This window comes from Polynucleobacter sp. 15G-AUS-farblos (assembly GCF_018882445.1).
In the GTDB taxonomy this organism is placed as follows: Bacteria; Pseudomonadota; Gammaproteobacteria; order Burkholderiales; family Burkholderiaceae; genus Polynucleobacter.
In genome coordinates this window covers 1-115,343 of sequence record NZ_JACVOM010000005.1, presented here as the reverse complement: position 1 = coordinate 115,343, position 115,343 = coordinate 1, and the positions used below count along the sequence as shown (strand labels likewise).

Below are 115,343 nucleotides of genomic sequence, written 5' to 3'. Positions count from 1 at the left end.
GTGAAGAGCGTCTTTGTCTTTATCGAGTGGATTCTAAGCAAGCTCTACGAGACCATATCAAAGTGGGTGATCTATTGCCTATCGACAAAGGCGCAGGCGGAAAGGTATTGCGCGCTTTTGAAGGCGCGCCAGGTAAAGCAAATGCCCAAATACGAGAGGCCATGGTGCTGGCTGTTGCTGGCGATAGAGTGAAAGAAATCTCTGGCATCTCATCACCCGTATTTAATGCTGAAGGATTGATCGGAGTGATTACGCTCACTATGCCAACCTATCGCTTTAATGCTAAGCAGGCATCTATGGTTAAAGCCAGTGCACAAAAGCTCACAGAGTTATTGGGTGGAAAATTTCAGTAGGAACCCTCGTATATGATCTTTTTTATTTACAAGCGATATACACATCATGATTAATATCAATCGACCAAGACGCTCAGTGCTGTATATGCCTGGCGCAAATACCCGAGCACTTGAAAAAGCCAAATCTCTTGCTGCCGACTCTCTCATACTCGATCTGGAAGATGCAGTCGCTCCAGATTCGAAAGTCGTAGCACGCGCTAATATTCATGCCGCTCTAGAGTCTGGATTTGGTCATCGAGAGACAGTAGTCAGAATCAATGGATTAAATACCCCATGGGGTTTGGATGATTTAAAAGCATTTGCCCACAGTAAGGCTGATGCCATCCTATTGCCCAAAGTGGAGTCCGCTGCCCAAATCCAAGCTGCTGCAGAACATCTCAAACAGCTCAACCCATCAAATCAACTCACGATTTGGGCCATGATTGAAACACCGATGGCAATTTTTAAATTATCGGAAATCTGTAGTGCACATCCAGCACTTGAGGCGCTGGTGCTGGGCACATCTGATTTAGTGAAAGATTTACATGCACGCCACACACCTGGCCGCGTAGAAACGCTGACGGCACTTTCTCTGTCGGTTTTGGCTGCACGAGCCCATCAACTATGTGTATTAGATGGTGTTCACCTCTCCCTTGATGATGAATCAGGCTTAAGGACTTCATGCATTCAAGGGCGAGATATGGGCTTTGATGGCAAAACCCTCATCCACCCCAGCCAAATAGCCTTAGCCAATGACATCTTTGGGCCATCTCCCGCAGAAATCGAAGAGGCCCAACAAAGAATTACCGCCTATGAAGCGGCAATCCAATCGGGGGCTGGTATTGCCGTTCTGAATGGAAAATTGATTGAAGAGCTCCATATACAGGATGCAAAGCGCATTCTTGCTCTTGCACAGGCCATCAACTCATTTAATCGCTAAAACTCATAAAATAGGCGAATAATGAAAACACCAGAACTTCTCGCCCCAGCCGGTAGCATCAATATGCTACAAACCGCCTTTCATTATGGGGCGGATGCAATCTATGCAGGACAGCCTCGCTACTCACTGCGAGTTCGCAACAATGACTTTGGCAAGATGGAAGTCTTGAAAGAGGGTATTGATACCGCCCATAGTCTTGGCAAGAAATTTTATTTAGTCTCCAATGTATTGCCGCATGGTGGAAAGACCCGTACCTATATCAAGGATATGTCTTCGGTTGTTGACTTAAAACCAGATGCTTTGATCATGTCAGATCCAGGTCTCATCATGATGGCCAGAGAAGCATGGCCTGATATGCCTATTCATTTATCAGTTCAAGCAAATACCGTGAATGGTGCTGCTGCTAAGTTTTGGCGATCTGTTGGTATCAGCCGAGTGATTCTCTCGCGCGAACTCTCATTTGATGAGATCGAAGAGGTAAGGCAAGATTGTCCAGAAATGGAGTTAGAAGTTTTTGTACATGGTGCTTTATGTATGGCCTACTCTGGACGCTGCTTGTTATCTGGTTATATGTCCCATCGCGATCCCAATCAAGGCGCCTGCACTAATGCCTGTCGTTGGGACTATAAAGTCCTACCGGCAGAAGAAGCGGCCAGTGGTGACGTCTTCCTATTAGAGGAGAGCGGCAATCCTGGTGAGCTGATGCCAATCGAAGAAGATGAGCATGGTACTTACATCATGAACTCCAAAGATCTACGAGCTATTGAACATATTGAACGACTTACCAAGATGGGGGTCGATTCTTTCAAAATTGAGGGGCGCACTAAGTCACCCTACTACGTTGCTCGCACAAGCCAATCTTATCGCGCTGCAATTGATGATGCCGTTGCAGGACGCCCTTTAAATCCAGCACTCCTCGGAAGTCTAGAAGGTTTGGCTAATCGCGGCTATACCGATGGCTTTTATGAGCGTCACCACGATAAGGAATACCAACTCTATATGAGAGGTCACTCCCTATCTGGTCGCAGCATGTATGTTGGTGAAGTAATTGAAGTGGATCAAGCTACAGGGCGAGTCAAGATTGATGTCAAAAATCGATTTGCTGTAGGCGATAAATTAGAGATCATCGAACCTGCTGGCAATCACGACATCACATTAGAAAAAATGTGGAATAGCAAAAATGAAGCCATTGATGTTGCTCCCGGCTCAGGCCATTTTGTTTGGATTGAACTCAAACCCAAGGGCGATAAAGTATTTATTGCGCGCTACGTCTGATTCAGCATTCATCCGGCTTAAAAACTCAACTTCTGGTTTAGCTAGAATAATTTGCACCATAAAAGTGCGAAAAAGTGAGCTTCTTAAAGCTAGCCCCTCATAGATCAATAGCAGTTGGGCTCTAGGGTGCTGAGGCCCTACTCACACTATGGTGCACGCTGTATTTGAATTGTGCACTTAGGCAATTCATATTCATTTTTAGAATCTAAGATAGGCCATGCTTATCAAAATCACACAAAGTCAGACGCTTCTCACCCAAGCAACGGACTCAAAAAATAGCCTGGAGACCCTATTTCCTGCTGGCGAGTATTTTGCCAATCCTACCCCCGAAGGCAAAATAGAAGTCTCCTTGAGTGCACAGATAAAAGCCCTATTTTCTTTCTCTCAATTTAGAGAAAAAGTTTCCCGCGGTGATTTCGTGGTTTTAGAAAACTAAGTCCAGCCCTGAGATTGGCCAGCGCAATCCGCTGGAATCAAAACACTACAATGATCATTCCTTATTCATTGAGATGATCGTGCCATGCTTCCTTGTATAGAACTAGAAACTTCACCCAACCCAACTTGCGCAGTCATTTGGCTTCATGGACTTGGTGCAGATGGTAATGACTTTGTCCCTATCATTCCTGAGCTACGCCTGCCATCCAATCCCGCCATTCGCTTTATATTCCCAAGCGCACCAAGCATGCCCGTAACCGTCAATGGTGGCTACGTGATGCCCGCTTGGTATGACATCATCGGCAGAAATCTCATGGATCAAGAAGATGCTGATGGCATTAAGCAATCTGCTGCATCGATCATTGAATTAATTGAACGTGAAGTGCAACGCGGAATTGATTACCAGCACATAGTGCTTGCTGGTTTTTCACAAGGCTGTGCAATGGCACTCTATATCGGCTTACGCTTACCTCATCAACTCGCTGGCATTATTGCCTTGTCTGGCTATCTGCCATTAGCGCTATCTTTAAATATCGAGAAGCATATTGCCAATCAAAGCACCCTTATTTTTATGGCGCATGGCACTTATGATCCAGTGGTTGTTTTGGATCGAGCCCAAGCCTCTCATGCCCTCCTAGAAAAGCTAGGCTATCCAGTAGATTGGAATGAATATCCAATGGAACACTCTGTTAATCATGAAGAGCTCGCTGATATCTCTCGCTTCTTGCAAGAAGTATTACCAAAATCCTAATGTCTAACTGAATGTCGTTTTGCTATGTGCGTTCAATATCTCACGACCGTAAATACAGATTGGGTCAAATCTCACTTTGATCTTGTGCTTCCCCAATCTAGCGCTCATGATGTATTTCCGACCTATCCTGGGCCGATTGTTCTTAAGAGTCACAAGACTGAACGAACTGCCATTGGATTGGCCCGCTTTGGCCTGATCCCCTCTTGGGCGAAGGATGATGATTTTGGTAGGAAAACCTATAACGCTAGAACTGAAACCGTAGTGGACAAGCCCTCATATAAACATGCCTGGACTCAGCGTCATTACGCTTTGGCTTTAGCAGATGCATTTTATGAGCCTAGTTATGAATCCGGTAAAGCGGTTCGAACACCGATTAAACAATCTAATGGTCAGCCGATGGCTATTGCCTCTATTTGGGATACTTGGACCGAGCCTGAAACAGGCGAGTTGATCGTGTCATTTTCAATGCTGACCATTAACGCAGATAGCCATCCTGTCATGAATCGTCTTCATAAGCCAGAGGATGAGAAGCGGACTGTCGTCCCCTTAAGACCAGAGCTATTTCAAGAATGGCTCAATGCCACCCCCGAGACTGCGAAAGATATTCTCAATCTTTCATCTATTCCAGAACTCATGATTGAAGCTTGAAGATCTACTCCAGAGATCAAGAGCAGCCTTATTTGAAGAGCTGCTTCACTTTCGGAATTCTGAAGGCCAATAAGAGCAAGATAAGCAGCCCATAAATACTGACAGTTCCAAGATCATTCTTACCTGCTTTATGCCACCAGTAATGGGCTATCGCTGTGAAGGCAATGATGTATACCAATTTATGCAATAAGCTCCAATTCTTACCAAGCGAGCGCAGCGACCATTGATTTGATGTCAATGCCAAAGGAATTAAAAAAACAAAGCTTATAAAACCCATGGTAATAAATGGCCGATCTATCACATCCTTGATCATGGCAGATACATCAAAATTTTGATCAAGCCAAATCCAAATCAGGAAATGAAGCAAGGCATAAAAAAAACAGAATAGCCCAAACATCCGGCGCATCTTAATCCACATCGCTGTACCAGTTAGCAAACGTAGTGGTGTCATGGCCAAAGTAATACACAAGAAAACCAAGGCCCAAGTTCCTGTAGAGCGTGTAATAAACTCCACTGGATTAGCACCCAGGTCGTCATGCATCCCAAGCCATATCAGCCGAATGAGTGGCAATAAGGAAAGGATAAAGAAGCTAGCCTTTAGAAGATGCATAAGACATATTAGACGACATATTTTTAGAATGGTAGAGATGAAAAAGCCACCTTGCGGTGGCCTTTTCTGGATTACTGATCTTACTAGGCTAAGCTCAAACCTTCCTTATAAAGCGGGAAGTTACGAACTGGCCTACCAATTGCTGCAGAAATAGCATTGGCTACAGCGGGGCCCACCACACAGATCGTAGGCTCACCAACCCCACCCCAGAAGTCATAGGTAGGTACCAATACCGTTTCAATGCGAGGCGTAGAAGAAAGCTTAATCAATGGATAAGAATCCAAGTTTTGCTCCTTGATACGACCATTCTCCACAGTAATCTCGGGAGTAAAGATCGCACCTAAGGCCATTGCTACTGAACCCTCGATCTGCTCGCGAGTCAGGTATGGATTGACTACGTGCCCTGAGTCCAAAGCAAATACCAAGCGGTTGATTTTTACAATATTGTTTTGGACTGAGACTTCGGCAACACAAGCAGAGTAACTGGCATAACCCATAAACTGCGCAATGCCTCTAAAGTTTCCTGGGGGCAAAGGCTTATCCCAATTTGCTTTTTTTGCAGCTGCATTTAATACACCCAAATGCTTTGGATGGCTTTGCATGAGAACCTGTCTAAATTGCACAGGATCTTTTCCAGCAGCCTTTGCGCACTCATCCATAAAGCACTCCATGAATAGACCATTTTGGTTGGTATTCACACCACGCCATGGTCCTACTGGAACATGGGTGTTCTTCATGACATATTCAGTGAGCAAGGTTGGGAAGGTATACCCTAGCTGTGCATCAGGACCTTTCTCATAAAAGCCTTGGAGTTGCCGTGTATCTTTGCCATCTTTAATATTTTGCGGAGCCAGAGTCGCATTAATAGACTGGCCTGCTACCTTAATGTGCATACCGGTCATATTTCCGGAGCCATCAAGGCCTGCAGTCATCTTTGCCATGGCAATCGGATGATAAAAATCATGCGTCATATCTTCTTCGCGACTCCAAAGCACCTTCACAGGAACACCCGGAAACTTTTGCGCAACTTTTGCGGCATAGTTAGTAAAGTCTTGAATAGATCCACGGCGACCCAAGCCACAACCAGAGTCTAATTTGTAGACTTCGCACTTATCTAATGGGAACCCAGTTGCCTCGGATAAGGCCGCAAGCGAACCTTCACCATTCTGAGTTGGAACCCAGGCTTCTGCACGGTCACCTGAAATCTTCACAGTTGCATTCATGGGCTCCATCGTGACGTGCGCACGGAAAGGTGTGAAATAGATTGCCTCAACCTTTTTATTTGAACCAGAAATTGCAGCAGGAGCATCACCCACTTTGCGCTGCCAAAAATCACCTTGCTCATCAAGACCAGCGCGCATCATTTGATTAATACTATCTTGTGAGACATTGGCAGCCTTACCTTCATCCCATACGATAGGAAGAGAGCCTAGCGCTTTATTGGCACGCCACCAGGTATCGGCTACAACTGCAACCGTACTGTCATTAATCTTGACAACACCTTTGATGCCACGCATACCCATAATCTTGGCTTCATCATAGCTGACCAATTTTCCGCCAAAGACAGGGCAAGATTTAACTGAAGCACACAACATGCCAGGCAGCTGTAAATCTGCTCCGTATACCTTGGTGCCATTGACTTTATCTGCCGTATCGAGGCGAGCATATGGCTGACCTGCTACTTTCCAAGTTCTTGGATCTTTGAGCGTAATACTCTTTGGATCAGGCGGTGTCAAAGTAGATGCGAGCTCTGCAACTTTGCCATATGTTGTCTTGCGTCCAGTTGGTACATGGGTAATAACACCCTTATCCACTTTGAGCTCGCTCACAGGGACATTCCATTGATTCGCTGCCGCTTGAACCAACATGATTCGTGCAGCTGCTGCGCCACGACGGACATAGTCTTCAGAGATACGAATACCTCGGCTACCGCCAGTACCATGCTCACCCCATACCCGTTTACGAGCTAAGCTTTGACCCGGCGTTGCAGATTGGGTTTTCACCTTCTTCCAATTACACTCTAACTCTTCAGTGACCAGTTGCGCCAATCCAGTACGGGTACCTTGCCCCATCTCCGAGCGAGCAATACGGATATACACAGTGTCATCCGGCATGATGCTGACCCATGCATTAACCTCTGCATCGCCATACTTCGTTGGGGTATTAGGATCATATTTGCTATTTGCCTGGGCGAAAGCTAAATCTGGAATAGCTCCAACCCCTAACATCAAACCACCACCTAATATGGTGCCTTTGATAATAAATTCGCGACGTGAGTTATTTTCTAATGTCATGTCTATCCCCCTTAACCACGTGTCGCTAGAGACGCGTCATACTGCGCCAAGACATCTGCTAATTTTTTCTGACCAGACGCCACATGGATACCATCTCGAATTTTTTGGTATGTACCGCAACGGCACAGATTGGACATTGCATTATCAATATCTGCATCTGTTGGCTTAGGAATTCTTTTGAGTAAAGCAGCTGCAGCCATTACTTGACCGGATTGGCAATATCCACACTGCGGAACGTCTAGCGCAATCCAGGCTTTTTGCACAGGATGTGAATTATCTTTAGAGAGAGCCTCGATCGTAGTGATCTTGGCACTACCAACTGCTGAAACCGGAATCGAGCAAGAACGCACAGGCTCACCGTTCATATAGACAGTGCAAGCTCCGCATTGCGCAACACCACATCCATATTTAGTACCAGTGAGACCTACAGCCTCGCGAATAGCCCAAAGTAAGGGCATATTTGGTTCAACATCAATATTGAACATTTGACCATTAACACTTAGCTGCATGTTGCCTCCATTTGTGATTTTATTTTTAGAACACTATAAATCAATATGGAACTTTTGCAGTGCATATAAACCCGATGTCCGGACATGTTGCCTCAAACGGAAAGGTGAAGCTATGGACTCTTATTAAGAGCCCTATCTCTAGGTTCTACTATCGAATTCCTGCTGAATTTGCTATTCTGAAGACTCAACCAAGGATAACCATGACAAACGAAGACCAAACCCAGAACGACGAAGACTTTGACTATGGTTGCGAGTGCGCCATGGCCCTACTCAATGAACCCACTGAAGACCGCCTAAACGACCTGATTGACGAGCTGGATGAAGACGGAATGATTGCCACCGAAGTGGTTTATGGCTTATTAGCCACCATTCTCATGAGCATCAACGAAGAGGATCATGAGGGGGATGAGCACTAAGTTGTAGTGCCAGGGTATCCATTTTTTGGGCAAACTTAAGGTCCAACGGGGTTAAACCTCCAGCCGAGTGGGTCGTCAAGTGAACCACGACCTTATTCCATGAATTAGACCAATCTGGATGATGGTCAATCTCATTTGCGTATTGAGCACATTGACTCATGAATTCAAATGCTTGAACAAAATCCACAAATACAAATGTACGAGAGATGATTTGCTGCTGAGGGTCTAATGCCCATAATGGTAAAGTCTGATGAATATCGCTAGGTAACATGGTAACCTCTTATTGAATACTCTGTGATAGTTGCTTTAAATCATTCGGATATAGCCAGCGCCACTCTCCTTGGGCCAAATCCGCTGGCATGCAATAAGCGCCAATTTGACTCCGATGTAAATGCTCAACATGATTGCCTACTGCAGCCATCATTCGCTTAACTTGGTGATAGCGACCTTCAACGATGGTCATTGCCAAGCTATTCTCCGATAACTTTTCGCATGCGGTCGCAAAACAAGGCTTTGGATCATCATCCAATACTACACCCTTGATTAAATGATCCATTTGCTTTTCAGTAATGGGATCAGGAGTAGTAATGCGATAAACTTTTCCAATATTTTTCTTTGGGGTTGTCATTTTGTGTATGAATTGACCATCATCTGAAATCAATAACAAACCAGTGGTGTCATAGTCTAGTCGCCCTACACACTGCAAGCCACGCTCAACAAATGGGCTGGGTAATAGGCTATACACACTGGGATGATGCGTGGTTTTATGGGAGCATTCATAGTTAGGCGGCTTGTTAAAGGCGATATAAGCTTTCTCATGGTATTCCCAATCCTTACCCTCTACATTGAGCATCAAGCCATCCGTTGCAATGCGCTCTTCCGGATCATCCGCCAACACCCCATTGACCTTCACAAGATCCGCATAGACCAAGTCAGCACAATATCTGCGCGTGCCAAATCCCTGGCTAAAAAGTATTTTTTCGAGTGAGATGGGTTTTGCCATATATGCATCAAAGCATACTACAGAGCGCTTACTTTGATCCTTACGCAGATAGTATTTCAGCGGTGATTTAGCCAATTCATTATCATCACTAGCATTCCCTAGAAATGCGATGACCTACCATGCTCAGTAGCCCAAAACCACGCCGCCCCTTACATTCACGTGAGATCAGTTTTAATGGATTTGCCCGAGAAGATGGGCTCTGGGACATTGAAGCGCATTTAAAAGATACTAAATCCCACCCCTTTACCACTGGAAGCAGAACCTGGACTCCGGGTGAAGCAATTCATGACATGTGGATTCGGGTAAGTGTCAATGAGCAGCTGGTCATTCAAGATATTGAAGTGTCGATGGACGCTCATCCGCATCCAGAGTGCCCAGCTGTTGTTCCGCCAATGGATGCGCTCATTGGGGCACGACTTGGAAAAGGTTGGCGCAAAACAATTGAAACACATCTAGGTGGTATTCAGGGATGCACTCATTTACGCGATCTTCTCAATAACTTAGCTACTGCAGCCTTTCAATCTATTCCAGGCGCACTGTTTGATCCCGATGAGAAAAAGCCGCCGCTCTACTTGGGCAAATGCAAATCTTGGGATTTTGATGGTCCAGTAGTGATGCGAGTTTATCCCCAGTTTTATCAATGGAAACATGGGGAAGCAAAACCTTAAAGCTCGCCGCGATGCATATTGAATGGGTTGAAAGATTGCTGTATAGGCATGACCTCCAGTACATTGATATTCATATGTGCCGGCAATGTAGCTGACCAGTAGACCGCCTCAGCAATATCGTCAGCACTGAGAAATTGCACCCCACTATAGACTTTTTTTACCTTTTCTTCATCGCCCTTAAAGCGCACATTAGAAAATTCAGTGCCGCCACACATGCCCGGTTCAATACAACTCACTCTAATAGGCGTGCCAATGAGATCAGCCCGCATATTTAAACTGAATTGCTGCACAAAGGCTTTGGTACCGCCATATACATTCCCGCCAGGATAAGGATAATTTGCTGCAACAGATCCGATATTAATCACATGGCCACGCTTGCGCTCAACCATGCCAGGCAAAAATGCGCGGCTCATGTGCACTAAGCCTTTGATATTGGTATCAATCATCCGATCCCAATCTTCTAGGAATGCTTTATGCGCAGGCTCCAAACCTAAAGCTAGTCCAGCATTATTGACTAGGATAGTCACCCTAGAAAATTCAGCTGGAAGCTTTGATGGCAAAGCATCTACCATCGCACTATCGCAAACATCGAGCGCTATCGTCAATAGTTTGTTTTGCTGCTCTACAGGAAGCGATGCTTTTAATGCGTCTAGACGCTCCACTCTTCTCCCAGTCGCTATCACTTGATGACCATTAGCCAAGAATCGACGCGCAATCGCTGCACCAAACCCAGAGGTAGCACCAGTAACTAAAAGTGTATGTTCCATATCGATGATTTTCCTTATGAAAAATTTATCCGTGATCAATTAAATATGCGCCATCCACTTTGGCTGCGCCTGATTTCACCAAAGCTTGTACTAGCCATTGAGAAAATGCATTCATATCCAAATGCAAGTGCTTCGCGGCATCCTTTAGAGCCGGAGTATTAAAGATCCACTCATTTACCAATGCGATCTCTTTGCTCTGCCACTCTAGTAGTTTGTATTTCAGCAGGACTTTTGCCCCGTGCCTCGAATTGCGGTCAGGACTAGAAGCTAAATAGTCTAGGCGAGATCGCGCAGCCTCAATCGACTTTGCAAGATCGGTAAAAGGCCTGCCATGCCCAGGAATAACTAAGGAAACAGGTAGGCTCTCAATGAGATCTAAAGTTTGTGCAAGCTCTTCAAAACCAGACTCACCCCATAGTTCCGGAAAAATAACACCAAAGCCATCCTCCCACAATGCATCTGCAGAAATCAGAATGCGGTGTTCAGCTTGATACAAAATGACCGAATGAGGATCATGGCCTGGAGCTGCCAATATTTTCCAAAGATATCGTCCTAACAATATCTCCTGCCCAGGAAGCAAGACCCCATGATGACTAAATTGAGGACACTCCTGCCCCAGATTTTCATAACTCAATAGATCTGCGTTCCAGTCGCTGACAGCCAATGCCTCAGCAGCAGGGACATAAACCTCGCAGCCAAAATATGTTTGTAAAGCGGCATTGCCACCACAGTGATCTGAGTGAAGATGGGTGTTAACAATCTTATTTAAGCTCTTGAGCTCATTTTTCTTTAATGCATTGTTCACTAAATCTAAGGTCATCTTGGAATGCGCGTGATAACCCGTATCAACAATAGACACATCACTCTCGCCAAAATGAAAAATATTATTTGCCGAAAGCCATCCTCTTTCGTAAATCTCTATTCCTGGCGGCAGCAATAATGAGCTCATCTAATCAATTAGATTGTGACTTGAAATTGGATTAATTCTTTTGCGGAGTAAGTTCTAGCTTGCGTACATCGAATTGCTGAGCCTCTAAGCGGCCTAACAATTCTTCGTATGCCTTGGGATCTATTTGCGGTGTTCTAGAAAGGATCCAGAGGTACTCACGCCTTGGATCACTCACAGCGGCAAGTTGATACTGGCTATCCAAATCAATCACCCAATAGTTACCCCACACCATCGGCAAGAATGAGAGCCAAGCCGGAGCAAATCGCACCTCTAATTTAGGAGAGTCTTTAGCGCCAATTTGACGAGCGGTGCCTTCTGCTTCGGCAGCATCTCCTTCGGCCGGCTTACAACTGTTCAGAACTCGCAAATTGCCATCAGACTTAATCGAATAGACAGCCTTGGTATTGCTCACACACTTCCTCTGAAACCAGTTAGGGAATTTGGCAATCTCATACCAAGTTCCCAGGTAACGCGGTACATCAAGAGCGGCTATGGTTTTTACTGGCACCTCACTTGTTTGCGCCTGCACCTGAACGTGGAGAAGCGCGAAGGTAATGCTCAATAAAAGAAGATGACTCCTCTTCATCATCTAGTAAAACTTCTTCAAGTCCATACCAGCATACATGCTGGCAACCTGATCGCCGTAACCATTGAACATCTGCGTTTTGATTTTGGGAGCAAAGGCGCCCTTGGCATCACCAATTCTTCTTTCGCTTGCTTGACTCCAGCGAGGATGATCCACCTGCGGATTTACATTGGAGTAAAAACCATACTCACGGGCATCAAACATGCTCCAACTGGTTTTAGGCATCTCTTCTGTAAAACGAATCTTCACAAGCGATTTGGCACTCTTAAATCCATACTTCCAAGGAACTACAATCCGAACAGGCGCACCGTTTTGCTTTGGTAACATCTCGCCATACAACCCAAAGGTCAAGAGTGTTAATGGATTCATTGCCTCATCCATGCGAAGCCCCTCGCGATAGGGCCATTCAATAACATTGCTCTTGAGTCCTGGCATCTGCTTGCGATCGGCAAGAGAAATGAACTCTACAAACTTAGCAGAGCCTAAGGGCTCTACTTTACTAATCAGCTTTGATAATGAATAGCCATCCCATGGGATCACCATCGACCAACCCTCTACGCAACGCATCCGATAGATGCGCTCTTCCATCGGAGCGAGCTTAAGTAAAGCATCAATATCCAAGGTTACGGGTTTTTTAACGAGACCTTCAATAGATACAGTCCATGGACGGGTCTGCAAACTACCTGCATAAGCTGCGGGGTCACTTTTATCTGTACCGAATTCATAAAAGTTGTTGTAACCGGTGACATACTTATATGGCGTTAATTCATCTTTGGCAGCATAGGCAGCATTCAGCGTGGCTGCTAATTTTTCTGGACTTGCAGCTAGGGCCTGCCTTGAAAACCAAGGTGCTAATGCCATGCCAAAACTTCCAGCAGCCGCAGCTTTAATCAAAGTACGACGGTTTTCAAAAACAGCTTGAGGCGTAATATCGCTTGGCAGAATGTGGGGATCAAAATAAGACATATAAATCCTTCATCAAGGGTAATGCCTCTATTGTGCTACTGATCTTGCTTTAATGCTTATTGCTCAAATGAACGCATCTTATTGAGTAATGCCCTACTATGCTTATCCAATCCACCCACCATCTCAGCTAAGGCTGGATAGTCACGTGCGATGGATTCACCGCCGTAAAAGCGAAGTAGCCAGCCAGGAAAGCTACGCTCCGAGATCTCTCGGATTTCTAGTAGCTGAATGCGATGATGGCGCTTATCGTCTTGAATCCGGCGCCATGCATTCATCACATCTGCGCGTTCGCCCTCGATAATCTGCCCAAACTCTTGATTGTCATAGAACAAAATGCCCGTCACGCCATGCTTTTGATTGTAATTGCGTGCCGCTTCTAATAGACGCATCAATCCCAAGAAGGACATGTCTGAGATTGCTTCACTGAGATAACTCAGCTCTATTAGATCTTTTGGTTTTTGCATATTGGCTAGGTGCGATATTCAGTAATGAAAAAGGCAAACCCAGAAGTTTGCCTTTTCAGTACAGATTAGGCTCTATTAAGACCTAAGAGCCTTCAAAGCCGCATTAAAGGTAGCGCTTGGACGCATGACAGCCTTGCACTTCTCTGCATCCGCCACATAGTAACCGCCGATATCTGCCGGCTTACCTTGTACTGCTTTGAGCTCATCCACAATCTTCTGCTCATTCTGAGCGAGTGATTTAGCCAAAGGTGCAAAGTAGGCCTGCAATTCTTTATCTTCAGTTTGAGCGGCTAAAGCTTCGGCCCAGTACATTGCCAAATAGAACTGACTTCCGCGGTTATCTAACTCACCAGTACGTGGAGATGGTGATTTATTGTTATCTAACAATTTGCCGGTTGCTTCATCTAAAGTGCGCGCCAAAATTTTAACTTTTGGATTGCCTGTCTTGTCACCAATATCTTCTAGAGATACTGCCAATGCTAAGAACTCACCTAATGAATCCCAACGCAAATGGTTTTCTTCTACTAACTGCTGAACATGCTTAGGTGCAGAACCACCAGCGCCAGTTTCAAAGAGGCCGCCGCCCGCCATCAAAGGCACGATGGATAACATCTTCGCGCTAGTACCTAATTCCATAATTGGGAACAAGTCAGTGAGGTAGTCACGCAAAATATTTCCAGTTACAGAAATAGTATCTTTGCCACGAATCACGCGCTCGAGGGTATAGCGCATCGCACGGGTCTGAGACATGATCTGAATATCAACACCCTTCAGGTCGTAATCTTTCAGGTAGGTATTCACCTTCTTGATAAGCTCGGCTTCATGTGGGCGGTACTCATCCAACCAAAATACGGCTGGAGTATTAGAGAGGCGCGCACGATTGACGGCCAACTTGACCCAGTCACGAATAGGCGCATCTTTTACCTGACACATGCGCCAGATATCGCCCTCTTCGACATTTTGCTCAAGTAAAACGGTACCATCATCAGCCACGATACGCGCTACACCAGCTTCTGGAATCTCAAAAGTCTTGTCATGTGAGCCATACTCTTCTGCTTGCTGAGCCATCAAACCTACGTTAGGCACAGTACCCATCGTTGTTGGATCAAAGTTACCGTGGGTTTTACAGAAATTAATCATTTCTTGATAGATGCGGGCAAATGTACTTTCTGGAATCACTGCTTTAGTGTCATGCAAGCGACCATCGGCACCCCACATTTTTCCGCCAACACGAATCATGGCAGGCATGGAAGCATCTACAATCACGTCACTTGGAGAATGTAAGTTTGTAATGCCTTTAGCGGAATCCACCATAGCTAAAGCAGGGCGGTGCTCGTGGCAAGCGTGTAAATCTTGAATAATTTCTTCGCGCTTAGATTCAGGCAAAGTCTTAATTTTTTCGTACAAGCTGCTCATACCGTTATTGGCATTGACACCCAGCTCTTCAAAGAGCTTTGCGTGCTTCTCAAACGCGTCTTTATAAAAAATCTTGACTGCGTGACCAAACACGATTGGGTGAGACACCTTCATCATGGTTGCCTTCACATGCAAGGACAACATCATGCCGGTCTTGTAAGCATCTTCGATCTCTTTTTCGTAGAACTCGCACAATGCTTTTTTGCTCATATACATACTGTCGATGATCTCGCCAGCGAGCAATGAGACTTTTGGCTTGAGCACAATCGTCTTACCACTCTTCGTAACCAAGTCCATCTTCACATCGCAGGCCTTGGTCATCGTCATAGACTTCTCGCTTGAGTAGAAGTCTCCACCATGCATATGTGAAACGTGGGTACGTGAAGCCTGGCTCCACTCGCCCATTGAATGGGGGTGCTTGCGAGCAAACTGCTTAACAGCATTTGGCGCACGACGATCTGAGTTACCTTCGCGCAAGACTGGGTTTACTGAGCTGCCCAAGCACTTGGAATAACGAGCGCGAATGGATTTTTCTTCATCATTTTTTGGATCATCTGGGAAATTGGGGATCTTATAACCCTTAGCCTGTAACTCTTTAATCGCGGCTAGCAATTGAGGCACTGAGGCGCTAATGTTAGGCAACTTAATAATGTTGGTATCTGGCATCAAAGTCATCTTGCCAAGCGCAGCCAAATTATCAGGAACTTTTTGCTCTTCAGTTAAATGCTCTGGGAATTCAGCAAGAATACGTGCGGCAACAGAGATGTCGCTTTTTACAATCTCCACTCCTGCAGGAGCAGTAAAAGTGCGAATGACTGGCAGAAATGCGCAAGTTGCCAAAAGTGGCGCCTCATCTGTCAGGGTGTAAATAATCTTTGATTTCTCTGAAGCCATTAATCTTTCCTCGATATTGATAAATTTACAGAGTCAGGTTTTTACCCTGCCACTCTCACGTTCCACATTTTGCAAGCCACTTTTAGTGGCTCTTTGCCAATGAGGCGAGTCCTCTATTTTAAATCATCGGCATCAGCAAAAATGCCATATTTACCCATTAATCCTATGTAAGGTGCCCAATTTAAGGGAATCCACCAAGAGAGCCCCATTCTCAAAAGCGCCGTAAACTCTCACCCATGTCCAGTAAGCACCCCCTACTCAATAAAAACTTGGTGTTACTGATTGTTTGCCAAGGTCTTTTCCTAACTAACAATGTCACTTTTATTGCCATCAATGGCTTAGTTGGCCTAAGCCTTGCTCCGGTGAGCTGGATGGCCACCCTTCCAGTGATGGGCTACGTCGTTGGAGGCGCCTTCTCCACCTCTATAGTGGCTAAATCCCAAAATTATTTTGGGCGAAAGATCTCGTTTCAATTAGGTCTTCTGGTTGCTGTACTCTCCGCGCTTCTTTGCGCCTATGCCGCCATCAGCAAAAACTTTTGGCTCTTAGTAGCAGGAACATTTATCGCGGGCTATTACAGCGCTAACGGACAGCTCTACCGTTTTGCGGCTGCTGAGCTTGCAGATCTGAGCCAGCGCGATAAAGCCGTTTCCTGGGTCTTAGCTGGCGGCATTTTAGGGGCTGTTATCGGACCCAATTTGGCATCCTGGACCAAAAATCTATTTGATACTCCTTTTTTAGGTGCTTACCTCACCCTATCTATCGCAGGCTTTATTGGCATCGGGGTCATGCAATTCATCCACTTCCCCGAAGAACTCAAAACTAAGCATCATTTGTCAGCCGGAAGAAGCCTGAAGGAGATCTTGGCTCAGCCTGTATTTATGGTTGCCGTGATTGGCGCCTCCCTGGGCTATGGCGTCATGAACTTACTCATGGCCGCTACTCCTCTAGCGATGCAAATCTGCGGACTGCCTTTTTCAGATACGGCATTGGTATTGGAATGGCACGTGATTGGCATGTTCGCCCCAGGATTTTTTACTGGCTCATTAATTCAGCGCTTTGGCACGCTGAAAATTATGGGCCTTGGCGTGCTCCTGAATCTCATCTGTATCTCCATTGCGTTAACAGGAGTAGATCTGCATCAGTTTTTAATTGCACTCTTTTTGCTCGGCGTAGGATGGAATTTTTTATTTACCGCCTCTACTTCTCTGGCAATGACAGCGTATAAACCTGAAGAGCGAGATAAGGCTCAGGGAGCTATTAACTTTTTTGTTTTTGGAACAATGGCCTTTACCTCTTTTGGCTCAGGCGCGCTTATTACCTCACAGGGCTGGAACATTCTCAATATCGGCTCCTTGATTCCTGTAGCCGTTACTGCAGGAGCTCTGATTTGGTTAAGCGGCTATTACAAGAAACAAACTATCCCCCAATAAAGCACTAGGATGCCTTTGCTAGAGATGGATTCAATAATAGATTTTGAGGGTTTAAGCTTAGAGCTACTCGAATATACTAGTGAGACATTTTTTTAGATGAAACAGGAAAACCATCATGAGCGAACTCCAAAAAATTGATACGGTAGTAGGTGAAGGCAAAGAAGCTACCGCAGGTAATCATGTCGATGTGCACTACACAGGCTGGCTTTTTGACGACAAAGCAGCTGACCATAAAGGCCAAAAGTTTGATAGCTCTCTAGATCGCGGACAACTATTTAGTTTCCCCTTGGGCGCTGGTCATGTTATTAAAGGCTGGGATGAAGGTGTTGCTGGAATGAAAGTCGGCGGCAAACGTACCTTAATCATCCCTTCAGAAATGGGATACGGAGCACGTGGCGCTGGCGGCGTTATTCCACCCAATGCAACGCTAGTATTTGATGTCGAACTTCATGGCGTAAATTAAGCAGTGCTTTGAGCTTGCTAAGATTTTCAAGCTAATAAAAAGGCCACCTCAGGGTGGCCTTTGTTTTGCTCATGCAATTCTTATGAGCGAATATTTTTTTCATTCGAGGTCAAGCGATTACCAGGGCGGTCTTGACACAAAGCGATCAGACGATTTCTCTCAGCCAACACTTTGTCACCGTAACCGCCATCATCTTCTGCATTGGCAGCGCCAACATAAAACTTCAAGCCATTACGCAAAGAGCCTGATGTCGCAATCAAATACTTCAAGATATAAGCGCCAACACGAATATTCACTTCAGGCTTCACAGCATCGGAGATGCCGCCAAAGTGCGCATACTTTTCTTTGTGAACAGAGGTCATCACTTGCATTAGACCTTCAGCACCAGCATGACTCTTTCTGTTGGGATTAAAGTTAGATTCAATAGAAATCACTGCTAGTAATAACACTGGATCAATATTGACTTCTTTAGCAATGAGCACGGTATTCGAAACATACTCTTCTATCTTGCTGCGATCTAAGTTGTATTTCTTTTCAAAGAAATCAGCAACAGCACGTTGATTTTGGATCGATCCCATCAAGTTGCTATCTAAAGCTTGCGGATCAATCTTGGAGCTCGGAATACGATCAGACAGATGGGAGATGGACTTCACCTGCACTTGAGCGACCGAAGGCATCAACAAGGCTATCGTTTGCTGTTTAGCGCTAGCTAGACCAGGGTGTCTTGCAGTGGATGGTGCGCCGGCAGACTTGTAGAGCACAGCCGCAATCCCGGCATCACTCGCAACGGCATCAGCTGCAACAGGGGATTCTTTATATGAATCAAGCATGCCAAAGCCATTGTTCCAAACCATATGGCGTGCTTCATCCGGAACTAAGACACGAGCTAAATCAAAAGGCCCTGCATTTGTTCCATTACCGGAGAGCCAAAGACCGATGATCATAAATACAGACATAACCAGGATGCCATTGATCACCCTAAAGACCGGGGCCATAGCGTGGGCAAGCAGGTCTTTCGCGGCCAATGTCATTGGCTTTGAATCCTGCATCTCACTCGAATTGTTAGATAAACATTTACTCATTCATTTTTTGCTTTGCTTGATAAACCCAGTTACTTTGTTTATGTTGCAACGCAATATGTAAAAAACATGGGTCATCCTAAAAAGGTTCTTATATCAAGTCAAGAATAAAGAAAGTAATTTTCATTACTTTTTGATCTTGAAATACGGGAGATCCCGAATATGAACTCAATCAGTGATATTTAATCTAATTAAATCAATTACTTAAGGAAGTTAGGAAGCGCTAATTTCATACTATAAAAAAGTAGGGAAATTCGGACTTTTTTACTATTTGGAATGAAAATTCTTCGTTCAAAACCATACATCTAGTGATAGCAGACTTTTTCATTTCTACTGGTAGTGGGTAGCACCGCCGTTTGGCTTCGCATCATTTTCTCTCACATAGTGAGTTCTTCAGACCAAGCTTTCAAGGAAATGGCGGCGCGCCCACCCTCGGTTTTGACTAGCCCTGCAGCTAATTCTATCTATGGCAAAGCATGTAAGAGTTTTCTAGGGGCTGTGTAAGCCCTAAACTAATACGCTATGAAAGCCATTCGTAAAGCCCTGCTTTTTGCCCTGCTGCTGACCCACTTCAGTGCGTTTGCCATATTCGATCAATGCAAGGACCTCTTTCCCAACCAACAAATCCCAAGCAGCTCCCAGGCTGGGCGTGATCTTTGTTTTGATGGATTTGCCATTTACTACTCGCCGCAAGATAAGAAACCCATCTACACAGTTGAGAAGTTGCACCATAAACAGTTTTTAGCGCATCATCCCAGAAGGACTAACCAGTTCTATGAAGAGGCCAGGCTTCCTTTTGCAGAACGGGCCCAGCTCTCTGACTACCGCGGGAGCGGCTATGACCGGGGACATAATGCCCCTGCAGGGGATATGCACACTGACCAATCCATGGCTCAGTCCTTCTCCCTAGCCAATATGATGCCGCAGGCAAGACAGAACAATCAGGGTATCTGGTCAAAGAATGTGGAAGAGCCCACAAGGCAGTACATCAAACGCGCTAGCGGGGATGTTTATGTTTACACCGGGTCTGTTGGCAAATCTGGAAGTATTGGTAGTGGACAAGTCACGGTTCCAAGTCATCTCTTCAAATTGGTTTACGACCCCAGTAAAAATTCTGCTTGGGCCTATTGGGTGGAAAACACCAATGAAGCAAACATGAACCCTCCCATTTCTTACGAAGAATTGGTTCAAAAAACTGGAATTGACTTTAACCTTCCCTTAAAGCCTCAAGCTAAACCAATTGGGGCTTGGTACCCGATCTTCTTTGATGGTGAATCCCCCCAGAAGATGAGTGAGCTCACTACCCAAATAAAAGAAGGCAAGGTTGCGAGCGTACAAATTCAATATGATCGTAATCGCGAGCTCGCACAGAAGCTAGCAAATCAGATTCAATCTCAAACACAGATACAGGCAGAGTTAATTCAAAGCAGCCCACCAGAATCTCCCGGTGTTCAATATGAGCGCGCTCGGGTTACGGCGATCGTCCGCTCAAAGTAATTTCGACTTTTGCGCTAGACCATGCGCCCGCTGTATAGGCGCAAGCAAATCGCGTAGACCATTATGGTCAAGGGTATGCATCAATTCCAATAGTTGACCAAGCTCGCTCTTTGGAAATCCTTCACGAGCAAACCAAGCTAAATAATTCCCAGGCAAATCAGCCAGCGCTCGACCAGCATATTTACCAAAAGGCATTTTCATTAAAACGAGTTTCTCTAGGGCTTGTGCATCCATTGAAGATAAATCTTACAAGCAAACGTTAAAGCCCCTACATAGGCAGCCATTTTATTAATAATGGTCATTTTCTCAATTGAGAATCATTCTTATTTGCTATGTTATATTGAGAACCATTCTCATTTATATTTTTCAACCACCTCACTTAAAACATGACCTTTACTTTTAAAAAGCCCCTTGCCACCAGTCTTTGTATTGCCACTCTTTTATCAAGCCCCATCGCCCATGCTGGCGAGGGTGTCTTTGGCTGGATCTATACCTTAGATCTTCAGCCCAAAGGAAGCCTTGAATTTGAGCAACGTTTGCAACTCAATCAACAACAAGCCTCAGGTACCTTTGAAGCGTGGACGGCAAGAACTGAGTTGGAATATGGCCTTACCAATGACTTACAAATTGCGGGCTATATCAATTCTTACTACACCAACGCCAATCAAAACTACACCAATCCTGAAGCTTGCGATGACATGGCCACTTGCACTGGTGGATACGGCGTCCCTGAAAGTCATGATCCAAGCACCGCCTATAGAAAAAGTGGCATTGAGGGCGGCTCATTAGAGGCGATTTATAGAATCACTAATCCAGTAACTTCTCCAGTAGGTGTGGGGCTATATCTTGAACCCACCTTAGGTAGAAATAAGAATGAGATTGAAGCTCGCTTGCTACTGCAGTCGAACTTTATTGATGATCGACTAATCTTAGCTGGGAACGTCGTCGTTGCTAACGAACAATTAAAGTTTGTCGGCAATGGCAATGTTCCTGAATCGATGCTCGACATTTTACTGGGAGCAAGCTATCGATTTGCACCAAAGTGGTCGGCAGGTGTGGAGGCGCGCTTGCACAATGATTACTCCAGTTACAACCTTCAGAACCAAGTTCAAAAAGCGACCTTTATCGGACCCAATGTCCATTACGCAACAAAGGACTGGTGGGTCACTGGCGCTTGGCGCTATCAGCTCAAAGGCAATACCTGCATGGGTGAAGGCACTGCAGAGTGTTCAAATGCCCGGGTTTGGGATAGTCATTCTGTAAATGAATTCATCCTCAAAGTGGGATTCCCTTTAAGTTAAGCAAAAGAACATTGACGATGAACTGGAAACCTTACCCACTAGCTATAGCAGGCTTAGCTATGATCAGTCTACCGATAATTGCTCAGGCCAAAATTTACCTTTCTATAGAGCAAGCACAAAAAATTCTGTTGCCTAATAAGCAGCTCAATAAGATGCCCATGATTATTTCTGAAGACCTTCAGGAAAAGATGCGGACTGCTTCAAGCATTCGACATCCCTTTCAAGGAGATCGGATTTGGAAATCCAGTGACGGGGGCTGGTTCATCGTCGATGAAGTGGTAGGTAAACATGAAATGATTACCTACGCCGTAGGGCTCAGTCCTAGCGGCAATATCACTGGAATTGAAATCCTAGAGTATGTTGAATCTTACGGATATGAAGTGGCAGAAGCCCAGTGGCGCAAACAATTTGTCGGCAAAAATGCCAATGACCCAATCAAGCTAAATCAAGATATTCAAAATATTGGGGGCGCCACACTATCTTGCAAACATATTACTGATGGCGTGAAGAGAGTTTCGGTTTTATATGAACTAAGCCTCAAACATCCCCAGATTCAAATTAAAAAATGAGGCGTTGCCAGCCCCTTTTGGGAACTTTTGTTGAAATATCTATAGCAGATCAGAATGCTCATCATGCCATCCAAAGTGCTTTTGAGCAGATTAAAAAAGTAGAGCAGCTCATGAGCTTTCATAATGCTGATAGCGAGCTATCGATCATTAATGCGCAAGTGCATTGCAAGTCAATACGAGTTCACCCATGGACTGCTCAGATACTCAGAATTGCTCAGGATCTCAATGTCCACTCTGGCGGCTTGTTTAATTGCGGTATTGGTCATCGCCTGATCACAGCTGGTTTATTGCCTAAACATATTGACTTCGCGAACCATGGCATTGGTGGAATTGAGGATCTTTACTTTATCGACCACGATAGAATTTGTTCATTGCGACCCCTCTGCCTTGATCTAGGCGGTATTGCTAAAGGCTTTGCTGTAGATGAAGCCGTTAAAGCACTCATTAAAGAAGGTGTCAGCTCAGGCATAGTCAATGCAGGTGGTGATTTAAGAGTATTTGGAAATGAGCCCCAAACAATTTATCTTCGCAACCCGCAATTACCACAGCACTTGATTGAGTTAGGCGCCCTATCTAATGGGGCAATTGCAACGAGCGCTTTGTATTTTGCTAAAAGAGATCAGCAACACAGCCACATCATCAATCCTTTATCAAAAATAGACTTCGATATCCATGAGCAGTTTTCTGGATCTTATTCGGTCTTGGCTAAAGAGTGCGTCTATGCTGATGCGCTTACAAAGGTATTAGCCCTCTCAAGACAGGGACATCATCCCTGCTTTGCGCGTTATAGCGCCCAAGCAATCCAAATTGCCTTATGAGACAACTAGGAAAAATGCCGGGATGGCAACGGGCATTTGTGATGACAGGTATGTTGGCCTGCTCAGTCACTGGAAGCGCTTATCTATTGGGCCATGAATTTCAGATTGAGCGGGCCTTATTGGGCAATCATTTGGTTTTGGCAGGTCATGGACTCACGGCGATGCTTGCCTGTATTGCACTAGGATCAGTATTGCCCTTTCACCTCAAGGCTGGGTATCAATCTAAAAGAAAGCGGTTTAGCGGATTTACCCAGCTTGGTTTTCTATTGATCCTACTCATCTCTGGAGGGATGCTGTATTACGGTCCAGCAGAGCTTCGTGAAATCACTATCCAGTTGCATTGGCTTACTGGCCTGGTCTTTTTTGTAATCTTTATTTTTCACAGCCTTGCGAAATGGCCTCGCACCTCTTCCAAGATTTAGATCCCCCAAGAGATAGGCGATAAAGAAAGAGGTGCAACTTTCGATACACCTTTTTCTATATTGCCGACCACCAGATTAACGCTTGTTTGCTGCAGATCCTTTGTCAGCACTTGGGCAAGAAGTCATTCCTAGCAATGGGTAGGCTGGACAAAAGCGAAAAAGTCCAGTTGCTAATGGAATGAGCCCCAGCCAGCCCCACCAACCGACTACATTACTGGCTGCCAAAGCGACTAATAGCGCCCCAACAGCAATTCTCAAGATCCGATCAATACCGCCAACGTTACATTTCATCATGTACTCCTTTTATCAAACTGTAATTCCGTTTATTTCAAGCATCATTTCTTGCAATAGTGCTTATAGAGCAAGCCCATTACTGCAACTGCAACCTGACTAGAAAGCGTGTAATAGATTTGCTTGCCTTCTCTGCGGGTCTTTACTAATTTTTCTTTACGCAATACTGTCAATTGCTGTGAAAGCGTAGGTTGATGCAAGTCCAAAGCAGCTTCCAGCTCGCCAACACACTTTTCGCTTTGGGCGATTTCACATAAGAGCATCATTCGATCTCGATTCGAGAGCACTTTCATTAACTTACAAGCATCTTCTGCTGATGCCTGCATTTTTTTCAACTCAGATTTTGAAATCGTCATATTCATATCAAAGCGCATTCAATGGAATTTTGAGATAAGACTTGCCATTACTATCTGGCTCTGGAAAATGGCCTGCACGAATGTTGACCTGAATCGACGGCAATATTAAGTTAGGCATATCTAAGGTGTCATCACGCTTAGTGCGCATTTGTACAAATTGCTCTTCAGTGATGCCATCGTGAACATGAATATTGCTGGCCTTTTCTGCACCTACAGTGGTGCAGTGCTCAGGTGAGCGGCCATTAGGAGGGTAGTCATGACACATATACAGTTTAGTTTCCTTGGGATAAGCCAAGAGCTTCTGGATCGATTGATAGAGTGCTCTAGCGTCCCCACCAGGAAAATCACATCGAGCAGTGCCAACATCAGGCATAAATAAAGTGTCACCTACAAATAAGGCATCACCAATTTCATAAGCCATACAAGCTGGAGTATGTCCAGGCACAAATAAAGCCTTTAATGACAGATCACCAAATGCCAAGGATTCACCTTCTTTCAATAGGCGATCAAATTGTGAGCCATCTGTTGCGAAGCCTGAGTCTAAATTGAAGACACCTTTAAAGACATTCTGCACATTCACAATGTGATCTCCGATGACCAGCTTACCACCCAATTTTTCTTGTAAATAAGGCGCAGCAGTTAAATGATCTGCATGGGCATGGGTTTCTAAAATCCACTCAAGCTTTAATTGCTTCGATTGAATATATTCAATAACCTGATCTGCTGAACGCGTTGCGGTCCTCCCTGACTTGGGGTCATAGTTCAGTACTGAGTCAATCACAACACAGGGACTTCCTTTGCCGGCCGACACAACATAAGTAAAGGTCCAAGTCTCAGGATCAAAGAAGGATTCAATTTCTGCAGCTTTTTTAGTGTTCACAATGGCCTTTCAGAGCGATTGATGGTGGATCAAATAATATATATATTTATATATTATCTTAATATAAAATAAAATGCAATGGACCACTTAATCTTGACCACTTTAGCCTTGGGCATCTTTGTCGGCATCCTCATGGGCCTGACAGGTGCTGGCGGCGGTATTTTGTCGGTACCGCTCTTGGTATTCTTCCTGCACCTCGGAGTAGCTGAGGCAGCCCCTATTGCACTGACAGCCATTGCGATATCAGCAGGGGTTGGCGCTCTATTGGGCCTTAAGAGCAAACTATTGCGCTATAAGGCAGCGGGATTTATGGCGATGATTGGTTTAATACTCTCGCCAGTAGGTCTTTGGCTGGCGCAGAAAATTCCCAATCAACCACTCCTGATTCTATTTAGCTGCACTTTATTCTTTGTTTCTACCCGCTTATATTTAGAGGCACGTAGGGAAATTTTAGGCATCAAGATGCCACCTAAAAAACCGCCTCCATGCCTTATCAATCCTGAGCATGGAAAACTGACTTGGAATCTGCCTTGCGCTAGAGCGCTTTTATTTTCAGGTGGTTTAGCAGGCTTCTTATCTGGCCTTCTTGGAGTTGGTGGTGGCTTCATCATTGTGCCGGCCTTGAAGCGCTTTACTAATCTTCCAGTTCAATCAATAGTTGCTACTTCCTTGGGAGTATTGGCCATCATCTCTAGTGGCAGCTCACTTGTATCTGCCGCTACCGGTAATCTTGCTCTGAATATTGCCATTCCTTTTTCATTAGGGGCCTTAGGCGGCTTGCTAATGGGGAGAGGCTTAGGCAAAAAACTGAGCGGTCCTAGATTGCAACAAATCTTTGCCATTCTCACCTTTGGCGTTGCCGTTAGCTTAATGTTTAAGGGCTTCTCAAGTTAATGACATTGAGGGCATCAATAAAAAAGGCCCTGATAGACAGGGCCTTTTCATTAGCAACTCTTAGAAGAGTTTAGTGACCACCTGCACCGCCAAGATAAGCTGCTCTCACCGCAGGATCATCCTTGAGTTTGGCTGCCGGTCCATGAGTCGCAATTTTGCCGTTCTCTAATACATAACCATAGTCAGCCACGTTAAGTGCCGCAGCAGCAAATTGCTCGACTAATAACATCGTGACACCCTGAGATTTGAGGTTAGAGATGATCTTAAAGACTTCTTCAACCAAGATTGGCGCAAGACCCATTGAAGGCTCATCCAAGAGAATGATTTCTGGGTTAAGCATCACAGCACGCGCCATTGCCAACATTTGCTGCTCACCACCAGACAGCGTTCCTGCTAATTGATTGCGACGCTCCTTTAAGCGTGGGAACATTTCCAAAGATTTTTCTAAATCATGGTTAATGTCGCCCTTTGGACGGCTACCTGTAAAGCGTGGAAATGCGCCCAGCAATAAATTGTCGGTCACTGACATGGTTGTGAACACGCGACGACCTTCAGGACTGTGCGCCAAACCAAGGCGGGCAATCTTATGCGAGTCGTAACCATCAATTTTTTCACCGCCCAAAGTGACTTCACCACCCGTTGGTTTAATCATGCCCGTAATGGCGCGCATGGTAGTGGTTTTGCCAGCACCGTTTGAGCCAATCAAGGTAATGACTTGTCCCTTAGGAACATCAATATTGATGCCATGGAGGACTTTAACTTTGCCGTAGCCTGCTTCAAGATTCTTAATAGATAACATGGTATTTACCGATTCAATATAGTTCTAGTGATTAAGTACCCAAGTAGGCATGAATCACCTTCTCGTCTGCCTGAACTTCAGCGGGCTTACCTTCTGCAATCTTTTGACCGAAGTCGAGGACTGATACGGTATCGCAAACTGACATGACCACGTCCATATGATGTTCAATCAAGATGAAGGTAATGCCGCTATCGCGGATCTTACGAATGATGCGCAAGAGCTCTTTAATGTCTGGTGCAGTCAATCCAGCTGCTGGCTCGTCTAATAAGAGCAATTCTGGATCAAGCGCCAAGGCACGAGCAATTTCAAGTAAACGTTGCTTACCGTAAGGCAAGTTACGCGCCTCTTCGTTAGCTAAGTCATCTAAACCAACGAACTTCAGGAGCGCCATCGCACGAGCATGGGCTTCAGCTTCTTCCTTCTTGTAGCGTGGAAGATTTAATGCAATCTCAGCCATGTTTGACTTAAAGGTGTGATGCAAGCCAACCAAAATATTTTGGATCGCAGTCATTTCACCAAAAAGCTGAACGTTTTGGAATGTACGGGCGATACCTGATAAAGCAATATCAGAAGAAGTCTTACCGACAACGCTTTCGCCAGCATAGAGCACGCTACCAGCTGTAGGTATGTAAATACCTGTCAGTACGTTCATCATGGTGCTCTTACCGGAGCCGTTAGGACCAATTAAGCCATGAATCGTGCCACGCTTAACGCTGAGGTCGACATTATTCAAAGCCTTCAAACCGCCGAACTGCATTAATAATGAGTCTACCTTCAGAAGTTCTGCGCCAGCATTCTGCTTACCAACCGCGCTAATGAAGCTGATGGAATCATCCACCTCTTCAGCCTGCTCACCACGAGTGGTTTTTGCTTTGCCAACAATCGATTGGTAGAAGCTCTTTGCAAAACCAACAATACCGTTTTGCAAGTAATACACCACCAGCAAAATCATGAAGCCGAAGATACTCAAACGCCAATCAGAGATGGTATTGAGCCAGAATGAGAATGCTGCCAAACCTACAACACCAGCAATCGGAATTGCGACTCTTCTTGGGGTAGTGACCTTTTTAGACAAAGCCAATCCAGCACCTACCACCACAATGATGGCAATGGTTGAGGCAACGATACGGAACAAATTGATATCGTCCAAGAGCTTTGGCAGTAGCACAATAATCGCAGCACCAATCAAAGCACCAAGGCGAGACTTACGTCCACCCATGATGATGCCCAACAAGAACAAAACTGCTAGCTCATTGTTATAGGTATTTGGTGAAATGTATTGCTCAGAGTAAGCGTATAAGCAACCTGCCAAACCAGCAAAGGCTGCACTAATCACAAATGCGATTACCTTGAAGCGGTATACGGATACACCCATACAGTCGCAAGCAATTGGGCTATCACGCAATGCCTCAAATGCACGGCCCACTTGTGACTTCACAAAACGATCGACGACGATCATAGAGAGAATCAAGATAATGCCAACCATCCAGAAGTACTCTGCCTTGGTCATTGGTACACCCATTAAGTCAGGCTTAGGAATCTTGATTCCCAAAGGACCTTCAGTCAACCAAGTCATCTCGTTGATCAAGATCTGGGCAATCGTTCCAAAGGCTAAGGTCACCATCGCTAGGTATGGCCCGATGACCTTCAAAGCTGGTAAAGCCAAGATGCCGCCGAAGATGGAGGTCACCACAATAGATGCGGGTAGTGTTCCCCAAATTGTCCAACCGAAGTGGAAATATAAAACACCAGCGGTGTACGAACCGATACCAAATAAAGCTGCGTGACCTAAGGAAACCTGACCTACATAACCCACCACGATATCCAATCCATATAACAAGATGGTATAGATGAGGATAGTTTCAACTAAGTGAATGTAATACGGGTTGTGAACAAATAACGGCAGCGCAAAGAGTGCCGCAATTGCAATTAATAGAGGTAATAGAGACTTCAATTTCATCATTAAACTTTCTTAATTGCAGATTTGCCGAAGAGACCAGATGGTTTGAATGCAAGCACCAATAAGAGCAAGATCAAACCTGGCACATCTTTATAGCCAGTAGAAATATAAAAACCAGTTGCCGTTTCCACAATTCCGAGAATCAAGCCACCCACAATAATTCCCATTCCGCTAGACAAGCCGCCAATAATCGCGACAGCGAATGCTTTTAAACCGAGAGCGCCACCCATGGTTGCGCCAGTCAAAGTTAAAGGCGCAATCAATACACCAGCAAAGGCTGCAGTCAAAGAGGAGAGAGCATAGGAGAAGGTAATCACCATGCTGGTGTTGATGCCCATGAGGCCAGCCGCATCGCGGTCGTTTGCAGTAGCAACTACCGCTTTACCGTAAATAGTTTTGCGATTGAAGAACTCAACCAACAACATCATGGCTAAAGCACCAAAAACAACCAAGATTTCCATTGGCAAAATGTTGGCACCTAAGAAGCTCATTGGCTCCATTGGCAATGGTGATGGGAATGGCAATGCATCGCGACCCCAAATATTTTCAGCAACGTTCTTGAAAATAATACCGAGCGCAATCGTGGACATAATCCAACCAAACTCAGATTTAATTTTGATTGCGGGGCGCACACCAATCAACTCTACAAAGCTACCCTGGATCATGCCGAATAGACAAACGACTGGAATCATGAGCCAGTAGTTCATGCCAAAGGCGTCCACACAAGTGAGACCTACAAGAGCGCCTAACATCAAAGCCTCACCCTGACCGAAGTTCAAGGTGCCTGATGTGGCAAAAGTGAGCTGGAAGCCGAAAGCGATGACCGCGTAGATCATCCCCACCGCTATACCGCTCGAAAGGATTTGTGCAAGCATTTCCATGGTGTTGGCCTAAATATACTTAAAACTGTTTTATTGACGAATCCGACATTGTAAGCAAAACGCCGCCTTTTGGGCGGCGCTTTACTTTAACTTATGTTGCAGTGCGGAATAAATGTCCCTACTGCCCAACTAGAAGGGATTACTTCTTCTTAGCTGTTGCATCCTCAGCATTCAAGAACTCAACGCGGCCGTTCTCAACTACACCCATCACTACGTCTTTCATCTTGATGGCATCGTGATCAGTTGCAGAGAATGGTTTGTTGTAAGTAATAACAACGCCATCAACAGGGGTCTTCAGATCTTGCAATGCTGCGATGATCTTTGGACCTTCAGTGCTTTTTGCTTGCTTGATCGCTGCAGCCAAGAGGTATACAGAGTCGTAACCTTGAGCGGCAGAAACTGGGGAAGCGATGTTGTTATTTTTTGGCTTGAACTCTTTTAAGTAAGCCTCTTGGAAGGACTTACGCTTAGGGGTTGTTGATGGAGTTTGAATATAGGTTTGTGGCATTGTTGCGCCGTCACCGTTCTTACCCGCTGTATCAATAAAGCTGGCCATAGATAATGTCCAGCTACCGATCATTGGTTTTTTCCAACCCAACTTGGTCATACCATTAGCAATTTGCGCCAACTCTGGTCCAATTGCATAAGTCAAAATCACATCTGCGCCAGCATTTTTTGCTTTGAGCAATTGTGAAGTCATATCAACGTCACCAATGTTGAATTTCTCAACCGCTACTGGTGTTACGCCATAAGTCTTGAGGGCCTTCTCTAAGTCTTCACGACCCAACTGGCCATAGTTTGTAGAGTCAGCCAAAATCGCTACTCTCTTCAAGCCACGCTTCTCAACCGCCTCTTTAGCGATCAATGGTGCTTGAATATTGTCAGGAGCAGCATTGCGGAAAATATAGTTCTCTGGTGCGTTAGGGAATTGCTTAGTCAAGATAGAACCAGTAGCAACGTTATTCATTACTGGAATCTTGGCATCTTGATAAAAACGCTGTGAAGCCAATGCAACACCAGTATTGATGTAACCAAGAGTAGCAACTACTTTCTCGTTGTTGATCAACTCTTGTGCAATTTGCACGCCACGCTCATTTTTTGCTTCATCGTCGCGCTCAACCAAAACGATTTTATCGCCGTTGATACCACCGGCAGCGTTGATTTCTTTGGCAGCTAAACGCACGCCATCACGCATACTCACGCCCATTGAAGATGAACCACCAGTAAATGGGCCAGATAAACCAAGTTTGATATCGGCAGCATAAGCACCAGATGCAAACAACGCAGTAGCAGCTACTGCAAAAATGTGACGACGAATATTCATAAAGTCTCCATGACTAAAAATAACTAATTAAATAAAAACTTTTTTATTGATACTTCTGATAACGAATTGCTATCTTACTGTTAATGCTAGGGCAAAAAAAGGGCTGGATATTAGGGTTTTACATTAGCCCAGAGGCTATTTTGTTAAACCGCATTTCGCCCGAATTTAGCGACTAGCGTAGGCCAAAATAAATTAATTACTAAACCGATCATTACAAAGCCCGCTGCGTAGAGTTTCCATGTTGGCAGGGGCTCACTTAAAAAATAAGCAGATGCCCCTATCCCGAAGATGGGTACCAATAATGGGGCAGGAGCTACCAAGGCGGCTGAATGCTTTGATAACAACCATGCCCAAGCGGCATAGCCAAAAAGGGTGTTGCCCCAGGCCTGCCATAGGACACCAAGCCAGGCCCCTATTGGCGCACTAGCGATTGCAAGACTCATACCGCCCCACCCACCCTCGAACACAAAAGAGATCAGAAGCAATGGTGGAATCGCAAAAGCGCTCGCCCAAACCACATAGGACAACATATTGATGGAGCCGGCACGACGGCTGACAGTATTAGCCACCCCCCAAGAGAGCCCAGAAAACACTACTAGCGCTAAACCCAAGAATGTTGTTGTGGAATCTGTGTGCAGCGCAATAATTAATAAACCGATGAGGGCTATAGCAACGGCCATCGCTTGGTATAGCTTCAATCTTTCGTTTGCGAAAAACATGGCAAAGCCGATAGTAAAAAATACCTGGGTTTGAATAACCAAAGAGGCCAAGCCCGGAGAAATTCGGCCATCAATGGCGAAATACATCACGCCAAACTGACAAACCCCAACTGCTACTCCATAAACACAGAGATTCCACCAGGGAACCTTTGGCTTCGCGAAAAAGAAAACCAACGGTAATAAGGCAAAAATGTAGCGCAATGCAGCAAATAAGAATGGAGGAAAAGCCTCAAGCGAGACTTTAATCACCACAAAATTAGTGCCCCACACTGCCACAATGGCTAAGGCCAGTAGCAGGTGGCTTACAGGGAGACGATCAGTCCGATAGAGATTTTGAATGGGGGCACTATTCACGCGTGAGCAATTCTGCAACACGCTGAGCAATCATCATCGTTGGCGCCGCAGTATTACCAGAGGTAATCGTCGGCATCGCTGAGGCATCGACTACGCGCAGATGATGAATTCCTCTCACACGCAATTCAGAATCTAAGACCGCCATTGGGTCATCTGCACGCCCCATCTTGCATGTACCCACGGGATGAAAAATCGTCGTACCAATATCTCCTGCCGCTTTCACCAATTCTTCATCAGTTTGATATTGCATACCGGGCTTATATTCCTCTGGAGCAAAAGGTTTTAATGCTGGACTTTGCACAATCTGACGAGTGAGTCGCAATGAATCAGCCGCGACCTTTCTATCCTCATCGGTGGATAAGTAATTCGGATGAATGAGGGGTGGCGCTTCTGGATCAGTGGAGTTGATATGAACGCTACCACGCGAAGTAGGTCTTACGTTACACACACTCGCAGTGAATGCATTAAAAGAATGTAGGTCATCACCAAACTTTTCTAGCGATAAAGGTTGCACGTGATATTCCACGTTTGCACTCACTTGCTCTGGCGAGCTATAAGCAAAAGCACCTAGCTGAGAAGGAGCCATAGACATTGGCCCTGAGCGCTTGAACAAATACTCTAGACCAATCATCATCTTGCCCCACAAAGTATTGGCTTTGGTATTTAGGGTTTTAATGCCACTGACTTTATAGACCATGCGCAATTGCAAATGGTCTTGTAGATTTTCTCCAACCCCAGGCAAGTCTTGAATCACAGGAATGCCTAATGAATCTAAATGCGCTGCTGCGCCTACGCCTGAGCGCTCCAATATTTGCACGCTACCAATTGCACCAGCACATAAGAGTACTTCTCCACCCTGCTCAATTGCGCAATGGGCTTCTACAGTGGTGCCATCCTTGATGTATTCCACTCCGGTGCAATTTTTACTGCTTGCATCAATCTTGAGTTTGCTCACCATTGCCTCAGTAATCACAGTGAGATTGGAGCGCATAGCTGCATCCCGTAAAAATGCTTTTGAAGTATTGAGTCGCCAACCCGCGCGTTGACTCACATCAAAATATCCAACGCCAAAGTTATCGCCCCGATTAAAGTCATCTGATGCCGGAATACCGGCTTCTACAGCTGCCTCTTTAAATTTATCCATGATGGGCCAGCGTAAGCGCTGCTTCGATACAGTCCACTCACCGCCTTTGCCGTGCCATTCATTTGCATTGCTGTGGTAATCCTCAAACTGTTTATAGCGTATCAGGGCATTTTCCCAAGACCATGCATCATCGCCTGTAGCTTGTACCCAAGATTCATAATCGCCAACCTGACCACGCATGTAAATCATGCCGTTGATTGAAGAACACCCGCCTAGCACCCTACCGCGTGGATACAAGAGTGAGCGCCCATTCAGACCCTTTTCATTCACTGTCTTAAAACGCCAGTCTGCTCTTGGGTTATCTATGCAATACAAATAACCCACTGGAATATGAATCCAAATGTAGTTGTCATTTTTCCCAGCCTCAATCAGCAATACCCGCTTGGCAGGATTTTCAGAGAGGCGTTTAGCCAGCATGCAGCCAGCGCTACCCGCTCCAATAATGATGTAGTCGTAAGTATTTGCAGAAGTCATGTCTTAAGGTCAAAAAGCAAGATTTGTCTATTATTTACCAAAGTCCGAAATCCAGGTTCTGAATCAATCATTTCAATACCCGTCTAAAATGACGCAATGCATATTAATGAGAAAAACCGCACGCCTAAGCTTGCTGAGCCAGATGAGGGCCCTAGTAAGTCCGAGCTAAAGCGTCAAATGACCGAACGTCAGAAATTGGCGGAAGTTCTGGCGGCACTCAGTAGTGATGCACTAAAAACCATTCCGTTGGATGAGGCAATCAAAACGGCTATTGCTGAGACCAACAAAATAAAAAGCTTCGAAGCCATTCGCCGCCACAAACAGTATCTTGGCAAATTGATGCGTTTCTTGGATGACGAAGAACTGGATGCCATACAAAAACGTTTGGATGCTATTCAGGGTGTAAGCAAAGCTGAAACCGCTAAGCTGCATTTTTTAGAAAGCTATCGTGATCGCTTAATTGCGAATGACGAGACATTTACGAAGATGATTGAGCAATATCCTGATATGGATATTCAAAATATGCGTACCTTAATTCGGAATGCGCGCAAAGAAAGAGAGCAGAATAAGCCTCCAAAGGCTTATCGAGAAATATTCCGCGTCCTCAAAGACATGGGGCTCTAGACCTTCAGCTTCAGCGAGGGCACTTCAACCCATCGATATAAATAATTCGCAGCTACCGTGCTGCAAACCACCACCCCCAACATCAGAGTCAATGCCAGTGCACCGCTCTCGTGAGTATGCATTCCGGTTTCAATATACAAAGTATTAGCCAATAAGATAAAAGCAAAGTGGATCAAGAATGCACTATAGGAGCGTAGGCTTCCCCAGGAAATAGCCTGCAGATAAACAGAGTTGCCCTGATGCGATATCGGATACGGCTTATCTCCCCAGAACATGAGAGCTATAGCGACAAACCAAGCTAGGAAGTTTCTTAACCAAACCTGCTGTAAAGAAGAAATGGTAATAATGCATCCAATCACAATCAAGGCTGTTTTAGCTAAACGATTGACATTCGAGTTTTCAAAACACTTGGCTAGATAAGCCAAGACACCAAGCCCGTATGAGCCAATGAAATAAATGAAATAGGCCTCATAGGTTCCGGAGCGATTAAAAAATAATAGCGAGCTCACGGCCAGTATGCTGATGACCCAAATGACTGCTTGGTAGCTAGGAAAAGAAATTAGCAAGATCGCTAAAACCGAATAGAGCTGCCAATCAATTGCGATGTACCAAGCACCAGCAGAAATAGAATCTAAGCCTAAGATGCCTTGAATAAAAAAGAGGTGGGCCAAGAATTGCCCTAATGTCTCGGATTCACCTACAAACTCATCGTTGATCCAATGTCGTGCAATGTAAGCGCAGAAGACCGTAAAAATCAGTGCGGCAGCATAGGGACTAAACAGGCGCAGATATCGATTCAAGATGACTTTAAGCAATCCTTGCGAACTAAATCTCTTACTTGCAAAGCGACTAAGGGATTGTGCTGCGAGGTACCCTGCCATCACTAAAAAGATTTGTACGGCATAACGACCATACTCAAATAACCAAGTCATCAGCCCCGGCAAAACAGCGCGTGCATCCTCCGCTATTTGCCCGTAACTGGAAAGATGATGAAGAATGATTAATAGAGCCGCCACCACCTTCAATAAATCAATTAAGAAAAGAGATTGGGGCTGTGATGGTGTTTGCGAGGGTGTGAGTTTCATTACACCAAGAATTTTAGAAATTAATCCGCGCGCCAACGGTAATTGCTTGGGGCATGCCTGCTTGATACGCTGTTGCCTGCGAAGCAATATTAAAAGTCACATATTGACGATTCAATAAGTTCACAATCGAAGCATATACAGAGGCTTGAGAATTAATTTGATAGTTGGCCTTTAAGCCAACGACTGCATAAGCTGGCACGGGCAATGAACCTGTAGACATCCAGGAATTGCCGACATAACGCACGTTGGTAGTGATGCTGGCTTGAGGCACAGGGTAATAGGTCACACCGGCGGTTGCCATATTTTTGGGTACGCCACCAACTTGGGTGTTGGTAGGGTCACTGGTGGCGCTCCAGGTCAAAACAGTTCGGGTATAGCTATAACCACCATCAAGAGCCCAGCGAGAATTCACATCATGATGATATTGAATTTCAATACCACGGCTTAAGAGGTTCTGTTGGTTGGTGTAATAGTTGACGTTTGTAAATCCACTACCACCAACGTTAGGTACACAACCAGTAATTCCTGAAGCGCTACACAGGCTATTCGCAAAGGCTGCATTTGCACTCGTAATCTTGTAGCTCGTAATCGCGTTATTAATATAGTTATTAAATGCGGTAAATTGCGCAAAGCCGCCACGCCAGCGATAGTCAGTACCCACCTCGTAACCCGTCATAGTTTCAGGCGTTAGGTTTGGGTTAGCTAAATACCAACCCCCCACAGCAGACCCATAACTTCTCAAGGTGTTATTCATACTGGGGGCATGAAAGGCCTGATAAGCAGCACCACGCAGATCCCAGTCTCTATTCGCCTTGTATAAAAGGCCGAGAGAGGGGCTGAGTTGCGTCTTACTTTTATTAGGAATAGCTTGATAGGTAGCCGCACTACCCGTGTTTTGGTTGTAGTAAGTAGGCGTTTGACTATTCCAAACATCTACCCTGGCGCCCAAGGTTGCTTCCACAGGAAGCGCATTCGATTTTGATTTGAGCTGCCCAAGCAAGCCGTAAAAGTTTTGCTGTCCTTGTGCATAGTTGACTGAAGTCACAGCACTAGACGGAGCCAAATTATTGGTTTGATTGGATGCGGAAATATTTCTGGCATCTAATCCCAATATATATTGATCGATGCCAGCCGCTTTCAGGTCATGCGTGTACTGTGCAGAAGCGCCTAAGGTTGTATAGGGATCAGTGTAGTTAGCGTTGATGTATGGCTTATTGGGTGCAGTGCTTAAATTATTTGCCGTCTGCTTATAAAAGTTGGTGGACTGGTAATAGACATTCACTTGCGTCTTTTTATCCACATCAAGCTGCGTCGTAGTGCCACCAGCTACATCTGCAGTCTGAATCAAGTTCGGCGCAATGGCATAGTTATTACTGAGATCAGCCATCGTGCTATAGCCCATCCGAAAGAATCCATTGGTATCGGGAGTAGCTTTAAAGTAATTTTGCAAACGGACATTGGTGTTCTTTACCGTATCAGTCCCCATACCATTTTTAATATTGCTAGGTGATCCAGGAGAAATAGTGGCGTAGTTCTGGAATCCTTCGCTCGAGAAGTAATCTGCCGAAAACCGCATTTGCATGGCATCAGAGACGATCAAATCTTTAGAGGCGGATACATTGCCAGTACCAAATGAACCATAACTCGCAGTGACGTCTTGAGAGCTATTTTTGGGAGTTCTGGTATTGACGTTGATCACACCGCCCATGCCATAGTTACCCCACAGACTTGAGACCCCTCCGCGAACAAACTCAACCGACTCAATCGATGACAAAGGCATTTGGTTCCACTGCACAGTACCGTAGAAGGCATCGTTTGCAGGCAAGCCATCAATCAGAACGAGAGTTCGCCCATAACCTAGACCGCGCACGTTAATACTCTGTCCCGTTGGATCTTTTTGATAGTAGGGAACATCATTGAGAAAAACACCAGGCACATTTTTCAAAACCTGATCAATCGTTTGATCAGGTGATGACTCTAATACTTCCTTGGTAAGGATAGTAGTGTTCAGCGGTATTTGATCCAGCGGAGTATCAGAACGCGTTGCGTTTACGATGACGTCACTTAACTTCTGATCGTAGTTTGCAGGTGGCGCAATCTGTGCCGAGGAGAAGAGTGCTTGAGAAGTAATGGCAAATACACAAACTTTTAGACCCAAATGAAAGCGCTGACTCATGATATTGAAATACTCTTGAATCTATTTAGATTTCGGCTTGGCTTTTCCCATCAAGGAAGCCAGCAAGGGATTCGCTTGCGCCAACTCCTTTTTACTTAAGACTTTATCTTCAGCGCTACCGGGTTTCGGTGCTTTGGCCGCATTTTTCATGCGACTAGCAACAGCCAATCCTTTGTTTTTAAAAAGATCTGTTTTTTTCATTGCCATGGCTGTTGCTCTTGAAGTCTATTAATGAGTGGTGTTTATTTGGTGAGTGAGCGAGCAGCAAAGCCCAAGAAGAGCAGCGACCAGCCCTGCAATAACAGCTCAATAGCAATCAAAAGGCCGGGCAACCACAAGCTTGAGGATGGGAAGCTATTCATAATCAGAACACCCATCAAGATAGAAATCGCTGATGAGAGCACCAACCAAAACCATTCAGCAAAAACACGGTGCTGGAAAGCGGAAACCAAACGCAGAAAGCCAGTGACAAAAAAGATTGCTGCAAGCCACAGAGTAATTACTTCAAGCGCTGGAATGGGAAAGGCCCAAGTATAAAAGCCAGCTGCAATGTATAAAACAGAGAGGATGATTTGAATACCAACACTCTTCCAGCCATGCGACTGCATTGCATGCGCACCTTGGAGCACACCACCAAGAATTAAAAAGGCGCCAAGCACATTGATAGAGACAAAGGAGAATAGTGTCTGGCCTGCAACCCCAATCATACCGAGCACGATAAATAAAATTCCTAAACCAATTAAAGCACCTGGTACTTTTGCGGCAGCACCTAGAACTGCGGCACGCATCTGCTTTACTTGATCAATAGTTGGGTCAGCCATTTAATTCTCCTGTTGGGGTACTTCAAAAAAATACTGCAATTACTTATAGGGTGTTATCTACCGAATCAATAAATTCCCGAATCGTCTGATTAAAGACGGCAGGCTGTTCAATATTAGACAAGTGAGCGGCGTCTTCAATTAACACTAGCTTTGATCCGTCAATCATCCGATTCAGAACGATTGCTTGCTCTACTGTACAGGCTGGATCTTGGCGTCCAGTCAAAATCAATGTGGGCGCCTTAATCTTTAAGAGCATGGTGGTTTGCGCCATATCTCTCACTGCACTTGCGCAGCCAATATAACCCTCAACCCCAGTTCCCAAAATCATTTGGCGAACTTTTTCAATATCTTGTGGGGCGCGCTCAATAAAGGGTGCCGTAAACCAACGCTGAATGGTTCCGTCTACTAAGCCAGGAATACCGTCCTTGCGAGCAGTTGCAAATCGATCTTCCCATAAACTTCTTGGAGGCATCTCACTGGCGGTGTCACACAATGACAAGGAGTAGACGCGCTCAGGATAACGAGCACCCATTTGCTGACCAATCATGCCGCCCATCGATAGGCCAATGAAATGGACTTTATCAATCTTTAGGGCATCCATCAGCGCCACTGCATCATCCGCTAATTGAGAAATGGAATATGGCCCCGGAGTAGTTTGACTACCACCATGCCCTCGTTTGTCGTAACGTAATACACGATAGCGATCTGCCAAGGCAGGCACATTCCAGTCCCACATCGAATAGTTTGACATTAAGCTATTGGCCATCAAAACAACATGGCCATCTTCGGGGCCATCAAATCGATAGGCTAGCTCTAGTCCGTTGAGCTGAATTGTCTGGTGTTCTGGCTTCTGAGTCATTTGTCTCCGCTTTCTCTGTATTTTTAGATATTGTTATTTATGTAATCTTGAGAGCATGGTAGATTATCCAATGAAACTATAAAAAATATTGAAGGAGACAAGATGCATACAAATAAACGCCCAGGGCAGTTTGCCCTTAGCTTCCTCAGCCTAACCCTCGGTCTTGGGCTTGCCGTCACCACCAGCATTAGCCAAGCCCAAAGTAAAGCACAGAGCTATCCTGATCGCACAGTCAAAATGGTCGTTCCATTGACCACTGGATCGGGAGCAGACATAGCAGGACGTGTAGTAGCGAAAAGTCTCTCCGAAACCTGGAAGCAATCCGTCATTATTGAAAATCGTCCCGGAGCAGGTGGTCTCATTGGCACAGGCGTTGTCGTGAACTCCGAGCCAGATGGTTACACCTTATTGGTGCAATCAGCATCCTACGCTGCTAATCCAGCCATTTATAAAAAGCTGCCTTACGATCCATTGAAAAGTTTGATTGATGTTGCCATTCTTGGGCAAACACCTTATGTCATGATCACTGCTGCGGATGGCCCTTATCAAAGTATTCGGGATTTAGTGATAGCTGCTAAATCCAAGCCTGGAGAAATTACCTTTGCTTCAGCCGGCGTAGGTAGTTCAACCCACCTTGCTGCAGAGTATTTCAATCAGTTGATGGGTGTGAAACTCATTCACGTTCCGTATAAGGGATCCCCTGAGGCTATCCAGGACACAATGGCTGGACGCACTGCGTTTTATATGGCCCCACTGGATACGGCTAGCGCACAACTCAAAGGTGGCAAAGTCCGTGCCCTGGGTATTACCAGTAAAACTCGCAATGCCGCTGTACCAGATATTCCCACCATTGCTGAACAAGGCTACCCAAACTTTGAGATTGGCTTGTGGTTTGGCGTATGGGCACCTGCAGGTACACCCCCTGCAATCGTGAACAAGATTAATCAAAGTATTAATAAATCCATGCAAGAGCCCGACGTAAAAACGGCTTATGAAACTAAAGGAATCAAAGCAACACCGATGAGCCCTGCAGAATTTAGCAAGTTTGTTCGCGAAGAAATAGCGAAGTATCAGAAGATTGCCAAAGAAGCTGCAATTGAGCCTCAATAGCAATACTGCACCACTCTGCCAAGCACCCGATTCGGAAATTCGATCACCACAGATTCAATTTCCGAAGGGTGCTGTTGATTGCCATGCACACGTTTGCGGTCCAGCTGATCAATTTCCCTACGCACAAGAGCGTATCTACACACCGCCAGATGCCACTTTAGAAAGCTACACGCGTCTACTGCATTCATTAGGCGTAGATCGAGCAGTCCTAGTACAGCCGAGCGTGTATGGCAGCGACAACCGCGCTATGGTGGCTGCCCTCAAAAGCCATCCTGAAAAATTTCATGGGGTTGCTGTCATTGCTGATAATGCAAGCGACGCGGAGTTGGAACAACTTCACTTAGCAGGCGTGCGAGGATTGCGATGCAATATTGTGGATGTTGCTGATAAAAGTGCTGGACTACCCATTCAATATCTCACTAAGCTTGCAAACAGAATTGCATCTTTTGGCTGGCACCTTGAGCTACTGATGCACGTAAATGAATATCCAGATTTAGTAACCGTATTTGAGAACTTTCCAGTTGATGTCGTGTTTGGTCACTTTGGTTATTCTCATGCAAAGCACGGTGTAAGTGAGCCCGGCTTCCAGGGTATGCTTGAACTCATGCGGCAAGGTAAGGCATGGGTCAAAATGACAGGGCCCTATCGGATTTGCGACAGCAATCTGCCTTATCAAGAGATGCGCATATTCAATGATGCGGTGATACAAGCTAACCCTAGGCAGTTAATTTGGGGGAGCGACTGGCCCCACGTTATGGTTAAAAGGCAAATGCCGCATGATGCCGATCTCTGCGACCTCTTTGGGGAATGGGTTAGAGACCCAAATCTACGAAAATCGATCCTGGTCGATAACCCATGTATCCTGTACGACTTTCCGGTACTAAATTAAGTATCTGACTTAGCCATGATTTGCATGAAAGAATATCCATCAATATGAGCAATACTTTGACAATCATTTTGGGCATTGTTGCCATGCTTCTTCCTCTAGTGGTTGGGCGCCTCTATTGGAAGCGTTTTGATCACTATTTTGGCAAAGGGGATGAAGCCTATATGGACACTCTTGAGTACTTCCTCAAGAAGATTGGTTCCACCATATTGATTGCCTTCATCATCCTTTGGATAGGCATGAGCCTAGTATTTAACGGTAGTGCTTCTTAAGCATCATGAACGATCAACTCAAACTCATTCTAAGCAAAGCAAAGTTGAACTTTGCTATCTTGGGAACCATCTTGATCCTTGCCGTGGTGGGTAAATTAATTGATCCAGAACAAACTAATCGTATTTTTGTAACTGCAGATCAATTGGTCTCTGAGTTGTATCTCATTTTTGCCGCCATCACCTTGGGCGCTTTTATTCCCAACTTTAAGTTAGTAGCCTTTGGCTCAATTGGGGCCTTTATTGCCGCAGTGATACTGATTCACTTCGGAGTCTTTACCTACCTAAGTGCTGAATACCTTTTTTCAGTACTCATTGTTGTCTTGGGATTTGCTTCCATCGCCAATCTGTATCGGCACTATCGAGAATTTAGACTTTAAGCAGCGATCTTAAAGACTCTAATCCTCGGCTCTATTACTCTTTGAAGCGTTCGCTTTGCCATTCTCATGTCGTACTCAGATTGAAGATTCATCCAAAACCGTGGGTCCATGGTGAAAAATATACCGAGACGTAGAGCTGTATCCGCAGTAATCGGTCGAGATCCGTGCACAATTTCACTGATTCGACTTGGTGATACGTCAATATCGGCAGCCAATTGACGAGCAGTAATACCCATAGGCTTCATGAAGTCTTCAAGCAATATCTCGCCAGGGTGAATTTCATCTAGTAGTTTCGTCATCATATTTCCTTAGTGGTAATCCACAATTTCTACTTTGTGTGCGCCATCCTCTTTCCAAATAAAGCATATTCTCCATTGGCCATTAATACGAATACTGTGTTGGCCCTTACGCCCTCCCTGCAAACTCTCCAACATATTGCCAGGTGGAACTCGTAAATCCAGCAAATTAGTAGCAGCATGCATTTGCAATAATTTGCGTCGGGCAATTCGTTCAAAATTTTTAAATTTACGAGCGACTTTGCAATTAAATAAGTCTTCAGTTTCTTTGCATGCGAATGAATGAATCATGCGACATTATATTCCGTATTAAAGATTCTGTCAAATAGAATATTTAACTCCATAGCCTTTAATGGCTATAAATAAAAAAGCCCCGAATCATCGGGGCTTTTCTTTTCTAGTGCAAGCTTCAAGAATTTACTTCTCAAGCGCTCCATAAATTACGGAGTTCAATTGCTCGCGGTGGATTTTGCGAATATCTCCAGGCGCAACACCCATCATGACAACGACCATCTGCTCTTTTGGATCAGCCCAGAAAACAGTACCGTAAGCGCCATTCCAGGAATAGTCGCCAACGTTGCCATTGTTTGCTGCAAGTCCGCGCTCCATGCGCACTGCAACTCCCAATCCAAAGCCATATCCGATACGAGCAGGTTCAGTGTTTGCCACATTATTGCGAATATCCTTATTCAAATGATTCGATGTCATGAAAGCAACTGTCTGTGGGCCAAGTACTCTTTTGCCTTCTAGACTTCCACCATTGAGCAACATCTGACCAAAGCGAATGTAGTCTCCAGCAGTTGAGTAAGCGCATGAACCACCGCAGTCAAATTTCACTTTTTTAGTCAGAATATCGACTTTTTGTGGCTTACCAGAAATAGGATCGATTGGAAGCGGCTGTGCCAAGCGAGGACGATTTTTTTCCGCCAGATCAAATGTGGTATCAGGCATACCCACTTTCTTCCAAATACGATCTTGCATTACCGTGCCTAAGGGCTGTCCAACAATTTTCTCTTGAATAATGCCCAAGACATCTAAGCCAAACCCATAATCCCAGACAGTTCCAGGTTCGTACAGTAAGGGTGCACTAGCTAGCTTATCGATAAACTCTTGAGGGGTATATTGAATCGCAGCAACCGCAGAACCTGATGGGTACATTTTATGAACTGGTGTAGCACCCCTACCTCCATAGGTTAAGCCATTCGTATGACGCATCAGATCCTGAATGGTGATGGGATTTTTTGCGGGAACTAAGTTCAGCTTTCCTTCGGCATCTACTTGTCCTACCTTCATCTCTTTAAATTCAGGTAACCAATTTGAGATAGGCGCATTCAGAGGCATCTTGCCTTCTTCATAAATAGTTAAGGCGCTAACGGAGGCCATTACTTTAGTCATCGATGCCAAGTTAAAAATAGCATCGTTCGTCATTGGCTTGTTATTAGCTTTATCCAAATAACCGTATGACTTATAAATACTGAGCTTGCCATTTTTAGCAACGGCCAATACTGCGCCTGGCATCCGATTGTTCGCAATCTCATTTGCAAAGAAGGCATCAATTCGCTTGAGACCTTCCTGAGAAAATCCCTGACCTGCATTCATGGGCAATGGGGTTTTAGGGGCATCAGCCGCAAAAATGGCGGCACTGGCCAGTAATCCTGCAATGAGGCTGGCAACCTGTAGTTTTTTCATCCTATCTCCGTGGTTTTATGGTTCTTATTGAGGAAATACATCCTTAGATGCATTGAAACAGAGTTTTCAAGCTTTGGCCTTGGGGAATATTCCTATATACCCATATTCATATATAGAAAGGACTTTTAATTCGTTTGAGAAATATCTGATCAATATGACAATGGCGCTCTTATGTATAAATATGACGCCATCGACCAAACCCTTGTAGATGAACGGGTTGCCCAGTATCGAGATCAGGTCTCTAGACGCTTAAATGGCACCCTGGCGGAAGAAGAGTTTCGTCCACTGCGTCTTCAAAATGGGCTTTATCACCAGCGACATGCATATATGTTGCGGGTTGCGATTCCCTACGGCTTGTTTAACTCTAAACAATTACGTACTTTGGCATTGATTGCTGAAAAATATGATCGGGGCTATGGCCACTTCACTACCCGTCAAAATATTCAGTACAACTGGGTCACACTAGAAGAGACTCCCGATATTTTGGCTGAATTAGCCAAAGTAGAGATGCATGCGATTCAAACTTCAGGAAACTGTATTCGCAATATCACCAGCGATGCATTTGCTGGAGTTGCTGCAGATGAATATGTTGATCCTCGCCCGATTTGCGAACTACTGCGTCAATGGTCAACCTTACATCCTGAGTTTGCTCACCTCCCTCGCAAATTTAAATTTGCGATCAATGGCGCAAAAGAAGATCGTACGGTATTGCTTTGCCATGACGTAGGCATTGAACTCAAGAAGAATGCTGCCGGTCAATTATTAGCCAACATCTATGCTGGTGGCGGCATGGGTCGGACACCGATATTGGGATCGCTCATTAAAGAAGATTTGCCATGGCAATTACTGCCGAGCTACTTAACTGCTCTACTGCGCATTTACAACCGTTTTGGCCGACGCGACAATCTCTACAAGGCGCGCATCAAGATCCTAGTCAAAGCTCTGGGCCCGCAAGAGTTTGCTCGCCAAGTTGAAGGTGAGTGGGCGCATATTGCTCATGGTGATGACAACTTTACTCAGGCTGAATGGGATCGCGTCGCACAGCATTTCACCAAGCCGACTTATAAAACATTGGGCGCGCTCAGTACTGAGCAACTTATCGCTGGAGTGCCTGAGTCTGAGAAGGCTGCATTTGCCCGCTGGCATGAGCGCAATGTCAGAGCCCATCAAGTACCTGGCTATGCCAGCGTGATTCTTTCTCTAAAACATCATGGCATTGCGCCGGGTGATGCCACTACTGCGCAGATGAATGCCATCGCTGATTTAGCTGATCAATTTAGCTTTGGTGAGCTACGTGCTACGCATGAACAAAATCTCGTGCTAGCCGATGTAGAACAGACTCAACTCCTCGCTTTATGGCAAGAGGCTAAGAAGCAAAAAATTGCCTTGCCTAATATTGGCTTACTAACTGACATCATCGCCTGTCCTGGTGGTGACTTCTGCTCCTTAGCTAATGCCAAGTCATTACCGATTGCAAAGGCGATTCAGGAGCGTTTTGATAACCTCGATTATTTGTATGACCTGGGTGATATCAGTCTCAATATCTCTGGTTGCATTAACTCTTGTGGCCATCATCACGTTGGCAATATTGGGGTACTTGGCGTTGATAAAGATGGTGAAGAGTGGTATCAAATTACCTTAGGCGGCGAACAAGGCAATGATGCTGCTATTGGCAAAGTCATTGGCCCGTCTTTTTATGCCAATGAGATTCCGGATGTCATGACCAGCATTATCAATACCTATGTTGGGCAACGTGACGGTGAAGAATCATTCATCGAAACTTATCGTCGTCTTGGAGTTGCGCCATTTAAAGAGGCAGCATATCTCAATGCAAAAGCAAAGGTGCATAAGCCGAATGCAGAGGGAGCTCTTGCCTCATGACTACTTTAGCCAATATTCAATTTAACCCTCAAGTGATTCGTTTTCCTAAGGGTGGCCAACCCTCTCTCATCCAGAATGAATGGCAGGTATGGAATGGTGAACTAGACGAGGGTGGCATTCCTGATCTAGAGCATGGCGCCCATAAAGTCTTGGTGCCTTTTCATTGGTGGATTACCCATCACAAGAATGCCGACATTATCGAGCGTGCCAGCAAAGGTGAAATCGGCGTCTGGTTTGCCGCTGATGAAGATATTCTGAAACATGCTGACGTCATTGAAGCCGGTAAAAAAGTATGGCCTTTAGTAGCAGCCCATTTCCCCATCTTTAGAGATGGTCGAAGCTTTAGTACCGCCGCCTTATTGCGCGACCGTTTAGGCTGGCAAGGCGAGATTCGGGCAATTGGTGATGTCCTGATTGATCAATTACTTCAAGGCGCACGTGTGGGCTTTGATAGCTTTGAATTACGTCCAGATCAAAGTATTGATGTTGGTTTAAATCAATTTAATTTGTTTACTGTCACCACCCAAAATAGTTGGCGCAATAAACGCTCACAATTAGAGCGCTCACTACTGAATTCTTAAGATGAATACCGCGAACTCTCTCGGCAAAGTGTATCTAGTAGGTGCTGGACCTGGTGCCGCTGACCTCATTACCGTTCGAGGTGCGAAATTACTCGCAGAAGCGGATATTGTTTTTCATGATGCTTTAGTCGAGCCGGAAATGTTAGCGCTATGCCCACAAGCGACTTTAGTACTAGTCGGTAAGCGTTGCGGTAAGTTATCTTCTGCGCAGCACTTCATTAATAAGCGTCTAGTTGATGCGGCGCATAAATATCAAACAGTTGTACGTCTTAAGGGTGGCGACCCCATGCTATTTGGTCGTGCCGATGAGGAGCTCAGCACGCTAAAGGATGCTGGCATAGCTGTTGAAGTAGTCCCAGGCATCACCGCTGCTCTAGCTGGTGCAGCCAGTATTGGTCAATCACTCACCTTGCGCGGCATCTCTCGTAGCGTTGCCTTTGTGACACTGGCCCAAGCCACTGATAATCCTGGATTGGGTGAGCCCCTTGCTAATCCAAGTGCCGACACTTTGGTGTATTACATGGGTCGCAAAGACGCGGCACGCATTGCGCAGCAGCTCATTGAGAAAAGCCCTAATCACGGACTCGATACTCCTGTGCAAATATTAGAAGCAGTCAGCACAGCGCGTGAGCGTCAGTGGTCTAGCACTCTCTCAGAGTTGGCCGCAGGTAAAGCCGATTCATGGTTTGATACAAGCTCGCCCGCACTCATCATGATTGGCGAAGCGCTGAAGCAAAGCGCAAAAAATTTAGAGGGCTCTGGCTCCGAAATCCACAATGGCTTGCAAGACAGCCAAGTCTTCGCCCACAGCAGGCGTAGCGCTTAGTTTGAGATTGGGGTATTGCTTTTGGCATGCCTCAAGTAGTGCTGGAAAGTCATTGCGTAAGTGACCACCTTGCCCAAAAAAGACAGGCACTACTGTTATTTGACTTGTGCCCTTTTCACAAAGAGACTTCACCGCATCTTCTAGTGAGGGCTGCATCATCTCCAAAAAGGCGAGCTCTACTGGTGTACCTGGATGTTGCTCCTGCCATAGTGTTGCCAAGCGATCAAAGGGCTCTCGCCAACGCGCATCCCGCGCCCCGTGCCCAAAGAGAATGATTGCTTTCATAGCTTTTTCAGATTGACTTGTAAATGCTATAAGCTTACCCCTTATTGACTATCCTTGCCCCAACCAGCTGCTATGACAACTTTACTAAATCAAACTTGGGTTATTTTTTTGCTGGGTGCCGCATTGATTGGGGCCGTCCTCTTAGCGGTTCATCATGCTGAAGTCATTGCCCATAAAGTTGGTGAGCCTTTTGGAACTTTAGTGCTTGCACTGAGTGTCACTGTCATCGAGGTGGCTTTAATCGTATCGATGATGCTTACTGGTAATGCGGGTTCAGAATTTATTGCTCGTGATGCCATCTTTGCAACCGTCATGATCATCATGAATGGCGTTATTGGGCTTTGTATTTTTGTCGGCGGCCTCAAACATCACGAGCTCTCTTTCCGCAACGAGGGAACCAACTCTGCACTTGCAGTACTCACTGCATTAGCCACGTTTATTTTGGTAATGCCGATGTTTACAGTGAGCACTCCTGGACCAGACTTTACTAAGAGCCAATTGGCTTTTGCTGGCATTGCCTCTTTTGTACTCTACGCTGCATTTTTATTTTTTCAGACAGTAACCCACCGCGATTACTACCTTCCAAAATCCAAAGCGCAGAAGACCGATAGCAGCGTACATGCCCCTAAACCCAGCAATACGAAAACGCTGATCAGCGCTGGTCTTCTGTTGGTTTCTTTGGTTACCGTAGTTGGCCTAGCGAAAGCACTCAGCCCCGCCATTGAGGCTGGCGTTAAAGCCATTGGCGCTCCTAAGACAGTAGTCGGTATTGCCATTGCGCTGCTCGTTCTATTGCCGGAAAGTTTTGCTGCCGTGCGCGCCTCACGCGCCAATCGACTTCAAAGCAGTCTCAATCTTGCACTGGGCTCAGCTCTAGCGAGTATTGGCTTAACCATTCCGACTGTTGCTGCTATTGCTATCATTTTTGACCTGCAATTAAGTCTGGGCATCAGCTCTCTCAACATGGTCTTGATGTATCTATCCTTCTTTATTGGCGCCCTTACATTGGCTATTGGAAGAACGACCCTCGTACAAGGTGTAGTGCACCTAATCATCTTCTTTGAGTATCTATTTTTGAGTTTGGTGCCCTAGGCATCCTACGTTCAGCAAGCACAGCCTAAATCAGGCCCCCAAGTCCATGAGGCAATATAATCTCGGGATACTGAAGACCAACACAATTGCATGAAAAATAAGCTCAAAAGCCTCATCAAAACCAGCATTCTGAAGCTATATAGGCTTGTCTTTAACTTCCTGAATCGTCACCCACGATTACATGGGAAGATTTTGTACCATCTCCACAAATCAGGACTTCATAAAAAAATTAAAAAGTTTTACTACAAAAGTATTTTAAAGTTAAATGAAGAATACTCAGATCAAATGATTGGCCCCGTAATTGTTGATATTACTTCTGCTGATCTCACTTCCCAAGCAAAACTGATTTATCAGCAATTTCTAGCACAAGCATCATCCGGCAGCAAAGAGAAATAAGCATGCGTATCGTTATTGATCTACAGGGGGCTCAAAGCTCAAGCCGTTTTCGAGGAATTGGTCGCTACTCTCTTTCGCTAGCAAAAGCCATTGCCCAAAATGCAGGGGATCATGAAGTCCTCTTAGTACTAAATGGATTATTTCGAGAAACGATTAAACCCATCAGGGAGGCTTTTTCTGGAATCCTTCCATCAGAAAATATTCACATTTGGTATGCTCCTGGCCCAACGAAAGAATGTAACCCTGGAACTCAGAACCTCAGGGAGTCAGCAGAACTCATTCGCGAAGCCTTTATTGCCAACTTAAATCCTGATGTGCTTCATATCAGCAGTATGTTTGAAGGCTATGGAGATAATGCCATTACAAGCATTGGGCGAGTTGATTATAACTACCCGATTAGCATCTCCTTTTACGACTTAATTCCTTTCCTCAATCCAAAGGAATATCTCGAGCCGAACAAAAACTATGCCAACTACTATCTTCGTAAGTTGAATGATTTAAAAAAGGCAAATTGCTTATTAGCAATATCCGAATTTTCTCGACAAGAAGGTGCAGACCACTTGGGATTTGAAGAAGACTCGATTGTGAATATTTCATCCGCTGTGGACCCATTCTTTCAAGACCACTCCCCACAGACTAATATAGCGGCCTTGAATCAAAAACTGGGAATTTCAAAGCCCTTTATTCTTTATACCGGCGGGGCTGATCCTAGAAAAAACCTAAAGCGTCTTCTCCAGGCCTATGCAAAGCTTGATCCGTCACTGAGGAATCAACATCAATTAGTTCTAGCTGGCAGGATTGATAGTAGCGAAATGCCTGAACTCACTAAGGCAATCGGTAAAAATGGTTTAAGTATTGAAGATATTATCTTTGCTGACTATATTACTGATGATGAATTGCAGACTTTGTACTACACCTGCAAACTATTCATCCTCCCATCTTGGCATGAAGGCTTTGGACTTCCAGCTCTAGAAGCCATGAAATCAGGCGCTGCAGTCATTGGCTCCAATGCCACTAGCATTCCCGAGGTCATTCAGAATCCTCAGGCACTTTTTGACCCTCTTTCCGTCGATTCAATTGCTAATAAGATTCAAGAAGTTTTAACCAATCCCCAGTTATTAGATTCCTTAAAAATCCTAGGCAAAGAGAATGCCAAGCAATTCTCCTGGGATTTTTGTGCTCAACGTGCTATCAAGGCATTTGAATCGATTGCTAAGCCAAATCGCATCTCCAATGCAACAGATCATTGGCCTGAAGTTCTGACCAAAAAGATTATCAATCTGCCATTCATCCCAAGCGAAGAGCAGATGGTTTCATTATCAGCTTGCTTAGCGCAAAATTTCCCCGCACCCAAAAAAGAGAAGCAGCTTCTAATAGACGTATCCGAGCTCAACAAGCGTGATGCCAAAACAGGCATCCAACGCGTTGTTCGTTCACTATTGAGCGAGCTCCTACTCAATCCTCCTGCTGGCTATAGCGTTCAGCCAATTTACGCCAATAATTTTCATCTAGGTTATCGCTACGCCAATCGACTGAAGGCTCGTTACCTGGGTCTACCTGAGGATGATGTTCTTGAAGAGCCTATCACTACCCAGCCAGGCGATGTTTTCCTAGGCTTAGATTTACAGGCTGATGTTGTGCAAGCACAAAAGCAATATCTAGCAGCGCAATACTTGAATGGCCTCAAAGTCTATTTTGTTGTCTATGATTTGCTGCCGATCGCTTTACCATGGGCATTCCCTGATGGCACTGATGAAGTTCACTCCAAGTGGATTCAAGAAATTAGTAAATATGACGGCATCTTCTGCATATCCAAGGCTGTTGCAGATACCTATGTGGAGTGGGCAAAAGATAATATCCCGAACCTTCCATCAAATTTCTTGGTCTCATGGTTTCACCTTGGGGCTGATATTGCTAACTCCGCTCCAAGCACTGGATTACCAGAAAATGCGACAGAAACACTAGAACATATCTCAGCTAAAACAAGCTTTGTATTAATTGGCACGATTGAACCCCGCAAAGGCTATGCGCAAACATTAGAAGCATTTGAAGTACTTTGGTCGCAAGGCGTTGACGTCAATCTAGTCTTCATCGGTAAGCAGGGATGGCTGGTAGAAGAATTAATTCAAAAAATTCAATCCCATCCGGAACTGAATCAGCGTCTATTTTGGCTTGAAAGCATTAGTGATGAGTACCTGGAAAAGCTCTACCATGCCAGCACCTGTTTAATTGCTGGCTCTTTTGGGGAAGGGTTTGGTCTTCCACTCATTGAAGCGGCCAGCAAGAACATTCCCATCATTGCACGTGATATTCCCGTTTTTAGAGAAGTGGCTGGCGATCATGCCTTTTACTACAAAGCAGATAATGCATTTGAGTATGCACAGGCGGTACAGTCCTGGCTTACGCTTTATCAGAATCAGAAGCACCCTACATCAGGCGGGATGACCCATCTGACCTGGAAAGAAAGTACGGACTCCTTGGTAAATAATTTGTTAAGCTCTGTGAATGCTCAGTAACAGCCTGTCTTCCCTTTGGAAATACCGCGCTTTCATAGTTGGAAGTGTTAAGCGAGAATTTCAATCTAAATATCGCAATTCCTTGCTTGGGATAGCTTGGCCGATTATTCAGCCCTTAGCGATGATCCTCGTGTATACGGTGATTTTTTCGCAAATCATGCGGGCTAAGCTACCAGGAATTGATAGTACTTTTGCTTACAGTATTTATCTATGTATCGGCATCATTACTTGGTCCCTATTTTCTGAAATTACGACCAAGGCGCAATCTGTCTTTATTGATAACGGCAATTTACTGAAGAAGCTCAGCTTCCCGCGAATCTGCCTCCCGGTTATTGTCATCCTCAATGCCTTACTCAACTTTGGCATTATTTTTCTCCTGTTTACGCTCTTTTTAATCATCACTGGTACTTTTCCTGGGATGATCTTTTTTGCCTGTATCCCCCTTCTCATTTTGCAGATTGCATTTGCAATTGGACTGGGCATTACCTTGGGAGTCCTCAATGTCTTCTTTAGAGACATAGGCCAGTTCTACAACATCTTTTTACAATTTTGGTTCTGGCTCACCCCCATTGTTTACTCAGCAAATATTCTTCCTGAATCCATTAGGCCTTTTATGGCACTCAACCCTTTATTCGCCCTGACTGAGTCTTACCAAAACATCTTTACCAAAGGGATTGAGCCTAACTGGTCAAGCCTATGGCCTTTAGTGCTTGTAACCATTATTTTTAATTACCTCGGATTTGCATTATTCCGCAAACACTCCGGTGAAATAGTGGACGAACTCTAAATGGGCACTATCAGCGTTCGCAATCTAGGCAAGGCCTATAAGCGCTACCCAAGCCGCTGGTCACGCCTCATCGAATGGATGACCCCATTTGGTAACCCGCGCCACCAACTCAATTGGGTATTAAAAAATGTTAATTTTGATATCAAAGCTGGTGAGTCTATTGGCATTATTGGAACTAATGGCGCAGGAAAAAGTACGCTACTCAAAATGATTTCAGGAACATCTCATCCCAATAGTGGTGAGATTCAGATCACGGGTCGAGTGGCAGCCTTGCTAGAACTAGGTATGGGTTTTCACCCCGACTTTACTGGTAGACAAAACGTATTCATGGCAGGTCAATTACTGGGCTATGGCGTTAATGAGATTTCACGTCTCATGTCTAAGATTGAAGCCTTTGCTGAGATTGGTGAATATATTGATCAACCAGTACGCTTTTATTCTAGCGGAATGCAAATGCGCCTAGCCTTTAGCGTAGCAACAGCGCATCGCCCTGATATTTTGATTGTGGATGAGGCGCTCTCCGTTGGTGATGCTTATTTCCAACATAAATGCTTTGATCGTATCCGTGAATTTCGGGAACAAGGTACTACCTTACTGATTGTGTCTCATGACAAGATGGCGATTCAGTCCATTTGCGATCGGGCTATCTTGTTAAACGGTGGCGGCATTGCACTAGAGGGTAAGCCAGAAGAAGTCATGGATTACTACAATGCCCTGATCGCTGATCGTGAGAACCAAACGGTTCGTCAAGAAGCCTTGGAGTCAGGCAAAGTTCAAACCATCTCTGGTACTGGGGAGTGCCAGATTGACACTATTGCGCTTGTTGCCAATCAAAATGAGACGGACGTCATTCAAGTAGGCCAAGCCGTCAGCCTGTGCGTCAAGATACGTTGCGAGCAAAATATCAATTCTTTGGTCTTTGGTTACATGATCAAAGACCGCGTAGGACAATCCGTATTTGGAACTAACACCCACCATCTTGGCAAAGAGATGCTCAATCTCAAAGCGGGCGAACAAGTTGAGTTGACTCTTAATTTCACAGCTAATCTAGGTCCTGGGACCTACTCCCTTGCAGCAGCACTGCATGCTCACGATAGCCATTTATCAAAGAATTACGAATGGCGTGACCATGCTTTAGTATTTAGTGTGATCAATACCAATCAAGACCATTTTTTAGGTGTTAACTGGCTCCCTCCTGAAATTGAGATCCGTAGATGAGCGACAACTTCTATAAAGCATTTGAAGATCAGTTTCGTGGCTCACGCGAGCTCATTAAACAGCGTCTGCGCGCTTATCAACCCTTTATAGAGAATCTACCCAAGTTTGATCAGTCTGGTACTGCGCTTGACCTAGGATGTGGTCGTGGAGAATGGTTAGAGATCCTAGGCGAGCAAAAAATCAATGCCAGCGGTATTGATTTGGATGAAGGCATGCTGTCAGATTGTCGCAAGCTTGGCCTCAAGGTTGAGCAAGGCAATGCTTTAACTAAACTGAGTGCTCAAGCAGATAACAGCTTAGTACTCATATCTGGGTTTCATTTGGCAGAGCATTTAAGTAATGCAGACCTACAAACTCTCGTCAAAGAATCTTATAGAGTATTGAAACCCGGCGGATTGCTGATTTTAGAAACGCCCAATACAGAAAATATCTCTGTAGCGACAATCAACTTCTATTTTGACCCAAGTCACCTCCGCCCTATTCCAGCAAAACTTTTGCAATTTCTAACCTTGCATTTTGGTTTTGCGCGAAGCAAGATTATTGGACTACAAGAATCAGTAGAGTTAAGAGACGGTACTCAAACACCTAGCCTTTTTCAGGTTCTCAATGATGTCAGTCCTGACTATGCCGTAGTTGCACAGAAGGCGGCAGATATAAAAACTATGAATCATTTTGATGCTGCTTTTGAAAAACGCTACGGCCTACACCTTGACGAATTAGCAGCGCGCTATGATGCTGACATTCAAGCTAGAATCGCCAAAATAGAAGATCAACATAATCAAATTCGTAAAATCCTTTGGCCAGCAATCTGGCTAAAGAAAAAGTGGTCCTCCTTAACGGGGAAATAGAACCACTGAAACTCAGCTCATTTCTGAACTTAGTAAATTCGTTGATTTTTACTGAGACTTTTCCAAGTACTTGGTCAACAAGTTAGCTCTTGCTTTATGGCCCGCTGGCGATGGATGCTTATCTAGCTCATGAATATAAAACTGTGGATCTAAGTTCTCATTCTTATTAGCCAAGGTCATATCGATAGTGCTGATTCCCATTGCGTTGATCTCAGCCAGAATTTTTTCATTGTTATAGCTACCTACAAACCAATTATCGTCAGCCTTAATAAAGCCAAGTACTAATTTTTGCCCCTTAGCCTGTAATTCAGATTGCATGGTTTTCAGAATACCCAGATAAAGCCGGACCTGATCATCCTGATTCTTGGTAACCAATAGACTATCCTGAACCAAATTAAAAATTTTGGAGAAGGTAATCAAGGCACGTACAGGCTTTGGAGAGTGCTCCACCCATCCAAATGACCTACAGTAGCCATCACGCTCAACTAGGCCATTTGATAACAACTTGTACTTAGGGGAACCCAAAGAAAAAGAGTCTGCACAAGCTGAACGGCTTGCGTGCCAAGGAGCCGTTAAGGCAAAGTGCAAGTCAGCTTGAGTGTTTATTGGACTCTGAATAATGGCCAATGCCTGATGCATTCCCCACCCATGAATACCGTAGTTTTTAACAAATAAAGTGGGTGTAGTGCTTTTATTGCTCAGCTGGGCAAAGTAGTAAGGAAGGGTTTCATTATCCTGAACACCCTCGCCAAAAGTGAATGAATCACCTAAAAAATTAACTCGGTGTTTAGATTTACTTCCATCAATATTTACTTCCGGGGTGTATCCATATATCGGCGTAGCTCGAAAGCCATCAGATCCGATCGTAAAAATGACGTCATAGACAGGCTTATTAGGCGCGGCCATCTTGATTGCCGTGAAAGCGCCCGGTTTTGGTTGAAGCCCAAATGGTCCTAACTGCCAATAGGCAGGTGTGTTGTATGTTTGCGCAGAATCAAAGTAAGCAAAAGGTCCATTACCAGCCTTCTTTTGCAAGTCCTGCATCAAGCCCAAAGCATTTTCAATTAAAGCCAAGGTAGCCGTAATAGAAATCAGAATGAGGAGTGTATTTTTTAAAAAGCGAGAATAAATCGCAATCACTACCAGGATAAAACTAAGGCCCCAAAAGAAACTGCCTACACTGCGATTGCTATATGCATGAAATAAAGCGTAGCCAGCAATGACTGCCAAAAAGAGCGCAGGAATCAATTTTTTCATGCGGCAAAGCCCAATCTAAATAATCAATCTAATTCGTAGGCGTTTTTGTAATCCAACTTTAATGCTGGATCCTGATCTTCCTTGCGCATAATCGAATTGCCAACCACCAAGAACTCAATCTCAGTTCCCATAAGGCAACGGAATGCGTCTTCTGGAGTGCAAACGATCGGCTCACCACGCACGTTAAAGGAGGTATTCACCAGGACAGGACATCCAGTCAACTCCTTAAAGCGGCTAATTAAGGCGTGATACTTGGGATTGGTTTGAGCGTGCACTGTCTGCACCCGCGCAGAATAGTCAACATGGGTAACTGCCGGTATTTGTGATCTCGGAATATTGAGCTTTTCAATTCCAAACAACTGCTGCTGATCATCGGTCATTGCTAGACGCTTGGATTTTTGAACATCCGCAACTAATAGCATGTATGGACTATCCGAATCAATCTCGAACCACTCTGAAACATCTTCACGCAACACGCTGGGTGCAAATGGTCTAAAAGATTCGCGGTATTTAACCTTCAGATTGAGTAATTTCTGCGCAGTTGGTGAGCGAGCATCAGCCAAAATAGAGCGACCACCTAATGAGCGAGGGCCAAATTCCATGCGGCCCTGATGCCAACCAACAGCTTTATCTTCAGCCAGCGCTTGTGCGGTTAGCTGAATAATTTCTGCGTCACTGTGATTGGTAAATACAGCGCCAACAGACTGCAGACGCTTTTCAATATCAGATTGGGAATACTCTGGGCCAAGATAAGAACCCTTCATGCCATCCTGCAATTGCGGATTCACAATGCGAGGCTGTTTGAGCATCAAGTAGTAGGCGCCAAGTGCTGCGCCTACGGCACCGCCTGCATCACCTGCAGCAGGCTGAATCCAAATATTTTCAAAGACATTTTCACGTAGCAACTTACCATTTGCTACGCAATTTAGGGCAACACCACCAGCTAAGCAAAGATTTTTCAATCCAGTCGATTTTGCAATGCCCTTAGCTAGCTTAATGACGACTTCTTCAGTCACGGCCTGGATGGATGCAGCTAAATCCATTTCGCGCTGAGTGAGCGCAGACTCTTCACTACGACGTGGGCCACCAAACAAATCATCAAACTTTTGATTGGTCATGGTCAGACCAGTGCAATAGTTAAAGTAGCTCATATCAAGAGCAAAAGAACCATCTTCCTTAATATCGATTAAATAGTCCTTCATCAACTGCGCATATTTTGGTTCACCATAGGGAGCTAATCCCATCACTTTGTACTCACCAGAGTTAACCTTGAAACCGGTGTAGTAAGTGATTGCCGAGTAGAGCAATCCTAAGGAATGTGGAAAGTGAATTTCTTTCTGCACACTCAAATCTGAACCCTTACCTACAGCAACAGAAGTGGTGGTCCACTCACCTACGCCGTCCATGGTCAATACTGCAGCCTCTTCAAATGGCGACGGAAAGAATGCACTGGCAGCGTGACTGAGGTGGTGCTCTGAAAATAGCAAACGCTCCGACCAATCAACATCCTTGCCCCATAAATCTTTTAAGGCGCCTGCGATCACCGACTTTTGAAAGAGCTTGTCTTTCAACCAAATAGGCAAAGCAGTTGCAAAAGACTTAAACCCAACTGGGGCATAGGCTAAATACGTCTCTAGCAATCGTTCAAACTTTAAGAAAGGCTTGTCATAGAAAACGACATAGTCGATTTCATTAGGAGTGCAGCCCGCTTCAGCCAAGCAATACTCAATGGCTTTACTAGGAAAATCCTGGTCGTGCTTTTTGCGTGTGAAGCGCTCTTCTTGAGCGGCAGCAATGATATCACCATCAACGACTAAGCATGCCGCAGAGTCGTGATAGTAAGCAGAAATTCCCAGGATCTTCATAAATTAAAACAGTGTGTAAATAAATGGGGCAACTACAGAACCTTTAGCGGCCAAAATCAGCAATCCGCCTAAGACAACCATGACAACCACAATCGGTAATAGCCAAAGCTTCTTACGAACGCGCAAAAACTTCCAAAGTTCTTTAATAAATGACATAAATTTACCTTTTAAAATTGTTCTTTAAATGATTCGGGTGCTGGACCATGGGGTTGGCGCTCAACCCAGTAAGAGCTCACTTGACGTTTTTTTAACTTCAGCTCATCACGACCGAATACACGCATGAGGATGGCGATTGGGGTAATGAGAATAAAGAACAAAATCCCCAAAACTATCGGGCTAACTACACGCCCCATCAATAATCCCAATTGGAACCACAGTTTATTTAAAGGGCGTAACAAAGCTGGCGCAAAAAAACCTGCTAACAAGAAAATAAGGCTTAAAACGATGGATATATGAATCCATGAATCAGAAAAATCCTCATACCAAAAATAGGCGGCTGCAATTAAGAAAACCACAAAGAACAATAAACCGAAGCTTCTCTCAGAAGGTAGGGTTGGATTTAAGGATGAATTCTCAGAATGACTCATAGAAATAGCGGGTTTTTTTGTAAGTTACTGATTATAAAGGTCAATAGAAAATTGGCATATTTAGCGTAATCAGAGCTTTTAATTACGTCCAATAGGCAAAACTTGGGCACCAAAAGGCCCGTTAAAGATAAAAATTATCAGTAGAATGCAATTTCTACAAAAATACTCTTAAAAATGAGCTTTTCTCTCATCAAATCCTTGTCTATTAAGGCCCTTTTTCTCATTTTGGGGGTTTATTACTTTGGATTGACCATCAAGCTTCCGAATTGGCGCTGGATGGAGCAAAAGTTAGATCCCCACTTTGGTATGCTTGAAACGGGACTGCCCTTTTTTAGGCCATGGCTTCCAGTTGAACGCTTTGAGTGGTCTCTACATCAATCTAATTGGTATTCAGATAACTTAACCTATGGCCTGCTGGCTGGCTGGATGTTTTACCTCATTTATCGCAATGCTTCATCTATTTTTAGCTTTGTCCTGTTAGCCGCACCCTTAAGTCTGGTTGTTTGGTATACAGCAAACGGCGGTACGCTCTATGACATCACCGCTGCTTTTAGCTTGACGTATTTGCTCGTTATCTTTCGAAATGGCAGCAAATCAGACTCTTACTGGGTACTTGCTGGTATTGGGCTATTGATGGCGATTCTGGATCACTCTAGACCATTTGCTTTTCAAATCTGCGTACTCATGACCCTATATGGCATCTATTTGTATCGCGCTAAATTTTTGGTCGCACTTGCTGTCTTTGCTCTTCTAGTTGCGCCTTTTCATATTAATCAGATGAAGAAATTTGAAACTTTTGAACTCAGCACTTACGGGGGCAATAACCTTGTAGAAGCTTTCCAGGGCGTCATTCCTTTCGCAACCGATTGCTACTACCTTGAGATGTCAAAACGTCTAGGTACTCGAGATGGCGCTATTTGTGCACTGGAAAATAAAAAGAAAATTTTGGGAGAATTGAAGCGCAATCCCAAGTTGATTTTGGGAGTCTTTACACCAGAGCGCATCAAAAAAGTATTTTTTCCTGAACTAGTTTGGCATGCCACAGGCTTAGATCCCAACTCTCCTAAACAAGTGGAGATTAGAGATTGGTTTCATATTTACTTGGCACTCATTTATCTTTTGGCCATCATTACTCTGATTCGCAAAACTGAACGTCCTTATAAATTGCTGATTATTGCTATATATGCGTACATTGTTTTAATAACTTTTATGGCGAATAGACTCTCTGAAACAATTCGCGTTCTAATGCCATCTCTTACTGCGCTCGTGCTCCTTTGCCAGACCTATTTCCCGAAGCCTAAAGACCAATAGACTCACTTATGAACCCCATCCTAACTGTAGTCTTGCCTGCTTATAACGAGCGCAACAATATTGATTTTCTATTGCAGAATTTGGCAAAGGCTGACACCAATCATCAAATTAAGCGCGTAATTTATGTAGATGACGATAGCCCAGATGGCAGTAGCGAATACATCAAGTCACTTGCAAATCCACCCTTCGAAGTGTTGTGTATTCATCGAATTGGTAGACAGGGTTTGAGCTCCGCCGTAGTCGAAGGTGTCATGCTCGCTGATACTGATTACGTTGCCGTAATGGACGCCGATGGCCAACACGAGCCAGATGACCTCATGGGTATGCTCAATCTGGCCCTCGTAGATAAAGCAGATTTTATTGTGGGCTCACGCTTTAAGGCACAAGATAGTCTGGATAACCATACAGGGATGCGTCATTTCATTAGCAAAAAAGGAAATGCACTTTGTAACTTTATTTTGAAGCGCGAACTGACAGATCCCTTAACAGGCTTCTTTCTATTTAAGCGCTCTATCTTTCTGAATGCCGTCAGGGATATGAAGCCAACAGGATTCAAAATCTTGTTGGAGTTTTTATACAGAATTCGCAATAACAATATTGAAGTGGTCGAATACCCGATTCAATTTCGTACTAGACATGAGGGAGAGTCAAAACTCGACTCCAAGGTATTGCTAGAGTTTATTGACCAAATTCTGGGCTTCATCACAAAAGGGCTTTTTCCAGAAAAACTCTTTGGCTTTCTATTAGTAGGAGCAAGTGGCTTAGTAGTTCACCTAGGCCTTCTCTACGCCCTGCTATTTATATTTGGCGTGAGTTTTAACATGGCTCAGAGTTTGGCAACACTGAGCTCCATGATCTCCAATTTCAGCTTAAATAACGTTCTTACTTTTAGAAGGAATCGTTTAGCTGGCTGGAAATGGCTTAAAGGCTTGATTTATTTCATTGCCGTTTGCAGTATTGGCGCTACCGCTAACGTTGGTGCTGCGGCCTATCTCAACGGCGCAGGCGAGTCATGGTGGCTTTCAGGCTTATTAGGGGTCTTGGTAGGAACCATCTTTAATTTCGTCCTATCCCGCTTTTTTATCTGGAAACCGTGACAAGGCAGTAGAAAACCTTAAAATGAAGGGATGTCTGCCCTTTTACTGTCTTTTTTCACATCCTTACTATCCATTCTGCTGATTATTCGTTATCAGCATTTGCATGGGCAATGGTCAGGTGACTCTGACTTATCAGGTCCACAAAAATTTCATAGTGGCAGCATTCCCCGTATTGGAGGTTTAGGTCTTTTTGTGGCACTCCTAGTTACTGGAGTTGTTCAGTATTTGCAATCTGGAAATTACGGTAAAGAGCTTTTTTTATTAATCCTCTCTAGCTCAGTTGCTTTTGTCTTTGGCATTGCTGAGGATATCACTAAAAAAATTGGTGTGATGCCACGACTTCTTGCCACCGGTGTCTCTGCCTATATTGCCGGTATTTTGCTCAATGCTTGGATTACCAAAATTGGTGTTGCTGGAATTGATGATCTGCTGACTATCCAATGGGTGTACATTTTATTTACTTGCTTTGCTGTCGCTGGGCTCGCCAATGCCTACAACATCATCGATGGTTTTAATGGCCTAGCCAGCATGATTGCGATCATTGCACTTCTCGCGATCAGTTACGTCGCATTCCAAGTAGGTGACGCCATGATTATTAAGTTGGCACTCACCATGGTTGGTGCGATTGCTGGATTCTTCATCTGGAACTACCCACGCGGACTGATTTTCTTGGGCGATGGTGGTGCGTATCTGATTGGCTTCTGGGTGGCAACACTCTCAGTTCTAATTGTTTCCAGAAATCCACAAGTTTCCGCTTGGTTTGCCTTATTGGTGAATGCATATCCCATTTTTGAAACGCTCTTTACAATTTGGCGCCGCATGATCCATCAAGGCAAGAACCCGGGTTTGCCAGATGGCGCGCACTTTCATAGCCTGATCTACCGACGCATCGTCAAATGGGCATATGGCCCTACCCCCCTACCACACCAAGTCTACTTAAGTAACTCACGCACAGCGCCCTATCTTTGGGTGATTTCTAGCATTAGCATCATTCCTGCCGTCCTATGGTGGAAGCGTCCATTCGTACTTATGCTCTCATGCCTAGTGTTTATCGCAGTCTATGTTGTTCTGTATAGATCGGTAGTGAGATTTAAAAAACCCAGTTGGTTTAAGTAACTCCTAAGAAAACACTATGGGGATTATTCGTTTTCTACTGGCCTTTTCTGTCGTTGTTGCTCACTTTCAGTATTACTCCACCTTTCGCCTGATTGGCAGTGAGATAGCGGTCGAGGGGTTTTTTATCATCTCAGGCTTTTATATCGCCATGATTTTGGATGGTCGTTACTCTTCCACTCGCAACTTTCTGATTAACCGCTTTCTCAGACTTTACCCAACCTACTTTGTCATTGCCACCATCAATTTCTTAGTCATTTGGTTTGAGCCAGGCACTCTAGTTAATCTTTTTGATTTTCCTAAAGCATTAAGTAGCTTTCTGATTTTTACCAATGGAACTATGCTCTTTCAAGATGTCACGATGTTCTTGGGCCTCCAAGATGGACGACTGCGATTTGTCTCTAATTTTCTACAGTCCGATCCCGTGCTATTTCCCTACCTACTGGTGCCACAGGCATGGACCCTGGGTCTCGAGTTCAGCTTTTATTTACTAGCCCCATTTTTATTTATTAAAAATCGTAAATATATTTACTATATTTTTATTGCTTCATTGCTGATCCGAATCTATCTCTTGCAGCACGGAAAAGTAGAGGACCCCTGGAGCTATCGATTCTTTCCAAGTGAACTTGCCCTCTTTATGTTGGGTGCAATGGCTTACAGTATCTACAAAAAAATTCGCTTTGAATCAAATCCAGAACTTTTTCAAAATGTGGGTGCTATTATGCTTACGTTAGTGGTTGGCTATATTTTCTTTTTCAGAAATATCGCCGCTAATTATGAATTTGATAAAGGCATCTTTTATCTAATGTTGGCGGCATTTATTCCTTTTATCTTTCACATTAGCAAAGACAATAAACTTGATCAATTTATTGGCAACCTGTCTTACCCCATCTATATGCTCTGGGGCTTACGCATTGATTTAACCCCTAAGATCATGTCATTCATCGGATCGAAAAACCCCGATATCGAGGGCCTGGTTCGTTACTCAAGTATTACAGTGATAGCCATAGCAATCTATCTGTTGATAGAAAAGCCAATGGAGCATATTCGCGATCGATTTAAAACCCTCAACCGCCACTCAAGCGTTAGTAATTCATCAAAGCCAAGCCCTTAGCAAGCATTACATGCACAGCAACTACCGCCCTGATATTGACGGACTACGAGCGCTAGCAGTTTTATGTGTCGTACTTTTTCATGCATTTCCAACGGTACTCCCTGGTGGCTTTATTGGGGTAGATTTATTCTTTGTCATTTCAGGCTTTTTAATTTGTACTATTTTGTTTAGTCAATTTGAAGCAGGTACGTTTTCCGTTTGGGATTTTTATGATCGCCGGATCCGCAGAATCTTCCCTGCTTTAATTCTCGTTTTATTCTCTTGCTATGCTTTTGGTTGGCTTACTCTGTTTGCCGATGAGTATATGCAGCTAGGTAAACACATTACTGCAGGCACAGGATTTATCTCTAACTTTGTATTTTGGCAAGAAGCAGGCTACTTTGATAACGTCGCCGATACCAAGCCGCTCCTGCATCTTTGGTCTCTGGGAATTGAAGAGCAGTTTTATATTATCTGGCCCTTAGTCCTTTGGCTGGGGTATCGCTTTAAAGCTAACCTCTTGGTCATTACGATCTTAGTTGCAATTACATCCTTTGTGCTTAATATCCGCGGCATTAACATCAAGCATGATTTAGTAGCTACCTTTTATTCCCCACAAACTCGCTTTTGGGAGCTGCTCCTAGGCGCCATATTGGCTTACGTGACGCTACACCCAATACAAAGACTTAACGGATTTACTGCCAATCCAGAGCAACATCAAAAGATCCAAAGTGCCCAATCAGCCCTAGGACTTGTTCTAGTCGCCCTAGGGGTGGCACTCATTCACAAGCAAAGTCCTTTTCCAGGTTGGTGGGCACTACTACCTACACTTGGAGCGGTGCTTATCATCCATGCCGGACCTAAGGCCGTAATAAATCGCCACCTACTCTCCAATAAGCTGATGGTTTGGATGGGCCTGATTAGTTATCCACTATACCTCTGGCATTGGCCAATCCTCTCCTTTTTGAGAATCATCGAAGGTGAAGTGCCTAAAGTAGAGTTGCGTATTGTAGCAGTAGCACTCTCGCTAATACTATCGACCTTAACCTATCTATTGGTCGAAAGGCCGATACGATTTGGCAAAAAATCTCTTCGCAAAGTAACCACAATAATTTTAGCGCTACTCATGGCAATAGTTGGATATCTTGGATACACAAGTTATCAGCGGCAAGGGTTAAGCGACAGAGATTTGAATGACAACAACTCATATGCAAACTTATTTGCCCCTGAAAAACTCAATACAGAACTCAATCAACATGGCAGGCTAGTTAAGAATTTTATGTTTGATTGCGATTTTTTAAATTTTTCCGACTTCTCCAAAACTATTTTAGAGGTCGATAGCATTACAAACATCCCTCAATACTGTTACAACCGCAATGAGTCAAAAGATCCTGTTGTTTTTCTATGGGGAGATTCGCACGCCCAAATGTTGCACTATGGCCTCACAATGAATTTGCCTAGTAACATTTCTTTAAGTCAAGTTGCTAGAGCAGCATGCAAACCTCAAGCTACTGAAAGCCCAGATATAGCATGCTCAAAAACAAACCAATTCGCCCTAAATGAGATAGCTCGCATTAAGCCTATGGCAGTAATAGTGGCGCAGCGTGATGCTTGGGATCAAAATCATATAGCCAGTATTCATAAGAGGCTGACCGAACTTGGAGCTAAAAAAGTGATATTCGTAGGGAAAAGCCCGGAATGGAAGTCTAGTCTTCCAAAAATTATTTTTCGGCAACACTGGACTAGCATTCCAAATCGGACATTTATACAGCTTGAAGCCATTGACAGCAATTATGAAAATTCATTAAAAAAATTCACTGCAAGCTTATCAAACAGTGCATTTATTAGTTTGACTGATTATTTTTGCAATACTTCTGGATGCTTAGTTTATCTTGGCGACAACCCAAAATTAGGTCTTACTGCATTTGATAGCAACCATCTATCGCCAGCAGCATCTAGTGCAATAGCTAGGGATGTATTCATTCCTGAGATTCTAAAGGCTAATTAATGTATTTAAAGAGCTATCGGGTTCTATTTATTAGTCGCCCTTGAACCAACTCCATAAGCTTCATTGGAATCTTCAAGAGTACTTTTGCTAAGTTGGTATTGATCCCATTAGCTCGGCAAGCCTTGACGATTTCACGATTTAACAGAAAGCTATGACTTAAACCCGAGGTGCTAACGCCACCTGCCCGCATGCGAACAATCGGTTTGGGTAAATACGTGTAGCTAGTACCATTCACAGCCAGCATACGCACTAACAATTCAAAATCAGCAGCTATCTTGTAGTCCAAAGAAAATAAGCCAGCCTTGTCATAGGCAGATTTCTTGGCAAAGAAGGTGGGGTGAGCAGGCATCCAGCCATACTGGAAGAGACTAGGCTTAAATCTAGCGGAGTTGTAATAACGCAAGATCTTATTGGTATTTTCTGGAGCGACATAAATGAGATCGGCATATACACAATCTGCCTTATGAGACTTCATGGCAGCTATCAACTGAGATACTGCTTGTGAGTCGATATACATATCATCAGAATTTAAAAATCCGATGATCTCGCCAGTAATGATCTGAATGCCTTTATTCATCGCATCGTAGATCCCGCGATCAGGCTCAGATATGAGCTTAGCGACACGAGGTCCATACTCTTTGACGATGTCAAGGGTACCATCCGTAGAACCCCCATCAATCACGATGTATTCAATCTGAGGATAGTCTTGTGAGAGTACCGATTCAATCGTATCTCGAATCGTAGTAGCGCTGTTAAAGGCGACGGTAATAATAGAAACCTTCAAACCGCAATACCCAGCACTTTTTGAATCGCTTCGGTTGCGGAGATTTGATTTCTAGCCATATAACGCTCAACCTCAGCTACCTTCATATCTACTAGAGAGCGATACCAGAGTGCTTGTAGATAATGAAATTGTCGTCCCGTTTTTTGATCTAAAAATCCCAATAAAACAATGTAGCGATATAAGAAGTAAGCAGATGCGCGCATGCCACCGGGCAGTTTGGCGTATACACCTTCCTTAATCTTGCGCTTTAAGCCAGCACCCGAGCGAGCCGCATCGCCCTCTAAGCGATCAATCTGCATAAATTGATATTTGAGATTCAGGAGATCCACTGCCTCACGACTAGCATAGTTATTGTGTTTGGCAATCCACCAATCAAGACTATTCAAATTGTCGTCAATCAGGGCGCCATTCAAATTAATGCATGCGCCATCTACCCTGATATGCTCATCCATCCAGCGTGCCTCAGACTTGCCATGACCAAACTTAAACATGCGCAAAACTTGGTTAGACCCCATGCCGCCATGTTTTAGCAAATAACCCTGAAACACCATCTTGCGCTGAAAACGTATAGCAACAATCTCAGAATTAATTTGTACAAGCGCTGCTTTAAGCTCAAGAACCAATTCTGGGGTGAGGATTTCATCAGCATCAATCCGTAAAACCCATTGGGTTTGAGCAGGCAGCTGTGTGAGCGCCCAATTAAATTGAGTGGAGTGATTATTCTCCCAGGCGCGCTCTAAAACCTTAGCCCCATTCTGTTTAGCAATAGCGACAGTGTCATCAGTTGATAAAGAGTCGACCACCACGATATCGTTCGTTAAGGGGCGAACACTATCAATGCAGCGCTGCAAATGCTTTGCTTCATTAAAAGTCAGAATGATGGCGGTGATTGAAGAAGAGTTCATTTATCTTCTATCTTAAAACGAGGCCCAGATAAAGGGATTTAATCCAACAAATGCCAGAGGCAAAAACACTAGGGTAGCCATTACGCACCAAAGCCTGACGGTACTCAGCAAGCACCTGTGATAAGCTCTGATCGCTGCCATAGGGTTCATTAACAACTAGCACATGGTCAATAGTAGCTGTTTTAGTAAGTCCGGGGTAAATGCGCAAGAAGTGCTCAAAATCAGCTGCAAAATGATAAGACTCATCATAGGGTTGGGATAGCAGGATTTTGCGATTCAAGACCATGGCCTGATGTGAGGTTGGCATAGACCAAAAACGCCGCCATACTGGCTTGGGCATTCTGACTTTACCGCGTACTTCAAAGCCGTACATGAGCAGATCTGGCTCAGTTTGTAAATCAGCGTTGATCCGCTCAATTGCTTTAGTGTTGACAAAGACATCGCCACTATTGAGAAATAGGACATGTGAGCCATTGGCCAAACGCGCGCCCTTATTCATGGCGTTATAGATTCCAGTATCAGATTCTGAAATCATTTGATCACCGATGCGAGCAAATGCCTGAGCGAGCTTACAAGAGTCATCTGTGGAATTACCATCTATAAAGACCCATTCAAACTGAGACGAAGACTGTGAACGCAAGGAATCAATAGTGCGCTCTAAACCGGCAGCATTATTCCAATTGATGGTCACAATCGATAGCATTAGGCCAATTTACCTGTTGAAAAATCGTTATTGCTTTGCTGCCCAAGACTTTGTTGATAAGCCAATAAACAAAGCAAGAGCCCCCCAAAGGCTAAGCCATTAGAAAAACCACCGACAGAAAATGCAGCTGTCAGAATCGGGCACATGACAACACACGCCAACAACCAGCCCATCCGACGATATAACTCCCAGAAAAAAGCAAACACAATAAAGACCATGACGTAGATGCCGTATTGGTATAAGCCTCGCGCTAAAAAGGACTGCAGCATGATCGGATCGCAGTTATACATATTGCCCGTTACCCACTCTGCATATTCCTTAAATTGCTCGCAAATGCCCGGTGGGACTTTTTGATAAATTCCAAAACCCAAAGGATGCTTCAAAATCTCAACAAAACTAAAATCATAAACAGCAAAAATACGATAAAAGTTTTGCAAGCGGTCAATGGATTTGAGATTCGAGATATTCAGAGCAGAGCTTCCTCGGATCGCTAATAAATAAATCAGCGCGCAGGCGATCGCCGTTAAGACGACCCACATTTTTTTACGATCCAAAGTAAATACATAAAAAATAGATACTGCCATTAGTCCGCCCAAACCAGATCGGCTTCCTGTCAGCAAGACAGCAATGGCTACCAAGATATAAATACGGATATCTTTATTGTTATAGATAAAAGCAACAATAATGAAACAAAACAATAAAAAGGGAACCTCGAAATTGTTTTCAAAAATAAAATTGGGCCGCGTCATAAAGTAGCCATTGCGCAGCCAAGAAAGAAAAATATTCCAAATGAGCAAAATGGGGTAAATGACAATCCAAGCCATGCTCATTGCCCTGATATTGAGGCCCACCTTACTCGCAGATGCGTAATACAGGATCAATAAGTAAATAAATGGCTTTAATGAAACCAAATATCGATTATCAAACTCAAAATCAAGCGGCGGCGGCGAAAAGCATAAAAAATAGATCAGCAAGCAGCAGGCGACCAATGCAAGCCAAGAGATATCTTGGCGCATATGAATGAGTGCCCAGATGGCAAATAGGCCAATGACCATATCTGGCGCGAAAAAGACTGGCCAGGAGCCATAAAAAATCGCAGTAGACAATATAAGGCACGCTAAAAGCACCCATGCAAAAAGCTTTTTATTTTCAATTTCCGTTTTAATCAGTCGATAGAGCAATAACCCCATCACCACGAAGGTAGCGATCATAAAGCTCGCTAACGCACGGTTATTGAGAAACTTATGGATCAAATTGTCTATAAGATTAAAAGTCATCTCAAATCATTACGTCTTTTGCTTGAATAAAAAACGAATCCAGTCAACCAAAACAGAAAGTAATAGTCCAATTAAGAGGCCAGCAATCAGAATCAATTTTTTTCTTGGTGCAATTGGCCCATCACTTACTAGCATCGTAGGACGTACAAAACCGCTCTCATTTAGCAGGCCTTGAATATTTTTTTCCTGATAGTGCGCCACATAGCGATCTTTAATTGCATTGCTTAAGGAAACCATCTCAGCAGCTAAAGTGCTTGCACACTGCTTGGCATTTTGTTTCCCCTCAAGCCGGACCCGAATTAACATTGTCTTGCCATCGGCATCCGCATCAACCATGCTCACTGCATTGACCAACAGCTTACGATTGGCATTGCTGTCATCCAAGGTACACCCAGCCAACATGGAGGCTGTAATGGAGGCGGGGTTGAGAACCACCCTTCTGGCATCAAAGGATGACGGCACAGTAATCACTTGATTTTTTTGCAATACCCCATCAGAGCTCACTTTATTACTCTGAGGCAAATTCCAATACGTCACCACCTCATATATTGGCGCTGCATTCAAAAGATACAAAATGCTGACAAGCAGCCCAAAGAGCGCAAAAAGGATGAATTGTGCCCTTTTGATCTTGAGATAGGTCAGCACATCCGAAAAGGTGATTTCATGCATAAATGGGGGTGTATTTAGTCAATAAAGTGTTGAACCACTGATAAATGGGCCCTACCGTGGAGGCAGACTGCATATTCAGACTGCTCACCACTAGAGATACTAATCTATTTGCCCTCAAATTGAGGCCAAGACAGCCTAAAATCGTGCAAATAAGCCCAAATTCCAAGCTTACAATGTGGGTAATCTTGTTTTATAGCATTCTATTTTGGCCCGTCTATTTATTTTGAATTGAGCCCGTTTGTGCAGCTAAATCCCACCATCTTTCATTCCCTACAAAATCTTTGGCAACATATTTCGCCACGTAGAAAGATTCAGTTTGGATTTTTATTTTTACTAGTACTCTTTGCCTCGATTGCTGAAATTATCAGTATTGGTGCGGTACTGCCATTTTTAGCCGCCCTCACTGAGCCACAAAGAGTCTTTGGCCTCGCTCTTGCCCAGCCATTCATTCGCATTTTGAACTTGACTGAGCCCTCTCAACTACTGCTACCACTCACGATTGCCTTTGGTTCAGCGGCACTGTTAGCCGGCGTCATGCGCCTATTACTCTTATGGGCAAGCACGAGACTGTCTTTTGCTACTGGCGCCGATTTAAGTTATGACATCTATCAAAAAACGCTATACCAAGATTATGAAGTGCATATTGGTCGCAATAGTAGCCTGATTGTTGATGGTATTTTGAATAAGCCGTCCATCGTGATTTATGAAATCGTCATGCCGGTGCTCAATTTTGTAAGTTCACTCATCATGTTAGTGGTCATTCTCATTGGCCTCATCTTTGTAGACCCCGCAACCGCTCTGATCTCTTTTGCTGGATTTGGCCTAATTTATGTAGTGGTTGTGCTCATTAGCCGTAACCGCCTATTTATTAATAGCCAAGCTATCTCGCGTGAGTCCATTAATGTGATCAAGTCTTTGCAAGAAGGCCTGGGCGGAATTCGCGATGTACTGATTGATGGTAGCCAAAAAACTTATCTCAATATTTTTAAAGGCTCGGACGCTCAGTTACGTCGTGCGCAAGGTGATAATGCCTTCATTACCGCAGGACCGCGCTTTGCTATTGAAGCCTTGGGGATGCTGCTCATTGCCGTTCTAGCGTTCTTGCTCAGTCGTCAGATGGATGGTTTTGCCAAAGCTATCCCTATCTTGGGAGCATTTGCACTGGGTGCCCAACGCCTATTCCCCAATTTACAGCAGGTCTACTCTTCTTGGGCAAAGATTAAAGGCGGTCAAGCCTCTCTAGCTGACGCCTTAGCGCTTCTGAATCAACCCATGCCATCTATTGACCCTACTCTAGCCATTGAGAAGATGCATTTTTCTGATGCTATTCATTTGGATGGAATCTCATTTCGCTACTCCAAAGATGCCCCGTGGGTTTTAAAGAATCTAAACTTCACTATCCCTAAGGGCTCACGTATTGGCTTTGTTGGCACAACAGGTTGCGGTAAAAGTACCTTACTCGATATTGTGATGGGCTTATTAAAACCCATCGAGGGATCCTTGAAGGTCGATGGCACCAAGATTACGATTGCCAATCGTCAGTCTTGGCAGGCCTGTATTGCACATGTGCCTCAAACCATTTTCCTAAGCGATACCACCATTGCTGAAAATATTGCCTTTGGCATCCCCAAAGACCAGATTGACTATGAGCGCGTTAAACAAGCTGCTCAGCAAGCGCAAGTTGCCCATATTATTGAAGCATGGCCAGAGCAATACAACGCATTGGTGGGTGAGCGGGGCGTACGTTTATCTGGCGGCCAACGCCAGCGTATTGGCATTGCAAGGGCGCTCTACAAAGAAGCGGACGTGATTATTTTTGATGAGGCCACCAGTGCCCTAGACAATGAAACTGAAGAAAGTGTTATCCAGGCGATTGAGAGCCTCAAAAAAGACATCACCATCTTGATGATTGCTCATCGCCTAACGACTTTACGTAACTGCACTCAAATTATTGAGTTAGATAATCAAACGATTTCCAAAACGATCACCTACGATCAATTAATGCGTGACCAGTAATTATTTCATTAGCCTTTTCAGTCTGGGTGGGGCGCTCCTTGTTTTATGGTGCAGTCTCACCGGTTGGGGCTACGCCGTTTTTCACATTAGCGGATTTCGCAATGTTAAAGATCTGCAAGTAAGTGCTGCTGGCTGGATTGGCATTACCTGTGTGATGGCAATGACGCAGGTGGCACACCTTTTTTTACCGATTACCTGGCAATTGAGCGCCTTCATTCTTATTCCGGGCCTAATCTTGTGGGGTGCACATTACTGGGGCAATAGCGCTAACCCTGCCAGCAGAAACGGAAAGATGCTTTTCTGGATTATTCAGCACCCTGTTATTACACTTTTGCTCGCACTTGCTAGCATCGCTCTACTCACCAAAGCAATGCAGACTCCTGGTAACTTTGATTCTGGCTTGTACCACTTTGCCAGCATTCGCTGGGCCAATGAATATGCAGTTGTGCCAGGACTGGGCAATTTGCACGGGCGCTTGGCGTTTAATCAAAGTATTTTTGATCTATACGCGCTTCTCAATTTTTTTCCACTATGGAATAAAGGATATGCGCTAGGCTATCTTCTAATGATGTTACTTTGTAGTGCCACTGTATTTGAGTCGCGTCTTGAGCGCAATTCTGGTGGCTGGTGGGCACTAATGATTTGCACTATTGCAATTGCTTCCACAATAAGTTCGCTACCCTCGCCCACGCCGGACCCCATTATTGCGCTTTTGCAAATCAGTATCTTTGTCACTCTATTAGGAGTGCTACTCAACCCAAATCAAAATACCTTAAGCACAACCACTTACCTTTCTACGCTTGTGTGCTTATGTGCCCTCATCTGCACTGTAAAACTAAGCTCAATAGTCTTTGCTCTACTCTGCCTGCTGATCGCAATGCGATACATTTACCAAGCAAAAATATTACCAAAGCATTTGACGCTGTACTGCGCAGCTATTGGCAGCATTCTTGTCGCCAGCCATCTCTTACATGGCATCATGACTTCAGGGGTAGCGTTTTATCCCAGCAGCTTGGGTGCAGGACTGCAACTAGATTGGCTGATTCCACCGGAGAAAATTCAAAATGAACTCAATTGGGTCTATAGTTGGGCACGAAATCCTCACCAAGATCCGGCATTAGTCCTAGGGAACTGGCGCTGGCTCAAAAGTTGGGTGATTTACTTATTGCCGATCGCTGCCTGGTTCTACTTTGGTCTTAGCGCACTCTTATTGGTGTTGCATTCAGTATCTAAAGATAAGCAAGATCAATCCCTAATACGCCAACTTCAGTTACTGTATGTACCGCTAGTGCTATCCATTTTATTTTGGTTTTTTACTGCGCCTGACTGGCGTTTTCTTGGCGCGATTCCGCAAATCTTTTTAGCAGTATCAGGCTGGATCTTTTTGTGCTCAAAAACGGCATTGCCTACAGGCATCCAGGCACAACTATCACGTCCAATATTTTGGCTTGCGCCTAGCGCACTATTAGCGTGCTTCAAACTATTTCCATTAACCCTTGATGGCTGGCAGGTCATTCCTCAAGCAGTTCTAGAGCAGAAAATCACTCACAGTGGTTTATCGGTTTGGGTGCCAGTCAATGGCCAGACTCAATGCTGGGATGGGCCACTGCCATGCACCCCCTACTTTAATGAGAATTTAAGCGCTCGAGATTTAGCAACGCCAGCGCAATCGACATCTTCGCCGCCAACGCTGCAAAATGGATTTATCGACAGCCCAACAAGTAAATAAAAGACAAGGGCTGCTCTACGCGATAAAAATTAAAGGTAGGGATTTTTGGGTAAATGCTTAATTTTCCAGTGAGCCTCACGTAAAGCTGCTTGCACTTGGAGGTTGGGAGTTTCTTTAAATAAAGCAGCAGTGAGTAATTGGGTCTTCATCAGGCCAATCTTGACCATACAATCAAAGATAGCAATCTTGGATTTAATTTTCGAAGCCACTTTTTGATCTGCTGCAGTGACCGGATTCATCGGAATAAGCTCTACACCAGGGATATATGCATCATTGCATCCGGTATAGGCAATCAGATTATGATGCATCCCCAACAAGAACTTCTCAAGCTCTCGCTCTGAAGGGGAGTACACAAAATTACCCACCTCTTCAAATCCGTATTGATCAGGGCTTCGGCCCAACAAGGATTTTAAAAATCGCGCCACAACAGACAAAGGAGCGCGATCGATCATCTGATCACGGGGCTCGCACAAGATCACTGCTTTTTTTGCCACTCGGAACATTTCTGAAAGAGCGACAAAAGGCCTGGGGAAATGATGAAAGGCCTCTTTACAATAAACGTAATCAAAGGCGCCATCAGGAAAATCTAAGAACTCCGCATTTTGGGCTGAGAATTCTTGAATAAATCCAACCTCATTACCAATCTTGAGCAAAGTATCAGAAATATCAGAGCAATGCACACGCTTAGCGCCGGCCGATAAAAGATAGTGCGCATCTGTACCATAACGACCATCACCAATAGTGATCCAGCTAGCATCAGGATCGCCAGCAATAAATGCATTCACCGGTTTGCGCATGCGTAAATGACGCCAATAATCTAGTGTGTCTTCGCGCAACCAGGTGTCACCCATCTTCTTTTGCTCGGGATTTTGCAAAACCGAATCCCACTCTTGCTGAGAGTTATCGTATTTAACAGCAGCATTTTTTTGATTAGGCGAATTCACAGGAGCTTTCGAATATTCTTGGGCGATTATTGACTAGATTGGTCATCTGCAATGACATACAACGGGCGTTGCTTGACTTCATTAAAGATGCGCGCAATGTACTCACCCAAAATACCAATTGAAAATAATTGCACCCCGGAGAAAAACATTAAAGCTACTGTCAATGTTGGCCAGCCACTAACAGAGTTACCCTCTGTGATTGTTAAATAAATAATATATATGCCATACAAAATAGCCATAATGGAGACGATAAATCCAAGCGCAGTCCATATCCGAAGAGGCATCGTACTAAAAGAGGTTAGGCCGGCTAAAGCAAGGCTAATTAAGCGGCTAGGGTTAAAACTTGAAACACCCCCCTTTCTTTCCTCAGGAATAAACTCCAATGCCACTGACTTGAAGCCAACCCAAGAATACAAACCTTTCATGAAGCGGTTTCTTTCTGGCAGGGATCTCAATGCCTGAACTACTTTGCGATCTAGCCAACGAAAATCACCAGCATTCTGAGGAATTGGCACCTCTGAAAAACGCATCAATCCATAAAATAAATTAGTCCCTAATCGCTTAAAAAGGCCCTCCTCTGATCGGTTTACAATGATTCCGTAAATCATATCGTACCCCTGCTGCCAAAGAGAGGCCATTTCGGTAAGTTTTTCCAGGGGGTGCTGAAAATCGGCATCAATTAGCACGACGGCGTCTCCATCAGCATGATCTATCCCAGCCATTAAGGCAGCTTCTTTTCCAAAATTTCGGGAAAATTCAATATATCGAACTTGACCAGCTTCTAACATACCCAAGGCTACAGAGCGCGTATCATCACGACTCCCGTCATTAATCAGCAATATTTCGAATTGAGGCGTAATGGGGGCTACGGTCGCCTTTAGAGCCTTAATAAAATCATTCAAATGTATCGCTTCATTGTGACAAGGGACCACAATGCTCAATTTGAATTGGAGCGGCCGAAAAGAAGCTATTGGAGCTTTATACATAATTGGTGATTATATTAATTTTAATAAGACCAACTTTATACTGACTCCTTAAAATACGAAGAAATAAGTCAATTTGACCAATTTCACCCTTTATGTCCAAAAATAATAGCCCCTTGTCCTTAGTTATTCCCCTGGCAATGGGAATAATGAGTTATTGGCTTGTTATCGGCCCCTTACCTCTAAACCCAAGCAATTTGAGTTGGATTAGGGGTTTAGATCCGCCTACGCACTATCTTGGGTGGGCTTTTTTTAGAAATAGCCCATTCTCGGTACCTTGGGGTTTAAATCCTAACTACGGGCTAGATCTAAGTAACTCGATTGTCTTTAGTGACTCCATACCTTTATTAGCGCTTCTTTTGAAGCCCTTCACAACCTTACTACCCGATCCCTTCCAATACTTCGGCATCTGGACGCTTATCTGCTTTTTGCTGCAAGCCTTATTTGGATGGATGCTGGTATCTTTGATTAGCGCCAATACCCTTATTCGAATCTTTGGATCTGGAATTATTCTGTTTTCCCCGATCTTGTTTTATCGCATCGGAGTACATGCTGCGCTAGAGGCACATTTCATGCTACTTGCTGCTATTTATTTAAATCTGCGCCCAACCAATCCATATTCATTTTGGAATTGGCTTCTATTACTCTTTTTTTCATTACTCACGCATTTTTATATTTTTATCATGGTGTTTGGTTTATGGCTAACCAACACTGTTGTATTTTTATTAAGTACAAATAAGGATGGAAATATTTGGTTCATTAAAAAACTTTGGCTAATCCCAGTAATCTTATTTTTTACTGCATGGATGGCTGGATATTTTTCTACCGAAGGTAGCAGCCTGATTGGCTTGCCCTATGGAACGGGCAGTATGAATTTACTTGCTCCATTTAATGCGGCCGGCTGGTCTTATTTATTAAAACCTATTCCCACTACTTTGCAAACCTACGAAGGGTTTTCATATCTGGGGTTAGGAGCATTACTATCTATTGGAATGGCCCTATATTTGACAATAGTACGTCGCCTTTATAGGCTGCCAATCCCTCGTATTTATATTCCTCTTCTTATTTTTGCTGCATTATCATTGATTTTTTCACTTAGCAATCATGTGCATATCGGAAGATGGTCTTTTTCCTACCCCTTACCTGATTTTTTACTCAATATCGGGGCCACATTAAGACAATCTAGTCGTATTTTTTGGCCCACCCTATATTTGGTACTGCTATTAGCAATTTATTGTGTCGCTCGCTATCTACCCAAAAGAAAAAGTATCTTTACCTTGGGTATTTTTTTTGTAGTGCAACTAATTGATACGAGCGCCGGTTGGTGGCCAAAGCATCAGGAGATCGCAAAAGATTCTGCTCTGCTCGATATTTTTTCACAGCAAATCCAAACACTTAACGATCCTTTTTGGGGAAACGCTGCCCAAAAATACACCAAGCTTATAGTGGTTCCGGCTCAAGATCCGCCAGGCATGATCCCTCTCGATTGGCTGCGCTTTGCAAGCTTTTCAGAAAAATTTGGACTCGCAACCAATTCAGTCTATCTTGCGCGTATCAGCAATCTTAAAATCGAGAATTCCGAAAATAAATTTGATCAACAATCGCTAAATGGCGAATATGACCCAAGTGCTTTATATATTCTTAAGGCCAATAAAGTGATTCCTGTGCTGATGCATTTAAATACTTCCTCAGATTTACTTGCCAACATTAACCAATTATTTGTTCTTGCACCTGGCTGGAAAAAATGTTCTGACTGCCCAGCAGTTCCACAGGCCTCCGAGGTTTCCGGGTTTGTCCCTAACGTTAGTATTCATAAACCTATCACTTTTTCTAATGACAGCGCAGGAAAAATGTTTTTGGTTGGCATTGGTACTAGCAACATTACAGGTGAGGGATGGGCTTATCCAGAATCATTTGGCGCTTGGTCTGAGGGAAATAAGGCCAAACTTGTGCTGCCCTTACCAAAAGACCGGGCTAAATCCCTCACTCTGATTGGGCGAGCTCTGATCAACGAACGCCACCCCACTCAGCAAATGACTATATTAGTCAATGGCAAGCTCAATCAAACCTTAAAATTACAACAGCAAGACGGAAACTCCATCACAATTAAGCTTGACCCCCAAGCAAAAACAAATCGGGACTATATTGAGATTGAACTTCAAATGCCCAACGCAACTACACCCCAAGCAATTGGAATGGGCACCGATATTCGCAAGCTAGGATTCGGATTGATCTCAGCTACTTTTGAATAATTTTCTATGACTCATAGTGATCTTCCCACCATCTCTATTATTATTCCCACCTGCAATCGCCCGGAAGGTGCATTTCGTTCCGTACAATCTGTACTGAGTCAATCCTTTGATGGAGTACTTGAAGTTATTGTGGTTGATGATAGCCCGACCGCAACGGCTCGCACAGCCCTAGAAAATCTTATCCAAAGTGGCCAGATTCAATATGTAGTAAACCAAAAAGTGCACGGTGCAGCTCATGCGCGCAATTTGGGCGTCAAACACTCCCGCGGCACCTACGTTACCTTTTTAGATGACGATGATATTTACCTGCCGGGGCGCCTCAATAGCATGTACCAAGTCATGAAAACCAATCAATATATTCTGGTTTCCTCAACCCGATTCCATGAATTTTTTGATTTTCGTACAATCCGTCCATTGCCTGGCCAAATCAGCGGAGAATTTAGCGTGCAGGACATTCAATATAAAAATGATATTGATATTGGCTTCATGGTTAAACGTGCAGATTTTGATCGCCTCCAAGGATTTGATGTTAAGTTTTTCAATCTTGAAGATTGGGATTTTTTGATACGCCTTCTTCAGCTTGGCAAAGGCTACAAAATAAATCGTCAAGATTACGCCGAAAATGTTAACCCTGATAGAGAGCGACAGTCCAATAATGGTTATATCGGGATAAGTCAAATAGCTGAAAAGCATCGCGCATTTTTTGGTGATCAATGGTATGCAAAAATGCTTTCCCTATCCGCCCAAAGTGAGCTCACATTACATTTGTCAAAAGTACTTTCATACTCCTGTCAATATAAAACACTTGCTCCATTAAAACTGTATTTACGAAATCTCATTAAAAATGAGTCGATTCACAAATAAAAAATCATTCTTATTGGTGACCTCTCATTTACAGCAGAGCTCTGCTTTAAATTATTTTGTGCCCTTAATTCTTGGCATAGCGAGTTTTTATTTAGCTTTAGGACCGCTACCACTTCTACCCAATAATGTACTGTGGCTTAATGGCAGTATTGATCCCACCACACATTACCTTGGGTGGGCATTTTTTAGAGAGGGGCCGTGGCAATTTCCTCTCGGACTGAATCCAAAATATGGCTTAGACATCAGTTCGTCCATCGTTTATAGCGACTCCATTCCGTTTTTTGCAATAATCTTTAAGGGCCTACATACTTGGCTGCCGACCCCATTTCAATATTTTGGAATTTGGTACTTAACTTGTTTTATTGGTCAAGCTTGGTTTAGCTTCAAACTATTAAGCCTCATCACGCCAAAGCTAATATTACGCACGCTAGGTGCGGGTTTATTTTTATTTGCACCAATCATGCTATTTCGGGTTGGCCTGCATGCTGCATTGACAGCTCATTTCCTTATATTGGCTGCTCTATATTTGAACTTATGCCCCGATCAGAAGGTTTCCACTAGGAAATGGGCTTGCCTTCTTGGGTTGACGACTGGGATACATTTTTATTTATTAGTAATGATTTTTGCTTTATGGGCCGCAAGTATTTTTGATCGCATGCTTGCACACTTGATTAAATTGCGCCAAGCAGCTCAAGAGGCTTTCTCGTGCTTGCTATCCATCTTTTTAGTAGCCTGGCTTACAGGATATCTATTGCCCTCATCGGGAGATCTTAAAGCCGAAGGTTATGGCGTCTACAAACTTCACTTAGCCTCTCTATTTGACTCTAATGGCTGGTCTTATCTCTTAAATGATCTACCTAATGGTTTTGATGCAGGGGAAGGATTTGCTTTTCTGGGGCTTGGAGTCTTAGTGCTACTCCCTGCAACTATATTTATATTTTTTCGACACGCGAATCAAATCTCCAATATAGCGAAAAGATTTCCTTTTTTATTACTCACATTAGTAATTCTGTGTCTATTTGCTTTATCTAATTCTATCTCTTTGAGTAATTGGACTTTTCAATATGACTTACCAAATCAAGTCATCTCGCTAGCAAGTATTTTACGATCCTCGGGAAGGATGTTTTGGCCAGTCTTTTACATAATCTACTTTGTCATTTTATTTTTAGTCATACGCTATTTACCTCGATTTGCAATACCGCTAATATGCACTGCTCTTCTCATTCAAATCATCGACACTAGTTCGGGTTGGCTTCCCAATAGAAAAGTCTTGAAAACTGCGAGCTTGCATGCGCCTATTGAAACGCTAAAAAATCCTCTGTGGAAGGATTTGGCAAATTGCTATACACAAGTGTTACGCTACCCCATTGGCAACTCGCTGGCTGATTGGAGCATCATTGCTGACTACGCTCAAAAACATCAATTAGCAACTAATTCTGTATTTATGGCTAGAATTGAAGGGAAAATTCCCAAAGCTAATCAAGCCCTGCTCTTTGCCCTTAAAGAGGGTCGTCTGAACCCCAACGCTTTTTATATCATCGGTGATAAGGAGTTACTCCCCTTATTAGAGATTGCTCAAAATCTCGGCTACCAAATTGGGCGCATTGATGGCTATAACGTATTACTTCCCACTCCAATCACTTGTGCGAACCCCGTTATTTTCCCGCCTGAAATAGTCATATCCGAAAAAACAATAGCCCCACATTTGCGTGAAAAGATCTACTTTTCACGCACCTCACAAGGAGCTTTTAGCTATCTACTGTCTGGGTGGGCTTATCCCGAAGCTTGGGGAACCTGGTCTGAGGGAGGCGTTGCAAAATTGATATTGCCAATGCCAGTCCAAAAAACTACCACCTTACGATTAGAATTTAATACTTTTATTGAATCTGCTCACCCTAGTCAGAAAATAGAAGTGTATTCGGGAAATACATTACTTAAGCAAGATCACTTTAGAAAAGCTGGCATCAATCAAATTAATATTCCCATTCCCGGCGACTTAACAAATCAACACAGACTAGAATTGCTCCTAAAATTTCCTAATAATATTTCTCCTAAAGCATTAGGCATTGGAGATGACACGCGAAATTTAGCAATAGGACTTATCTGGGCAGAGTACTTATAAATGCAAATTTTCCAAGGATCGCCACGTGCATTACTGATCTCCTTGGCGGGGTACGGTCTATTGATTCTTATGACTACAGGCCTGATTCTAGCAACCCTTCTATTTCTCGCTGTAGGCTCTGAGCTTTCCATGCCATTTGTGAGCCAGGGAAGGCTACCCTTAATTGAAAGAGGATTTTATAACTACTCTGAAAAGTTAGGCTGGGTCTTAAAACCCAATCTCGATCTTAGAATCGTAAGTAGAAATAGTAGCGAAAAACCTCAAAACTATTTCTCCACCAATGCTCAAGGGTTTCGCACTACTCCACCCTTTCATGACAATTATTCTACTGGAATTGTATTGGGTGACTCCTTTGCCCAAGGATTCTATCTTAAAGATAATGAAACAATTCCCTGGAAACTCGCAGAGTTAACTAACTCTAACGTAATTAATACTGGGGTTGGAGGCTACTCTACAGACCAAGAATTAATTACCCTACAGCACACTATTTCTCCAAAAGTTAAATGGGTTGTCTTACTATTTTTTGCCAATGACTTGCTGTGGAACGCGGAGAAGTCTAGCTGGGGGCTCGAAAAACCAAGATTTGAGATTCATAATGGGAAAGTTAACTTCTCTAAAATTTATCCTCCAAAAATAACAAGCTATCCGTCAGAAAAAGATGACGCCATTAAGAATAATTCCGTGTTTACTGAGTTATGTTGTATTTTTGATGGTGCGGCGCAATGGCAAGCCATTAAACAAAAGTTTAAGAAGTATTTGCAACTAACGTCAAATCCTCTATCCTTGGCACATCAGATTCGTGAAGACTATAAATGGGTAGCCCCATACTCCTCTCAGTACAGTTACATCATGCCGAAGGAATTTTATGAAAATCCCACCAAGCACAAACTCGAGTGGGATGTTGCATTTCAAATGATTGCGGAGATGAATTCTATTAGCGTCGCTAATCAATCTCGCTTCCTAGTTGTTTACATTCCTGAGATTGCCCAATTATTGAACAATGACGGTGTTAGTACTAAAAATTTACCTCAAGAATATTTCTTGGAGCAGTGTAAAAATTTAAGATTAGATTGCATCGACCCCACTGATCTACTATCTAAAAATGCTATGCGGGTATATGTGCAAGATGATGGACATTTATCACCATTTGGGGCAAATATTTTAGCTAACAAAATTAGTGAAGTAATTGCAAAGGACGCCAAATGAGTATGCGTTCTATCGTGAGGTCCACCCTTACTGCATTATGCATATGTTTAGCGAGTTACTCCCTAATTGCCGCATATGCGCACTTTTGGCTCACAGAACCCAAGATTAAATTAGGCCAAGTTATTAGCTTTAATAATCCTAACGATAAGCTTACCAATGAAATGCTATTTCTAGGTTGGGCAACTCCGGAACCTTGGGGGGTCTGGTCAAATGGAGAAAAGGCAATACTAATTCTTCCCAATCCAAGCCCCAATGCATCAAAACTTATTATTCATGCAAGAGCTTTTGTTAACCCAAAACACGCTGAACAGAATATCGACATTTCAATAAACCAACAGCCACTACCATCGGCAAGACTAGTTAAAGATAGCGACAACACTATCACTATTACATTAGATAAAAATCTTCAATCATCAAAAGTATATGAAATTGACTTTAGATTTCACAATGCTACTAGCCCATTAGCAAGTAACTTAGGAAGTGACACCAGAAATCTGGGGATAGGCATCGAATGGCTACAATTTCAATAACTATAAGCCCTTCCTCATACCCCCTTTAATCAATGGGAAACACCCCTTTTAAGGCATACCTAGTAAGCCAACCCATACCCCAACATAGCGCCTAGTCGGTTAGGGCATTTAAGGCTTTAAAATAAGAGTTTGCTATATACCAAGCCTATTCTCATCCAATATGAATAAATCCCTCATTTCAAATATCTTAGCAAAGTTTCCAAAAATTAGACCCGCTCTACCCAAGGAAATTGAGCTAATACATAATGCCCATTATCACAAAAACCGTGAGGGAGAAACTCCCATTACTTCCATTAGCCAAAAAATGGAGTCTTGGCTCCATAAAAAAGTTGCTGATGATGTCTGCAACCACCAATCACCCTCCTCACCAGAAATCTCAACCCTTGAAATCGGAGCTGGGTCATTAAATCAGCTGCCCTATGAACCCGAAGTTGGACCTTATGACATTATTGAACCATTTACCAATCTATACAAAGATAAATCCAACCTAAGCCGAATAAGAAATAAGTTTTTGGATATCAATGAAATTAACTTGCTACCTCAATACGATAGAGTGACTTCTATTGCAGCACTCGAGCATATTACCAATCTACCTGAAGTGGTAGCAAAATCTGGTCTATTACTCAAGGAAAATGGTCGATTTAGAGCTGCTATTCCGAACGAGGGAACATTCTTATGGACACTTGGATGGAAGCTCACTACTGGAATCGAATTTAAACTTAAGTATGGACTTGACTACTCAAAGCTAATGGCACATGAGCACGTAAATACGTCTTGTGAAATTATTGAAATTGCAAATTATTTTTTTAAAAAAGTCAGAATCAAGTCATTTGGCCTCAATAGAGCCATTGCATTTTATGTTTTTCTAGATTGTCAAGAGCCACGTTTAGATCGCTGTGACTCCTATCTTCAAAGCATCCGATAGCATTTATAAATCATAAGCTAATGAAATTCTCTTTTCACATCTTTAATCAAAAGAAGATAATTGTTCCATTATTCTTTTCTCTATGGATGCTCATTGGAATAGTGGCTCACAATGATTACGGCCTTTCTATGGATGAATCTATAGAAAGGACTACAGGCCTAGTCTCGACCAAGTACTTAGCAAATTCTATCCCATTAAAACCATTAATAGACGATCCAGTAATTTCACAAAAGGAAATTCCAGATCTTCATGATTATGCAGATAAATCATTTGGGCCTTTTTTTGCAATCGTATCGATTTTATTAGAACGTATCTTCAATATTGGCAATGGTATTGACGAAAGAAAAATCTACGAATTCCGCCACTTATTAACTTTTTTATTTTCTTTTTTTGGTGGCGTTGCCATCTATCAACTTGCCGCTCGACGTTTTAAAAACTGGGGCATTGGTTTGCTGGCAGTTCTCCTACTAATCACTAGCCCGCGTTTTTTTGCAGAGTCTTTTTATAACAATAAAGATTTAGTATTTCTATCATTATTTGCGCTAGCTGCTAATGCATCAATTCGCTTTACTCTAAATGTCAATAAATTAAATGCTTTTTGGGCCGCATTATTTACCGCCGCAGCCATAGACACACGAATTGCAGCTATTTTTTTGGTTGGCTTAACATTTTTAGGAATTTCACTTCGCTTACAACAAAGAGAATTGTGTTTCAAAAATATAATCCCCCCTCTACTGTTATACTTTCTAGCCAGTGCTGCATTGGTTGTTTTATTCTGGCCATTGCTCTGGGAGTCACCCATTGCTAACTTTCTGAACACCTTAGGAGGCTTTTCAAGATGGGTACGATCCTCTTTGACCATCCTCTTTATGGGCAAGGAAATTTCATCAACAGCAGTTCCCTGGGAATATATACCCACCTACATTCTAATAACTACGCCACCTCCAATCATCCTCTGCTTTTTAATTGGTGCATATCTCATTCTTAAGAGTCTCTCAACAACAGCCCGTAAAAAAGGGCGACTCTTCTTAAATAGCGATCAAATTCAAGATTTGATTTTCTGTGCAATAGTCTTTATACCCATCCTTAGCGCCATCGCATTAAATTCGGTTGTCTATGATGGTTGGCGCCATCTATATTTTATTTATCCATTTATTCTTTTGGTATCAATATTAGGCATTACTCATTTTTACCAACAAGTTAACATAGCCAGCAAATTAATGAGAAGTGGGTTTTTTATATGTATTTCTCTCTTTATTGCTCATAATATTTTATGGATCAAAAATGCTCACCCATACCAATATTCATATTTTAATTTATTTGCCGGTAAAAATTGGGTTAGTAAATTTGATGTTGACTACTGGGGACTGAGCAACAAAAATGCTCTGCATTATGTACTTAATCGGGATTCAAGAGAGCTCATTAAAATCTATCCTGATTCCTTCATTACCCTTACCGACACACTTCGAATATTTTCGCAGCAGGATCAAAAACGTATTTTAGTAGTTGATAACTTACATGATGCTGACTATATATTTACCAATTATCGCCAAAATGGTAAAACCTCGACTCTACCAGACGCTCAGAAAGAATTTTTAAAAATCTTTGATGTGGTAGTGGATGATGAAATCATCTATTCAGTATTTAAAAAACAAATTCTGATTAATATGCCGCCAGTAACTACAAATAAAAAAATCAACTTTTCCAGAATCGCCATAGTTGAAGCTGCCCATAAAAACATCAAAGAACCTCATCTCTCCGCTACTGGTTGGTCAGAACCGGAAGAATGGGGAGTTTGGTCTAATGAAGAGCATGCCACATTACAAATACCTATTTCTGATGTTAATAATTTACATTCGATATTACTTACTGGTAAGGCTTTTATAACACCCCACACTCCAGAGCAAATAATCCAGATTTATTTAGATAAGAAATTTGTAGCCTCCCAAACTCTCACTCTAGCGAATAGAAACGTAATAAAAATACCAATTGAAAACTTGCCAAAAAATACCAAGACGGTAAATATTGACCTACATTTTCCTAATCGCATCAGCCCTAAATCAATCAATATGGGCCCCGATGAACGGCAATTAGCTTTCGGATTAGAGAGCATCTCCTTTCAATGAGCACCCACATTATGGAAAGTAAATCTGTAAGGCGCCTTCTTTGCATCTTCCCTATATCAATCTTTCTTCTTTTTTTTACCTTAAGTCTATGTGGGCACTATCTTCCATCGATAGACTGGTTCAGGGCAATACCCGGCTATATCGTTGATCCACGTTTAAATAGTGTATTTCTTGAACACCTATATGGCTGGGTTACAGGGCGCTGGCCTGAATTATGGAGCCCTATATTTTATTATCCCTTCCAAAATGTCTTGGGATTTAGTGATAACCATTTTGGCTCTGGAATTATCTATATTCTTTTTCGATTTTTTGATTTAAATCGTGAAATGGCTATGAGCGCCTGGATTCTAGCAGGAGGCATACTGAATTTTTTATGTTGTTTTTGGGTTCTTAAGAAGTTAGATTTTCATATTTTTGCAGCCAGCGCCGGAGCTTTTGTATTTGCATCCGCCCTTCCTGCCCTAAGCGCCCCCGATCATGCTCAGTTGATTTATCGATTTGCCACTCCATTGGCATTTTATTATTTTTGGCAAATTATTAATGATGGGAATATTCAAAAAGTTGGATGGTTTTTCCTATGGATTGCAGAGCAATTTTATTGCTCAATATATCTTGGGGTTTTTCTAATCTATTTATTGATTATTTTTTTCTTTATTTATCGGTTCATTGCACAAAAAAATATTTTAAAACCACTGCTTAATAGTTGGAATTCTTTAAGCATTTCGCACAAAGTCTTAACTATTTCCTTTGTCTTTATTGGCATCTTTTTTACTTGCATCTTGCTTTACAAATACCATGAAATTTCTAGCGCGTATCAACTTCGTTGGTCACGTCAAGAAATTGAAGCCAATTTTCCCCGATTCACAAGTTACTTTTGGTTTGGGCATTCATTCTTAGGCCTTGGATTAATATTCGTTTACATTGTCTCTAGCGTTCTTATTTGGGGCAAGCTAGTTGATAGAGCGCACTTACTTCTTGGTAAGGTAGCCAGCATCTCATTTATAGCGCTATTACTCATGGTTATTAAGATTGGAGATGTATCTTTCTACCATCTTATTCTTAATATCCCCGGCATAAGCGCACTAAGAGGGATGTATCGCATTGTCATTATCGACTTACTTTTAGGGGCTATCTTAGTTTCTATTTTTTGTGAATTCATCTACCTCAGAATTAAAAATTACAATCGTTTTTTCTATCTCCTCTGCATATTGCTTGTAGCTTTTTTATTGGCATGGGAAACAGTAAAAAGTCCATCCTTGAAATATCACTCCTCACATGATTCCTGGCAGAAAAGAATTGCCAGCCTCAAAAGGCTAATGCCAGAATCTCCAGTTGATTCAACAAAAACTCTCAATGTAAATCAACTTTTTTTAACAGAAAATGCATTATCAGAGATTGATGCAATGATCCTCTCGCAAGATTTAGGTATTCCCACTTTAAATGGCTTTTCTGGCCACTCTGTGCCTGGATATATTCACAATCCTTGTTATTCGGCAGAAGATAAATTGGAAGCTTTTGTGAAATATAATCCTGCCTTGCGCCAAAGGGCTGACTCCATTAGGGAAAGCCTCATCCAAATCAACGCCAACGAATTGCTTCCGCCAGAGTCAATCGATCAGAGCATTAAGATTGGTGAATTAATGTCTTTTGCCCAATTCGCAGACAATAAACACATCTACTGGCCGCCGTTAAGCTGCGGATGGTCTACTCCCGAATCTTGGGGCACCTGGTCCAATGGCCAGAAGTCAAAAATAGTTCTGCCCTTGCCAAAGGAAACCCCAAAAATACTGAATCTTCAGATAAACCCGCTTATTAGCAAAATACATCCCAAGCAAGAATTTACCGTCAATATCAATGGAATTGCAGCTGGTCAATTTAAGCTTACAAAACCGGGAATACAGGAACTATCAATATCTATCCCGTCAAAAGCCTTAGTACCTGGATTTATCGAGATTGACTTTTTTTATGATGATGCTATAGCGCCAAACATAATCGGCTTAGGGGCTGATGAGCGAATATTGGCAATTGGACTTATTTCAGCTCAATACAGATAGCGCCGTTACTGAAAGCTTGCAGAGATTAGGCCCAAAGCAATCACTCTTGCATCATTTGATTGGGCATCAATCTTATTGGGGCTAACTGCATTTTGGTATTTAAATTTAACTTTAATTGCTTTTTTCTGCTTGTCGCTATCAGATAGATCTATCGCTAGATGGTAGTCCTGACCCTTGTTTAAATAAAGTGTTGTATACAATCTTTGATTAACAAAAACCTCAATAGTTTGCTCTGGGTTCCGTAAGCTTATAAATGGCTTTATAAAGATATTGAAGGAATGTATTGCATTTACATCTACAGGCAGAGGCACTTCAATTGATGAGCTCGCCCCTCTAGACCATAGCCCCCACATCTCCTGCATTTGCCATGAATCCCTTAGAAAAGCAGTTCCATTGCCATTTAGGCCAAAATTGATCGACTTACCTATAACAGTGGGTGAAAAAGTACGAATGTTTTTTTCTTGCCGAATATCATCGCAGGATGACCCATTTTCAATACGTCTATAGGCATCTGCAATAGGCTCACGCTCGGCCCGTGGTTGCAGTTCAAATGCTTTTTCTGCAAGTTTAGGATAGTACTCAAAGTAATGAATTAAATAAAAAAGGCAAAAAATTGCAGCAGTACCAAATACCGCCCATTCAATTTTTTTACTTTTGAATACATTAAGCCAATAATTAATTGAAATACCAACCAAAAGTGCAAAAAATGGCCATGCAGTAATCGATCTAAGGGCATGTGGAATTCCATCTCGAGTCAAGGCTGCAGGAATCATCCCTGCCAAGATGCCGACTAGCGCAATTTTAAATAGATATTTTTGTGAATCAGTAAGGTTGCCATTATTTAATTTCGCAATAGATACCAAAGGTATAGCTAGTGCACCGAGTATGCCAAGTGCATCATACCAACTCAACATGCCTGAAAAATGAGAAGAGTGTCTTAAATTGATATCTCCAGATGCAAATAGAAAATTGAAGGAAAAATGCTCTAAATATTGATTAAGAAAAAGTTGCCCAAACTCTATCAAAGAATAATGTGCATAAGGATTATCAAAAGCACTACTCCATATGGCAACAGTATTGGCTCGCTCCATAAATTGAGGATTTCTCATATATATTGCCAATGGGATACAAAGCATCACCGTTAAAGAACCCAGCGCAATTTTTCTTTGCAATGAAATTCCCGGTAAAAAAAGTAACACTAGAGGTGCAGCGATCCTTGTAGGGGAATATGAGTACAAGGCCAGTGAAAGCGCTAATGGGCTTAACCAAAATACTTTGGAAATATTTACCATCCATATAAAAGCCACCAAGAAAAAGGCTGCTAATGGAGGATCCCATGCAATACGTGACAACTGAAATGACCACGGCATGATTGCTGCCGATAAGGCTACCCATAGCCCAGCTTTAAGGCCTATCTTAATGCGGGTGAGATCAAACAAGAGACAAATTGTAAGGGCATTAATTACTGCACTAAATGATCTAAATCCAGCAATTGAGTTTCCGACTAGATGGCTCCATAAATATTGGCCATATAAATATACGGGGGTATAAAAACCTGCTTCTTCGAAGGCCGCTGAAAAAAGCGGCCAAGACTGGCCATGAAAATCTTTCCCATCTTGAATTAAGCAAAGAATATTAGAGGCACCTGCAGCCTCATCTAAAAAAAATCCGGGAGGAGATAATTCTAACCCCAAAAAACGGATGACTACTATCAGAAAAATAAATAAAGCAAGAATCCAGCTTGGCATTGGATAAATTCTTAAGTAGCTTACTGAGCTCTGTGGTGAATAGGGCGACGAGGAACAGAGGCAATATCAAATGCCAGAAAAGCCAATATTAATTGGGTGCCGAATAAGACAGCAATTGTGGAAATAACCACCGTACCCACAGGAGTCGTAAGGCCTTGATGACCGTATTGATACCAATTTGATCCACCATATATTAAGCCAAAAAGTAAGGCAACTATACCTATAGGCAGCTCTACAGAAGCCAAAGACATATCACGTAAATAATAGTTATAAAAAATTCTTTTAAAGAAATTTCTGACGTGACATACAAGAAATTCCCCAAAAACTGATGTAATTTTAAGATTACTTACCTCGTCGCCGTATTTAGCATCCATTGGGATATCCACTACCTGAGCTTTCAGGATGTTTAGTCGAAATAACATGTCTGTCTCGAAAAAATATCTTGAGTGGACTTTATTAAAGGCAATTCTTTTCACTAAATCTCGATGAATAGCCGTATATCCATTGGTAGGATCAAAAATATTCCAATAGCCAGAAGAAATTTTATTCATAAAAGAGAGAATTGAATTTCCTATAAGTCTGACTTTGGGCATACGATTTAAATGCTCTAAATCATAAAAACGATTGCCCTTAGTGTAATCAGCTTTTCTTGCAGCAATAGGCTCTACGAACTCACTAATCAGCTTTGGATCCATTTGCCCATCGCCATCAATCTTTACAAAAATTTCCCAGCCGTCAGCTAAGGCTGCAAAGTATCCCTCTTTTACAGCACCGCCCACTCCTTGATTCTCCGAGAGGATAATCACTTTAATACGATCATCCTGAATATTTTCGAGAACAAATATACCAGTCTGCTCTGGGCAAGCATCATCGACTACGTAGATCTGGGAGACCTCATTTCCTATACCACGCAATACGGTAAGTATTTGATTTCGAACCTTATAACAAGGCACTATCACCGCAATTGAACTCATTAATATATCCCTACTTATATCCAAACTGATAAATCATCATTAACAATTTTGCAAAACTTTTTGGCCATAAACCCTCAAATATCAGCAGATCTTCATTAGATCTACGTTGATCAACTATTGCATTTTGAGTTTCAGCAGAATCATGAATGCGATGGACCACTAAAGAAGATGGTATGTATCCAATTTTAACCCCTCTCTTAGCTATAGATAGCCATGCTGCCCAATCTAAATTAACCGAATATTGCCCTGAAAATTCAAAGCCTACCAATCGAGAGCTGTTAAAAATTACAGTAGGGCATGGAATAGAGCACCCAAAACCCAATAGAAATCGATAACGCATCTTAGTGTTCACGGTAGCCGCTCCAAAAAATGCCAACCTTCGAAGCAACTTCTTAACTATTTCTCGCTTGCTATTGAAATGGGTTTTACCTTGAATTAACTCCGCACAATCAGTAAAGACTATACCTACATCAGAATGGGCCCTAAAAAAACTAGTAACTCTCTTCGAGAATTGAGTCTCATATAAATCATCTTGATGAGCAATAACAATCAAATCAAATTTTGCATCTTTTTGCTTTAATGCAAAATTCCAATCATTAGCTATTCCATTTTTATGAGGATTAACATTTATTTTAAGCCCATACTTAAAAGCCAGTTGATCTAAAAATGTGCTTGGTGTAGATGTAGCTATAGATATCTGATCTGCTAGCGCCTGAGATAGAAGTGTTTTAATACACTCTTCTATATAAGGAGAATCCCCATAGGCTGGAATAACAAATTGTATTTTTATAGATTTTTTATTCACAATGAAAATTAGTGATTTTTATGTATGAAACTTAAATAAATTCGGCGCAGAAACTTTACACATGAATAGATTAGCAATAAAGGCAAAATCAAAAAAAATATTGGGCGAATTTTACAAAGAGCAATATAAGTCTTTATTTCCCCCCATTCCATTTTCCATAAATGGGAGCTTAATCCGGATGCCCCAAATGGAGCCTTATAAATACATGCTAACGGGGCTTCAATTCGCGAAATAACTCCCTTATTGGCTGCGATGGTCAACCACATACGGTAATCCTCCATATACCGCTGTGAGGACTCAAATCGGAGGGGGTAATTAGCACGAATCATGACTGATGGGGTAATAAATTGATTTACTACTAGCATTCTTGCCAAGGAAATACCAATTTGCATTACTTCAGAAAATCGTATATCTAGATTCCAGTTTGGTTGGGATTGGGCCACAAAGTATTGATGGCCTGAAATATCCACGCTGGGGTGATCTTGCATATATTGATATTGAAATGCTAATTTGTATGGATGCCATGAATCATCCGCATCAAGAAACGCGATATATTCACCTTTAGCATGATTCCAACCTTGATTTCTTGCTTCCGAGGCGCCCATATTGCTTGATAACTCAATCACTAAAATCTTGAGCAGGGGGAATTTATCCTTGAGGTTTTCTAATAATTTCTGCAATTCACTACCACCGCCATCATTAACAATGATCACCTCACACGGCAATATAGTTTGAGCCGCAACTGAATCAAGCGCCCTACGAAGCTGATTAATATGGCAGTAAAATGGGATGACTACGCTAACTGGGATCATGATTACTCGCAGTAAGCCCTAGATATTTTTGCAAAAAAACTCTAATGAGAATTCTTACGCCAAACGGTTTGATTAATGTAGTTTGTGTAACTCAAAACAATTCGCAATATCTTAGATGAGACATCAAAAGATTCATAATCTGGTACCTTAGCCAGAACTTCAGAATTTGCATTAGTTACGGCTCGAACCGCCATCAAAACAGAATCAGGCTTCAGTCCTGACATAACTAAAACGCCCGCATCCATTCCCTCAGGCCGCTCATGAACCTCTCTAATTGTCACCGCAGGAAATTTTAGTAGTGAACTTTCTTCGGTAATGGTTCCACTGTCAGAAAGTACACAGAAAGCATTTAATTGCAGTTGAATGTAATCGAAAAAACCAAATGGTTTGGAAAAGTTAATTAAAGGGTCCATCTGAATACCATCAACCATCTCAAGACGCTTACTAGTCCTTGGGTGGGTTGAAACAATGATTGGAAGCTTGTATTTAACCGCTAATAAATTAAGACTTTCCAAGATATTTCTTAAATTATGCTCAGAATCCACATTTTCTTCGCGATGCATACTTACCAAGAAATATTGCTTTGGATTTAGCTCTAAAGTAGTAAGAATTTTTGAGTGTTTAATGTCATCTCCGTAAAACTCAAGCACTTCAGATAGATGAGATCCCGTCTTAATGATAGATTCAGGTGACACCCCTTCGCGCACCAAATATCGGCGCGCATGCTCAGAAAGAACCAGATTTATATCGCTAAGATGATCAACTATTTTGCGATTTAACTCTTCTGGAACGCGCTGATCAAAGCATCGATTGCCAGCCTCCATATGAAATACTGGGATTTTGAGCCTTTTGGCAGAAATCACCGCTAGACAGGAATTTGTATCCCCATATAAAAGCAGGGCATCTGGCTTTTCTTTGCGCATGATGTCATCAGATTTAGTAATGACCTGCCCAATTGTTTCTGCAGCTGTTGAGCCTACTGCATTGAGAAAAAAGTCAGGCTTTCTGATTCTAAGGTCGTTAAAGAAAATTTCATTTAATTCATAATCATAATTTTGTCCAGTATGGACTAAGACATGATTTGTAAACTCATCAAACTTGGCAATGACACGAGACATTTTTATGAGCTCGGGACGAGTGCCTACAATTGTCATAACCTTAAGCATTAAATTGCCCCTGAATATCCTTAAGATTCAATAGCAATCGTTTAACGCCTGAAACATCTAATCTTTCAGCGTTATGGGACGTGTAGTCTTCGGTATTTGAAATTGCGACCTCACCACTGCTAAAAAACTTTGAGTAATTTAAATCACGATTATCAGCAGGAATCCGATAATATCTTCCCAGGTCAATTGCATGAGCCATCTCTTCTCTAGAAATAAGTGATTCATAGAGCTTCTCACCATGTCGAGTACCAATGATATTTACAGGCACATCAACCCGCATCAACTCTTTGAGGGCTGTAGCGAGATCAGCCACAGTCGAAGCAGGCGCCTTTTGCACAAAAATGTCGCCGGGCTCTCCATGCTCAAAGGCATACAACACCAAATCCACCGAGTCCTCTAATGACATTAAAAAACGTGTCATATTTGGATCGGTAACTGTAAGGGCTTGACCGCGCTTTAATTGATCAATAAATAAGGGTATAACGGAACCTCGGGAAGCCATGACATTTCCATACCTAGTAGCACATAATATGGTTTGTCTTTCACCCCTAACTCGAGACTTTGCTACAACCAACTTTTCTGCCATAGCCTTAGAAATACCCATGGCATTAATGGGATAAACAGCTTTATCGGTACTAAGAACAATTACCTTCGACACTTGGTTCAAAATGGCAGCATTTAATACATTTTCAGTGCCAAGAACATTTGTCCTTACGGCCTCCATCGGATAGAATTCACAGGAGGGAACCTGCTTCAAAGCGGCGGCGTGGAATATGTAATCAACGCCCCTGGTTGCATCTTCGATACTTTGGCGTTCTCGAACATCCCCAATGTAAAACTTTACTTTTGGATTATTAATAGCAAGCCGCATTTCCTCTTGCTTCTTCTCATCGCGACTAAAGATTCGGATTTCTTTTACATCAGTTTTCAAAAAACGACTTAAGACAGTATTACCAAAAGATCCGGTCCCTCCAGTAATAAGTAATATTTTATTTTTAAACATATTTTGACTCTATAATCAGTAAGGCAATTAAATATATTTGGTCATTTTACACCCTAAGTTTATTCAAAATCGTGCAATAAACCGATATACATGCAGCCATTTAACCCTAAAGTCACAATCATCATACCCGTATTTAATGGGGCTAACTTTTTACGGGAAGCCATTGATAGCGCCCTTAGTCAAACTTATAAAAATACAGAGATAATTGTCGTCAATGATGGATCAGATGACCACAATCAAACTGAAAATATAGCACTTTCTTATGCAAATAAGATCATATATATTAAAAAGCAGAATGGCGGAGTAGCCTCCGCATTAAATGAGGGCATCAGACAAATGACAGGAGAATACTTCTCCTGGCTAAGTCATGATGATCTTTATAAACAAGAAAAAATCTTGGATCAAGTTAATGCGTTGGTTTCCATGAGCGAATCTCAGCGCAATAAATCAATTATTTATTCTAATTTTTCAGTATTCGATGAGCAGCAATGTAAGGAGATTACCCTCAAAAAAGTTGACTATTCATTTAGGCTTTGGCTGACCTTAGAAAATTCTTTGCACGGCTGTACCCTTTTAATTCCAAAAAAGGCTTTTGAAAAATATGGGAATTTTAATGAGGTTCTAAAAACCACCCAAGACTACGACATGTGGTTTAGGCTGGCCGAGACTTATAATTTTTACCTCGTTCAGGATTCGCTTGTTAAGGCAAGATCACATTCAGAGCAAGGATCTCGAAAGATACCGCTAATAGTACTTGAAGAATGCGATAACCTAATTTCTAATTTTTTATCTCAATTATCAATTGATGATATCAAAAGCAATAAAAATCTGCTTCAATCAGTGGTTTATCTAAAACTTATATCAAGCATGCATCGTCGGAATTTCATCAACTCTCGAAATCTTTCTATCCGCTTATTTATCACATATTTAAGCACCAAGTCCAAAAAAATTATGACAAAAATTTTCCAAAATATTTTAAATATATTTAAACCAAAGAATACAAGCAGTGAGCCTAGTATCGAAAGTGCTAGTTATCAGGATATAAACAATCTTTCTTTACGAGATAAATTTACCAAGGTTTATAAAGAAAATATTTTTGAAGGAAGGCTATCCAAATCAGGGGAGGGTTCAGACTTAATACAAACCTTCAAAATCAGAGAGTCTTTGCCAAAAGTGTTAAGCAGCCTAAACGTTAAAACTATTATTGATGCACCATGTGGAGATTGGTTTTGGATGAAGGAAGTAAATCTTGATATGGTCGATTATATTGGGATTGATATAGTTCCAGATCTAATTGAGAGGAATACTAATCAATTTCAAAAGTCAAATATTCGATTTCAATGCCTAGATATTGCCAACGAAAATCTACCAAGCTCAGATTTAATATTTTGCAGGGACTGCCTTGTTCACCTATCCTATGATGACGCCAAAAAAATTATTTCTAATTTTAAGAAATCTGGTGCAAAGTATCTTTTAACCACTTCATTTGTAGAAAGAAATTCGAACAAGGATCTTGGGTCTGGATTCTGGAGGCCATTAAATCTTGAGCTCAAGCCTTTCAATTTCCCAAAACCAATTTTAAAAATCAATGAGAACTGTACTGAAGCAGCTGGAAAATTTTCCGATAAATCTCTTTGCTTGTGGTCGCTTCAAGATATCTAGCTTTTGTTATCAATCTAGGATTTCATGATATAGAGTTAATACTTTTTTTCGATTTTTTTCTATATCAGCTCTTTCTTGAATAATATTCCAATTGATATCTGCCGCACCACTAACCAGTAGATCATCTTTAATTGCAACCCTCAATTTACTTACAATATCTGGAAAGTCATCCAGAGTCACGCTGAACCCCCCTTTACCGCTCTCAAACCACTCCTCACAACATGATGTATTGGTTTGTATGGGGAAAGCGCCCAAAGCCATTGCTTCTATCATTGATATGCTGATTCCGTCCGAAAGCCCCAATCCCATATATATTCTCGCCCTTCCAAACAACTCAAGGATTTTATCTGGACTACATTTATCGAGTGACCGAATATTAATACAGGTGGTTTTTTGCAAAATTTTTATAAAATCTGTTGTCTCATGGGAGCAAGAGTAAACAACTACCTCATAACCAAGCAACTCTTTCTCACATGCCTGAATTGCCTTCAAAGCGGTAATTGCTTTACCTGTAAAGTTTTCATATCCTTTGATGGCAATAACTCTTCGTTCTGATGTGGGAGTGTATGAACGCTTTACAGAAATAGAGCGCAGGTCAAATCCACCTACATTTGGGATAGCTGGAAAAGTTGGTCCGGAGTAGCCGAGATTTTCTGCAAGCGTAATATCTCGCTTACATTCACAGAGATAATAGTCAATAGAGTTAAGTAATTTTTTTAATATTGGTACATGAGTATTTATCTTTTGATAATAATAAATATCACTCCCCCAATTCGTAGCTGCCCATTTTGGGAAAACTCCATTAAAACTACTTTTTGCATCTAATACAACATAACTGCAATTTTGAAACTCTAAGGAATGTACTAAATCCGGCCTTATCTTAGTAATAATCTTATTTAGACGCTTTTGACCATAATAAACACTCCTATATGAGTATTTAAATCCAAAAAAACTTAACTCAAGGCTATCTATCGCCATCAAAAAGAAATCAATCCCCATCATCAGTAAAACAAATGGCACCCTCAAGAATTTTTTAATCTGCGCTAATTTATTACCTGAAATTCTATCTACTATATTTTGACAGCAGCCTCTAAGATAGTGACATGCTCGTATTAGATTCGATTGGTGAATCCTAATTTTTTTTAATGATTCATGCGGCTTGTATGGACTATTAGGAAAGAGTTCGACCTCATAATCAGATCCCTCAAGTTGATTTATCCATCTCATAGCATGGGGGCTATTCTGCATTGCAACAAAAAGAATCTTTTTCATCACTCAAACAAAATCTTCAATACATGCTTGCTCTGATACAGAGTAAATCATTCCGCAAGGACATTTCACCATTGCCCCCAAATTTAATTTAAGTCCACATTTACACATCCACCCCTGCTGTTTGGCTGGAACTCCGACCATTAGCGCATGAGGCTTAACATCGCGAGTAATAACTGCTCCCGCCCCAATAAATGCGTGCGCGCCAATTACTACGCCACAGACAATTGTTGAGTTTGCCCCTAAAGTAGCGCCATGGCGAACAATCGTCTTGCGGTACTCATTTTTTCTGGGAAAAGCTGATCTTGGATTAAATACGTTTGTAAAAACTGTACTGGGCCCACAAAATACATCATCCTCCAAAATTACTGAGTCGTAGACTGATACATTATTTTGTATTTTTACGTTGTCTCCTATTTTGACATCGTTAGCAATAAATACATTTTGGCCAAGAGAGCAATTCTCTCCAATAACCGCTCCTGAGCAAACATGACTCCAATGCCAAATAGTAGAACCATACCCAATTTGAGCGCCAGTATCAACCAAGGCTGTTTCGTGTATAAAAGTCATATATTAATTATTTAGTGGTAGCGATATTTTCCTGCCATCTCTTGAGGCTAAATAGGTTGCAACTAATAACTCAAGAGACCTCAAACCCTCTCTTCCATCGGTTTGCGGCTCTGATGTACCCCTCAATACCTCTATGACGTTTTTATAGTAAAGAGTATGCCCGTGCCCATAAACGGATGTAGTTTCATAGCTTGCTGATTTGATAAGCTTATCTTCTTCGCTAGAGTCAAGAAAGTCCCAGTGCTCCACCTTATTTACTGCAACACCACCAAGCCTAACGGAGCCCTTTTCACCTAGGATGGTGATACTTCCCTCTAAATTTTTGGGGTAAGTAAGCATGGTGACATTCATTGAACCTATGGCACCAGAACGCCACTTGATGGCCATTACGCCAGTATCCTCAACTTCAATATTTCTTGCCAAAGTTGAGGTATATGACTGCACACTCTCAACCGGGCCAATTAACCAATCTAATAAATCAACATAGTGGCTAGCTTGATTCATAAAAGCGCCCCCATCAAACTCCCAAGTGCCGCGCCATTTTGCGCTATCGTAATACTCTTGCGGGCGAGACCAAAACACATTGGAAACAACCATGTAAATTTTTCCAAATCGATCCGAATCTAATGCATTTTTTAACAATTTTAAGGTTGTATTATTTCTATTCTGCTTGACAACAAAAAGTCTTACGCCAGAATCATCGCAGGCCTTAACCATTTCAACACCATCTATCCAACGTGTAGCCATTGGCTTTTCTGTCACAACATGAAAGCCATGCCTCGCAGCTAAGATTGCTTGTTTAGCATGTATTCCACTTGGGGTCATTAGCACTACAACATCAAATCCTCCAGCCTCCAGCATTTCCTCATAGCTAGAATAGTGCGCCGCTTTTAAACGAGTTCCTACCTTTTCAGAAATTGGCCTATTAATATCACATACTGCTGTAATTTCAGATTCATCTGGATAATTCAATATTGCTTCTATGTGATTATTAGAAATTCTTCCGCAGCCTACTAAAGCAAACCGTATCTTTTTCTCTTGGGGAATTTTTGTGATCACTTTATGCCTTAATTATATGAGGTGCATTTCCTGAAAAGCGACCGCGAGTATCAATTATCAAAGAAGATTCTTTTTCTATAAATTGATAGTCAAACTTATCGTGGTCGGTTGCCAATAAAACACAATCAATCTGATGCAATAAATCAGCCGTTAACTCTTCGCTATTTAGCTGAAAAGTATGTTCACGCATTTTAGGAAAAGATGGTATGTGAGGGTCGCTATAGCAAATTTGAGCCCCCAAGTTGCGTAATTTTTCCATCAGCTCAATTGATGGTGATTCACGCATATCATCAACATTTTTTTTGTAAGCCAAGCCTAATACTAAAATTTTACTGCCCATTACTGATTTTTTTTGCCCGTTTAAGGCAGAAATAAGCTTAGAAATTACATAATCTGGCATTTGAGAATTAACTTCACCAGCAAGCTCAATAAACTTTGTATGAACACCAAATTCTCTTGCCTTCCACGTTAGATAAAATGGGTCAATAGGAATGCAATGTCCACCTAATCCAGGGCCTGGAAAATATGGTACAAATCCAAAAGGCTTTGTAGCCGCAGCACGGATTACCTCATGAATATCAATTCCCATTTTATCGGCAACAATCTTCATTTCATTAACTAAGCCAATATTAACTGCGCGATGAATATTCTCGAGCAACTTAGTTAGCTCAGCCGCACGTGTCGAACTAACGGGAATCATTTTGTCTATCACCCCAGAATATAGCTCTATTCCAACCTCTAGACATGATGGTGTAAAGCCTCCGCAAACTTTTGGTATCGATCGTGTCGAATATTGCTTATTTCCAGGATCTTCTCGTTCAGGCGAATAAACCAGAAAAAAATTATTCCCTACGTCCAGGCCCGCATCTTTTATTCGTGGGAATAATTCTTCATCTGTAGTTCCTGGATAAGTTGTACTCTCGAGTGATAAAACTTGACCAGACCTTAAATATGGCGCTATAGCCTCAATAGTTTTTATAATAAATGAAAGATCAGGCTCTCGATATTTATTTAGAGGTGTTGGTACGCACAAGATAATTGCATCAACCTGATCAATTCTCGAAAAGTCTACCGTGGCTTCAAAAAGAGAGTCAGATCTCACATTCTGAATAAGTGAACTTGGGATATGCTCAATGTAACTCTCTCCCGAATTCAAAATATCAACCTTCTCTGAATCTATATCAAAACCTAATACCTGATACCCGACCTCGCAATAACGAATCATCAATGGCAACCCAACATAGCCAAGCCCTATGATTCCAATCTTGGCTTTCTTGGAATTTATTTTTTCAATTAATTTTTTTTTCATTTTTGAATAGTGTAATTTTTAAATAGTTTTGCCTAATGAGTTTTTTGGCATTAATCAGATCACTCAATTATCGATCAATCTACTTATTTTTTAAAGTTAATCTAATAGTCTTCTCAAGTCCTTGTTTAAGCCTGAATAGCGGAATATAACCAAGCAAACTCTGTATTTTAGAAATATCAGCTTGTGAGTGCCTGATATCGCCAGATCTAAACTCTTTATATTCAGGCAATATAGATATCTCAATCTTTAATTCTTGCGCAAGAATACTTCTAATAAGCTCAAATAATTGATTTAGAGTAGTACGATCGCCAGCTGCTACGTTATAAACTTGATTCAAAGCCAACTCTGAAGATGCAGTTGCAGCTAATAGATTTGCGCTTACCACATTCTCTACGTAGCAAAAATCACGACTTGTTTCGCCGTCACCGTTAATATAAACACTTTTTGAATTCATAATGGCGTCTATCCAACGTGGAATGACTGCAGAGTACGAGCCAGCGGGATCCTGCAAGAACCCAAACACATTAAAATATCTCAAGCCAATACAATCCAGCCCATAGACTTTATTGAATACATCAGCATATAGCTCGTTAACGTATTTAGTAATTGCGTAAGGAGATAATGGCCTACCAATTACATTTTCAATTTTTGGTAAGGCTAAGTGATCGCCGTAAGTTGAGCTAGAGGCTGCATAAATAAATCTTTCAACTCCAGCATCCCGTGCTGCAACTAGCATATTCAAGAAACCATCTATATTGACATGGTTGGTAGCAGCTGGATTCTCAATAGAGCGTGGAACCGACCCCAATGCTGCCTGGTGAAGAACATAACTAACACCCTTACACGCAAGACTGCAATCTACGGGATTGGTTATATCGCCCTCAATAATTGTAAAACGCTTCCACTGCTCACTGGAAACAGTCGATTGAATATAGTCTAAATTTTTTCTGAAGCCAGTTGAGAAATTATCTAACCCAATTACAACTTCGTTATTAGTTAATAACTCTTTCAGAATATTGCTACCAATGAAGCCAGCAACACCTGTTATTAGCCATTTTTTTTCTTTAAGCATAATTGCGATTATTAACTATAATGCCCTTGATAAAATAGCATCTTTAATTTTTTTAATATTATCGGCACTATCAAATTTGTTGGCTACTAATGAAAGATTATATTTGGCAAATCCACTAACAACGCCCTGACCACGAAGAGTTTGAATTATCCTTTCAGCAAGTTGAACTGAATTCTTTGGGTCAACACAGAAACCATTTACACCATCTAGAACCCATTCTTGTATAGAAGGTATACCCCCCATAACAATAGGTACCCCACAAGCCATTGCCTCCATCATGCAATTAGGCAAAGAATCATTTGAAGATATAGATACCATTACATCAGCATCTCTATACATATTGGGCATTAGAGTCCACTCAATTTTAGACATGCCCACTACATTTAACCCAACCCCAAGAGATTCGGCTAATTTTAAGTGCTCATCCCATAACCGATGGGATTCTGCTCCATAAAGAAATATAAATTTGATTTTTGGAAACTCTTTCAGGACGCTTGGTATGGATCGAATAATATTTTCGCTATTCAAGTACTCTCCAATCCCCCGAGGACAAAAAACTACTCTCCCACCATCCTCATAAAACTGAGCAGCTTCTCGAGATTTATTTCCGGGATAAAACTTTTCTCTATCGACCCCTGGATAGCGTATTAGTTCAATTTTTTTCTCGTCAGCTCCATAAGCCATGCAACATCCATATGCCTCAGAAGAGTTAACCGTTATAAGGCTTGCATTTTTAACACCATTTTTAACGATTATCTTCTTAAATGCCCTTTCAAGCCCTGTCCATTTGGCCCACCAAATCACATCCCCATTCCAAAATGTTATTGCCAATGGTATTTTTTTTCTTAAGAAGAGCGCCAAATAATTTGGATAAATTAAAGTCTGAAGGAAAATTATATCGGCACCATAAGAGTTAACATATTTTCTTGCCAAAATTAAGTCATAAATTGAATTTAATACTTCATTGGGCTTGATTTTAAAAAAAATCAAGGGGACTAGTACCAATCCAAATAGAGCTAGAGCAATCAATTTTTCTACAAATAAAAGATAGGTACTATCTAAAAAAAATAACTGAGTATTTTGTATTTGATATCGATAATTAGAAATAATGGCTACATCAAAATTTTTATCTTCTGCAAAAATACTAATTCTTCGAAATGCATGAATTGAGTACCCCCAGGCGAAAAAAAGAATTTTCTTTCTTATCGGCTTCATGTTACAAGCGCTTTTCTGCTATTCGTATTTTTCACATCAAGAACCTCTCGGCACCACAACTCAAGCATCATTAATAGCCACGGCCTTACCCAGCTCATCTGCCCATTTAGGAATGCTGTCTTTAATTTGCTCACCTCATTTACGTTAAGCAAGCCCCTAGCTTTAACGGAACGTTCAGATAATGTATCCTCAAGCACGTCCCTTAAATCCTTTCTAAGCCAAGACTCGAAAGGCATAGAAAAACCTCTTTTTGCTCTAGTTACCATGTTTTCTGAAAAGATTCTAGAGCTGATATCCACCAATATTTTCTTGGCTCCTAGTGCACGATAGCTGCTATCAGTTAAATTTTTCTGCAATGAAGAGCTATCAAGCTTTGCATTCACAGGAAGTGATAACGCAAGGTTTACCAACTCAACATCAAGAAAAGGCACTCTTACTTCAAGTGAATGGGCCATAGATGCTGAATCGATATCACGCAGAAGCTGATTCAATGTATAACCCCTTAAACACAACACTGATGCACGATTAACAGCATCCCCATCTGCCAATCTATCCGCTAAAGAAAAGTCAATGGATGGATCTTGTCCTGTAGAAACTTTTTTTCTAATCTGGGGTGATAAATATTTAATTGAGTCAATTGGTCCAAATATTTGATGAAGTCTTGAAAATTTAGGGAGGTAACCAGATCGAGAACGAAGCACATCAAGCGGCAAAGCCAGTGGACTCTGAATAAGAGGATTAAAGATAACATTTCTAGAAAAATTTGAAATTACTCTCTCAAGGGAAGCTCTCGCCCCAATAGCATTAATCTCCGATTGAATATATTCATTCATTACAGAGAACCAGGGATAACCGCCAAATAACTCATCGCCGCCAGTTCCAGATATAGCGACCTTTACCTCTTTGCTTGCTGCAAGCGATACAAAATATGAATTAACACCGTCTACTGATGGTTGGTCAAGCGCGGATGCAATATGATAAATATGGCTTTTGACATCATTTCCCGTTATCACTACGCGCTGGTGATCTGTTCCTAAAAAATTAGAAGTTGCTGCAGCATCTGTCGTCTCATCTATAAAATTTTCCTCGCCTTCAAATCCTACTGAAAAGGTTTTTATAGGCTTGGTACTATTTTTGGCCATCATCGCAACCATGATGGCAGAATCAATTCCTCCACTTAAAAAAGCGCCAACCGATACATCGCTCACCATTTCTAAACTTACGCTTTTATCAATAGCATCCATCGTTAGATCAACCAATTGATCCTGGGGCAATTCTCCAAGACCGCTTATTTGATTTTCTTGGAATTTCCAATACTCACTCTTAATGACCTTGCCTTGCTCATAAATCAATTTACAACCAGGCATAAGCATATGAACATCTTTTATCATTGTTCTAGGCTGTGTAACTGACCCAAAGGTTAATAAAAGCCTGAGAGACTCAGGATCAATCACGCTTTCAATTTGATTGCTAGCTAAAAGCATTTTGAGCTCTGATCCAAATATTAAAGAGTCTTTTTGCATGCAATAAAGCAATGGCTTTATTCCCAAGGGATCACGTGCTAACAATAGTTTTTCAAAACCAGGGCCTTTTCTTTTGTCGTAAATTGCAAGAGCAAACATTCCGCGCAACCTAAGAAGAAAATCTTCCCCATACTCTTGATACATTAATAGAACTACCTCAGTATCTGAATTTGATCTAAACAAATATCCTTTATTTTCAAGAATTTTTCGCTCAGATAAAAAGTTATATGCTTCGCCGTTATAAACAATCACGATTGAGTCATCGGCATTCTTCATTGGCTGATGCCCATGAGCTGAAATATCCAGAATAGAAAGTCTCACCATACCCAGAGACGTATTTTCATGATGATAAATTCCAAAATCATCAGGCCCCCTATGCCTCATAGCCAGAAGCATGTCTGGAACAAGCTCATCGCCACCTTTCCCAATTACCCCCGCTATTCCACACATAAATTTAATGATTAGCTTTAGATAAGACTATGTAAATGGATTGCCCCGAAAGCAGGCGGGTTGATTTACAACCAATAAGCTTCATAAAGCTGAAACCTAATTTGAATATATTCTTGAAAAGAAACTGAAATAATTTAGCTAGAGCTAAAGGTTTCGTGATTATTTTTTTAGACGCATACTCAGTGTAATAATATCCATCTCTGAGAAAGAGAGGCTCAATTACCACCCTTTCAATATGATAATTTTTGTTCAGTGCAAGAGCCTTAAAAGCTGATAGCCTCCAACGGGAGGCATGGTGGGGTGGCATATTAGAAATACATGGCTCAATGTATTTTATTGGCCCATCCATATTAGGAACTGAGATGGCAACCCGACCTCCAGGTTTTACCCAAGAGAACATTTCTTCAATGAATTCAACGGGTGATTGGACGTGCTCCAATACATGAAAAGAATACGCTATATCAAAAGTACCTTTATCGCAGCAATTCTCCCCAATACCGATTACCGCTAAATCTTTTTTTCGAGCAACCTCCAATGCTAGAGGGTTGTATTCAACACCCAGAACATTTACACCTTGTTTTTTAGCTAACTCAAGAAAATGGCCTGGTCCACACCCTAGTTCAACTATTTTTTGACCGGCCGATAGATCTTTAAGGCCCTCGGTGAAGTCCCACTTTTCATTCGTGTAATACAAATTATCTTGATTTTTTAGTAATGCCAAATAGAAATCAGATGTTCCAATTATCTGGGGGTAGAAAACCTCAAACCCACAACTTAAACATGAAAATAGTTGTGTGAATGCGCTTTGCTCTATATGCTGATCAATCACCTCCTCACTAAAGTCAACTCCGCCCCATAACTTCAAAAGATCACTCAAGAAATACTTAGGGCCACTACTATTAAGCTTTACGCCACAAATGGGGCAGTTGTATTTTTCTAAATTATTCAAGGATTACTCTTTAGCACTCAACAACTGAAAATGCAATACCATTCCATCCAAACGAAAAAAGTGGGGCTAGCTTTATGTTTGGGTTCGCCTTTAACCACTCTCTGCAGGCTAATTGCTCACCGAAATCAGGATGATTACGATAGCATCGCCAATCATCGAAAATCAATACACTTCCAACCGAAATTCTGGGGGTTAGAAAATCTAAAACTGGCACTGTAGATTCGTATAAGTCACAATCAATCCATGCAACCGCTATTTTTTCTATTTTTTGCGACTCAAAACTCTTTGGATCCAAAGTTTTACTGAACCACCCCTTGATAATTTCTACCTTATTGAGGTCAACCTCATTCTTCAAAATATTATTTCTGAAATCATCTTCCGTACAACTAAATTGACGTTCATAAAAATGACTGCTATATCCATCACTGAAATCAATGCCTTTAGGCTTTGGAAGCCCTTCAAAAGAATCAAAAGCAATAAATCTCATTTTAGTAAAAAGGGGTGAAAGCCATTTATAGGCGTGGCTAAAAGTAGTTCCAATATAAACCCCAAACTCACAATAATCACCATCCACCTGTGCACCAACAAGATATTCTGCGCATTGCTCGATTGCATAAAATCGACGATTGAAAGATCTATACTCAAGGCGATCTACCCTTTCATATAAGTCAGGAAATAAATAGCGCCCAACAATTGATGCGATTTTATTTTTAAATTTATGAATCATTAATTACATCACTTAAGTTAAAGCACTTACATCAAACTCACATGAGTAAATGCCGGGAAAAGGGCTTGCATACAAAATATCTTCTCGCCTTGCATCAAGCCTAAAGGATGTTGAATAGCGAATTCCGTCAATGTCTGCCTCATTTAAGCGACCCAACCATAATCCGATTGTATATATATCTGGTTTTAAACGAATATTTTTCGCAATAAATTTAATCTTATAAATTTGGTCTTTGCTTATATCTACAGATACCCCCTTAATTAGGGTATTTAAATCTATTAAGCGACTACCTAAATCATCATAAAATGTTATGGCAGCAGTAATGTTAGCCAAGTCGCACTTGGGGGCAATCGATAAAACTATTTCAAGGTTACACCCAACTATAGGGGAAATCAATTTGTTACCGAACTCGTCATAAGGAGTGATTTCAATAGACGTGAACTCAGCGCGTCCATCTCCATACCTCTCTACTTTGGACAAATTTGATCGCCCAAAAACGTCTTGATTAAAACCGTCTTGGAATCGAGCAACTACCTTATGAGGATCTCCATACTCAACTATTTTTCCTGACTCAAGGAGCATTGCCTTGCTACTTAAATTCAAAATAGTTTGCATATTATGGGAAACAAGAATAACTGTTTTACCTTCTTTTGCAGCTTCACCCATTTTTCCTAAACATTTTTTTTGAAACTGAAGATCTCCAACAGCCAACACCTCATCAATAATTAAGACCTCTGGCTCCAAATGCGCTGCAACTGCAAATGCCAGCCTAACGTACATCCCGCTCGAATACCTTTTTACCGGCGTATCAAGAAACTTTTCAACCTCTGCAAATGCAACAATCTCATCAAATTTACGAGTGATTTCTGCCTTTGTCATCCCCAAAATTGCGCCATTAAGATAAATATTTTCACGCCCAGTTAACTCGGGATGAAAACCAGTTCCAACCTCAAGAAGACTTGCGATTCTTCCTGAGATAGAAATACGTCCCTTGGTTGGCTCAGTTATACGAGAAATAATTTTTAATAAAGTTGACTTTCCGGCGCCATTCCTTCCAATAATTCCCAGTCGATCACCCTGCTGAACATCAAAAGAAACATCATTAAGTGCCCAAAAATCCTCCTTAGAGCAAACTACACCCTGTGAGCCAGGAACTAATTTTTTGGAAACTCCCTTGAGTGCACCTGAAATTGCCTCACGCAACGATATATAAGGAGCATGACCTTGATGATCAAGGATGTATTTTTTTGATAGGCCTTCAACCTTAATGATTGACTTCATAATTCACACCAAATCAGCAAAACTCTTTTCAGTTTTACGAAAATAAAATAGGCCTACGCAAAAAATAAGTATGACCATTATTGAAGATAGTAAAAATCCCTGCCAATAGAATTGCTCAGCACCATCTAGTATTGCCCATCTAAAACCATCAATCACACCAACCATAGGATTGACTGAATAAAGCAAACGAAAATGCTGAGGAACAATAGAGCTTGAAAAACCAACGGGTGATATATAGAGTCCTAATTGCACTACAAAAGGAATGATGTAGCGGAAATCTCTGTACTTTACATTTAATGCGGCTATTAACATCCCAAAGCCCAATGATAGAAATAAAACTAAAAATATAAATATTGGGAGTAATGCAATTCTGAATGTAGGCATAAATTGATACCACACCATTAGGCAGAGCAATATTAAAAAGGATATGGCGAAATCTACAAAACATACGATTACAGAACTCGCGGGCATTACAAGCCTAGGAAAATATATTTTTGAAATAATATTCGAATTCCCAATCAAGCTATCCGCTGCGCTAGTAATAGCACTAGAAAAAAATAGCCACGGCAATAATGCGGAAAATACCAGGATAGGGTATGGAGCTCCATTAGCTGGCAATTTTGCAAGCCCCCCAAAAACCATCGTAAAAACTATCATGGTAATAAGCGGACGCAATAGAGCCCACCCAAACCCAAATATTGTTTGCTTATACCTAACAAGCAAATCACGCCAGGCTAAAAAATAAAAAAGCTCTCTATACCGCCATAGATCACCCCAGTAGTGCTTTTCAGTACTTCCTGCCTCTATTACAAGAGTTTTCATGTTTGCTGTCTTATTAAATTATTAAAGCTAAGATGCGCATCAAACATCTCACGAATCAATACATCCCAATTTGGCGCCTTATATCCTGACGCTTGATTGAATAGAGAAGAATCTAGGGAGCGGTCAATTATTACATCCTGCGAAGGCGTAATTTTCACATCCTGATTATAGGTTGATGCAATGATTTTTAGTAAATCAAATTTGCTTATCCTATCCACTGATAAATGATATATACCATGAAGACTCTTATTGGGAAGAATAAAGGTCTTAAGCACTCTTGCAACTTCGCTTGTTGGTAGGCCAGAAAAATAAGCCCTATCAAAGCCCTTAACTGATCCTTCTTGAGATAAAAACCAATTCAATAAACTATGGGATCCCTCTAACTCATGTCCGATAATTGAAGTTCTCAATGTAACGGCATTATTAGAGTCAAGAATCTCCCCAAGTAACTTAGTTCTTCCATATAAATCATTGCAATCTGGTGTATCAGCCTCAACGTATCTACCTTTGTTGCCTGAAAAAACACAATCAGTACTGAAATGAATAAGCCTAGATCCGCATGACTTGCATAGCGAATTAAGTTGGTGTGGAAATAAAGAATTTATAGCTATTGCCTGAACTGGGTCATTAGCTGCATCTAACTGCTTAACTAGTCCAATGCAATTAATTACTACATCCGGCTTGACCAGATCCAAACAGCGAGCAACGCTTTTTAAGTCGCCCGCGGAAGATTCTAATACCCTAGATTCTGAACCAGAAAAATACTTTTTAAAATGATTTGACCTTATGGTGCCGAAAACATTAAATGTATTTTGATCTTTTAAAAACTCAGTAAAAATAGCATTACCAAGCATTCCGGATATACCAAGCACTAAAATATTCACTTCAACCCTTCAGCTTGACGGAGCATATCATTGATCATTTTCGTAAGGCATACAAAATCTTTTTATAAGTTTCGCGGATGCCGTATTGCTTTATTAACCAAAAAACCCACTTAATGGACAATTTTATATCTCCAAAAGAAGAGGCTATTGATAGCATTCTGCCAAAGTCAAATTTAACTTTATCCGCCACAATACCTGAATTAGACTCAATGTATCTGTCTCTCATTGTGTCAGCATAATTTGCTGCTTCAAGATAAGAAGAAATTGTCAAAAACTCTGATGTTTTAAGCAAAAATCGCTCAACTGAGCCATCAATTTCTATCATCTCCTCTTCCGTCAATTCATCTAAAAAACCAATCCAAAGAGTATTTCCCTCCCTGAGCGCTAATTCCTTACTCGAATTTGACGCTTGCCCTTGGTGAACTCTAGCTAAAACCTCTTGCCCTGGAGACAAATAGACCGGCAAGACCCTAAATAGCTTGAACCACATCTCATAGTCCTGGGTGCATAAAAGTCTCTCATTAAACTGACCATGCTGGTCCAAAAGATTTTTTGGAATTAATAGGGTACAGCCATTAATAAGACCCCTCATTAATGGGGCTAAAGGTGTATTTAATTGTATTTTATTTAAGATAAATGATGGCTTTACTGAATATAGGTATAAACCATTTTCATTTATTACATCATAACCTGAAAATAGTATTGCATTATTATTATCAATACTCCTCAGGAAATTTATTTGAGACGCCAACTTATTTGGCTTATATAAATCATCATGACTTAGCCAAGAAAAGTATTCTCCAGTCATTTTTGATATGCCGAGATTCAGGGCTGAAGCACAACCCCCATTAGGCTTACTAAAATATTTTATTTGCTCTCCATAGGATAGGGCTATTTTTTCAGTCAATCCAGAATCATTTGAGCCGTCATTAATAACTATAATTTCATTATTAGTATAGCTTTGATTTATTGCACTATTAATGGATTCCCTCAAATAGTTACCCGCATTATATGCGGGAATAATAATAGAAACTTTAGGGGACCATTGCTTCATAATATATATCTATTAATTAAAAATATCTTTTGCAATGATTATCATAATCGTCAATTGTAAACCATCTTTACCTGCTAGAATGAGACTATATTTTCATCATTTTCAGTAAATGTCTATTCAATTTATAAATCTTAGAACGCAATATTTAGAGCTTCAAAAAAATATTGGGGATCGTATCAACAAAGTGCTTGAGCATGGCCAATTTATTATGGGGCCCGAGGTATTTGAGCTTGAAGAAAAGCTTGCAGCTTTTATAGGTGCTAAACACTGCATCTCTGCAAGTAATGGAACCGATTCGCTACTAATTGCTTTGATGGCGCTGGGAATTGGCCCCGGGGACGAGGTAATTACCACCCCTTTTTCATTTATTGCTACCGCAGAAATGATAGCAATTTTAGGCGCTAAGCCAGTCTTTGTTGATATAGATCCTCGTACTTACAATATGAATCCTGCCATGGTCGAGGCTGCAATAAACAAAAATACTAAGGCAATCATGCCGGTGAGCCTATATGGTCAATGTGCCGATATGGACTCAATCAACGCTATTGCAGATAAATTTAAGCTCCCGGTAATTGAGGATGGGGCACAATCATTTGGCGCAACATACAAAGGGAAAAGATCTTGCTCATTGACCACAATAGGGTCAACTAGCTTCTTTCCTAGCAAACCCCTGGGGTGCTATGGTGATGGGGGCGCTCTTTTTACCAACGACGACGAATTGGCAAAAAAAATGAAGCAAATAAGACTTCATGGACAAGATCGACGCTATCACCACCCAATCATAGGGATTAATGGGCGTCTTGATACCTTACAAGCTGCTATCTTGCTTGCAAAATTCGAGCGGTTTGAAAAAGAGATAGAAGACAGGCAAACAGTTGCAGCTAATTATGGGTTTTTGTTGCAAGCCCATACGTCTGAGGTTGCCATCCCGTATATAGAGCCACATAACAAAAGTGTCTATGCTCAATACACAATCAAAACAAATACTAGAGAAACCTTAATAGAGCGCCTGAGCTCCCACAGCATACCTTATTCAATACACTACCCTACTCCACTCCATCTTCAGCCAGCTTTTTATAACTCCTCAAGCAAACATACAAATGACCTTGGCATAGCTGAAAATTGTGCCAACTCCGTCCTCAGTTTGCCTATGGGGCCAGACCTCACAAAACAAGAACAAACTACAATTATCAATGCTCTTTTTAATCTAGAAAAATAAGCGCTATCTTTATTAGCAAAAACATATATGGCAATTAAAAATCAAAATATCTTTATAACTGGTGGCGCTGGATTCATTGGCTCAACTCTCGCTGAGCGATTGTCTGCAGATAATAATATTGTTTTATTTGATAATTTAACAAGAAATACTATCCAACACACATCTCTAGAGAAGCATAAAAATATTTCTTTAGTTCATGGTGATATATTGGATTATGAAAACCTTAAATCTGCGATGAATGGTGCAGACATTGTGGTGCATGCTGCCGCAATTGCAGGAATTGACACCGTTATTCGCTCTCCAATATTGACGATGGAAGTTAATATGATTGGAACAGCCAACGTATTGCGGGCAGCCAATCAAAACAAAGTATCCAATCGGATTATAGATTTTTCAACCTCTGAGGTCTTTGGCTCGATGGCATATCGGGTTACTGAAAACATGCAAACAGTGTCAGGATCAGCAGGTGAAGCACGATGGGTGTATGCAGTTAGCAAATTAGCCGGGGAACACCTAGCCCACGCTTACTTTAAAGAATTAAATTTACCAATTGTTACCATTCGCCCTTTTAATGTATACGGCCCAGGGCAAACTGGTGAAGGTGCTATACAAATTTTCATTAAAAAAGCATTAAAAAATGAACCCATATCTATATACGGCGATGGGACTCAGATTCGTGCCTGGTGCTATATAGATGATATGGTTGCTGGATTAATGCATGCGCTTGAGAATAAAAATGCCATTGGCGAATCATTCAATATCGGCAATGCTCGTGCGATCACAACAATTTTCGGATTGGCTGAAACGATTTGTAGGGTTCTGAACTCTAAATCTGAGATTGTTTTTAAACAAGCACTTTCTGCTGATATTGAATTGAGAATTCCAGAGACGCAAAAGGCCCTTGATCTGCTCGGCTTTAAAGCGACTGTTGATTTAGAGGAAGGCATCAAGAGAACCGCAAAATGGTACAAGGAACACAGTCTTTGATTCGCCTTGCCTCGCCAGATCTTCATGACGAAGACCTAGAAAGGGTCCTAAACGTTCTAAAAAGTGGGGAGCTAGTTCAAGGAAAGGCAGTGGAGGAGTTTGAAAACCTTCTTTCTGGGTTTACCCAGATCCCTCATGCTATAGCAGTTTCCTCATGTACAGCCGCTCTTCATCTTGCGCTGATATCCCTTGAAATAGGTGTGGGTGATCGGGTCTTGGTTCCGGCCTTTACCTATCCTGCAACAGCTAATGCTGTGGAAAGATGTGGTGCCAACATAGAGTTATGCGATGTGGACCCACTTTCATATGTCGTCACGCCTGAATCCATTGAACAGTATCTAAAATCCAATATACAGAATCAGTTCAAAGCTCTTATCGTTGTCCATGAATTTGGATTTCCAGCAGATATGAAGGCAATTTCAGAAATAGCAAAACGATATGGAGTCCTTCTTATTGAAGATGCTGCTTGCGCTCTTGGCACTTCTGCCAATGGACACCATCCAGGATTCTATTCAGATGCAGCTTGCCTTTCTTTCCACCCTAGAAAAGCAATTACTACTGGTGAAGGAGGCGCCCTGCTCACTAGTAGCAGCAAGCTTATGGAAAAATTTAAACAGCTTAGAAACCATGGGATTAATAATCATAATGGCGTATTCGACTTTGTCGAAGCAGGCTTAAACTATCGCCTTACAAACTTTCAAGCGGCGCTAGGAATCGGTCAACTCAATAGATTTCAACGAGAATTAGATGCAAGAAAAAAGTTGGCAGCCATCTACATGGAAGAACTTAAATCTTTAACCCAAATTCGCCTGCCAAAATTATCCCCTGGACATTCATTGCAAAGCTTTATGATTACAACTCAACCAGGGCAACGTGATGACATTAAGCGCTCTTTAGCCAACCTTCAAGTTGAATCAAACCTCGGTGCGCAAGCCTTAAATTGCCTCACTTACTATCAAAATAAATACCAATTTACCCGAGAAACATGCCCCAACGCCTCAACGCTTTTTACTGCAGGACTTGTTTTGCCCTTGTATGGAAAACTAACTCCAGATAATATTCGCTATATCTGTGAGTGCCTAACAAAAATCTTGGGTGAGGGCCAATGAAGATTGGCATTAAATAATTACTGTGGGAATACAAAAATTAATCCTCGTTGGTGGTGGCGGAACCTGCTCAGATGTTCTCAGTATTATCGAAGCTATAAATTCTCTGGCCCCCACATATCAATGTATAGGGATACTGGATGATAGTGATGAGATACAAAATAAATCATTATTCAATTTACCAGTACTAGGAAAATTGGACTGCAACAAGCTATGCTGGGAAGATGCTCGATACGTCGACTGCTTAGGAAGCCCTAATAACTTTTTGAGGCGACAACAGACGCTAATTCAATCAGGGTTTAAGTTAACCTCCTTTGAATCTATCATCTCACCACATGCTTGTATTTCAAATACATCGAGAGTTGGTATTGGTAGCATTATTTATCCTGGCAATGTATTGATGAGCAACGTCCAGATTGGGGATCATGTCACCATATTGCCAAATTGCACGTTTAACCACAATATTCAAATTGGAAATTTTTCTATAGTCACAAGCGGCGTAAATTTGTCTGGGGATGTAACCGTAGGTGATGAATGCTACATTGGTACAGGGAGCGCAATTAAACAAGGTGTCAACATTGGAAGCGGCTCTCTGGTTGGCATGGGGAGTGTTGTTATACGGAATATCCCCCCAAATGAAATAGTAGCCGGCAATCCAGCAAAGGCGCTAAAAAAATAAACTGATGCGCATCTTAATAATCTCCGGAATGTACCCGCCCATTAGGACGGGTACCTCTTTTTATACCCAAAACTTAGCTAAAGCCCTTAAAGAGGCTGGTCATACAATCAAAGTCATCACACCAAAAAACAAAGAAACTGAAGTTGATAACGATGAATTAGAAGTTCTGCGCATTCCAGCCCTTAAAGTACCCTTACCTGGATTTTTCAAACACTTTCGCGTCACCTCATTATTTCCCAGAAATTACTCCCTAATAGATGCCGCTGCTAACAATATGAATGCAGATGTCATATTACTGGTTAATCATTACTTAGACATTGCCTTTCCAGCAATATACGCTGCAAAAAAAAGAAAAATTCCACTTTTTTGCTCTATTGGAACTCAGCTTCAATCCTTAAATCCTTATCGCAATAAAATTTTAAAGGTTCTTGATCAAATTATTTGTGGTTACCTTGTATTTCCAAGCTGCAGGAAAATTATTGCTTGGGATAAACAAATTGAGCAGTATTTAATAGATACTCATGGCAATAATATTCTGCAAAAGACTGAAATAGTGAATTATGGGGTAAATGGTAATCCTAATTTTTATCTGAAAAATCAACACGATTATCAAACAAAATTTCAAATTCTAGGCGTTGGCGCTGTAAGCGAACAAAGAAGCTTTATCCCTCTTGTTAAAGCATTTGCCCTAATTGCAACTGATTTTCCAAATCTACATCTTAAGATTATTGGCCACATCTACTACGATGAAGCAGTCAAGGTGGCTGAGAGGCTCAATATATCTGATCGTATTACCTTTGCCGGGGAACTGAGCCACAATGAAGTCCTTACAGAAATGATGAACAGTGATGTTTTTTACTCATCCCTTACAGGCCAATATGTTGGCCTTGGAACGGCCACAATTGAATCAATGCTAGTTGGCCTACCAACAATTGTTAATTGTCCACTTGATATTCTTGGTAACGAAAAATTAAGTGATATGGTTAACATAATTCATTGTCCCGGGCTCGATCCCAAAGTAATTGCTGTCAAGCTTAAAGATATATTAGCGAATCCTGATCTCAGAAAAAAGATTGGGGGAAATGGCAGAGACTTTGTTATTAAAAATATGTCCTGGATAAAGGTATCGCAAGATATGACCAGCTTATTTAAAGCAGAAATCTCACCAATCAATCTCTAATTGCTTTAGGGCTATTCCTAATTTTCGATCATCTTCTCCCATCCGCAGCTCTTTAGGGGATGTTGGTTTGGGGACTATAAACTTAAGCTCATTGACTCGTTGCGGGTTCTTAACCGTAAGAGTCTTCTTTTGAAATTGATCCGTTAGTGTAAAAGTTTGAACGCTATCACCTAGTTGCAAGGAAATGGGTTTTCCAATATTGGGCCCAAATGCTCGTGCCTCAAGAGTCAAGGCAAATTGCTCTGGAAGGGCCTGCATAAATACTAGGCTAACCTCTTTACCAATCGACCAAGTACCCCAAGACTCTGGGGGCAGGTAGAGGCCACCGAAGCTAAACAAAATCTCCTTTTTGGGATGCCAATTAGATCTTTCTAAATTGAGTACGGTGTGTCCACTGGTTGGCTCCGGATGGAGCCAATAGAGGTACAAAGTATCAGGATGGGCTTCATAAACATTGACTAAAACACCCGCTGGCTTCATACCCTCAATATCGCTCCTCTTGTGCGTTACAGGATCGTAAATAATACAATCTACCTGATTATTTAAGGACCATTGAAAAATATTTTCATCTTCATTTGGTCCATTAATGATGTATGAGGCCAATAGTGATGATGGAATAGGCTCAAGCGAGTAGGACAATACTAGGCATTTACTAGCATTGTCCTTGAATCTTTCAATCAACTTTGAGCGATCCCTTAAGGGCACTGACCCTGTATGTCCATTTAGACTAGAAGTTAATGCCAAGGAAAAAATACTTGCAATTGTTGTTAAATATAGCAATGACAAGCACAATAAACTTATAACGCTCCACTTTGCTAAATTGGCAATAGCAGTTTTTTTCTGCTTCCACTCATCAAACCCAAATGCTAATAAGAAAAATGGTGTTATTAATGCAGGTAAAAAATAGCGTGGCGCCATTACTGATGGTCGTAAGCAAGCCCAAATAATGATCCCCATCACGCCTCCTAGAGCCAGATAAAGCGCTTTTTTTCCTTCGCTATTTCTCCAAGGCCGCATCCATAAAGCCGGTAATAGCACTAACCAAATCGGCGATATGCCGCCTACCTGCATTGGGTACAGGCCAAAGGTAAATGCTAAGGGATAAGTCCATAGGATCCAGTGGGTATTTTGAGGACTCATCCAGGCTTGACCCAAAGGAAAACTAGGAGTTGTCGCCTGAAATTGTAAGAAT

Annotated in this window: 112 protein-coding genes and 1 pseudogene (1 of these 113 running past the window's edge); 51 read left to right on the top strand and 62 right to left on the bottom strand. The window is 42.4% G+C overall.

Features of this window, described 5'->3' with window-relative positions; genetic code table 11:
• From ICN41_RS09360 to ICN41_RS09335, 6 genes are all read left to right on the top strand, one after another.
• Window positions 1-353, top strand: the 3' end of a protein-coding gene (locus tag ICN41_RS09360) for an IclR family transcriptional regulator (RefSeq protein WP_216292661.1). The gene continues 364 nt to the left of window position 1, outside the view; 353 of the gene's 717 nt are visible here — the last part of the coding sequence; its start codon lies off the left edge, out of view; the stop codon is at window positions 351-353.
• Window positions 354-399: 46 nt separating this feature from the next.
• Window positions 400-1,272 (top strand): CoA ester lyase, encoded by an 873-nt coding sequence (locus ICN41_RS09355; protein WP_216292660.1) that lies wholly within the window; start codon window positions 400-402, stop codon window positions 1,270-1,272.
• 18 nt (window positions 1,273-1,290) lie between these two features.
• Complete coding sequence (locus ICN41_RS09350) at window positions 1,291-2,547, top strand: U32 family peptidase (protein ID WP_370629125.1); 1,257 nt, start codon at window positions 1,291-1,293, stop codon at window positions 2,545-2,547.
• A 217-nt stretch (window positions 2,548-2,764) separates the two neighbouring features.
• Window positions 2,765-2,983 carry a hypothetical protein gene (locus ICN41_RS09345; RefSeq protein ID WP_216292658.1) on the top strand — a complete coding sequence of 73 codons (219 nt, stop codon included), beginning with the start codon at window positions 2,765-2,767 and terminating at the stop codon, window positions 2,981-2,983.
• Between the two features lie 84 nt (window positions 2,984-3,067).
• Window positions 3,068-3,733, top strand: a complete 666-nt coding sequence (locus tag ICN41_RS09340; RefSeq protein ID WP_216292657.1) for an alpha/beta hydrolase — start codon at window positions 3,068-3,070, stop codon at window positions 3,731-3,733.
• Window positions 3,734-3,757: 24 nt separating this feature from the next.
• Complete coding sequence (locus ICN41_RS09335; protein WP_216292656.1) at window positions 3,758-4,381, top strand: SOS response-associated peptidase; 624 nt, start codon at window positions 3,758-3,760, stop codon at window positions 4,379-4,381.
• 28 nt (window positions 4,382-4,409) lie between these two features.
• On the opposite strand, the gene msrQ is transcribed toward ICN41_RS09335, so the two are convergent.
• From msrQ to ICN41_RS09320, 3 genes are all read right to left on the bottom strand, one after another.
• A complete protein-coding gene (gene msrQ / locus ICN41_RS09330; protein WP_216292655.1) occupies window positions 4,410-4,991 on the bottom strand; it encodes a protein-methionine-sulfoxide reductase heme-binding subunit MsrQ in 582 nt (193 codons plus the stop codon).
• An 83-nt stretch (window positions 4,992-5,074) separates the two neighbouring features.
• On the bottom strand, window positions 5,075-7,285 hold the full coding sequence (locus ICN41_RS09325; RefSeq protein WP_216292654.1) for a xanthine dehydrogenase family protein molybdopterin-binding subunit: 2,211 nt from the start codon (window positions 7,283-7,285) through the stop codon (window positions 5,075-5,077).
• 11 nt (window positions 7,286-7,296) lie between these two features.
• Entirely contained in the window at window positions 7,297-7,794 is a 498-nt protein-coding gene (locus ICN41_RS09320) for a (2Fe-2S)-binding protein (RefSeq protein ID WP_216292653.1), read from the bottom strand.
• Window positions 7,795-7,994: 200 nt separating this feature from the next.
• Here ICN41_RS09320 and ICN41_RS09315 point away from each other — a divergent pair, with 200 nt between their 5' ends.
• Window positions 7,995-8,210: a hypothetical protein gene (locus tag ICN41_RS09315; RefSeq protein WP_216292652.1), complete on the top strand. Its 216-nt coding sequence runs from the start codon at window positions 7,995-7,997 to the stop codon at window positions 8,208-8,210.
• Here the strand turns inward: ICN41_RS09315 and ICN41_RS09310 are convergent.
• Window positions 8,176-8,481: a 4a-hydroxytetrahydrobiopterin dehydratase gene (locus ICN41_RS09310; protein ID WP_216292651.1), complete on the bottom strand. Its 306-nt coding sequence runs from the start codon at window positions 8,479-8,481 to the stop codon at window positions 8,176-8,178. The genes ICN41_RS09315 and ICN41_RS09310 overlap by 35 nt on opposite strands.
• A gap of 9 nt (window positions 8,482-8,490) precedes the next feature.
• The gene (locus ICN41_RS09305) at window positions 8,491-9,213 is read right to left on the bottom strand and encodes a pseudouridine synthase (RefSeq protein ID WP_216292650.1); all 723 of its coding nucleotides are present in this window, start codon (window positions 9,211-9,213) and stop codon (window positions 8,491-8,493) included.
• A gap of 119 nt (window positions 9,214-9,332) precedes the next feature.
• On the opposite strand from ICN41_RS09305, the gene ICN41_RS09300 reads away from it, so the two are divergent.
• Window positions 9,333-9,881, top strand: coding sequence for a DUF2889 domain-containing protein (locus ICN41_RS09300; protein ID WP_216292649.1), 549 nt, complete (start codon window positions 9,333-9,335; stop codon window positions 9,879-9,881).
• Here the strand turns inward: ICN41_RS09300 and ICN41_RS09295 are convergent.
• The 6 genes from ICN41_RS09295 to ICN41_RS09270 all read right to left on the bottom strand — a co-directional run bounded on the left by ICN41_RS09295 (window position 9,878) and on the right by ICN41_RS09270 (window position 15,923).
• Window positions 9,878-10,648, bottom strand: coding sequence for an SDR family NAD(P)-dependent oxidoreductase (locus ICN41_RS09295; RefSeq protein WP_216292648.1), 771 nt, complete (start codon window positions 10,646-10,648; stop codon window positions 9,878-9,880). The genes ICN41_RS09300 and ICN41_RS09295 overlap by 4 nt on opposite strands.
• 25 nt (window positions 10,649-10,673) lie before the next feature.
• Window positions 10,674-11,597 (bottom strand): MBL fold metallo-hydrolase, encoded by a 924-nt coding sequence (locus ICN41_RS09290; protein WP_216292647.1) that lies wholly within the window; start codon window positions 11,595-11,597, stop codon window positions 10,674-10,676.
• Window positions 11,598-11,628: 31 nt separating this feature from the next.
• Window positions 11,629-12,183 (bottom strand): lipocalin family protein, encoded by a 555-nt coding sequence (locus ICN41_RS09285; protein ID WP_216292646.1) that lies wholly within the window; start codon window positions 12,181-12,183, stop codon window positions 11,629-11,631.
• 3 nt (window positions 12,184-12,186) lie between these two features.
• Window positions 12,187-13,149 (bottom strand): protein-methionine-sulfoxide reductase catalytic subunit MsrP, encoded by a 963-nt coding sequence (gene msrP / locus ICN41_RS09280; RefSeq protein WP_216292645.1) that lies wholly within the window; start codon window positions 13,147-13,149, stop codon window positions 12,187-12,189.
• Window positions 13,150-13,205: 56 nt separating this feature from the next.
• Window positions 13,206-13,613: a BLUF domain-containing protein gene (locus ICN41_RS09275; RefSeq protein WP_216292644.1), complete on the bottom strand. Its 408-nt coding sequence runs from the start codon at window positions 13,611-13,613 to the stop codon at window positions 13,206-13,208.
• 75 nt (window positions 13,614-13,688) lie between these two features.
• Window positions 13,689-15,923 carry an NADP-dependent isocitrate dehydrogenase gene (locus ICN41_RS09270; RefSeq protein WP_216292643.1) on the bottom strand — a complete coding sequence of 745 codons (2,235 nt, stop codon included), beginning with the start codon at window positions 15,921-15,923 and terminating at the stop codon, window positions 13,689-13,691.
• 236 nt (window positions 15,924-16,159) lie between these two features.
• On the opposite strand from ICN41_RS09270, the gene ICN41_RS09265 reads away from it, so the two are divergent.
• On the top strand, window positions 16,160-17,356 hold the full coding sequence (locus ICN41_RS09265) for an MFS transporter (RefSeq protein ID WP_216292642.1): 1,197 nt from the start codon (window positions 16,160-16,162) through the stop codon (window positions 17,354-17,356).
• Between the two features lie 115 nt (window positions 17,357-17,471).
• Window positions 17,472-17,819 carry an FKBP-type peptidyl-prolyl cis-trans isomerase gene (locus tag ICN41_RS09260; protein ID WP_216292641.1) on the top strand — a complete coding sequence of 116 codons (348 nt, stop codon included), beginning with the start codon at window positions 17,472-17,474 and terminating at the stop codon, window positions 17,817-17,819.
• Between the two features lie 80 nt (window positions 17,820-17,899).
• Here the strand turns inward: ICN41_RS09260 and ICN41_RS09255 are convergent, their stop codons facing one another.
• Window positions 17,900-18,901 carry a transglycosylase SLT domain-containing protein gene (locus ICN41_RS09255; protein ID WP_216292640.1) on the bottom strand — a complete coding sequence of 334 codons (1,002 nt, stop codon included), beginning with the start codon at window positions 18,899-18,901 and terminating at the stop codon, window positions 17,900-17,902.
• Window positions 18,902-19,420: 519 nt separating this feature from the next.
• Between ICN41_RS09255 and ICN41_RS09250 the strand changes: the two genes are divergently transcribed.
• On the top strand, window positions 19,421-20,395 hold the full coding sequence (locus ICN41_RS09250; protein ID WP_216292639.1) for a DNA/RNA non-specific endonuclease: 975 nt from the start codon (window positions 19,421-19,423) through the stop codon (window positions 20,393-20,395).
• Here the strand turns inward: ICN41_RS09250 and ICN41_RS09245 are convergent.
• A complete protein-coding gene (locus ICN41_RS09245; protein ID WP_216292638.1) occupies window positions 20,387-20,629 on the bottom strand; it encodes a DUF3820 family protein in 243 nt (80 codons plus the stop codon). The two genes, ICN41_RS09250 and ICN41_RS09245, sit on opposite strands and share 9 nt — an antisense overlap.
• Before the next feature lie 152 nt (window positions 20,630-20,781).
• Here ICN41_RS09245 and ICN41_RS09240 point away from each other — a divergent pair, with 152 nt between their 5' ends.
• The 4 genes from ICN41_RS09240 to ICN41_RS09225 are packed head-to-tail and all read left to right on the top strand — an operon-like array spanning window position 20,782 to window position 23,505.
• A complete protein-coding gene (locus ICN41_RS09240) occupies window positions 20,782-21,696 on the top strand; it encodes a DUF6662 family protein (RefSeq protein WP_216292637.1) in 915 nt (304 codons plus the stop codon).
• A gap of 17 nt (window positions 21,697-21,713) precedes the next feature.
• The gene (locus tag ICN41_RS09235) at window positions 21,714-22,265 is read left to right on the top strand and encodes an FMN-binding protein (RefSeq protein WP_216292636.1); all 552 of its coding nucleotides are present in this window, start codon (window positions 21,714-21,716) and stop codon (window positions 22,263-22,265) included.
• Window positions 22,262-23,083, top strand: a complete 822-nt coding sequence (locus tag ICN41_RS09230) for an FAD:protein FMN transferase (RefSeq protein ID WP_255537962.1) — start codon at window positions 22,262-22,264, stop codon at window positions 23,081-23,083. Before ICN41_RS09235 ends, ICN41_RS09230 begins: the two co-directional genes overlap by 4 nt.
• Window positions 23,080-23,505 carry a hypothetical protein gene (locus ICN41_RS09225; RefSeq protein ID WP_216292634.1) on the top strand — a complete coding sequence of 142 codons (426 nt, stop codon included), beginning with the start codon at window positions 23,080-23,082 and terminating at the stop codon, window positions 23,503-23,505. Before ICN41_RS09230 ends, ICN41_RS09225 begins: the two co-directional genes overlap by 4 nt.
• Window positions 23,506-23,580: 75 nt before the next feature.
• On the opposite strand, the gene ICN41_RS09220 is transcribed toward ICN41_RS09225, so the two are convergent.
• From ICN41_RS09220 to ICN41_RS09210, 3 genes are read right to left on the bottom strand one after another with little or no spacing between them, the layout of a single operon-like run.
• Window positions 23,581-23,796: a DUF2892 domain-containing protein gene (locus ICN41_RS09220; RefSeq protein WP_216292633.1), complete on the bottom strand. Its 216-nt coding sequence runs from the start codon at window positions 23,794-23,796 to the stop codon at window positions 23,581-23,583.
• 44 nt (window positions 23,797-23,840) lie between these two features.
• On the bottom strand, window positions 23,841-24,152 hold the full coding sequence (locus tag ICN41_RS09215; RefSeq protein WP_216292632.1) for a metalloregulator ArsR/SmtB family transcription factor: 312 nt from the start codon (window positions 24,150-24,152) through the stop codon (window positions 23,841-23,843).
• A 7-nt stretch (window positions 24,153-24,159) separates the two neighbouring features.
• On the bottom strand, window positions 24,160-25,032 hold the full coding sequence (locus ICN41_RS09210) for an MBL fold metallo-hydrolase (RefSeq protein ID WP_216292631.1): 873 nt from the start codon (window positions 25,030-25,032) through the stop codon (window positions 24,160-24,162).
• 78 nt (window positions 25,033-25,110) lie between these two features.
• Between ICN41_RS09210 and ICN41_RS09205 the strand changes: the two genes are divergently transcribed.
• Window positions 25,111-25,926 (top strand): sulfite exporter TauE/SafE family protein, encoded by an 816-nt coding sequence (locus tag ICN41_RS09205; RefSeq protein WP_216292630.1) that lies wholly within the window; start codon window positions 25,111-25,113, stop codon window positions 25,924-25,926.
• A 70-nt stretch (window positions 25,927-25,996) separates the two neighbouring features.
• Here ICN41_RS09205 and ICN41_RS09200 read toward each other — a convergent pair whose 3' ends face one another.
• The 6 genes from ICN41_RS09200 to ICN41_RS09175 all read right to left on the bottom strand — a co-directional run bounded on the left by ICN41_RS09200 (window position 25,997) and on the right by ICN41_RS09175 (window position 33,581).
• Window positions 25,997-26,725, bottom strand: a complete 729-nt coding sequence (locus ICN41_RS09200) for an ABC transporter ATP-binding protein (RefSeq protein ID WP_216292629.1) — start codon at window positions 26,723-26,725, stop codon at window positions 25,997-25,999.
• Between the two features lie 31 nt (window positions 26,726-26,756).
• Window positions 26,757-28,685 carry an ATP-binding cassette domain-containing protein gene (locus ICN41_RS09195; RefSeq protein WP_216292628.1) on the bottom strand — a complete coding sequence of 643 codons (1,929 nt, stop codon included), beginning with the start codon at window positions 28,683-28,685 and terminating at the stop codon, window positions 26,757-26,759.
• Between the two features lie 2 nt (window positions 28,686-28,687).
• On the bottom strand, window positions 28,688-29,566 hold the full coding sequence (locus tag ICN41_RS09190; RefSeq protein ID WP_216292627.1) for a branched-chain amino acid ABC transporter permease: 879 nt from the start codon (window positions 29,564-29,566) through the stop codon (window positions 28,688-28,690).
• Window positions 29,567-29,705: 139 nt separating this feature from the next.
• Complete coding sequence (locus ICN41_RS09185) at window positions 29,706-30,890, bottom strand: ABC transporter substrate-binding protein (RefSeq protein WP_216292626.1); 1,185 nt, start codon at window positions 30,888-30,890, stop codon at window positions 29,706-29,708.
• A gap of 143 nt (window positions 30,891-31,033) precedes the next feature.
• Window positions 31,034-31,981: an EamA family transporter gene (locus tag ICN41_RS09180; RefSeq protein ID WP_216862329.1), complete on the bottom strand. Its 948-nt coding sequence runs from the start codon at window positions 31,979-31,981 to the stop codon at window positions 31,034-31,036.
• Complete coding sequence (locus ICN41_RS09175) at window positions 31,956-33,581, bottom strand: GMC family oxidoreductase (RefSeq protein ID WP_216292625.1); 1,626 nt, start codon at window positions 33,579-33,581, stop codon at window positions 31,956-31,958. Before ICN41_RS09175 ends, ICN41_RS09180 begins: the two co-directional genes overlap by 26 nt.
• A gap of 96 nt (window positions 33,582-33,677) precedes the next feature.
• Here ICN41_RS09175 and yjgA point away from each other — a divergent pair, with 96 nt between their 5' ends.
• Window positions 33,678-34,205 carry a ribosome biogenesis factor YjgA gene (gene yjgA, locus ICN41_RS09170; RefSeq protein WP_216292624.1) on the top strand — a complete coding sequence of 176 codons (528 nt, stop codon included), beginning with the start codon at window positions 33,678-33,680 and terminating at the stop codon, window positions 34,203-34,205.
• Here yjgA and ICN41_RS09165 read toward each other — a convergent pair.
• Genes ICN41_RS09165 through pcaD form a run of 5 tightly spaced genes read right to left on the bottom strand, consistent with a single transcriptional unit; the run spans window position 34,202 to window position 39,146 of the window.
• Entirely contained in the window at window positions 34,202-35,290 is a 1,089-nt protein-coding gene (locus ICN41_RS09165) for an acyltransferase (protein WP_216292623.1), read from the bottom strand. The genes yjgA and ICN41_RS09165 overlap by 4 nt on opposite strands.
• Before the next feature lie 13 nt (window positions 35,291-35,303).
• On the bottom strand, window positions 35,304-37,466 hold the full coding sequence (locus tag ICN41_RS09160; protein ID WP_216292622.1) for a TonB-dependent receptor: 2,163 nt from the start codon (window positions 37,464-37,466) through the stop codon (window positions 35,304-35,306).
• 21 nt (window positions 37,467-37,487) lie between these two features.
• Window positions 37,488-37,673, bottom strand: coding sequence for a hypothetical protein (locus ICN41_RS09155; protein WP_216292621.1), 186 nt, complete (start codon window positions 37,671-37,673; stop codon window positions 37,488-37,490).
• Window positions 37,674-37,708: 35 nt separating this feature from the next.
• Window positions 37,709-38,287 (bottom strand): HdeD family acid-resistance protein, encoded by a 579-nt coding sequence (locus tag ICN41_RS09150; RefSeq protein WP_216292620.1) that lies wholly within the window; start codon window positions 38,285-38,287, stop codon window positions 37,709-37,711.
• 43 nt (window positions 38,288-38,330) lie between these two features.
• The gene (gene pcaD, locus ICN41_RS09145) at window positions 38,331-39,146 is read right to left on the bottom strand and encodes a 3-oxoadipate enol-lactonase (RefSeq protein WP_216292619.1); all 816 of its coding nucleotides are present in this window, start codon (window positions 39,144-39,146) and stop codon (window positions 38,331-38,333) included.
• Between the two features lie 102 nt (window positions 39,147-39,248).
• On the opposite strand from pcaD, the gene ICN41_RS09140 reads away from it, so the two are divergent.
• From ICN41_RS09140 to ICN41_RS09125, 4 genes are read left to right on the top strand one after another with little or no spacing between them, the layout of a single operon-like run.
• Window positions 39,249-40,256: a tripartite tricarboxylate transporter substrate binding protein gene (locus ICN41_RS09140; RefSeq protein WP_216292618.1), complete on the top strand. Its 1,008-nt coding sequence runs from the start codon at window positions 39,249-39,251 to the stop codon at window positions 40,254-40,256.
• Complete coding sequence (locus ICN41_RS09135; RefSeq protein ID WP_216292617.1) at window positions 40,243-41,145, top strand: amidohydrolase family protein; 903 nt, start codon at window positions 40,243-40,245, stop codon at window positions 41,143-41,145. The genes ICN41_RS09140 and ICN41_RS09135 overlap by 14 nt, the downstream gene beginning before the upstream one ends.
• Before the next feature lie 44 nt (window positions 41,146-41,189).
• Complete coding sequence (locus ICN41_RS09130) at window positions 41,190-41,414, top strand: hypothetical protein (RefSeq protein WP_216292616.1); 225 nt, start codon at window positions 41,190-41,192, stop codon at window positions 41,412-41,414.
• 5 nt (window positions 41,415-41,419) lie between these two features.
• Entirely contained in the window at window positions 41,420-41,791 is a 372-nt protein-coding gene (locus tag ICN41_RS09125; protein WP_216292615.1) for a hypothetical protein, read from the top strand.
• Here the strand turns inward: ICN41_RS09125 and ICN41_RS09120 are convergent.
• The 3 genes from ICN41_RS09120 to ICN41_RS09110 form a co-directional block, all read right to left on the bottom strand.
• The gene (locus ICN41_RS09120; protein ID WP_216292614.1) at window positions 41,788-42,090 is read right to left on the bottom strand and encodes a HigA family addiction module antitoxin; all 303 of its coding nucleotides are present in this window, start codon (window positions 42,088-42,090) and stop codon (window positions 41,788-41,790) included. The two genes, ICN41_RS09125 and ICN41_RS09120, sit on opposite strands and share 4 nt — an antisense overlap.
• 9 nt (window positions 42,091-42,099) lie before the next feature.
• Window positions 42,100-42,378 (bottom strand): type II toxin-antitoxin system RelE/ParE family toxin, encoded by a 279-nt coding sequence (locus ICN41_RS09115; RefSeq protein WP_216292613.1) that lies wholly within the window; start codon window positions 42,376-42,378, stop codon window positions 42,100-42,102.
• 126 nt (window positions 42,379-42,504) lie between these two features.
• Window positions 42,505-43,776, bottom strand: coding sequence for a serine hydrolase (locus tag ICN41_RS09110; RefSeq protein WP_216292612.1), 1,272 nt, complete (start codon window positions 43,774-43,776; stop codon window positions 42,505-42,507).
• 171 nt (window positions 43,777-43,947) lie between these two features.
• Between ICN41_RS09110 and ICN41_RS09105 the strand changes: the two genes are divergently transcribed.
• Genes ICN41_RS09105 through cobA form a run of 3 tightly spaced genes read left to right on the top strand, consistent with a single transcriptional unit; the run spans window position 43,948 to window position 47,064 of the window.
• Window positions 43,948-45,657 carry a nitrite/sulfite reductase gene (locus tag ICN41_RS09105; RefSeq protein WP_216292611.1) on the top strand — a complete coding sequence of 570 codons (1,710 nt, stop codon included), beginning with the start codon at window positions 43,948-43,950 and terminating at the stop codon, window positions 45,655-45,657.
• Entirely contained in the window at window positions 45,654-46,238 is a 585-nt protein-coding gene (locus ICN41_RS09100; protein ID WP_216292610.1) for a DUF934 domain-containing protein, read from the top strand. Before ICN41_RS09105 ends, ICN41_RS09100 begins: the two co-directional genes overlap by 4 nt.
• A gap of 1 nt (window position 46,239) precedes the next feature.
• Window positions 46,240-47,064: a uroporphyrinogen-III C-methyltransferase gene (gene cobA / locus ICN41_RS09095; RefSeq protein ID WP_216292609.1), complete on the top strand. Its 825-nt coding sequence runs from the start codon at window positions 46,240-46,242 to the stop codon at window positions 47,062-47,064.
• On the opposite strand, the gene ICN41_RS09090 is transcribed toward cobA, so the two are convergent.
• Window positions 46,987-47,379 (bottom strand): sirohydrochlorin chelatase, encoded by a 393-nt coding sequence (locus ICN41_RS09090; RefSeq protein ID WP_370629124.1) that lies wholly within the window; start codon window positions 47,377-47,379, stop codon window positions 46,987-46,989. The two genes, cobA and ICN41_RS09090, sit on opposite strands and share 78 nt — an antisense overlap.
• A 42-nt stretch (window positions 47,380-47,421) precedes the next feature.
• Here ICN41_RS09090 and ICN41_RS09085 point away from each other — a divergent pair, with 42 nt between their 5' ends.
• The 6 genes from ICN41_RS09085 (at window position 47,422) to ICN41_RS09060 (ending at window position 54,206) form a co-directional block, all read left to right on the top strand.
• On the top strand, window positions 47,422-48,441 hold the full coding sequence (locus ICN41_RS09085; protein ID WP_216292607.1) for a calcium:proton antiporter: 1,020 nt from the start codon (window positions 47,422-47,424) through the stop codon (window positions 48,439-48,441).
• Window positions 48,442-48,531: 90 nt separating this feature from the next.
• On the top strand, window positions 48,532-48,837 hold the full coding sequence (locus ICN41_RS09080; protein ID WP_216292606.1) for a hypothetical protein: 306 nt from the start codon (window positions 48,532-48,534) through the stop codon (window positions 48,835-48,837).
• A 2-nt stretch (window positions 48,838-48,839) separates the two neighbouring features.
• Window positions 48,840-51,353 carry a glycosyltransferase family 1 protein gene (locus ICN41_RS09075; protein ID WP_216292605.1) on the top strand — a complete coding sequence of 838 codons (2,514 nt, stop codon included), beginning with the start codon at window positions 48,840-48,842 and terminating at the stop codon, window positions 51,351-51,353.
• Window positions 51,343-52,140 carry an ABC transporter permease gene (locus tag ICN41_RS09070; RefSeq protein WP_216292604.1) on the top strand — a complete coding sequence of 266 codons (798 nt, stop codon included), beginning with the start codon at window positions 51,343-51,345 and terminating at the stop codon, window positions 52,138-52,140. The genes ICN41_RS09075 and ICN41_RS09070 overlap by 11 nt, the downstream gene beginning before the upstream one ends.
• On the top strand, window positions 52,141-53,358 hold the full coding sequence (locus tag ICN41_RS09065; RefSeq protein ID WP_216292603.1) for an ABC transporter ATP-binding protein: 1,218 nt from the start codon (window positions 52,141-52,143) through the stop codon (window positions 53,356-53,358).
• Entirely contained in the window at window positions 53,355-54,206 is an 852-nt protein-coding gene (locus ICN41_RS09060) for a bifunctional 2-polyprenyl-6-hydroxyphenol methylase/3-demethylubiquinol 3-O-methyltransferase UbiG (RefSeq protein WP_216292602.1), read from the top strand. The genes ICN41_RS09065 and ICN41_RS09060 overlap by 4 nt, the downstream gene beginning before the upstream one ends.
• Window positions 54,207-54,254: 48 nt before the next feature.
• Here ICN41_RS09060 and ICN41_RS09055 read toward each other — a convergent pair whose 3' ends face one another.
• From ICN41_RS09055 to ICN41_RS09040, 4 genes are read right to left on the bottom strand one after another with little or no spacing between them, the layout of a single operon-like run.
• Window positions 54,255-55,463, bottom strand: coding sequence for a hypothetical protein (locus ICN41_RS09055; protein WP_216292601.1), 1,209 nt, complete (start codon window positions 55,461-55,463; stop codon window positions 54,255-54,257).
• A 23-nt stretch (window positions 55,464-55,486) separates the two neighbouring features.
• The gene (locus tag ICN41_RS09050) at window positions 55,487-57,328 is read right to left on the bottom strand and encodes a carbamoyltransferase (protein WP_216292600.1); all 1,842 of its coding nucleotides are present in this window, start codon (window positions 57,326-57,328) and stop codon (window positions 55,487-55,489) included.
• Window positions 57,329-57,331: 3 nt separating this feature from the next.
• On the bottom strand, window positions 57,332-57,484 hold the full coding sequence (locus tag ICN41_RS09045) for a DUF5989 family protein (RefSeq protein WP_216292599.1): 153 nt from the start codon (window positions 57,482-57,484) through the stop codon (window positions 57,332-57,334).
• A gap of 11 nt (window positions 57,485-57,495) precedes the next feature.
• On the bottom strand, window positions 57,496-57,915 hold the full coding sequence (locus ICN41_RS09040; RefSeq protein WP_216292598.1) for an SxtJ family membrane protein: 420 nt from the start codon (window positions 57,913-57,915) through the stop codon (window positions 57,496-57,498).
• 174 nt (window positions 57,916-58,089) lie between these two features.
• On the opposite strand from ICN41_RS09040, the gene ICN41_RS09035 reads away from it, so the two are divergent.
• From ICN41_RS09035 to ICN41_RS09015, 5 genes are read left to right on the top strand one after another with little or no spacing between them, the layout of a single operon-like run.
• Window positions 58,090-59,226: a hypothetical protein gene (locus ICN41_RS09035; protein ID WP_216292597.1), complete on the top strand. Its 1,137-nt coding sequence runs from the start codon at window positions 58,090-58,092 to the stop codon at window positions 59,224-59,226.
• Window positions 59,227-59,234: 8 nt separating this feature from the next.
• Complete coding sequence (locus tag ICN41_RS09030) at window positions 59,235-60,323, top strand: glycosyltransferase family 2 protein (RefSeq protein WP_216292596.1); 1,089 nt, start codon at window positions 59,235-59,237, stop codon at window positions 60,321-60,323.
• Between the two features lie 30 nt (window positions 60,324-60,353).
• Window positions 60,354-61,439 (top strand): glycosyltransferase, encoded by a 1,086-nt coding sequence (locus ICN41_RS09025; RefSeq protein WP_216292595.1) that lies wholly within the window; start codon window positions 60,354-60,356, stop codon window positions 61,437-61,439.
• Window positions 61,440-61,455: 16 nt separating this feature from the next.
• A complete protein-coding gene (locus ICN41_RS09020) occupies window positions 61,456-62,550 on the top strand; it encodes an acyltransferase (RefSeq protein WP_216292594.1) in 1,095 nt (364 codons plus the stop codon).
• 10 nt (window positions 62,551-62,560) lie between these two features.
• Window positions 62,561-64,537, top strand: coding sequence for an acyltransferase family protein (locus ICN41_RS09015; protein WP_216292593.1), 1,977 nt, complete (start codon window positions 62,561-62,563; stop codon window positions 64,535-64,537).
• Between the two features lie 13 nt (window positions 64,538-64,550).
• Here ICN41_RS09015 and ICN41_RS09010 read toward each other — a convergent pair whose 3' ends face one another.
• From ICN41_RS09010 to ICN41_RS08990, 5 genes are all read right to left on the bottom strand, one after another.
• Window positions 64,551-65,321: a glycosyltransferase family 2 protein gene (locus tag ICN41_RS09010; RefSeq protein WP_216292592.1), complete on the bottom strand. Its 771-nt coding sequence runs from the start codon at window positions 65,319-65,321 to the stop codon at window positions 64,551-64,553.
• Window positions 65,318-66,226: a glycosyltransferase family 2 protein gene (locus ICN41_RS09005; RefSeq protein ID WP_216292591.1), complete on the bottom strand. Its 909-nt coding sequence runs from the start codon at window positions 66,224-66,226 to the stop codon at window positions 65,318-65,320. The genes ICN41_RS09010 and ICN41_RS09005 overlap by 4 nt, the downstream gene beginning before the upstream one ends.
• A 7-nt stretch (window positions 66,227-66,233) precedes the next feature.
• A complete protein-coding gene (locus ICN41_RS09000) occupies window positions 66,234-66,929 on the bottom strand; it encodes a glycosyltransferase (RefSeq protein ID WP_216292590.1) in 696 nt (231 codons plus the stop codon).
• Window positions 66,929-68,140, bottom strand: a complete 1,212-nt coding sequence (locus ICN41_RS08995; protein ID WP_216292589.1) for an O-antigen ligase family protein — start codon at window positions 68,138-68,140, stop codon at window positions 66,929-66,931. The genes ICN41_RS09000 and ICN41_RS08995 overlap by 1 nt, the downstream gene beginning before the upstream one ends.
• A 75-nt stretch (window positions 68,141-68,215) precedes the next feature.
• A complete protein-coding gene (locus tag ICN41_RS08990) occupies window positions 68,216-68,875 on the bottom strand; it encodes a hypothetical protein (RefSeq protein ID WP_216292588.1) in 660 nt (219 codons plus the stop codon).
• Window positions 68,876-69,115: 240 nt separating this feature from the next.
• Here ICN41_RS08990 and ICN41_RS11465 point away from each other — a divergent pair, with 240 nt between their 5' ends.
• Both ICN41_RS11465 and ICN41_RS08980 read left to right on the top strand, forming a co-directional pair.
• A complete protein-coding gene (locus ICN41_RS11465) occupies window positions 69,116-70,891 on the top strand; it encodes an ABC transporter ATP-binding protein (RefSeq protein ID WP_216292587.1) in 1,776 nt (591 codons plus the stop codon).
• Entirely contained in the window at window positions 70,881-72,620 is a 1,740-nt protein-coding gene (locus tag ICN41_RS08980) for a hypothetical protein (protein ID WP_216292586.1), read from the top strand. The genes ICN41_RS11465 and ICN41_RS08980 overlap by 11 nt, the downstream gene beginning before the upstream one ends.
• Window positions 72,621-72,649: 29 nt before the next feature.
• Here the strand turns inward: ICN41_RS08980 and ICN41_RS08975 are convergent, their stop codons facing one another.
• Both ICN41_RS08975 and ICN41_RS08970 read right to left on the bottom strand, forming a co-directional pair.
• On the bottom strand, window positions 72,650-73,564 hold the full coding sequence (locus ICN41_RS08975; RefSeq protein ID WP_216292585.1) for a class I SAM-dependent methyltransferase: 915 nt from the start codon (window positions 73,562-73,564) through the stop codon (window positions 72,650-72,652).
• A 26-nt stretch (window positions 73,565-73,590) separates the two neighbouring features.
• Window positions 73,591-74,550 (bottom strand): glycosyltransferase family 2 protein, encoded by a 960-nt coding sequence (locus tag ICN41_RS08970; RefSeq protein WP_216292584.1) that lies wholly within the window; start codon window positions 74,548-74,550, stop codon window positions 73,591-73,593.
• Between the two features lie 92 nt (window positions 74,551-74,642).
• On the opposite strand from ICN41_RS08970, the gene ICN41_RS08965 reads away from it, so the two are divergent.
• The 8 genes from ICN41_RS08965 to ICN41_RS08930 all read left to right on the top strand — a co-directional run bounded on the left by ICN41_RS08965 (window position 74,643) and on the right by ICN41_RS08930 (window position 86,626).
• Window positions 74,643-76,799, top strand: coding sequence for a DUF6311 domain-containing protein (locus ICN41_RS08965; RefSeq protein ID WP_255537960.1), 2,157 nt, complete (start codon window positions 74,643-74,645; stop codon window positions 76,797-76,799).
• Window positions 76,800-76,805: 6 nt separating this feature from the next.
• Window positions 76,806-77,663: a glycosyltransferase family 2 protein gene (locus tag ICN41_RS08960; protein ID WP_216292582.1), complete on the top strand. Its 858-nt coding sequence runs from the start codon at window positions 76,806-76,808 to the stop codon at window positions 77,661-77,663.
• Window positions 77,644-79,785: a DUF6311 domain-containing protein gene (locus ICN41_RS08955; protein ID WP_223146614.1), complete on the top strand. Its 2,142-nt coding sequence runs from the start codon at window positions 77,644-77,646 to the stop codon at window positions 79,783-79,785. The genes ICN41_RS08960 and ICN41_RS08955 overlap by 20 nt, the downstream gene beginning before the upstream one ends.
• 69 nt (window positions 79,786-79,854) lie before the next feature.
• A complete protein-coding gene (locus ICN41_RS08950; protein ID WP_216292580.1) occupies window positions 79,855-80,991 on the top strand; it encodes an SGNH/GDSL hydrolase family protein in 1,137 nt (378 codons plus the stop codon).
• Window positions 80,988-81,521 (top strand): hypothetical protein, encoded by a 534-nt coding sequence (locus ICN41_RS08945; protein ID WP_216292579.1) that lies wholly within the window; start codon window positions 80,988-80,990, stop codon window positions 81,519-81,521. The genes ICN41_RS08950 and ICN41_RS08945 overlap by 4 nt, the downstream gene beginning before the upstream one ends.
• Window positions 81,522-81,681: 160 nt before the next feature.
• Window positions 81,682-82,446 carry a class I SAM-dependent methyltransferase gene (locus ICN41_RS08940; RefSeq protein ID WP_216292578.1) on the top strand — a complete coding sequence of 255 codons (765 nt, stop codon included), beginning with the start codon at window positions 81,682-81,684 and terminating at the stop codon, window positions 82,444-82,446.
• A gap of 20 nt (window positions 82,447-82,466) precedes the next feature.
• Window positions 82,467-84,572, top strand: a complete 2,106-nt coding sequence (locus ICN41_RS08935) for a glycosyltransferase family 39 protein (protein ID WP_216292577.1) — start codon at window positions 82,467-82,469, stop codon at window positions 84,570-84,572.
• Window positions 84,569-86,626 carry a hypothetical protein gene (locus ICN41_RS08930; protein ID WP_216292576.1) on the top strand — a complete coding sequence of 686 codons (2,058 nt, stop codon included), beginning with the start codon at window positions 84,569-84,571 and terminating at the stop codon, window positions 86,624-86,626. The genes ICN41_RS08935 and ICN41_RS08930 overlap by 4 nt, the downstream gene beginning before the upstream one ends.
• Window positions 86,627-86,631: 5 nt before the next feature.
• Here the strand turns inward: ICN41_RS08930 and ICN41_RS08925 are convergent, their stop codons facing one another.
• The 6 genes from ICN41_RS08925 to ICN41_RS08900 are packed head-to-tail and all read right to left on the bottom strand — an operon-like array spanning window position 86,632 to window position 93,134.
• The gene (locus ICN41_RS08925) at window positions 86,632-88,374 is read right to left on the bottom strand and encodes a glycosyltransferase family 39 protein (RefSeq protein WP_216292575.1); all 1,743 of its coding nucleotides are present in this window, start codon (window positions 88,372-88,374) and stop codon (window positions 86,632-86,634) included.
• Window positions 88,375-88,394: 20 nt separating this feature from the next.
• Complete coding sequence (locus ICN41_RS08920; protein WP_216292574.1) at window positions 88,395-89,348, bottom strand: glycosyltransferase family 2 protein; 954 nt, start codon at window positions 89,346-89,348, stop codon at window positions 88,395-88,397.
• 10 nt (window positions 89,349-89,358) lie between these two features.
• Window positions 89,359-90,153 carry a glycosyltransferase family A protein gene (locus ICN41_RS08915; RefSeq protein ID WP_216292573.1) on the bottom strand — a complete coding sequence of 265 codons (795 nt, stop codon included), beginning with the start codon at window positions 90,151-90,153 and terminating at the stop codon, window positions 89,359-89,361.
• Window positions 90,154-90,161: 8 nt separating this feature from the next.
• Entirely contained in the window at window positions 90,162-90,965 is an 804-nt protein-coding gene (locus tag ICN41_RS08910) for a glycosyltransferase family 2 protein (RefSeq protein ID WP_216292572.1), read from the bottom strand.
• Between the two features lie 41 nt (window positions 90,966-91,006).
• The gene (gene wecB / locus ICN41_RS08905) at window positions 91,007-92,131 is read right to left on the bottom strand and encodes a non-hydrolyzing UDP-N-acetylglucosamine 2-epimerase (protein WP_216292571.1); all 1,125 of its coding nucleotides are present in this window, start codon (window positions 92,129-92,131) and stop codon (window positions 91,007-91,009) included.
• On the bottom strand, window positions 92,124-93,134 hold the full coding sequence (locus ICN41_RS08900) for a polysaccharide biosynthesis protein (RefSeq protein WP_216292570.1): 1,011 nt from the start codon (window positions 93,132-93,134) through the stop codon (window positions 92,124-92,126). Before ICN41_RS08900 ends, wecB begins: the two co-directional genes overlap by 8 nt.
• A 90-nt stretch (window positions 93,135-93,224) precedes the next feature.
• On the opposite strand from ICN41_RS08900, the gene ICN41_RS08895 reads away from it, so the two are divergent.
• Window positions 93,225-94,796, top strand: a complete 1,572-nt coding sequence (locus tag ICN41_RS08895; RefSeq protein ID WP_216292569.1) for a glycosyltransferase — start codon at window positions 93,225-93,227, stop codon at window positions 94,794-94,796.
• 9 nt (window positions 94,797-94,805) lie between these two features.
• Here the strand turns inward: ICN41_RS08895 and ICN41_RS08890 are convergent, their stop codons facing one another.
• The 13 genes from ICN41_RS08890 to ICN41_RS08830 all read right to left on the bottom strand — a co-directional run bounded on the left by ICN41_RS08890 (window position 94,806) and on the right by ICN41_RS08830 (window position 108,980).
• The gene (locus tag ICN41_RS08890) at window positions 94,806-96,068 is read right to left on the bottom strand and encodes a glycosyltransferase (RefSeq protein WP_216292568.1); all 1,263 of its coding nucleotides are present in this window, start codon (window positions 96,066-96,068) and stop codon (window positions 94,806-94,808) included.
• A gap of 3 nt (window positions 96,069-96,071) precedes the next feature.
• Complete coding sequence (locus tag ICN41_RS08885; RefSeq protein WP_216292567.1) at window positions 96,072-96,635, bottom strand: acyltransferase; 564 nt, start codon at window positions 96,633-96,635, stop codon at window positions 96,072-96,074.
• 3 nt (window positions 96,636-96,638) lie between these two features.
• Complete coding sequence (locus tag ICN41_RS08880) at window positions 96,639-97,691, bottom strand: Gfo/Idh/MocA family oxidoreductase (RefSeq protein ID WP_216292758.1); 1,053 nt, start codon at window positions 97,689-97,691, stop codon at window positions 96,639-96,641.
• Window positions 97,692-97,695: 4 nt separating this feature from the next.
• On the bottom strand, window positions 97,696-99,003 hold the full coding sequence (locus tag ICN41_RS08875) for a nucleotide sugar dehydrogenase (protein WP_216292566.1): 1,308 nt from the start codon (window positions 99,001-99,003) through the stop codon (window positions 97,696-97,698).
• Between the two features lie 79 nt (window positions 99,004-99,082).
• Window positions 99,083-100,075, bottom strand: a complete 993-nt coding sequence (locus tag ICN41_RS08870) for an NAD-dependent epimerase/dehydratase family protein (protein ID WP_216292565.1) — start codon at window positions 100,073-100,075, stop codon at window positions 99,083-99,085.
• A 15-nt stretch (window positions 100,076-100,090) separates the two neighbouring features.
• A complete protein-coding gene (locus ICN41_RS08865) occupies window positions 100,091-101,290 on the bottom strand; it encodes a glycosyltransferase family 4 protein (RefSeq protein ID WP_216292564.1) in 1,200 nt (399 codons plus the stop codon).
• A complete protein-coding gene (gene asnB / locus ICN41_RS08860; RefSeq protein ID WP_216292563.1) occupies window positions 101,287-103,263 on the bottom strand; it encodes an asparagine synthase (glutamine-hydrolyzing) in 1,977 nt (658 codons plus the stop codon). Before asnB ends, ICN41_RS08865 begins: the two co-directional genes overlap by 4 nt.
• A gap of 4 nt (window positions 103,264-103,267) precedes the next feature.
• A complete protein-coding gene (locus ICN41_RS08855; RefSeq protein ID WP_216292562.1) occupies window positions 103,268-104,212 on the bottom strand; it encodes a bifunctional 2-polyprenyl-6-hydroxyphenol methylase/3-demethylubiquinol 3-O-methyltransferase UbiG in 945 nt (314 codons plus the stop codon).
• A gap of 10 nt (window positions 104,213-104,222) precedes the next feature.
• The gene (locus tag ICN41_RS08850) at window positions 104,223-104,939 is read right to left on the bottom strand and encodes a TylF/MycF/NovP-related O-methyltransferase (RefSeq protein WP_216292561.1); all 717 of its coding nucleotides are present in this window, start codon (window positions 104,937-104,939) and stop codon (window positions 104,223-104,225) included.
• A gap of 12 nt (window positions 104,940-104,951) precedes the next feature.
• On the bottom strand, window positions 104,952-106,220 hold the full coding sequence (locus tag ICN41_RS08845; protein WP_216292560.1) for an ABC transporter ATP-binding protein: 1,269 nt from the start codon (window positions 106,218-106,220) through the stop codon (window positions 104,952-104,954).
• A 3-nt stretch (window positions 106,221-106,223) separates the two neighbouring features.
• On the bottom strand, window positions 106,224-107,042 hold the full coding sequence (locus tag ICN41_RS08840) for an ABC transporter permease (RefSeq protein ID WP_216292559.1): 819 nt from the start codon (window positions 107,040-107,042) through the stop codon (window positions 106,224-106,226).
• On the bottom strand, window positions 107,039-107,926 hold the full coding sequence (locus ICN41_RS08835; protein WP_216292558.1) for a sugar nucleotide-binding protein: 888 nt from the start codon (window positions 107,924-107,926) through the stop codon (window positions 107,039-107,041). Before ICN41_RS08835 ends, ICN41_RS08840 begins: the two co-directional genes overlap by 4 nt.
• Before the next feature lie 34 nt (window positions 107,927-107,960).
• Complete coding sequence (locus ICN41_RS08830) at window positions 107,961-108,980, bottom strand: glycosyltransferase (RefSeq protein ID WP_216292557.1); 1,020 nt, start codon at window positions 108,978-108,980, stop codon at window positions 107,961-107,963.
• A gap of 109 nt (window positions 108,981-109,089) precedes the next feature.
• Between ICN41_RS08830 and ICN41_RS08825 the strand changes: the two genes are divergently transcribed.
• From ICN41_RS08825 to ICN41_RS08805, 5 genes are read left to right on the top strand one after another with little or no spacing between them, the layout of a single operon-like run.
• Window positions 109,090-110,199, top strand: a complete 1,110-nt coding sequence (locus tag ICN41_RS08825) for a DegT/DnrJ/EryC1/StrS aminotransferase family protein (protein ID WP_216292556.1) — start codon at window positions 109,090-109,092, stop codon at window positions 110,197-110,199.
• A 27-nt stretch (window positions 110,200-110,226) separates the two neighbouring features.
• Window positions 110,227-111,186, top strand: coding sequence for an NAD(P)-dependent oxidoreductase (locus ICN41_RS08820; RefSeq protein ID WP_216292555.1), 960 nt, complete (start codon window positions 110,227-110,229; stop codon window positions 111,184-111,186).
• Window positions 111,162-112,295 (top strand): DegT/DnrJ/EryC1/StrS aminotransferase family protein, encoded by a 1,134-nt coding sequence (locus ICN41_RS08815; protein WP_216292554.1) that lies wholly within the window; start codon window positions 111,162-111,164, stop codon window positions 112,293-112,295. Before ICN41_RS08820 ends, ICN41_RS08815 begins: the two co-directional genes overlap by 25 nt.
• A 22-nt stretch (window positions 112,296-112,317) precedes the next feature.
• Complete coding sequence (locus ICN41_RS08810) at window positions 112,318-112,971, top strand: acetyltransferase (RefSeq protein WP_216292553.1); 654 nt, start codon at window positions 112,318-112,320, stop codon at window positions 112,969-112,971.
• 28 nt (window positions 112,972-112,999) lie between these two features.
• On the top strand, window positions 113,000-114,151 hold the full coding sequence (locus ICN41_RS08805) for a glycosyltransferase family 4 protein (RefSeq protein WP_216292552.1): 1,152 nt from the start codon (window positions 113,000-113,002) through the stop codon (window positions 114,149-114,151).
• Here ICN41_RS08805 and ICN41_RS08800 read toward each other — a convergent pair.
• A pseudogene (locus ICN41_RS08800) lies at window positions 114,134-115,343 on the bottom strand (hypothetical protein); the annotation flags it as partial. The gene ICN41_RS08805 and the pseudogene ICN41_RS08800 sit on opposite strands and share 18 nt — an antisense overlap.

Excerpts from the sequence above, each read along its gene's own strand:
- ICN41_RS09355 (WP_216292660.1), top strand. The coding sequence starts at position 400 with ATGATTAATATCAATCGACCAAGACGCTCAGTGCTGTATATGCCTGGC.
- ICN41_RS09345 (WP_216292658.1), top strand. The coding sequence starts at position 2,765 with ATGCTTATCAAAATCACACAAAGTCAGACGCTTCTCACCCAAGCAACG.
- ICN41_RS09340 (WP_216292657.1), top strand. The coding sequence starts at position 3,068 with ATGCTTCCTTGTATAGAACTAGAAACTTCACCCAACCCAACTTGCGCA.
- ICN41_RS09335 (WP_216292656.1), top strand. The coding sequence starts at position 3,758 with ATGTGCGTTCAATATCTCACGACCGTAAATACAGATTGGGTCAAATCT.
- msrQ (WP_216292655.1), bottom strand. The coding sequence starts at position 4,991 with ATGCATCTTCTAAAGGCTAGCTTCTTTATCCTTTCCTTATTGCCACTC.
- ICN41_RS09325 (WP_216292654.1), bottom strand. The coding sequence starts at position 7,285 with ATGACATTAGAAAATAACTCACGTCGCGAATTTATTATCAAAGGCACC.
- ICN41_RS09320 (WP_216292653.1), bottom strand. The coding sequence starts at position 7,794 with ATGCAGCTAAGTGTTAATGGTCAAATGTTCAATATTGATGTTGAACCA.
- ICN41_RS09315 (WP_216292652.1), top strand. The coding sequence starts at position 7,995 with ATGACAAACGAAGACCAAACCCAGAACGACGAAGACTTTGACTATGGT.
- ICN41_RS09310 (WP_216292651.1), bottom strand. The coding sequence starts at position 8,481 with ATGTTACCTAGCGATATTCATCAGACTTTACCATTATGGGCATTAGAC.
- ICN41_RS09305 (WP_216292650.1), bottom strand. The coding sequence starts at position 9,213 with ATGGCAAAACCCATCTCACTCGAAAAAATACTTTTTAGCCAGGGATTT.
- ICN41_RS09300 (WP_216292649.1), top strand. The coding sequence starts at position 9,333 with ATGCTCAGTAGCCCAAAACCACGCCGCCCCTTACATTCACGTGAGATC.
- ICN41_RS09295 (WP_216292648.1), bottom strand. The coding sequence starts at position 10,648 with ATGGAACATACACTTTTAGTTACTGGTGCTACCTCTGGGTTTGGTGCA.
- ICN41_RS09290 (WP_216292647.1), bottom strand. The coding sequence starts at position 11,597 with ATGAGCTCATTATTGCTGCCGCCAGGAATAGAGATTTACGAAAGAGGA.
- ICN41_RS09285 (WP_216292646.1), bottom strand. The coding sequence starts at position 12,183 with ATGAAGAGGAGTCATCTTCTTTTATTGAGCATTACCTTCGCGCTTCTC.
- msrP (WP_216292645.1), bottom strand. The coding sequence starts at position 13,149 with ATGTCTTATTTTGATCCCCACATTCTGCCAAGCGATATTACGCCTCAA.
- ICN41_RS09275 (WP_216292644.1), bottom strand. The coding sequence starts at position 13,613 with ATGCAAAAACCAAAAGATCTAATAGAGCTGAGTTATCTCAGTGAAGCA.
- ICN41_RS09270 (WP_216292643.1), bottom strand. The coding sequence starts at position 15,923 with ATGGCTTCAGAGAAATCAAAGATTATTTACACCCTGACAGATGAGGCG.
- ICN41_RS09265 (WP_216292642.1), top strand. The coding sequence starts at position 16,160 with ATGTCCAGTAAGCACCCCCTACTCAATAAAAACTTGGTGTTACTGATT.
- ICN41_RS09260 (WP_216292641.1), top strand. The coding sequence starts at position 17,472 with ATGAGCGAACTCCAAAAAATTGATACGGTAGTAGGTGAAGGCAAAGAA.
- ICN41_RS09255 (WP_216292640.1), bottom strand. The coding sequence starts at position 18,901 with ATGAGTAAATGTTTATCTAACAATTCGAGTGAGATGCAGGATTCAAAG.
- ICN41_RS09250 (WP_216292639.1), top strand. The coding sequence starts at position 19,421 with ATGAAAGCCATTCGTAAAGCCCTGCTTTTTGCCCTGCTGCTGACCCAC.
- ICN41_RS09245 (WP_216292638.1), bottom strand. The coding sequence starts at position 20,629 with ATGGATGCACAAGCCCTAGAGAAACTCGTTTTAATGAAAATGCCTTTT.
- ICN41_RS09240 (WP_216292637.1), top strand. The coding sequence starts at position 20,782 with ATGACCTTTACTTTTAAAAAGCCCCTTGCCACCAGTCTTTGTATTGCC.
- ICN41_RS09235 (WP_216292636.1), top strand. The coding sequence starts at position 21,714 with ATGAACTGGAAACCTTACCCACTAGCTATAGCAGGCTTAGCTATGATC.
- ICN41_RS09230 (WP_255537962.1), top strand. The coding sequence starts at position 22,262 with ATGAGGCGTTGCCAGCCCCTTTTGGGAACTTTTGTTGAAATATCTATA.
- ICN41_RS09225 (WP_216292634.1), top strand. The coding sequence starts at position 23,080 with ATGAGACAACTAGGAAAAATGCCGGGATGGCAACGGGCATTTGTGATG.
- ICN41_RS09220 (WP_216292633.1), bottom strand. The coding sequence starts at position 23,796 with ATGAAATGTAACGTTGGCGGTATTGATCGGATCTTGAGAATTGCTGTT.
- ICN41_RS09215 (WP_216292632.1), bottom strand. The coding sequence starts at position 24,152 with ATGACGATTTCAAAATCTGAGTTGAAAAAAATGCAGGCATCAGCAGAA.
- ICN41_RS09205 (WP_216292630.1), top strand. The coding sequence starts at position 25,111 with ATGGACCACTTAATCTTGACCACTTTAGCCTTGGGCATCTTTGTCGGC.
- ICN41_RS09200 (WP_216292629.1), bottom strand. The coding sequence starts at position 26,725 with ATGTTATCTATTAAGAATCTTGAAGCAGGCTACGGCAAAGTTAAAGTC.
- ICN41_RS09195 (WP_216292628.1), bottom strand. The coding sequence starts at position 28,685 with ATGAAATTGAAGTCTCTATTACCTCTATTAATTGCAATTGCGGCACTC.
- ICN41_RS09190 (WP_216292627.1), bottom strand. The coding sequence starts at position 29,566 with ATGGAAATGCTTGCACAAATCCTTTCGAGCGGTATAGCGGTGGGGATG.
- ICN41_RS09185 (WP_216292626.1), bottom strand. The coding sequence starts at position 30,890 with ATGAATATTCGTCGTCACATTTTTGCAGTAGCTGCTACTGCGTTGTTT.
- ICN41_RS09175 (WP_216292625.1), bottom strand. The coding sequence starts at position 33,581 with ATGACTTCTGCAAATACTTACGACTACATCATTATTGGAGCGGGTAGC.
- yjgA (WP_216292624.1), top strand. The coding sequence starts at position 33,678 with ATGCATATTAATGAGAAAAACCGCACGCCTAAGCTTGCTGAGCCAGAT.
- ICN41_RS09165 (WP_216292623.1), bottom strand. The coding sequence starts at position 35,290 with ATGAAACTCACACCCTCGCAAACACCATCACAGCCCCAATCTCTTTTC.
- ICN41_RS09160 (WP_216292622.1), bottom strand. The coding sequence starts at position 37,466 with ATGAGTCAGCGCTTTCATTTGGGTCTAAAAGTTTGTGTATTTGCCATT.
- ICN41_RS09155 (WP_216292621.1), bottom strand. The coding sequence starts at position 37,673 with ATGGCAATGAAAAAAACAGATCTTTTTAAAAACAAAGGATTGGCTGTT.
- ICN41_RS09150 (WP_216292620.1), bottom strand. The coding sequence starts at position 38,287 with ATGGCTGACCCAACTATTGATCAAGTAAAGCAGATGCGTGCCGCAGTT.
- pcaD (WP_216292619.1), bottom strand. The coding sequence starts at position 39,146 with ATGACTCAGAAGCCAGAACACCAGACAATTCAGCTCAACGGACTAGAG.
- ICN41_RS09140 (WP_216292618.1), top strand. The coding sequence starts at position 39,249 with ATGCATACAAATAAACGCCCAGGGCAGTTTGCCCTTAGCTTCCTCAGC.
- ICN41_RS09130 (WP_216292616.1), top strand. The coding sequence starts at position 41,190 with ATGAGCAATACTTTGACAATCATTTTGGGCATTGTTGCCATGCTTCTT.
- ICN41_RS09125 (WP_216292615.1), top strand. The coding sequence starts at position 41,420 with ATGAACGATCAACTCAAACTCATTCTAAGCAAAGCAAAGTTGAACTTT.
- ICN41_RS09120 (WP_216292614.1), bottom strand. The coding sequence starts at position 42,090 with ATGACGAAACTACTAGATGAAATTCACCCTGGCGAGATATTGCTTGAA.
- ICN41_RS09115 (WP_216292613.1), bottom strand. The coding sequence starts at position 42,378 with ATGATTCATTCATTCGCATGCAAAGAAACTGAAGACTTATTTAATTGC.
- ICN41_RS09110 (WP_216292612.1), bottom strand. The coding sequence starts at position 43,776 with ATGAAAAAACTACAGGTTGCCAGCCTCATTGCAGGATTACTGGCCAGT.
- ICN41_RS09105 (WP_216292611.1), top strand. The coding sequence starts at position 43,948 with ATGTATAAATATGACGCCATCGACCAAACCCTTGTAGATGAACGGGTT.
- ICN41_RS09100 (WP_216292610.1), top strand. The coding sequence starts at position 45,654 with ATGACTACTTTAGCCAATATTCAATTTAACCCTCAAGTGATTCGTTTT.
- cobA (WP_216292609.1), top strand. The coding sequence starts at position 46,240 with ATGAATACCGCGAACTCTCTCGGCAAAGTGTATCTAGTAGGTGCTGGA.
- ICN41_RS09085 (WP_216292607.1), top strand. The coding sequence starts at position 47,422 with ATGACAACTTTACTAAATCAAACTTGGGTTATTTTTTTGCTGGGTGCC.
- ICN41_RS09080 (WP_216292606.1), top strand. The coding sequence starts at position 48,532 with ATGAAAAATAAGCTCAAAAGCCTCATCAAAACCAGCATTCTGAAGCTA.
- ICN41_RS09075 (WP_216292605.1), top strand. The coding sequence starts at position 48,840 with ATGCGTATCGTTATTGATCTACAGGGGGCTCAAAGCTCAAGCCGTTTT.
- ICN41_RS09070 (WP_216292604.1), top strand. The coding sequence starts at position 51,343 with ATGCTCAGTAACAGCCTGTCTTCCCTTTGGAAATACCGCGCTTTCATA.
- ICN41_RS09065 (WP_216292603.1), top strand. The coding sequence starts at position 52,141 with ATGGGCACTATCAGCGTTCGCAATCTAGGCAAGGCCTATAAGCGCTAC.
- ICN41_RS09060 (WP_216292602.1), top strand. The coding sequence starts at position 53,355 with ATGAGCGACAACTTCTATAAAGCATTTGAAGATCAGTTTCGTGGCTCA.
- ICN41_RS09055 (WP_216292601.1), bottom strand. The coding sequence starts at position 55,463 with ATGAAAAAATTGATTCCTGCGCTCTTTTTGGCAGTCATTGCTGGCTAC.
- ICN41_RS09050 (WP_216292600.1), bottom strand. The coding sequence starts at position 57,328 with ATGAAGATCCTGGGAATTTCTGCTTACTATCACGACTCTGCGGCATGC.
- ICN41_RS09045 (WP_216292599.1), bottom strand. The coding sequence starts at position 57,484 with ATGTCATTTATTAAAGAACTTTGGAAGTTTTTGCGCGTTCGTAAGAAG.
- ICN41_RS09040 (WP_216292598.1), bottom strand. The coding sequence starts at position 57,915 with ATGAGTCATTCTGAGAATTCATCCTTAAATCCAACCCTACCTTCTGAG.
- ICN41_RS09035 (WP_216292597.1), top strand. The coding sequence starts at position 58,090 with ATGAGCTTTTCTCTCATCAAATCCTTGTCTATTAAGGCCCTTTTTCTC.
- ICN41_RS09030 (WP_216292596.1), top strand. The coding sequence starts at position 59,235 with ATGAACCCCATCCTAACTGTAGTCTTGCCTGCTTATAACGAGCGCAAC.
- ICN41_RS09025 (WP_216292595.1), top strand. The coding sequence starts at position 60,354 with ATGTCTGCCCTTTTACTGTCTTTTTTCACATCCTTACTATCCATTCTG.
- ICN41_RS09020 (WP_216292594.1), top strand. The coding sequence starts at position 61,456 with ATGGGGATTATTCGTTTTCTACTGGCCTTTTCTGTCGTTGTTGCTCAC.
- ICN41_RS09015 (WP_216292593.1), top strand. The coding sequence starts at position 62,561 with ATGCACAGCAACTACCGCCCTGATATTGACGGACTACGAGCGCTAGCA.
- ICN41_RS09005 (WP_216292591.1), bottom strand. The coding sequence starts at position 66,226 with ATGAACTCTTCTTCAATCACCGCCATCATTCTGACTTTTAATGAAGCA.
- ICN41_RS09000 (WP_216292590.1), bottom strand. The coding sequence starts at position 66,929 with ATGCTATCGATTGTGACCATCAATTGGAATAATGCTGCCGGTTTAGAG.
- ICN41_RS08995 (WP_216292589.1), bottom strand. The coding sequence starts at position 68,140 with ATGATCGCTACCTTCGTGGTGATGGGGTTATTGCTCTATCGACTGATT.
- ICN41_RS08990 (WP_216292588.1), bottom strand. The coding sequence starts at position 68,875 with ATGCATGAAATCACCTTTTCGGATGTGCTGACCTATCTCAAGATCAAA.
- ICN41_RS08970 (WP_216292584.1), bottom strand. The coding sequence starts at position 74,550 with ATGTATAAAGCTCCAATAGCTTCTTTTCGGCCGCTCCAATTCAAATTG.
- ICN41_RS08965 (WP_255537960.1), top strand. The coding sequence starts at position 74,643 with ATGTCCAAAAATAATAGCCCCTTGTCCTTAGTTATTCCCCTGGCAATG.
- ICN41_RS08960 (WP_216292582.1), top strand. The coding sequence starts at position 76,806 with ATGACTCATAGTGATCTTCCCACCATCTCTATTATTATTCCCACCTGC.
- ICN41_RS08955 (WP_223146614.1), top strand. The coding sequence starts at position 77,644 with ATGAGTCGATTCACAAATAAAAAATCATTCTTATTGGTGACCTCTCAT.
- ICN41_RS08950 (WP_216292580.1), top strand. The coding sequence starts at position 79,855 with ATGACTACAGGCCTGATTCTAGCAACCCTTCTATTTCTCGCTGTAGGC.
- ICN41_RS08945 (WP_216292579.1), top strand. The coding sequence starts at position 80,988 with ATGAGTATGCGTTCTATCGTGAGGTCCACCCTTACTGCATTATGCATA.
- ICN41_RS08940 (WP_216292578.1), top strand. The coding sequence starts at position 81,682 with ATGAATAAATCCCTCATTTCAAATATCTTAGCAAAGTTTCCAAAAATT.
- ICN41_RS08935 (WP_216292577.1), top strand. The coding sequence starts at position 82,467 with ATGAAATTCTCTTTTCACATCTTTAATCAAAAGAAGATAATTGTTCCA.
- ICN41_RS08930 (WP_216292576.1), top strand. The coding sequence starts at position 84,569 with ATGAGCACCCACATTATGGAAAGTAAATCTGTAAGGCGCCTTCTTTGC.
- ICN41_RS08925 (WP_216292575.1), bottom strand. The coding sequence starts at position 88,374 with ATGCCAAGCTGGATTCTTGCTTTATTTATTTTTCTGATAGTAGTCATC.
- ICN41_RS08920 (WP_216292574.1), bottom strand. The coding sequence starts at position 89,348 with ATGAGTTCAATTGCGGTGATAGTGCCTTGTTATAAGGTTCGAAATCAA.
- ICN41_RS08910 (WP_216292572.1), bottom strand. The coding sequence starts at position 90,965 with ATGATCCCAGTTAGCGTAGTCATCCCATTTTACTGCCATATTAATCAG.
- wecB (WP_216292571.1), bottom strand. The coding sequence starts at position 92,131 with ATGCTTAAGGTTATGACAATTGTAGGCACTCGTCCCGAGCTCATAAAA.
- ICN41_RS08900 (WP_216292570.1), bottom strand. The coding sequence starts at position 93,134 with ATGTTTAAAAATAAAATATTACTTATTACTGGAGGGACCGGATCTTTT.
- ICN41_RS08895 (WP_216292569.1), top strand. The coding sequence starts at position 93,225 with ATGCAGCCATTTAACCCTAAAGTCACAATCATCATACCCGTATTTAAT.
- ICN41_RS08890 (WP_216292568.1), bottom strand. The coding sequence starts at position 96,068 with ATGAAAAAGATTCTTTTTGTTGCAATGCAGAATAGCCCCCATGCTATG.
- ICN41_RS08885 (WP_216292567.1), bottom strand. The coding sequence starts at position 96,635 with ATGACTTTTATACACGAAACAGCCTTGGTTGATACTGGCGCTCAAATT.
- ICN41_RS08875 (WP_216292566.1), bottom strand. The coding sequence starts at position 99,003 with ATGAAAAAAAAATTAATTGAAAAAATAAATTCCAAGAAAGCCAAGATT.
- ICN41_RS08870 (WP_216292565.1), bottom strand. The coding sequence starts at position 100,075 with ATGCTTAAAGAAAAAAAATGGCTAATAACAGGTGTTGCTGGCTTCATT.
- ICN41_RS08865 (WP_216292564.1), bottom strand. The coding sequence starts at position 101,290 with ATGAAGCCGATAAGAAAGAAAATTCTTTTTTTCGCCTGGGGGTACTCA.
- asnB (WP_216292563.1), bottom strand. The coding sequence starts at position 103,263 with ATGTGTGGAATAGCGGGGGTAATTGGGAAAGGTGGCGATGAGCTTGTT.
- ICN41_RS08850 (WP_216292561.1), bottom strand. The coding sequence starts at position 104,939 with ATGATTCATAAATTTAAAAATAAAATCGCATCAATTGTTGGGCGCTAT.
- ICN41_RS08845 (WP_216292560.1), bottom strand. The coding sequence starts at position 106,220 with ATGAAGTCAATCATTAAGGTTGAAGGCCTATCAAAAAAATACATCCTT.
- ICN41_RS08840 (WP_216292559.1), bottom strand. The coding sequence starts at position 107,042 with ATGAAAACTCTTGTAATAGAGGCAGGAAGTACTGAAAAGCACTACTGG.
- ICN41_RS08830 (WP_216292557.1), bottom strand. The coding sequence starts at position 108,980 with ATGAAGCAATGGTCCCCTAAAGTTTCTATTATTATTCCCGCATATAAT.
- ICN41_RS08825 (WP_216292556.1), top strand. The coding sequence starts at position 109,090 with ATGTCTATTCAATTTATAAATCTTAGAACGCAATATTTAGAGCTTCAA.
- ICN41_RS08820 (WP_216292555.1), top strand. The coding sequence starts at position 110,227 with ATGGCAATTAAAAATCAAAATATCTTTATAACTGGTGGCGCTGGATTC.
- ICN41_RS08815 (WP_216292554.1), top strand. The coding sequence starts at position 111,162 with ATGGTACAAGGAACACAGTCTTTGATTCGCCTTGCCTCGCCAGATCTT.
- ICN41_RS08805 (WP_216292552.1), top strand. The coding sequence starts at position 113,000 with ATGTACCCGCCCATTAGGACGGGTACCTCTTTTTATACCCAAAACTTA.